The following is an 85,648-nucleotide window of genomic DNA, read 5'->3' as shown; positions in this document are numbered from 1 at the left end:
GCAGCACTGCTCGGCGCGTCGCCGGGCGCTTCGACCGCTGCGCCGATCATGCTGACGCTGTTGCAGAAGGTGTTCGCCGACAAGGTGGCGACGCCCGCATGGCAGGACAAGCTGCGCCAGATCGTGCCGAGCTATGGCACCGAACTGAACGGCGATCCGGAGCGCGTGCAGATGACCTGGGCATCCACCGCCGAACAGCTGCAGCTGCCGACGCCGCCGCAGATCGATGTGGCCGCGTTGTCGAAAGCCGCACGCGCCAGCGCCGCGTCCACCGCGCCCGAGGCCGAACCGCAGAAGCGCGTCCACGATCTCGCGCCATAGCGAGGTATCGTCATTCCGGGGCGCGATCTGACGCGCCCCGGAATGACATGTGCAGTTACTGCGCCGGCTTGATGTCGGCGTCGGTGATGACCTTCTTCCAGCGCGCGATTTCGCTTGTGACGAACGTCTTGAACTCCTCCGGCGTCGAGCCCTGTGGCACGATGCCCTGATCGTCGAGCTTCTTGCGCAACTCCGGATCCGCGAGCGCCTTCTTGGCCTCAGCAGCGACGCGATCGACGATCTCCTGCGGTGTGCCCGCGGGCGCGATGATGCCGGACCAGGTCCCGGAGACGAAATCCGGTACGCCGGCCTCCGCCATGGTCGGAGTATCGCCAGCTGCCGGCACGCGTTCCTTGGCGGCTACGGCCAGCGCCTTGGCATTGCCGGACTTCACCTGCGACATCAGCGGGCCGATCACGTCGAACATCACATTGATCTGGCCGCCGACCGTATCCTGCAATGCGCCGGCCGTGCCTTTATACGGAATGTGCTGCAGGTTCACGCCTTCGCGGCCCTTGAACATTTCCATGGTGAGATGCGCGGCCGAGCCGATGCCGCTGGACGCGAAATTCAGCTGACCGGGCTTCGATTTCGCCAGCGCGATGAATTCCTTCATGTCCTTGGCGGGCAGCGACGGCGTCGCGATCAGGATCAGCGGCGCCACCGAGGTCAGCGACACATAGGTCAGATCCTTCATCGTGTCATAGGGCAGTTTTGGATTGAGCGTCGGGTTCACCGAATGTGCCGCGATCACGGTGCCGAAAGTGTAGCCGTCAGGCGCTGCCTTGGCGACGGCGTCGGTGCCGATCACGGCATTGGCGCCCGGCTTGTTCTCGATCACGATGGTCTGGCCCAGCGCTGTCGCCATTTTCTCTGAGACCAGGCGCGCCATCAGGTCGGTATAGCCACCGGGCGTATAGGGCACGACCATGCGGATCGGCTTGTTCGGCCAGGCCTGCGCACGGGCGCTGCCGGCGCCGGCCAGCAGGATGGCGACTGCGCCGAGGGCGCGGGCGAAACCTCGTGTCATTGCATTTCCTCGATGTCCGGTGCGATCTCCGAGACGGCGGGGAGCGCCGCAGCGCCGGTCCCGAAATCGCAACGTGTTATATTCTTGTCGTTGTCGGCCCGTCCGGCGCGCGCGAGCGCATCGGATTCCCTGAGGGTAAGCTAATACATGTGTTGCCTTGCGGGAAACTAGACGAATGGCGGCTGCGGGATACGGCGCGACCGTCGCGTGGAATTTTGCACGTTTCCAAACTCACGCGCGCCTCCGCGCAACGTGATCACTTGCGAGCAGTGTTGTTCGCGGCTGCGAAACGTATTGCCACAGTCGCGCGTATCTTGAGGCAGGACGATCCGTCGATGCGCGCCGAACGGCTGCGCAGCCCTCGAGCCCGAATGAGCCTGTCATGGCGATGAAGTTTCGCAAACTATCCATCAAGTCGCGCAAGCGCACTTTGGGTCTGGCCGGTCTCGCATTGATGGTGGAGATGGTGGTCAGCCATCCCCGGTTCGACATGGCGGCGGGTGTGGCGCAGGTGGCGCGCGTGGCAGCGCCCGCGGTGATGGCGTCACTGGCCACATTGACCCGGACCGGCAATACGCCACGCGAGACTGTTCCGGACGCGCCGGCATTGGTGCCGGTGGTGGATCACACGGCCGAGTTGTGCGCAAGAATGCGGCGTGTCGAGAGCTGAGGGATGGGGCGGGGCGCGGCGAGGTGTCAGTGGCATTCGTGCAATGCAGCGGCTATGATTTGCGCATGTCACGCCTGATTTGCCTTTGCCTGATTGCCGCTATGTCGCTGTTTGCAGCCGATGCGATGGCGGCGGCACCCAAGAAAAAGCCCCAGAAATGGCAGGGCTACGGCTTCCTGCCGGGCTATCGTCAGCCCATCAACAACAGTGTGCCGCTTTTCATGCAGAAGCAGGCGGACCTGAAAATGGCCAAGCGCGATCGTCGCCACTGGTACATCGACAAGACACCGCAATATTACAATTGGTGGGAAGGCCAGTGGCGCTATCCCGGCCAGCCCGGTTTCTATCGCGGCCAGTTCAATGGCGGCAGCATGGGGCCTTGCTACACGCGGACTCCGATCGGGCCGATCTGGAACTGCGGCTAACCCAAATTGAACGCTGCGGCGCGGCGCATGATGGAGCACGACGGACCATGCAGATATTTTCCAGCACCGTGATTGTCGCGACTCTCGCGATGTCGGCAACCATGCCGGCCTTTGCGGATGCCGGTCATCACGGACATCACGGCGCCGCTGCCAAATTCGCTGCGGGCGAGCCCGGTGATCCCAAGCGCCCGGCGCGGATCGTCAATGTCGCGATGACCGAAAGCGATGGGAAGATGCTGTTCGTGCCGAGCAAGCTCGACATGCGCAAGGGCGAGCAGGTGAAATTCGTGCTGCGCAATTCCGGCGAACTCGAACATGAATTCGTGCTGGCGACCACGGACGAAAACCTCGCCCATGCCGAGGCCATGAAGGCCGGCGCCATGAAGCATGACGACCCGAATGCAAAACTGCTCGACCCGAAGAAGGCGAGCGACATCGTCTGGAAATTCACCAAGGCCGGTGAGTTCGAATATGCCTGCCTGATCCCCGGTCATCGCGAGGCGGGGATGACGGGCACGATCACCGTCAAGTAACGCTGGCTCAGCGCGACAGGTCGGCCAGCTCCACCCAGGCCGGCCGCGGCAGCGTCATGGCGATCTGTTTGGACATGACCACGACGGAGGCTTGCAGGCCTTCTGGCTTCGGTTGAACCGCCATAATGCCGATCCAGACCGTGGCGGCGGCGGCAAAAGCAACAAAGGCAATGGCGCTGGAACGGTCAGGCGAGGGCGCGGGGCGCTGCATCGGGGCCTCCTATGATGGCTCTCAATGGCGCTGGCGTCCGTTGGTTCCGATCGGCCAAAGAAAAAGTTAACGAGTGCCACCGGGCCGGCCATTATCCCGCTTTGGGAAAGTCGGGCCAGTAGTGGCCGTCGGGCGTCGGCCGCTTCCCGAAGATCGCCTGTCCGACGCGAACGACATCGGCGCCTTCCTCGATCGCGGCTTCGAAGTCGCCGGTCATGCCCATCGACAGCTCGACCAGCCCAGCATTGCGTTTGACCACCTGATCGCGAAGCCGTCGCAGCAATGCGAAGCAGGGACGCACGCGTGCCATGTCATCGCTGAACAATGCCAGCGTCATCAGTCCGCGCGGCCGCAGGCGCGGGAATTGATCGAGGCCATCGACGAAGGACGGCAGCGCGTCGGGATGCAGGCCGAATTTGCTCTCTTCGCCCGATGTGTTGACCTGAACATAGACGTCGAGAAAACGATCCTCCCGCTCCAGCCGGGTATTGAGCAGCTCGGCAAGCCGCATACTGTCGAGCGCTTGGAATTCGCGTGCAAAGCGCGTGAGATATTTCACCTTGTTGGTCTGCAGGTGGCCGACGATGCTCCATGCGATGGGAAGATCGATCAACACATCGCGCTTGCTGGTCGCCTCCTGAATCTTGTTCTCGCCGAAGTCGCGGATCCCCGCCTGGAACGCCAGCCGGAGCACATGGGCGGGGACGGTCTTCGTAATCGGCAGCAGCCGCACCGATTCCCGCTCGCGTCCTGCGCGGGCACAGGCGTCCGCGATGCGGGTTTCGACGGCCGCGAGATTGTTGCGGAAGACCGATTGCGGATCGGGGCCGAAGCGGGCGATGTCGTCCGGCGAAAGCGCCGTGCCGAAATCAAGGGTCGTGTCCATCATGTCACCTGTGGCGGTCAGAACGCGCGGTCGCTGGTCTTGCGGATGCGGTTTACAGACATCGCCGGACCATTGAAATATCCGGTTACACTCGATTTTGGCAGTCCAGTTTGATGGCGAGATCGCCAGGACTAATCTGCAGGCGCATCTTTGAATGGCAGCGATCGTGTCAGTTGCCACGGGCCGCCGAGATATTCAAACACCTGTAATCCGCACGCTGATCCCATCCGCATCTGGAAATCCTGCGTCAGCGCTGCGTGCAGCGTACGGGCCGCTTGCGCAGCGGCCTTGTTCTGAATGGTCACATGCGGCCGCCAGCGCTGCCCGTCCTGGCGCGACAGCCCGTCGCCGATGGCGGCTTTCACATCTGCGCGCAATTGTTCGAGCCTGGGTGACGTCGCGCAGATCGCGTTGCCGAAGCCGAGAAACATCACGCCGTCGAATTGCAGCGGGATCGGTTCGCTGGGCAGCGGCATCGCCTGCAGGCGTGCGACCTGCAATGGCGACAGTCGATGAAACATCGTCAGATGCGCCGACAGCACGTTCCGCTCCGGCGGAAAATGCGTTCGGCGCAGCGTGTCGAGCCATGCGAAGCTTTCAGCATCGAGCTGCGCGGTGAGAATGTAAACAGGCTCAGTCGAATCCGACAAAACGCGTCGCTTCCGCCACCGACTTGCGCTCGGACACCACGGCATTGGCCGGGAACGTGTCATCGGGCCAGCCGAGCGCGATGCTCTTCATGATGATCTGGTCGTCGGCAATCCCCGCATGTTCGCGCACCACCGGCGACTGCATGATGCCCTGGCTGTTGATGACGGCACCGAGCCCGCGCGACCAGGCGGCATTGACGAGGGCGGTGGCCACCGCGCCGCAATCGAACGGCGTGTCATCGCTGCCATCCAGCACGCGGTCATAGGTCACGATGATGCAGACCGGCGCGTCGAACTGGCGGAAGCCGCGCAGCACCCAGTCCTGCCGCATCTCCTTGTCGTCGCGCGCGATCCCCATCGCCGAGAACAGCTGCTTGGCGACGCCGACCTGGCGGTCGCGGTGATGGCCCGCAAAAGGCTGACCGGTGCGGAATTCGCGCGATTGCGGAACGCCAGCGACCATCCGCTCGGTATTGCCGGCGCGGATCCTGTTCAGCGGCTCGCCGGTGATGACGTAGAAATTCCACGGTTGGGTATTCATCGAGGATGGGGCGCGCATCGCCAGATTGATGATTTCCTCGATCAGCTTTTGCGGCACCGGATCAGGCTTGTAGCCGCGGATGCTGCGGCGGCCGAGAATGACGTCATCGAACTGCATAGGCGTGAAAGCTCCCTGAGGCGTTTTTGTCTTGCCGGGATAATCCAGCTTTCCGCTGCCAAGTGCAATCGCCTCATGCATGCGCGCGATCAGCGCCGGTTGTCGACCGCCGTCTGCGATGGAAACACAAAGCCGATCAGCGCGAACAGCGAGGCGACGCTGAAGGCGTGCATGCCGATGATCGATCGATATTCCGCGGCGCTATACACGGCGAGCGGGCGGCCGACCAAGGGATCGATCATTAGATAGGCAGCAAACGGACACACCACCACGACCGCCATCGCAAGCTTTTCGGTGGGACGAAACAGCAGCGTCGCAAGCAACACGCAGGGCAGCAGGAATAGCTCGACGGCCGTATCGACCCCGATCAGTTTGACCGCCAACACGCCATTGGCGACGCCCACCACCGGCAGCATCATCCGCCCGGCCAGCGGATGCCGCCGTGCCACCGCTGGCACCGCCGCGAATAGCGGCATCGTCAGCAGCGTCAGCCAGGCCGGCCATGCCGCGAAGCCGACGATCGCATGCAGATAGAGCGGATAGAACGGCTGGTTGCCGGCAATCACCAGCGCCACCGTATTGGAAAGCATCGCCAGCGGATCCGGATTGTCCTTGTAGGCGCTCAGGCCATCGCTGACCGAGCGGAGCACGTGTTGCAGGCGCGACAGCATCTGTCCTCATGGGTGATGGGGGGACCCGGAGCAAAGCGAGCCGATCAGCTCATGACGCGGACGTTACGCGGTTCGGCCTCCGCAGCCGTGCCCACAGCGGAGCTACGATGGCAGTCGCCACCGGAATCAGCGCCGCGCCAAGCAGCAGGCCGACAATGCCGGAGCCGATGGCGGTGACAATCCACGTCACCGCACCCGCGATCGCCGGCACCGCCTGCGCTGCCCATGTGGCGGCAGCGGCAATGGCGTGCTCGATGCCGGTCAGGCCATATTCGGCGAGGCCATGGACGACGATGCCGCCGCCGACCCAGATCATCGCGGCGGTGCCGACAACGCCGAGCACGCGCAGGAAATACGGCATGCCCTTGACCAATGCGCGACCCGTGCCGGCCTTGAACCGGCCCCACACCGAGCCCGGATCGCTCTTGGCCAGTGCCAGGCCGACATCGTCTGCCTTCACGATCAGTGCCACGCCACCATAGACCACGACGGTGATGCCGATCGCCACCACGGCCAGCACCATGGCGCGGGTCGCGAAGGGACCAGGCGGGATCGCCGCCAGCGTGATCGCCATGATCTCTGCCGACAGGATGAAATCGGTCTTGATCGCGCCGGCGACCTTGTCGTTTTCCAGCGTCTGCGGATCGACAGCCTGCGTCGTGATCGCAGCGGCCTCCGACGCGTGATGCGGCATGAGCGCCTCGACCACTTTCTCGGTGCCCTCGAAGCACAGATAGGCGCCGCCGATCATCAGCAATGGCGTGATCGCCCATGGCGCAAACAGACTGAGCAGAAGCGCCGCCGGCAACAGGATCAGCAGCTTGTTGCGCAGCGAGCCGATCGCAATCTTGCGGATGATCGGCAGTTCGCGCGCGGCGTCGAAGCCGACCACATAGCGCGGCGTCACCGCGGCATCGTCGATGACCACGCCTGCCGCCTTGGCGCCGGCCCGCGCTGCCTGTCCGGCAATGTCGTCGACCGAGGCGGCTGCCACCTTGGCGAGACCTGCGATATCGTCGAGCAGTGCGATCAGTCCAACGCTCATGGCGGCCTCTGGCTGGGATGTAGCCGCAGGGCGGCAGATGGCGGCAGGGATGCTTATCGTGCGACGCGCGCGTTGCCTATTGCGGCCGATGTCAATGATGTCGCAGCCATCGGGTTCCGCAGTGGCCGTGGCACTCGCTAGTCGCCGGCTTTGGCGAGCCGTGCAAATTGCTGCGCCATGGCGTTGACCTTGCCGAGATAGAGGGCAACCAGATGATCGCCGCAGCGCTCGCCCGGCAGCGGCCGGAAGCCGCGGCGCACGAATGCGCGGGCGGGCCGGGCGCCGCACAGATGGATCAGCGCGGCGAGATCCTGTCGCTGCTGCGGGCTCGCCGTGGTGCCCGGCGCGGTGGCCATCACCCCGGCGACCTGGCGATCGAGATAGATCGAAGCAAGCTCAATGGCGTGGCTCGGCAGCGTGCGAAAATACAGGCTGGTGAACCAGCAATCGGACACCACGCGATGGTCGCGGATACAGAAGCGCGAGGCCTCGGCAAAGGCCGGGTCGGTCATCTGCAACAGGCCGACGGCGCTGGACGCAGGCTTGTACCATGCCGCCGGATTCCAGCTCCACCGCCAGCGCCAATAGGTGCGCACGACGGGATTGCCGGTGCTCTCGGTCTGCGTCAGCGCCGCCAGCAATTCAGGGCTGATGCGGTCCGTGGAAAATTCGCGGAACGACGCACCGTAGTGCCGCCAGGTCTCGGCAGGTTGTTTGGCGAGCGTTCCGTCGGCAACAAACCACAGCTCGGTCGGCTTGCGGATGACCTGAACAACGAGATTGACGAGTGGCAGACTGATCAGGATCGCGGTGGCGATCACGAGGACCCGAACCCAGGTGGATGTCGTCGCCCATCGCCGTCGCAGCCACCGCGCGGCAAATCTGATCCGACTGGGTTTCTTGCGCGCTTTGCGGATGGGAGAACTGGCGCGCGACGAAGGCATCCGCGACGGTAGACCGTGTTGTTTGCGGCGGCAACCGACGACAGCGCAAGTGCCTCTCCGGATGCCGGGACGCGGCATCCGGGGGACATGTCTGGCGAGCGGTCCAGAGCGCCTTCATTTTGAAATGGCGGGCCTCTCCACGAACTCCTCCTCATCCTGAGGAGCCGCGCAGCGGCGTCTCGAAGGATGGCCGCAGACTCAGCCCCGCCATCTCATGGTTCGAGACGACGCTTCGCGCCTCCTCACCATGAGGCTGGTGGTCATCTCAATCTGAAAATGCTCCAGTTGCGCGGCCGCATCGCAATGCCCATCACGGCATCAGTTCGATGCCGGCGGACGACACGATCTTGCGGTGGATGTCGAGCTGGCGCTTGACCATGTCGCCGAGTTCTTCCGGCGTCGAGGGCGTCAGCGTGATGTCCTGTTCCAGCATGCGCTGTTTCACCGCCGGATCGTTCATGGCCTCGCGAAACGCCTTGTTGAGCGTTGCGATTACATCGGCGGGCATGTCGCGCGGGCCGAACACGGCGGCCCAGGCGGTTATCTTGAGGTCGGGGAAGCCGGCCTCCGCCATGGTCGGAATATCCGGGTAAGACGGGCTGCGCTGCTCGAGAATGGTCGCGAGCGCGCGCAGCTTGCCTTCCTTCACGTGGCCCATCCCGATCCCTGACGTGGCCAGCATGACCTGGATGCGGCCGGTAACGAGATCGGTGATCGCCGGCGGTTCGCCGCGATAGGGGACATGGGTCATGTCGAGTCCGTTCGCCATCGCGAGCGAAGCCACCGACAGGCGGCCGGTGGTGTTGCCGGCGCCATAAGCGAGCTTGCCGGGATTGGCTTTGGCATAGGTGATGAATTCGCTGAGCGTCTTGGCCGGGACATCGCTGTTCACATAGAGGAAGAAGTTGTAGCGGCCGATATTGACGATCGGGCTGAAGTCGGCCGTCACGTCATAGGGCGGGGCCTTGCGCAAGGCGGGCACGCCGGACATGGCGCTGTTGGACGCCAGCATGATCGTGTAGCCATCCGGCGCGCTGCGCTTGACCTCGGTGGCGGCGATGGCACCGTCGGCGCCGGTCTTGTTGTCGATGATGAACTGCTGGCCGAGTTTTGCCGAGACGCTGTCGGCGAAGACGCGCGCGATCGCATCGGTGGAGGAGCCGGCTGGCAGCGGCACGATGAGACGGATCGGGCGTGTGGGGTAGTCCGCAGCAAGTGCCGGTGTAATGCCCAGCAGCATGGAAGCTGCAATCAGAATATTCCGCAAGACGGTGTCCTCTCCCTGATGTTTTGCGCATAGGGCGGAGGACACCCTGCGGTGTCAAATAGTTTGTTGCGAAAGCTATCTGCGGTGGAATCCCGGAGGACGTCACGCGTCGTCCGGGATTTCGCAAATGCTTCAGCCGCGCGGGCGCGAGCGGATCATGTAGCTGTCAAACGTGTGCTCGGCGACCTGCCACCACAGATACTGGTCGTTGCGATAGGCCTGCATCGCCTCGATGGTCTTCTTGAAATCGGCATTCTTCGCCGAGATCTCGCTCCACAGCTCGTTGGTCGCCTTGAGACAGGCATCCATCATGTCGACGGGATAGGGCTTCAGCTGGGTGCCGCTGGCGATCAGCCGTTTCAGCGCCGCAGGGTTCAGCATGTCATAGCGCGCGCTCATCCACAGATTGGCATTGGCCGAGGCATTCGCGATCACCGTCTGATAATGCTTCGGCAGCTCGTTCCATTTGGCGAGATTGACCATGTTGTGCAGCATGGCGCTGCCCTCCCAGAAACCGGGATAGTAGTAGAACTTCGCGACCTTCTGCAGGCCGAGCTTCTCGTCGTCATACGGGCCGACCCATTCCGCCGCATCGATCGTGCCTTTCTCGATGGCCGGATAGACGTCGCCGCCGGCGAGCTGCTGCGGCACCACGCCGACCTTCTGCAACACCTGGCCGGCAATGCCGGCGATGCGCATCTTGAGTCCCTTGAGGTCGTCGACGGATTTGATCTCCTTGCGAAACCAGCCGCCCATCTGCGTGCCGGTATTGCCGGCGGGAATGCCGATCACGCCGTATTTGGCGAAGAACGCATTGCCGAGCGCATCGCCGCCGCCCTGATACCACCAGGAATTCTGCATCCGCGTGTTCAGCCCGAACGGCGCCGCCGTATAGATCGCGAAGGTCGGATCCTTGCCCACATAGTAGTAAGCGGAGGTGTGCGCCATCTCGACCGTGCCGTTCGACGCGGCATCCAGCGCCTGCAGGCCCGGCACGATTTCGCCGGCGGCAAAAGGCTGGATCTGGAATTTGTTGTCGGTCATCTCCGCGACCTGCTTCACGAACAGCTCGGCGCCGCCATAGAGCGTATCCAGCGATTTCGGAAAGCTGGACGTGAGCCGCCATTTCACTTCGGGCGAGGACTGCGCGATGGCGGGCGAGGCGACGGTACCTGCGGTGACCGCGCCGACAGCCGACATTTTCAGAAAGTCACGACGTTTCATGGATGTTTCCCCTGACCGGGCAGTTCGCCCGTTATTGTTGTTCGTGCGCCGATCTTCGGGGGTGTTTGGCGGGGTGTAAAGCTGCGCTGCGGGATGAAGAAATGGCCTCCGTGGTCATCCTGCCGGCGCGACTAAAGTCGGAGCAATGCTGCTTGTCATCATCCTATAGTTGCGCTTTGATGCTCGCATTACGGGGGATTTTTTCATGCGTTTGTTTTTTAGCGCGATGCTTTGCATCGCATTGGGCGGTTGCGCCTCGGTGACCAGAGGCACCACGGAGAGCATTTCGATTGCTTCAACGCCATCCGGTGCGGTGGCCGATGTTGCCGGCCTGGAAGTGCCGACAACCTGCGTCACGCCTTGCGTCGTCCAAGCGAAACGTAACGCCGATATCGTCGTGACGGTGAGCAAGGAGGGCTTCGAGCCGCAGGTCATTCCGTTGACCAAGGATATCTCGGGCAGCGGCGGCGCTGGCTTTGCCGGAAACCTTCTGTTGGGTGGCATCGTCGGCATGGGCGTAGACGCCGCTACGGGCGCAGCGATGGATCACAAGCCTAACCCGGTGATCGTGACGTTGCAGCCCATTCCAGTTGCGCCACCGCCTGTTCGTCGCGTGCCGCCGCGCCCGCGCCCAGTGCCGCCGCCGGTTGCGGCACCCCGCACGGGAACCTGATGCCCATGGCCGATGCCGGTTAACTCGCGCGATTTGATAAGGGAGTTGGAAGCCGATGGCTGGCGCTTCATCGGCGCGATCGGCAGCCACCACCACTTCAAGCATGCGATCAAATCGGGTAAAGTGACGGTGCCGCATCCGAAGCGCGACCTGCATCCGAAAACGGTTCGCTCTATCTACCGGCAGGCCGGTCTGAAGGAGCCACGCTGATGACCAAGGATAATATCAGGGGTTACATCGCACTCGTCCACAAGGACAAGGATACGAGTTATGGCGTCAGCTTCCCCGACGTGCCGGGCTGCATATCGGCCGGCGATACGTTCGAGGAGGCCATCGCCAATGCCGGCGAGGCGCTCGCTGGTCATCTTGCCATGATGCGCGCCGATGGCGACGCCATCCCGCAGCCGCAAACAATCGAAGCCTTGCGCGATAATGCTGATTTCGTTGTGGACGCGACTGACGCCGTGATCGCCTTTGTCACGCCGCGCAGCCATCAGGTCACGGCAGGGTAGCGCAGCTTGAAGTTCGGCACATCTCGGGCGTAAGTGCCCTGATGGCTCTTCTCCTCATTCCCGGTTTCATGCTCGACGAGGATCTCTGGCGCGATGTGGTGCCTGGGCTGCAGCCCTTTGCGCCGATTGTCCATGCAGATACCAGCCGCGACACGTCCATGGCCGAGATGGCGGCGCGGGCACTGGCCGCGATGCCCGGTCGTTTCGCGGTGATCGGCTTTTCCATGGGCGGCTATGTGGCGCGCGAGATTGTGCGCATGGCGCCCGAGCGCGTGTCCGCCTTGATCCTGATCGCCACCTCCGCGCGCGCCGATACCCATGCGCAGACGCGCCGCAAGGCCATGGCGGTGGCACAGATCGCCGACGCAGGTTTCCGCGGCCTTAGCCGGGCCGGGGTTACCCCGTCGCTGCATCCCGACCGCAGCGACGATGACGTCCTGATCGGCCGCATTCAGGCTATGAGCGCACGCCTCGGCGGCGATGTGTTTCGTCGGCAGTCTATGCTGGACCGGCAAAGCGAGGAACGGCTTGGCGAGATCGCCTGTCCGACGCTGATCATCGCTGCGCGCGCCGACCGCTTGCGCTCGGTCGCGGAGTCGGAAGAGTTGCATGCGGGCATCGCGGGATCGGAGATGGTGATTGTGCAGTGTGCCGGCCACATGATTCCGATGGAGACGCCGGACGAACTGCTGGCGATCATCGCGCCGTGGCTTGCGAGAGCGACGGCGCCGGGCAGGGACTGATCGATCCCTCACGGCGCGTGATGCGCGGATCGTAGCGCTATTCGGCGCCCTGCAGGTCCTGCAGCGGCGCGCGCATCTGACACTCCAGCCCGGTGGGCTTGTAGGCGAGGATGACATCGCCGAGGCCGGAAATGCCCGCATTGATGAGCCGCGAGCCGAAGCCGGTATCCGTGGGCGGTTCGACCTTCGGGCCCTTGGTCTCGGTCCACGTCACATACAGTGTTTCGGCATCGGCAGCGCCGTCGATCCGCCACGTCAGTGCGACGAGGCCGGCGCCCAGCGACAGCGATCCGTATTTCAGCGCGTTGGTCGCGAGTTCATGGATGAGCAGCGCGAGGCTGAGCGCCGCCTTGGAGCCCAGGGTCACATGCGGGCCGTCGATTTGCACGCGATCCTTGATGCCGGCATTGGCGACGGCGGCCAGGGCCACGTCTTTCAGTGGCGCCGGCTTCCAGCTCGATTGCAGCAGGATGTCATGCGCCGAGCTCAGCGCCGTCAGGCGATGCTGCAGGGTCTGCGCCCGGAAACGGTCGGTGGATCCGCGCAGCGTGTGGGTCGTGATCGCGCTGACCATGGCGAACAGGTTCTTGACGCGGTGGCCGAGTTCGCTGGTGAGCACTTCCTGCAATTGCTGGGTTTCGCGCAGCACCTCCACCGTCTTCTGAAGCTCCTGTTCGCGCTCGCGCAGAGCCTCTTCAGCGAGAGTGCGTTCGAGCAGGTCCGCCGCCTGCCGCGCCAGGATGTCGAGCAGGCGGAGATCGCGCTGCGACGGCTCGTGCGGGCTGCGCCAATGGGTCGAGATCATCCCGAGCAGGGTGCCGTCCCGGGACAGCAGCGGCGTCGTCTGCGCGGAGCGGATGCCGGCGCGGCGAAACGCGTCGAGATCCGCCGTGCCGGTAATCTCGTCCCAGGTCTCGTAATCGGCGATGATCGCCCGCCGCCCGGTGTGCAGCGCCTTGGTGCAGCTGCTATGGGCGGTGGGGCTGACCCACTGCCAGACCGCCCGGTCGTCATCCGTCAGGCCGCGCGAGACCAGCAGATGCAGGCCGGGCGCGCCGCCGTCGTCGGGCTGGCGCCGCAGCTGCATCGTGCCGAATTGCGATCCGGTGATCGCAATGGCCGCATCGACGATCTTGCCATACAGCGCCGTCGGGTCCTGCTCGCCGATCAGGTCCATGCTGATGGCATGGAGCAGATCGATATCCGACAGCGCGGCCTGCGCGTCCGCGGCGGCGGGGAGCGGATCAATCGTCGAGACGATGCGAAGCGTGCCCATGGGGCCTTCCTGTGGTTGGGATTCGCGCCATAACGCGCGGTGTTCGGCTTTGTTCCGGCCGGACGGCGCCTAGCCCTCCTTCACCTCGCGGATCCCGAGCTTGTTGACGCGCGTCCGCACGGCGAGGGGCGAGCGCTTCATGCGCAGCGCGACCTCGTTGATGCTGCGGCCATTGGCGAGCTGCAGCTTCAGCTCCTCGTCCTGCTGCGCGGTCCAGACATTGTCGGCGGGGTCATGGAGTTTCATGGGGCGCTTTCCGAATGGGGGCTCTCGCCATCTCCGGCGATCAGGCGTGCGGTGGAAATGTCGTCGTTCGACGCGTATGATCGTCGCACGATTTGCCCAGCATCCTAGTCACAAAGCAAAGGACCCACCATGGCTTCCGCCCCCGATCATGCCCTGAAAGACGCCGGCACCGACAGCAACGCTGGCGCGATCGTCGCCGGCGTGATTGCGCTGCTCTTCCTCGGCTTCGTCGTTCATGCCGCGACGCTTGCGCCGTCAGCCGACGCAGGGAAGGCGCCCGCCGCCAGCGCCGGTGCGCCGAAAGCGGCCCACTAGTCCGCGCATTGCGGGCTGCCTCGCGGCCGACACGAATTCGCCTCAGGTGCGGAACCAACTGGCCCCGTGGGCCATTCTCGTTGCGTTGGGACTGAGGAGGACTGCGATGAGAGGACCGGTACAGTGTCCGGACTGCGGCGAGGCGCGTGCATTTGCGGGGTATCTGACGGACGGGGGCAATCCGAGCGAGGAAGCGAGGCTCTTCATCTGCCGGGATTGCAATGTCACCGAGAAGGTGGCGGTCGATGAGTCCGGCTCGATCATTTTCGAACGACTGGACGCCATGATCCCGGCGATGAACACCCCATCTGGAGTAATTGCAGGGCCCGCCTAGTGCGGGCTTTTCTTTTGCGATAAGTCGACGGACTGAAGACTGCAGCCATCCTTCGAGACGCGGCCTAAGAAGGCCGCTCCTCAGGATGAGGGTAGAGTGCTTGGCACCATAAAAGACCCTCATGGTGACGAGCGACGCGGGCGTCTCGAACCATGCAGGCCGGGCACTATCCTCATTCATGGCCGATAGCTCTGGCATGCATCGGAAGCCGGGAACTGTTCGCCGCATCCGGCCTTTTCCTTCCGTGATTGAAGGAATTGAAACATGCGGACATTCATCATCGCGTCAGCGATCGTTCTCCTGAGCGCGGCGTCGGCCTCTGCGGCGCCAGACTATCCCTGGTGCCAGCGCACGCCGGTGACCGACGGCACGCCTGATTGCTCATTCACATCGCTCAACCAATGCCAGGCATCGGTCAGCGGCGTTGGCGGCGATTGCGTCCGCAATCCGTGGATGGCTTATGGCTCGTATCAGGACGAGCGCATTTCGAAGCCACGGCGGATTCGGTAACGATCTCGGCCGCTGATGTCGAATCGATTCACTTACCTTCGGTGGGATACAGAGTATCCATCGAGGCCCTTTATCGCATAATATGCTCTCGACCATCGAAGAACTTCATTACCTTAGCATGGTCCCCTTGTTCACCGTAGATTATTTCCGACAAAGGTCGCCGTGACGCTCCATTGACTGCCTTCATCATGGCTCTCATCAGTTCGGTGGCGGGCTGACTTATCTGAGCTGCCGGATTTCGCTTATCAAAAACGTCTACACCGGTTGGATCGATAATAAATATCTTCGTGCCTGCAATTGCTGCTCGTTGAATGACGTTGTTGATATGGTCGTCACCGAAGCTGTAGCCAATAATCATTAGGCGATTATTTGGACGGGAAATCGTGCAATCGAAAATTCGCTGGTACTCAGCAAGGACCGGCTGAGATTGGATTGTGGCGGTCTTGTTTCCACCCATCACCAATAAGCGTTGGCTTTCCGAGCTCGATTGCCAGTTGAACGATCCGTGTAGCTTGTAGATCGGTTGGAGATTCTCAAAGGAATCGGCTTGGGGATCAGGCGTCATGGGAGACCGGAGCATAAATGGATATCGCTGCTCGGATTCATCAACGAGCTTCATTTTTGGCAGGTACGAGCCCTGCCAGTGCTCCGACCATCGAACGTCTCCAGCATAGTGCGTTTCCAAAAACGTGTCTTGGTTGAGCGTGAAGATCGCGTCGAAGTACGAGAGAAACTTTTGCAGGCGGAGCGAGCCTCCCGTCAAATTTTGTGCAGAAAAAGTTGCCTGCATCTCAGTGAACATCGCGACAAGTGCATTGTTCATCGCATCCAGCCTTCGCAAATGCTCAAGCAGGCCTCCATTTGCATATGTCGCCTGAAGTACAGCCAGAGCAGCTTCAAATCCGCCGCCCTGCAGTTTGTTCTGCCAGAGAATGTTTCGGGTAAACTCGTCAAGCGTAGTTACGCCAAGGAGATATTCGAACGCCTCGTTGGCAAGCCACCCACCCCAATTCCGACTGAAGCCCGCACCTATTAATAGATAGTGGTTCATTTGCGGGCGCCCCAGCCAATTTTTTGCCAGTAGCTATGCTATCATGTGCATACTGCTTTCTGTCAAAATCGCTGCGTTAGAGGCCGCTATGTCGGATGAACTTGCTTACGTTGGTCGAAACCTGAATAGTAGAACGATTTCTGCAGTGCAGAAATTTCAGGTGGAGGTGTCTCGCGTGCAGCGCGAAGCTGCGGCTGCGGGTGCGCTCCATAGCTCTCGGACATTCATGAATTTCTGGGAGGCGGGTATTCGCCTATTAGACGAAGAGGTGAAGTCCGCCATGGAGTTTGCATTCAATGCTACAGGTCGGCACACCGGGGAGGTTTACGAGCAGGTCGCTTTCTGCGCCAACCAGATGGCGGTCCGTATGATCCAGGAAGTAAAAAATAGAGCTGCGACCAATGAGAGTACATTTGGTGGCGGCTATTCTGAGATTGTGGATCGTATGCAGGTTGCGATGCATGAAAAGAAGGATCAAGTGCTGGACGATTTCCAGCATGGAATGATGGGGAGTGAGCGCTTGAAGAGAGATCCATTGGTAAGCGTTGTGAATAACCAGACAAATAGTCCAGGCGCTGTGCAGCAGGTCGGTACGGGCAATTTCAATCAGACAGCATTCAACCAGAATCACCAATCGCTGGTCACAGAGATCGATAAAGCTCTCGCGTCGCCAGAGTTTAAGGATCTTGCCCAAGACCAGAAGGACGCATTCCGGGATGTTGCGGATGTCGTAAGAGTCGAGGCTGAAAAACCAGTGCCTGATGAAGGAAAGCTCAAGCGATGGGGGAAGCGCCTCGTCGATATATCCAGCGATATTGGATTAAAGGTAGTTTCAGGCGCTATCGCGGGAGTTCTGACTAAAATGTATATAGGGCCGTAATCGACGCCGTAGACGCGGTATAGGAAGTCCAAGCGCGATTCGGGTTCCTATTTTATTTCATTGTTCTGAGGCACTTAGTTACGGGCGGAGAGTTCTTTGCCTCAAAATGAAAAACCCGCCTCTCGGCGGGTTTTGCTTTTTCCGGTGTTGCATCCAGCGGATAGAAATATCAGGAACAGCCGGTGGTCGAGCCACATGTATCGCACTTCATACAAGTGCCATTCCGCACCAGCGTGAAGTTCGAGCACTCTCCGCACATGTCGCCTTCATAGCCCTTGGCCTTCGCTTCGGCGCGGCGCTCGGCCTTGCTTGGAGCTGCGGCTGCGGCCGTGCCGGCCTTGCTCCAGGCTTGCGCCTCGAGCTTTTCGGTCGGTGACAGGGCCACCGTCGGCTCTGCGGTCTTCAGCGCCACGGCGCCTTCCGCATGGCCGCCGGCGAAGGCGGTGACGCGGCTGCCGCCGGCAGGGGCGCTGTCATTGTTGGCCGAGACGGCGGTGGCGCCGCCGCGCATGACGACGAGATTGTCGGTGCGCGAGCGGGTCAGGCCGCGCGAGACATATTTGCTCGCTTCATCCGGCGCCTTGCCTTCGTCCTCGCCCTTGCCCAGCGCGTCGAAGCCGGTCTCGGACAGGTCCACATGGCCGAGATCGAAACGCGACATGTAGGAGACGGCGAGTTCGCGGAACACGTAGTCGAGGATCGAGGTCGCGAACTTGATGGAGTCGTTGCCCTGCACCGGGCCCGCGGGCTCGAAGCGGGTGAAGGTGAAGGCGTCGACATATTCTTCCAGCGGCACGCCATACTGGAGACCCAGCGAGACGGCGATGGCGAAGTTGTTGATGAAGGAGCGGAGCGCCGCGCCTTCCTTGTGCATGTCGATGAAGATCTCGCCGAGGCGGCCATCATCATATTCGCCGGTGCGCAGATAGACCTTGTGGCCACCGACCACGGCCTTCTGGGTGTAGCCCTTGCGGCGATCCGGCATCTTCTCACGCTCGCGCATGACGACGATGCGCTCGACGAGGCGTTCCACCACCTTCTCGGAGATCGCGGCGGTGCGGGCCGCCATCGGCTTCTCCATCAGGTTCTCCAGCGCATCCTCGTCCTCGTCCTCATCGCTGATGAGCTGCGAGTTGAGCGGCTGCGACAGCTTCGAGCCATCGCGATAAAGCGCATTGGCCTTCAGCGCGAGCTTCCACGACAAGAGGTATGCGGACTTGCAGTCCTCCACCGTGGCGTCGTTCGGCATGTTGATGGTTTTGGAGATCGCACCCGAGATGAAGGGCTGCGACGCCGCCATCATGCGGATGTGGCTTTCCACCGAGAGATAACGCTTGCCGATCTTGCCGCAGGGATTGGCGCAATCGAACACGCTGTAGTGCTCGGCCTTCAGATGCGGCGCGCCTTCCACGGTCATGGCACCGCAGATGTGCACGTTCGCGGCTTCGATCTCGCGCTTGGTGAAGCCGAGGGCGGCGAGCAGGTCGAAGCCGGGGGCTGCGATGGCTTCCGCCTCGATCTTCAGCGTGTCGCGGAGGAAGTCCTCGCCAAAAGTCCACTTGTTGAAGGCGAATTTGATGTCGAAGGCGGTCGGCAGTGCTGCCTCGACCTTCTTCAGCGCTTCGTCGGTAAAACCCTTGGCCTTCAGCGTCGAGCTGTTGATGCCGGGCGCATTGCTCAGCGAGCCATGGCCGACGGCATAGGCTTCGATCTCGGCAATGTTGGCTTCGCTATAGCCGAGCTTGCGCAGTGCCGCCGGCACGGCGCGGTTGATGATCTTCCAGTAGCCGCCACCGGCGAGCTTCTTGAATTTCACCAGCGCGAAGTCGGGCTCGATGCCGGTGGTGTCGCAATCCATGACGAGACCAATGGTGCCGGTCGGCGCCACGACGGTGGTCTGGGCATTGCGATAGCCATGGAGTTCGCCGAGTTCGAGGGCGTTGTCCCAGGCGAGCTTTGCGCGCTCGACGATATCCGCCTGCGGGCAGGAGGCGTGGTCGAGCGGCACCGGGCTGACGGCGAGCTTCTCATAGCCGTGGCTGTCGCCGTGCGCAGCGCGGCGATGGTTGCGGATGACGCGCAGCATATGGGCTGCGTTCTTCTTGTAGCCGGGGAACGGGCCGAGCTCCTTGGCCATCTCGGCCGAGGTCGCATAGCTGACGCCGGTCATGACAGCGGTGAGGGCGCCGCACAGCGCGCGGCCTTCCTTCGAGTCGTAGGACAGGCCCATGGTCATCAGCAGGCCGCCGATGTTGGCGTAGCCGAGGCCGAGGGTGCGGAATTCGTAAGAGAGTTCAGCGATCGGCTTCGACGGGAACTGGGCCATCATGACCGAGATTTCGAGCACCATGGTCCACAAGCGGCAGAGATGCTCATAGGCATGGATGTCGAAGGTCGAGGAGGCGGTGTCGTAGAAGGTCAGCAGGTTGGCCGAGGCGAGGTTGCACGCCGTATCGTCCAGGAACATGTATTCCGAGCACGGGTTGGACGCACGGATATCGCCGGATGACTTGCAGGTGTGCCAGTCATTCATGGTGGTGTTGAAGTGCAGGCCGGGATCGGCCGAGGCCCAGGCGGAGTAGCCGATCTTCTCCCACAGATCGCGGGCCTTGATCGTCTTCATCACCTTGCCGTCCTTGCGGGCGATCAGGTCCCAGTTGCCATCGGTCTCGACGGCGCGCAGGAAATCGTCCTTGAGCGAGACGGAGTTGTTGGAGTTCTGGCCGGCAACGGTGAGATAGGCCTCAGAATCCCAGTCGGTGTCGTAGATGTCGAAGGCGATATCCTTGTAGCCCTGCTTGGCGAACTGGATGACGCGCTTGATCATGTTGTCGGTGACCAGCGCGCGGCGCGCGAGCTTGATCTCGCGGCGCAGCGCCGGGTTTTTCTCGGGATCGAAGCAGTCGTCGCCCGAACCTTCGCAATTCACGCAGGCCTTCATGATGGCCTTGAGGTGCTTCTGGTTCATCTTCGAACCAGTGACGAGGGCCGCGACCTTCTGTTCTTCCTTCACCTTCCAGTCGATATAGGTCTCGATATCCGGATGGTCGGCATCGACCACGACCATCTTGGCCGCGCGGCGCGTGGTGCCGCCCGACTTGATGGCGCCGGCGGCGCGATCGCCGATCTTGAGGAACGACATCAGGCCCGACGAGCGACCGCCGCCCGACAGCTTCTCGCCTTCGCCGCGCAGCTTCGAGAAGTTGGAGCCGGTGCCCGAACCATATTTGAACAGGCGGGCTTCACGCACCCACAGGTCCATGATGCCACCTTCGTTGACCAGATCGTCCTCGACGCCCTGGATGAAGCAGGCATGCGGCTGCGGATGTTCGTAGGACGATTTCGACTTGGTGAGCTTGCCGGTCTTCCAGTCCACGTAATAGTGGCCCTGGCCGGGACCATCGACGCCGTAAGCCCAGTGCAGGCCGGTGTTGAACCACTGCGGCGAATTCGGCGCGACCATCTGCTTGGCGAGCATGTAGCGCAGCTCGTCATGGAATGCGTGGGCGTCGGCTTCCGACGTGAAGTAGCTGCCCTTCCAGCCCCAATAGGTCCAGCAGCCGGCGAGGCGGTCGAACACCTGCTTGGACGAGAGTTCGCTGACGAAGCGCTCTTTCTCGGGCAAAGCGGCCAGCGCCTCGGTGTCCGGCACCGAGCGCCACAGCCACGACGGAACGGTCTCTTCTTCAACCTTCTTCAGACGGGCGGCGACGCCGGCCTTGCGAAAGTACTTCTGGGCGAGAACGTCGGACGCAACCTGCGACCACGACTCGGGGACCTCGACGCCTTCAAGCTTGAACACGACCGAGCCATCCGGATTGCGGATCTCGGAGGTGGTGTGACGGAAGTCGATCCCGGCATAGGGCGACTGTCCTTCGGTGGTGTAGCGGCGTGTGATCTGCATCGTCGTCGTGCCCCGTCTCATGGCCGACACCACATCTGGTGGGTCGGTGATTTCAGTTAGCAGTCTCAAGTTTGCCGCGAGGCTGCCTCAAGATTGCCGCAGGATTTGCCGGTGAAACCGGTCCTTTTATCTCTGTTCTGGAGCATGGCGGGGCCATTTGCGGCCGCCCGGAACTGCCGGGGTCATGCATCCCAGGACCCGGCGTTTCCGCCTGATCCTAACGCCTCAACGCGTGGTTTGGGCCGGTTTGCCGGCCCACTTTTGCTGCTCCAAAGCTCTGGTGATCAGGGCGCAGATCCCCGATCCCCGTAACCTCCTTGGAGGGACGAAGTGACCGGTCAGGACCCGTTTTGGGAGCGCCCGGGGAGACGACTAACTGCTCGCACCGGACAGTCCGAAAATTAGGCCAAACCGATCTCTCACGTCAAGGATTAGTGACGGTTCCTGAATCAAATACTAAATATGGTGGAAAGGGTGGATAACCAGGGGGCTCGGCCACGCCCTGAACAAGGCCAACTATCGGTGAGTCCTCATGGAATCCCAAGCCGAAAATTTTTTGCAAAGTGTCTGCAAACCGCTCCATGCCCGTTGTTCACAGGCAGGCAGAGTGTTGCATTTTGGCATTGCATCCGGATGACTTTCAGGCGTGCGGCAGCGGGATGGTGGGTTCCCACGACTGGCGGTGGTCGGAAGGCGCGATTGCGCGCATGGTGACGCCGAATCGTCCGCCGGAATGCCCGTTTCATGACCAGTCCCACCTCTACAGATTCGCGTCCGCGAATCGCGTCGCTTGGCCTTTTGTTTCTCGTCGTCACCTCGATCGGCTGGGGTTTCAACTGGCCGATGACCAAACTCATGCTCACCGAATGGCCGCCGCTGACCGGACGCGGGGCCGCAGGCGTGATCGGCGGGCTGGTGCTGCTTGTCCTCGGGCTGCTCCGCGGCGAGAGCCTGCGCGTGCCAGCGGGGCAGTGGGGGCGTCTGGTCGGGCTCTCCATGCTCAACGTATTCGGCTGGATGGCGCTGATGAGCCTGGCGCTGCTGTGGCTGCCGGCCGGCGAGGCGGCTGTCATCGCCTATACGATGCCGATCTGGGCCGCTGTGCTCGCCTGGCAGATTCTTGGCGAGACCCTGTCACTCCGGCGCATCATCGCGATGCTGATGGCGTTTTCCGGCATTGCCGCGCTGATGCTCGGGGACGGCGTCGAGGTCAGCCAGCAGAAGTTGCTGGGCCTCGTGATGGCCGTGACCGGTGCATTCGGCTTCGCGGGCGGCACGGTGCTCGGCAAGAAGTATCCGCTGAAGATGCCGCTGCTGGCATCCGCTGGCTGGCAGATCGTGCTTGGCAGTTTCCCGGTGATGCTGATCGGCCTCGTCTGCGAGACTGCGCATCCAGCGGCCGTGACCTATGTCGGCTGGGGGACCTTCGCCTATGTCGGGCTGATCGGCTTTTGCGTTGCCTATGTGAGCTGGTTTGCGGCGCTGACCTTGCTGCCGGCTTCCGTTGCGGCGATCGGCACCATGGCGGTGCCGGTGATCGGGGTGGTGGGAGCGTCCGTCATGCTGCATGAGCCGCTCGGAATCGTGCAGATCGCGGCGTTGAGCTTCACGCTGGCTGGCGTGGCGCTGGCGACGAAAGGCTAGCTCTCCTTGCCCGGCCACATGCGCTGCAATTCCGGATGTCCATCCCACCACTGATGCTTGAGGGCAGCAGCGATGTGCAGGCCGACCAGCGCATAAAGCGCATAAGCCAGCCAGTGATGGATGCCGCCGAAGATCCCGTGAAGGCGTTCCTTAAAGGCAGGATCCGTATTCATGATCCAGCCGATGCGCGGCCATTCGAACAGGCCGAACAGATACATCTTGATCTCGCCAGCGGCCTTCCACGCGCTGTCATGCATCCAGCCCGACAGCGGCAGTCCGATCATCAGCACGTAAAGCGCGATATGGGCGGCATGGGCCGTGGCCTTCTCGGCGCGCGGATAGGTGTCGGGCAGATCCGGTGGCCGGTTGGCGGCACGCCATAACAGGCGCATCAGCACGAGGCCGAGCACGGTGATGCCGAACGATTTGTGGCTGTCGATGACCAGCCGGATTCGCTCTTCGGGGATGTAATCGACGCTCCAGATCAGCGCGACATTGATGATGATCAGCAAAGCGATCAGCCAATGAAGGAACATCGCAACGCGGGTGTAACGGCGGACCGGTAATTCTGTGGAGCTCATAGGAATAAGTCTAAACGCGATTTGTGGTGACGTGCATGACGTATTCGTGTTTTCGCCCAGCGATGATCACGCGCTATTTAGCCGCGGCGACGCAACCCGATCACAGTTCGCTCGTAGCTTCTAACGTAAAGCTTTATTCCGGCGGGCCCTTTGATCGACGGCATGACAAACGCGCTTCAACAGGCCTTTGCCGCGGCATCGCCTCGCATCACGCCGCGGCGGTTGCCGGTGATCAGCTTGCTGATTTATCTTGCCGTACTGGCTTTGTGGCTTGTGCTGTTCGGCAGATCGCTGTGGTTGAGCAGTATCTGGGCGTGGTCGGCGGGGATGGTCTACATCGCCTATGACACGCTGCTGATGCTCTATGTGGTCCGCCAGACCTTGCCACTGGCGTTTGCCGCGCGTGTTCCGCAACCCGTCGGCACGACACCAACCGGGGGACGCCCATCCCTTGGCATCCTGATCGCCGCGCATAATGAGGCGGCGTCGCTGCCGGCTGTGCTGGCAGCCATCGAAGGGCAGAGCGACGCGCCGGATCTCATCATGATCGCCGATGACGGCTCGCGTGATGACACCGCATCCGTCTTGCACGATCGCTACGGACTGGCGATTCCGGCCGTGGGCCATGACAGTATTGGAAAGCTCGGTGCGTCGCGGCTGCATTGGCTCCGCCTGCCGCATCAGGGCAAGGCCCGCGCGTTGAATGCGGCCATCGTGAAGGCTGACAGCGATCTGGTGGTCACGCTGGATGCGGACACGTTCATGGCAAGCGATGCCATCGCGGAAATGCGCAGCGCATTCGCGGCCGATGTGAAACTGGTCGCAGCCGGCGGGATTCTCGTGCCGGTCTGTCGCCCCGGCATCGGCGGCCGGTTGATGCAGTGGTTCCAGACCTACGAATATATCCGCAACGTCATCTCGCGTTTCGCCTGGATGCGCGGCAACAGCCTGTTGTTGATCTCCGGCGCCTTTGCTGGTTTTCGCAGGGATGCGCTGATCAAGGTCGGCGGTTTCGATGCCGAATGTCTGGTGGAGGATTATGAACTGACGCATCGCCTGCATCGCTATTCCACCGATCACGATCTTGGCTGGCAGCTGCGCATGATCGGCAGCTCACTGGCACGGACCGATGCGCCATCGACCGTGATGACATTCCTGCGCCAGCGCCGCCGCTGGTTTGCCGGCTTTCTGCAGACGCAATACTGGAATCGCGACATGACCGGCAATCGTCGCTATGGCCGGCTCGGCATGCGCATGCTGCCCATCAAGGCGCTGGACACGCTGCAGCCGATCTATGGCCTCACAGCCTTCGTGCTGCTCGTCGCATTTCTTGCCATCGGCAAGATCGAGATCGCGCTGCCGGTGTTCGGCTTGATCACCGCAAAAATCGTCGCGGATTTTTTCGTCTATCTCTGGACCGTGCATCTGTATCGCCGTCTGACGGGCGGCCGCACGCCGACAAGTTTTGCAGCCGCGACGCTCGCGGCGGTGATCGAGCCATTCACCTTCCAGCTGTTGCGTCACGCCGGGGCGACATGGGGATGGATCGCGTTTCTGCGCGGCAGCAACGAATGGGGATTTGCACCGGCGGCGACGCCACGGCGCGAATTGCCGAACGCCGGCGAGTGATCGTCAGGCCGGGACGGCGGCCAGCGGCACCTTCACCGTGAAATGCGAACCGCGGGTGAGGTCGGATTTCAAAGCGATCTCGTGGCCCAGTGCTTCCGCGGTCCGGCGCACGATGGATAGGCCGAGGCCGAGGCCTTCGCTGGCGGGATTGATCTGGTGAAACGCCTCGAAGATCGATGACAGCTGTTCGCTCGGAATGCCGGTTCCGGTATCGAGCACTTCGATGCTCACCGCGTTCTCGCGCTTGCGGCTGCCGACCAGCACGCGGCCGTGATCGGTGTATTTGATCGCGTTGCCGACGAGATTGCCGAGAATGGCGCGCAGCATGCCGGGATCGCTGACGATCTGCGCCTTGCTCGGCAACACGATAAGTTCGAGCCCTTTGGCTTCCGCATGCAGGCGCCAGTTGGCGAGGATCGAGTCGAACACATCCTGCAGCGGAAATGCGTGCAGGCTTGGTGCACCCAATCCGGCGCCGAGCACGGACGTTTCCGCCAGACGGTCGAGCTCCTCCGCCATGCGCATGCCCGCATCGATGGCGTAGCCGAGCCGCTCGCGATCCTTCTCGTCAGTGAGTTTGTTGCGGATGCGGTCGATGGCCATCACCATCACTTGCAGCGGCTGCTTGAGGTCGTGGCCTGCAACCGCCATCAGGCGGCTGATATTTCGCTGCAGCCGATCGGCGAGTACGAGGGCGCGACGGAATTCCATCTGCGCCATGACCTGGCGGGCAAGGGCGGCCAGTACTTCGCGCTGCTCAGACGAGAGCACGCGCGGTTTGTCGTCGAGGACGCAGACAGTGCCGAGCGGCAGGCCATCGGGGGTGCGCAGCAATGCGCCGGCATAGAACCGCAGATGCGGATCGCCGGTGACCAGCGGATTGCAAGCGAAACGGGCGTCCTTGGTGACGTCCTCGACCTCGAGAAAACTATGCTCGAGAATCGCATGGGCGCAGATCGACTGCTCCATCGGTGTCTCGCGCACACCCAGGCCGATTTCCGATTTGAACCATTGCCGGCCTTCATCGACCAGGCTGATGATCGACATCGGCGTCTGGCAGACATGACTGGCGATCTTGGTGATGTCGTCGAAGGAGGGCTCAATCGCGGTGTCGAGAATACCGTAGGACCGCAGCGCCTTCAGCCGTTCCGTCTCATTCGGGTGCAGTGCTGCGATCTTGGGCTTGTCTGACGCGTCCACTGAATTGCTCACACCACGGGCGCTGACAAGGATTCTGCCAGGCGAATTATGACGCACGAGTTCCCTGAAAGTTTCCGCGTGCTTCTGGCTTTCACTCTTAGATGCTGTGCCGATTGGCGCAACCGGAAACGACACGACAAAGGGCGGCGCCAAGCGCCGCCCTCGATCGGGATTGTATCAGGCGTTACGGGCAGGCGTGACGCTGGCCGTCATAACCGAGATAGGTGCCCGTCCGCACATTGTACGACTTGTAGGTGCGGATGCAGTAATCGACATCTCCGCCGCCGCTCTGCGGTGCGACCTCGACCACATCCGGTGCGTCGTCGTCATAGGCGTAGCTGCTGCCGTAATACGGGCCGCCGCCGTAATAGCCGGAGCCACCGTAGTATCCGGAACCATAGTAGCTATTGGCTGCGATGCCGCTGCCAATGATGGCGCCGGCCGCAAAGCCCGGACCGAAGCCACCGCCACGCCAGCCACCGCCGCCATAGCGCGGACCGCCGCCGTGCCAGCCGCCGCCGCCAAAGCGCGGGCCGCCACCGTGCCAGCCGCCACCACCGCCGCCGAAACCACGGCCACCGCCGCCAATGGCTACGCCGCCGCCACCGCCGGGGCTGCCGATGACCACGCGCTTCTCAATGGCGAAGCTTGGCGTTGCCATTGTCGGGATCGCCACTGCTGCGAGCGCCGCGACGCTCAAGACCTTCAAACCAGTCATCGTGTTCTCCTATCTGGATATGTTCCCAACAGTCTCGCGCGGACCATGTTCCGCAGCGTGACCGCATATCTCCAGGCAATTTCGCGCTTCGCCCGATGTATGCGACATGAACAAAACCAAGCGTTGCCTGCGACTTATCTGTGATTGTCGGCATGTGGCGGAAAGGGGCTGTCACGAACAGTTGCTGGCGACGTTCCGCCGCGCCGGCAACTGGACATTTGGCCGTCCGGATGGCATCAACGGGCGACGAAATCCCTGGAACGGCTCAAAAGATGAAACAGGTTTTGCTGAAAATCTTCACGTGGTGGAGCGGATCGACCTTCGGGACCGATCTGTGGACCTCACGATTCGGCGAACTCGTCGGCACCGACGAGCAGGGCAACCGTTATTACCGCACCAAGGGTGGTGCGATCGACCCGACCCTCGGCTTCCAGCGCCGCTGGGTGATCTATAACGGCTATGCCGAGGCAAGCCGCATTCCGACCGGCTGGCATGGCTGGATCCACCACACCACTGACGTGGCGCCGAGCGAGCAGGACTACACGCCCCGCGAATGGCAGAAGCCGCATCAGCCGAATCTCACCGGCACGCCGGCGGCCTATCGCCCGTCCGGCTCGACGCTGGCCTCCGGCCGTCGCCCGAAGGCGACCGGCGATTACCAGGCCTGGACGCCCGGCTCGTAATCGCGATTCTGGAATTCGAAAAAGCCGCGCATGGCGACATGCGCGGCTTTTTTGTTGGGTGGGGTGTAGGATGGGTTGAGCGCAGGCGCGTCGCGCCGGAGCGATAACCCATCACCGCGAGCGCTTGTGGTGATGGGTTTTCGCTCCGCTCAACCCATCCTACGCATTAGACCAGCCGCTCCGCCGCGCGTTTCGCCTTGGCCTCGCGTGTCTTCCACCCACCGGCGCGTTCCGTCAGCGCCGCCACCACATCCGCAGGCGCCGTCTCCGGCGAACCCGCGCTAAACGGCGGTGCCGGATTGTATTCGATGCCAAGCTGGATCATCTCGGCGGTCCGGCGATCGAACATGATCGAAACCAACGTCAGCGCAAAGTCGATGCCGGCCGTAACGCCGCCGCCGGTGACGCGGTTGCGATCGACGCAGACGCGCGACGTGTCCAACGTCGCGCCAAACTGCGACAGGAACGGCCGTGCCGACCAGTGCGTCGCTGCGCGATAGCCTTTGAGCAGGCCCGCCGCACCCAGCACCAGCGCGCCCGTACAGACCGATGTCACATAGCGCGAGCCGTCAGCCTGCTTCTGCAGAAAGGCAATCGTCGCCTCGTCGAGCATCGCATCGTCCGCACCGGCGCCGCCGGGCACGCAGATGACGTCGAGCTGCGGGCAATCGGCAAAGGTCGTGGTCGGCAGGAATGTCAGCACGGTGTCGCTGGTCAACGGCTCCATGCGTTTCCAGAGCAGATGCACCTTGGCGCCTGGCATCCGCGACAGCACCTGTAGCGGCCCGGTGAAATCGAGCTGGGTGACATTCGGGAAAAGGACGAAGCCGATGTTCAGAGGTGGGGTCATGAGCGTCTCCAATCGTCGCATATGCGATGGATCGTAAGATGGGTCGAGCGCAGCGAAACCCATCCTTTCGTTGGTGCGGCGAACTCCGCCGATGGGGTCGCGCCAGCGCTCACGCCTATGCTCTACCCATCCGAGAGGTCAAAGCGCTTTCAGCCATCCACCAATATCATGCAGCGCCTCATTCGCCTTGGGCAGGATTTTGCCCATGGTGATGAAGCCATGGAATTGGCCGGGATAGGTCTTATCCGTCACGGCCACGCCGGCATCCGCAAGCCGCTCGGCATATTCTGCGCCTTCGTCACGCAGCGGATCGGCGCCTGCGATCAGCACATAGGCCGGCGGCAGTCCCTTGAGATTCTCCGTACGTGCTGGTGACGCGCGCCAATTCTCGATGTCTGCGGGGCTGTTGAGATAGTGATCTGAGAACCAGTGCATCACCGTATGGGTGAGCAGGCAGCTTGTCTCCGGCTCGTGATGCGAGGGATGATCCATCCGGAAGTCGGTGGCGGGATAGATCAGCAACTGGCCCTTGAGCTTCGGTCCGCCATTGTCGCGCGCGTCGATGGCGGTGATGGCGGAGAGATTGCCGCCAGCGCTGTCGCCGCCGACGAGCAGGTGATCGACATTCACATTGAGCTGCACGGCATTGTCCGCAATCCAGCGCGTCGCCGCGATGGCATCGTCGATGGCGGCTGGAAACTTGTGCTCGGGCGCGAGGCGATAATCGACCGAGATCACCAGCATCTCGCCTTCATGCGCGAGGATGCGACAGACCACGTCATGGCTGTCGAGATCGCCGATTACCCATCCGCCACCATGGAAGAAGACGAGGCAGGGCGACAGGCCGTCCTGCTGGCGCAGCGTTTTTGGCGTGTAGAGCCGGGCAGGGATGGCACCGGCCGGCCCGGGAATGGTCATCGCCGTCACCGATGCGAGCGCCGGCGGCTCGGGATTGGCGACCTCGCGGGCCTTCAAATACCATTCGCGCGCTTCTGGTGGCGTCAGCGTTTCGTAAGGCGGGCGACCTGCCTCACGAAAGGCGGTGAGGACGGCATTGGCATCGGGATCGAGAGTGACAGGCATGATCTGCTCTTCTTTGTTTTGGGTCAGGCCGAGGTGCGGCCGCCATCGACGGTATAGGCGGAGCCGGTGACGTAGCTCGCATCATCCGAGGCGAGGAAGGCGACGATGGGCGCGACTTCCTTCGCAAGGCCGAGGCGGCGCTGCGGCACGCGATCCACCACCTTCTCCACCGGCGCTGGCGCGCCGCGTCCGACACGGGCATCGACGATCGCGGACAGCATGCGGCTATCGATCAGGCCGGGGCACACGGCGTTCACGCGCACATCGGTGCCGGTGCATTCCTGCGCCGCGCTCTTGGTCAAGCCGATGACCGCGTGTTTGCTGGCGCTGTAGACGGCGACTTCGGCGGAGCCGATCAGCCCGGCGATGGACGCCGTGTTGATGATCGAGCCGCGGTCCTGTTTCAGCATCACCGGCAGCACATGCTTCATGCCGAGAAAGACACCGACGACATTGACGTCGAGCACTTTGCGAAAATCGGCGAGCGAGGCATTTACGATCGGCGTGATCGTGCCCTCGATGCCGGCATTGTTGTAGAAGATATCGATGGTCCCAAAGCGCTTCACCGTGGCGGCGACATAGGAGATCACATCCTCCTCGCTGGTGACATCGGCGATGATCGCAAGCGCTTCTGCTGAAGCGGGGAGGTCAGCGATCGCGCGATCCAGAGCGGCGGCATCGCGGTCCACCGCGACGATTTTCGCGCCGCGGGCGGCGAGCAGTTTGATGGTTTCGGTGCCGATCACCCCGGCAGCGCCGGTGACGACGGCGATCCTGCCATCCAGACGAATTCCATCGGCCATAGGCGTTCTCCCCAAAACTCCGGTTGTCCCGGATTGTCGGCCGGTCGATCCGGCTCTGCGCCAACTATTTCACGCGTCGATGGGACTGACCAGACGGTGGTATGGGAAGCATGGCGCCCTTCCGTCGCCGCATTCCACGTGTTAACCGGAGGCGATTACGCGGCCATTCCCCTACAATGTCGCGAGCCTGATTCTCGTTTGAGCGCCGCTGCATGTTCCGAACGCCTTTTTCGGCCAGATTTGCCATTGCCGGATTTGCGGCCATTCTGGCTGCGACCTCGCTGTCCACCGTCCCGGTGCACGCGCAGTTCGGCACATTGTTTGGCGATCCGCCGCCGCGGCCGCCGGGCAGCGTGCCGCGTGGCCAGCAACAGCCACCCCCGCAGATGGAAGACGACGAGGACGTGCCCGAACTGCCGCAGGGCCGCCTGTTGCCGGCGCGTCCGGCTCCGGGCATGGGTGCACCGCCCCCCGGCGCCGTGCAGTCGCAGCCGCTGGCCCCGCCGCCGGGCAGCAATGTCACGACCATTCCGCAGAACAATCCACAGGCCGCGCGCCCTGATCAGCCGCCGCCGCTCGGGGTGACGCCGCCCGCACAGCAGCCTGGTGTCGCCAATGCGCCGCCCCCCGGCGCGCCCAATCCGAATGCCAAGCAGGCGCCGCGCAACGCACCGCCACCGGCCGCCACGCTGCAGCCCGGCGACGAGGTCGTTACCGAACCTCCGGCGCAGAAGATTCCCAACAAGAAGGCGGCGTTTTCCGGTCTCGACAAGATCACCGGCCGCATCATCAATTTCGATTCCGATATCGGCGAGACCGTGCAATTCGGCGCGCTGCGCGTGAAGACCGATGCCTGCTACACGCGTCCCGCGACCGAGGCGGCGAACACCGACGCCTTCGTCGAAGTGGACGAGATCACGCTGCAGGGCGAAGTGAAGCGCATCTTCTCCGGCTGGATGTTTGCCGCGAGCCCCGGACTGCACGGCGTCGAGCATCCGATCTATGACATCTGGCTGACCGACTGTAAGCAGCCCGAAGTGGTCGCAGCTCAGGAGACGCGTCCCGTTCCGGCCGCCGCGCAAAAACGCCAGCCGCCGCCGAAGCAGGCGCCGCGTCCACAGCCCCAGCAGCAACTGGCACCGCCGCCGGGCTTCCCGGCATTCAGGCAGTGAGGTCGTAGGATGGGTTGAGCGCAGGCGCGCAGCGCCGAAGCGATAACCCATCGGCGGAGCTTGCAACGCGCGACGGACAGCATGGGTTTCGCTGCGCTCAACCCATCCTACGATCCTGAGATCATCGCCAGCGCGTCCGCCCCCGACATTATCTCCGGCAACGCCTCGAAATCCGCGACGTCATCCAACGCTGCATCGAGCAAGATCCGATAGCGATCGCGCGGCACTTCAATCGCGCCAAAGCTGCGTAGATGGTCCGTCACATATTGCGTGTCGAGCAGGCCATAGCCGCCGGCAATCAGGCGTGCGACCAGATGCACCAGCGCAACCTTGGAGGCATCGCGGGCATGATGAAACATGCTTTCGCCGAAAAATGCGCGGCCGAGCGATACGCCATAGAGCCCGCCGACCAGATCGTCGTTCTCCCATACCTCGACGCTATGCGCGTGCCCCATCTCATGCAGCGCGCCATAGAGATCGCGGATGCGCTTGTTGATCCAGGTGTCTTCACGATCAGGTTTCGGCGCGGCGCATTCCGACATCACGCGCTTGAAGGCGCGATCGACGGTCACGGAGAACTGATCCGAACGCACGGTACGCGCGAGGCGTGAGCTGATACGAAAACCGTCCAACGGGATGACGCCCCGCATTTCTGGTTCGACCCAGAACAGGCCGGGATCATCCGCGCTTTCCGACATCGGAAAGATGCCGCAGGCATAAGCGCGCAGCAATAATTCGGGCGTGATGTCGGTCGATGCGGAGTCGCGTGCGCTCATATCGATAGGCTAACAGAATGAAGCGATAAGCGCGACGGGCTTGCGTGTCGCGGCATCCATCATAGCGTGGATGGGTTGAATGGAGACGAGACAATGACACCTGTTCCTGCTGCGGTTCATGCCGGAGATCATCGCATCGTCGTTGTCGGCGCCGGCTTTGGCGGCCTGGAAACCGTACATCGGCTGCACGGCGTCAAGGCGCATATCACGCTGATCGACCGTCGCAATCATCATCTGTTTCAACCTCTGCTCTATCAGGTCGCCACCGCCTCGCTGGCGACGTCCGAAATCGCCTGGCCGATCCGCTATCTGCTGCGTGGACGCAAGGATGTCACCACGCTGCTCGGCACCGTGATCGGCGTCGATCCCGTTGCGAAACATGTAAAGCTCGATGACGGGCAGGCGCTGCCTTACGACACGCTGGTGCTCGCCACCGGCGCCGGCCACGCCTATTTCGGCCATGACGAGTGGGAGCCGTTCGCACCAGGCCTGAAGACGCTCGAGGACGCCACCACCATTCGCCGCCGCATCCTCACGGCATTCGAGCGTGCCGAGAGCACGAGCGATCCCGAGGAGCGCGCAGCGCTGCTGAATTTCGTCGTCATCGGCGCCGGCCCGACCGGTGTCGAACTCGCCGGTACCATCGCCGAAATGGCGCGCACGACATTGCCGGGTGACTTCCGCAATATCGACACCCGCAAGGCACGTGTCGTGCTCGTCGAAGCCGGATCGCGCGTGCTTGCCAATTTTCCGGAGCAGCTATCTGCCTATGCGCAGCGCTCGCTGGAAAAGCTCGGCGTTGAGGTGGCACTCGGCCATGCCGTGTCGGACTGCAGCGCCGATGGCGTCGTCTATGGCGAGACGCGCTTGCCGGCGCGCACGATCATCTGGGCGGCAGGCGTGCGCGCATCGCCCGCAGCCGAATGGCTTGGCGCCCCGGCCGACCGCGCCGGCCGCTTGCAGACGAGCGCCGATCTCACCGTACCCGGTCATCCCGAGATTTTTGCGATCGGCGATACCGTGAGCATCGCAGCAACCGATGGCTCTCCGGTGCCCGGCATCGCGCCGGCAGCGAAGCAGGAAGGGCGCTATGTCGCCAATGCCATCAAGCAGCGCCTGCGCGGCGAGACACCGGCGCCGTTTCGCTATCGCCACGATGGCAGTCTCGCGCAGATCGGCAAGCATCTGGCCGTTATCGACTTCGGCCGCTTCAGGCTACGCGGTGCGATTGCGTGGTGGATCTGGGGCATCGCCCACATCTATTTCCTGATCGGGGTGCGCAATCGTCTCGCAGTCGCATTGAACTGGCTGTGGATCCATACGCTCGATCAGCGCGGCGCGCGGCTGATCACACAAGGCCGCGCCGTGCTCGGCGGTGCTGCAAAGCCGGAGCAGGACAGCGAGAGGCCGCGGGTCAAAGTGGTTCGGTGAGCGCCCAGGGCGGATCAGCAAAGGCTGCGATCAGGAAGTCCAGAAACACGCGGACTTTGGCCGGCGGATTGCGACCGGGTGGATAGACGCCATAGATGGCGCCGAGCGTCAGCGGCGGCTGATCCAGCGGCAGCGCCACCAGCTCGCCGCTGCGCAAGGAGTCGGCGACGATGAAGGTCGGTTGATAGATGATGCCTTGCCCGGCGATTGCGGCGCGGCGCAGCGCGTCGCCATTATTGGCGCGCAGATTGCCGGACACTTTGACATCCACATCGCCCTTGGTGCCGAACGACCAGCGCTCGATCCCCACCGGGCGCGACAGCGTGTAGCCGAGGCAATTATGCCCGGCGAGATCGGCGACGCTGCGCGGTGTGCCATGGGCGGCAAGATAAGCGGGCGCGGCGCAGACCACGGTGGCGCAGGGCGCAAGCCGGCGCGCGGTCAGCTGCGAGTCGGCGAGGCGGCCGATCCGCACGGCCAGGTCCCAGCCTTCCTCCACCAGATCGACGAGCCGGTCATTGAGCGCGAGATCGACGGTGACATGCGGATAGCGCGCCGCGAAAGCGGGGAGGATCGGCGCGAGATAATCGGTGCCGAAGGAGACCGGCGCATTGACGCGCAACAGGCCGACCGGATCCAGGCGATCGCTGGTGATCGCGGCATCCGCCGCCACCATCTCGGCCAGGATGCGCTCGCCGGCCTCCAGATAGCGCTTGCCGTCCTCGGTGAGGGCAATCTTGCGGGTGCTGCGGTGAACCAGGCGGGTGCCGAGCCGCGCCTCGAGGGCCGCGATATGCTTGGTCACCATGGTTTGCGACAGGCCCAGAGCGCGCCCGGCCGCCGAAAAACTGCCGGTGGCGGCAACGCGCGCAAATACTTCTATTCCGGTGAGCCGATCCAGCATGACGTCCTCATCTCACTCCATGAGTGTGAGCTGGTATCCGATATAGATCAATTATCATCATGTTGAAGGGGGATTATGTCCGGGTGATCGCCATTCAGGAGATCCACCGTGATCGATACCCGCACCGCGCCCTATGCCGCGCTCATCCTCCGCCTCAGCCTCGGCATCCTGTTCCTCGCCCATGCCGGGCTCAAATTCTTCGTCTTCACCCCGGCCGGCACCGCCAAATTCTTCGGCAGCCTCGGCCTGCCGCCGGAGCTGGCCTATCTCATCATCGCTGTCGAGACGGTCGGCGCCATCGCGCTGATCCTGGGCCTGTGGACGCGCATCTCTGCCGTGTTGCTGATCCCGGTGCTGCTCGGCGCCATCGTCACCGTGCATGGCCCGGCCGGCTTCTTCTTCACCAATCCGAAGGGGGGCTGGGAATTTCTCGCATTGTGGATCGTCGCACTTGCATCGCAGGCGCTGATCGGCGCGGGCGCCTATGCCATCGACAATCTGCGCAGCGCTCCGGCGCCTGTGGCAGTGCCGGCATCGGCCTGAACCCAACCGTCATTGCGCGCGTGAAAGGACGCATTCCATGGCTCTTCCCAGCATCTTTCTCTCGCATGGTTCGCCGATGCTGCCTTTCACCGATGCGCCCGCGCGCAGCTTTCTGACAGGACTCGGTGCGTCGCTGCCGAGGCCTGACGCGATCGTGGTGGCTTCGGCGCATTGGGAGACCTTTGCGCCGGAAGTCAGCGGCACCGCGCGCAACACCACCATCCACGATTTCCGTGGCTTTCCGCGCCAGCTCTATGAGCTGCATTACGACGCGCCGGGCGCGCCACAACTCGCCGCAGAGGTCGCGGGCCTGTTGCAGGATGCCGGATTATCCTGCGCCGTCGAGCCGCTGCGCGGCCTCGATCACGGCGCCTGGGTGCCGTTGCTGCTGATGTATCCGCAGGCGGACATCCCGGTGTTTCAGGTGTCGATCCAGACCCATCTCGGTCCCGCCCATCATGTCCGGCTCGGCCGCGCACTCGCCTCACTACGCGAACGCAACGTGCTGGTGATCGGCAGCGGCAGCTTCACCCACGATCTCTCGTCGTTTCGTGGCCAGGCCGTCGATGAGCCGGCGCCCGACTGGGTCAACGACTTCGCCGACTGGTTTGACGATGCGCTTCAGCGCAATGCGATGGATGATTTGCTGGCCTATCGCACGCACGCGCCGCATGCGGTGAAGAACCATCCCACCGATGAGCATCTGCTGCCGCTCTATGTCGCGCTGGGTGCGGGCGGCAAGGCGAGGCGGCTGCATGCGAGTGCCACGCACAGCATCTTGCGTATGGATGTGTATGCGTTCGATGACGCGTAAGCGAACTACTTCGCTGCCGCCGCCTGAAACTTCACCGCGGGCTTCGTCACCGCGCTGAAGCGCAGGATCACCCGCGTGCCGGTATGGTTGGGATCGCGCTCGACCGTTGCATCCAGCTTGTTGGCCATGGCGCTGACGATGCGCTGGCCCATGCCGGTGGAGCGTGGGTCGGCCTTTACATTAAGGCCAACGCCATCATCGGTGATCGACAATTCGAGATCGTCGCCCTGGCCTGACAGCACCACATGGATCGGGCCGGCGCCGTCGGGATAGGCGTATTTGACGGCATTCATCACCAGCTCGTTGACGATGATGCCGATGGCGACTGCGCGGTCCGGATCGATCTCAATGGCTTGCGCCTTCAGCGTCAGCCGTGACATGCGGTTGCCTTCGGCGGAGCGGCGCAGGTCTTCGAGCAGCGCTTCGAGATATTGATTGAGCAGCACGCTGTTGAGATCGTGCGACGTATACAGGCGGCGATGCACCTGCGCGACGGCAGCAACGCGGCCCATCGCATTGGTGAGTGCGACCTTCACATCGTCTTCACGCGCCGAGCTTGCCTGCAGGTGCAAAAGCGAAGCAATGATCTGCAGCGAATTGCCAACGCGGTGATTGACCTCACGCAGCAGCACTTCGCGCTCGGCGGCCAATGCAGCGTAGCGGTCGCGCGAGGCATGTACTTCCGCTTCGGCGTCGTCGCGCGCCTTCATGATCGCAGCCTGCCGGATCGCCGTATCGCAGGCCACGGTGAGCAGCGGGATGAAGTCGCCGGTGGCGTCCTTGACGAGATAGTCGGCGGCGCCGGCCTTGAGCGCGGTGACTGCGATCTTGCTGTCCTGCGAGGCCGTGACGAACACGACCGGCGGCGGCGACGGCAGTTTCTGGATCAGGTCCAGCACTTCGAGGCCGTCCATGCCAGGCATGTATTGATCGAGCGCGATGACATCGACACCGCCCGCTTTGATGCGTTCGATGCCGGCCTCGCCATTCTCGCAGTGTTCGACAAGATAACCCTGCCGCTTCAGCCCACGCTCCACCAGCCGCGCGAGACCCGCGTCGTCATCGATGTAGAGTAGCGTGGGCGTGGCAGTCGTGGTCATGGATTGGCTTGCGGAACCTGAATCACGGAGAAGAACAGACCGAGTTGACGGATCGCGTTGGCGAAATTCTCGTAGTTCACGGGCTTGGTGATGTAGACGTTACAGCCGAGCTCGTAGCAGCGCTTGATCTCTTGCGCGTCGTCGGTGGTGGTCAAAACCACGACCGGCGCAAATTTGAGATATTCGTTCTCTTTGACCCGGCGCAGGATATCGATGCCGGTCATGTCGGGCAGATTGAGATCGAGCAGGATCAGCAGGGCGTCGCCGCGATGTGCCGAGCCGGTGCCATCCTGGCCGAACAGATAGGCGAGGGCGTCTGTACCGTTTGTGAACGGCTTGATCTCATTGTTGACACCGGAGCGCCGGATATTGCGCTCAATCAGACGGGCGTGACCCTCGTCATCCTCGATCATAATAATCGTGACGGGACTGCTCATGATTCTTCGTTCCTGCTCTTGCCCGTCCAACGGGCGGGCAAAGTGACGGTGAAAGTGCTGCCATTGCCGAGTTCGGACGACACCGACATGGTGCCGCCCAGCCGGCGCACAAGGGCACGCACATGCGCCAGCCCAATACCTTGGCCGGGCCTGTCCTGTGTACCCGCCCGGCGGAAAAGATCAAATATCCGCTGGTGATCCTTGGGATCGATGCCGCGGCCATTGTCGATGACCTCGAAGATGGCAAAGCCCATCTTGGTGCGGCCTTTAATGCGGATATCGCCGGGAACGCCGGTTTTCAGATATTTCAGCGCGTTGTCGATCAGATTGCCGAAAATCTGCTCCAGCGACAGACGGTCGCTGACGATTTCCGGCAATGGCTCGACATGGATCTGGGTTTCGGTTTCCGACGCCTGATGCGCGACGGTAGAGGCAATGCCTTCGATCAACTCGCGGGTGTCGATCTTCACCGGCCGGAACTCGCGGCGGCCCTCGCGGGTGAGATTGAGGATCGCGCTGATCAGCCGGTCCATCTTGCCGATCGAGGACTTGATAAAGCCAAGGGCTTCGCTGAAGTCCGATGACAGCTGCTTGTCTTCGGCGGGAAGCGCCGGCTCCGGCAGGTTGCCGTCGGTGTCGGGAACCACCGGCTCTTCATTGGCCAGCGTGGCGATGCGGCGAAAGATGTCGCCGCGCAGCTCTTCCAGCTCGCTGGTGAAGCCCATGATATTGACCAGCGGCGAGCGCAAATCGTGGCTCACGATATAGGCGAAGCGCTGGATTTCCTCATTGGCCTCGCGCAGGTCCGCGGTGCGCTCCTGCACGGTGGTTTCGAGGTTGAGATTGTTGTCGCGCAGCTTGGCTTCGGCTTCGTCGCGGGCATTCGACGATTGACGGACGAGGAAGACGGAAACCGCCGCGAACAGGACGACAAGCGCCGAGCCCGCAATCGTAATGAAGGACGCCCATTGCTGGCTTTCATCCGCAGTGCGCGTGCGCTCGACAAACAGGCGGCCTTCCTCGGCGCGCATGGCACGGGTGATGTCGGCGATGGCTTGCACCGCTTCATTGGCACCGCCACGGCGCAGGATCTCGATGCTGGTCTGGACTTCGTTATTCTTGATGCGATCGATGCCGCGGCCGAATTCGGCGAGACGCTGCTCCACCGCGGCGCGCAGTTTGGCCGAATTGGTGACCTGCGCCGGATTGTCATTGGCCAGCTTCGTGAGCTTATCGACGGCAGGAAGGATCGCCGACGACGAGGTCTCGTATTCGGTGAGGAATTGCGGGCCCGACGACAGCAAGTAAGCGCGGGTGGCACTCTCGGCCCGGCGGATTTCCAGCAGCAGGTTGGAGATCTGGTTCTGGACCTCGACCGTGTGGGTGACCCAGCGCTGGTCGTCTCTGGCGCGGTTGACAAAAATCACCGACGCCGCGCTGATGGCGATCAACACCAGCAACCCCGCCGTGAGCAGGACAATTTGCCAGAATGCACGCTTACGGGCTGCGTCAGCGGTCATGACGAGCCTGGACCAGTTTCAGCAGCAATTTCGACATAGCCCCCGGGAACCGGGAGTTCCCGGCACCCGACAAACGCCGATCTCGCTGTTTGGTTCCATCGGCGCCGCAACTTTCTCAACCGCGTGCTAACCGCCTGATTTTCCGGCCAGATACTGCTCCAGCCAGTGAATGTGGTAGTCGCCCTCGATCATATCCTGCTCGCGGGCGAGCTTGCGGAACAGCGGCAGCGTGGTCTCGACGCCGTCCACCACGATCTCGTCCAGCGCGCGGCGCAGCCGCATCAGGCATTCCGGCCGGTTCTTGCCGTGCACGATCAGCTTGCCGACCAGCGAGTCGTAATAGGGCGGGATCTTGTAGCCCTGATAGACAGCGCTATCGATGCGGACGCCGAGGCCGCCCGGCGGGTGATATTGCGTGATGGTGCCGGGCGAGGGCCGGAAGGTTTCCGGGTTTTCCGCATTGATGCGGCACTCGATGGCGTGGCCGATGATGTTGACCTCGTCCTGGGTGCAGGGCAGGTCGCCGCCGGCGGCGATGCGGATCTGCTCCAGCACGAGATCGATATCGGTGATCATCTCGGTGACGGGATGCTCGACCTGGATACGCGTGTTCATTTCGATGAAATAGAACTCGCCGTCCTCATAGAGGAATTCGATGGTGCCGACGCCGAGATACTTCATGTCCTGCATCGCCTTGGCGCAGATGCCGCCGATCTTGGCGCGCGCTTCCGGTGACAGGATCGGCGACGGACCTTCCTCCCAGACCTTCTGGTGACGACGCTGCAGCGAGCAGTCGCGCTCGCCGAGATGCAGCGCACCGCCGCGGCCATCGCCCAGCACCTGGATCTCGATGTGGCGCGGCTTGGTCAGGTATTTCTCGAGATAGACCGAGGCATCGCCGAATGCGGCCTTGGCCTCGTTGGAGGCGGTGGAGAGCGCCATCAACAGATCGTCTTCGGTCTGCGCCACCTTCATGCCGCGGCCGCCGCCGCCGGCTGCGGCCTTCACCAGCACCGGGAAGCCGATCTCGCGCGCGATCGCCATCGCATCGTCTTCGGGACCGACGCCACCATCGGAGCCCGGCACCACGGGAATGCCGAGACGCTTGGCGGTCTTCTTGGCTTCAATCTTGTCGCCCATGGTGCGGATATGCTCCGCCTTGGGGCCGATGAATGCGAGATTGTGGTCGGCGAGAATCTCGGCGAAGCGCGCATTCTCCGACAGGAAGCCATAGCCCGGATGCACCGCATCGGCGCCGGTGATTTCACAGGCCGCCAGCAGCGACGGGATATGGAGATAGCTGTCCTTGGACGCCGGCGGACCGATGCACACGCTCTCGTCGGCGAGGCGCACATGCATGGCGTCGGCGTCGGCGGTGGAATGCACGGCCACGGTCGCGATGCCGAGCTCCTTGCAGGCGCGCAAGATGCGAAGTGCGATCTCGCCGCGATTGGCGATCAGGATTTTCTCGAACATTCTATTTGCCTTGCTCTGTCGTCATCCTGAGGTGCGCGCTTGCGCGCCTCGAAGGATGGCCACGGGCTCCGAGCTCTCATCCTTCGAGGCTTGCCCTGCGGGCAAGCACCTCAGGATGACGGAGAGTCTTGTTACTCAATAATAACCAGCGGTTCGCCGTATTCGACGGGCGCGCCGTCTTCGACCAGGATCTGGGTCACGGTGCCGGCACGCGGCGCCGGGATCTGGTTCATGGTCTTCATCGCTTCGATGATGATCAGGGTCTGGCCAGCGGTGACCTTGGTGCCGACGCTGATGAAAGGCGGCTTGCCGGGTTCTGGCGCCATATAGGCGGTGCCGACCATCGGCGAGGGCACGACGCCCGGATGCTTGCTGTAGTCCGGTCCCGACGGTGCGGCCGGAGCAGCAGCGATGGCCGAGACAGCAACCGGCGCAGGCGCGGCAGCGACAGGCGCCGGTGCATAGACCGGAGCAGCGGCGGTGGTCACATGAATTTCGCGGGCGACGCGGACATGCAGGCCCGAACGCTCGACTTCGATCTCGGTGAGATTGGTCTCGTTCAGCAGCTGCGCGAGTTCGCGAATGAAGGCGCTGTCGGCGGAGGCAGCTTGCGGCACCGCGACCTTGGGGGCGGCGGCTTTCGGGGCGGCTTTGGCAGGAGGCTTACGGGCCATGGGCAATCCGATATCTGAAGGAGTGGGTTTGAATCAGGTGAGCGGGGTCTTGCCGAGCTTGGCGGCGAGACCGGAGATCGCGAGGCGATAGCCCTCGATGCCGAAGCCGCACAGGCTGGCAAAGGCGGCACGGGCCGTGAAGGAGTGATGGCGGAAGTCTTCGCGGGTGTAGACGTTGCTGATATGCACTTCGACGGTTGGCACTTTCACACCGACCAGCGCGTCATGGATCGCGATCGAGGTGTGCGAATAGGCACCGGCATTGATGACGATGCCGACAGCCTTGGTCCGCGCCTCGTGGATGTAATTGACCAGCTCGCCCTCGATATTCGACTGCCGGCAATCGACCGTCAGGCCAAAACTCGCAGCGGCCTTTGCACACAGCGCCTCGACATCGGCGAGGGTGGCGTGCCCATAGGTCTCCGGCTCCCGGATCCCCAACAGATTGAGGTTGGGGCCGTTGAGAACGAAGACGGTGTTGGCGGCTGAATTGGCCATCGAGGGTCCCGGACAGGCGACAGGGCGCAAAGGCGCGGTTCTGCCGGGACTTATAGGTAACCTCGGCGGTGAGGGGAAGCCTTACCGGGCCGGGTTCCCCCAGCCAAATACCTTGTCTGGTTGATAAAATGCCCAACGGAACCAGTGGATTGGCTCGTTACCTGGCAAGAGCCGCAATGCGGAATAAAACACAGCTCCCATCGGCAAGGCGGCAGCGTCGCTCGCGCAACGGAAAAGGGCGGGTTCCGAAGAACTCGCCCTTTGCTTGAGCCCGGTGATTGGCGCTTACGCGTCGATCACAGCCACGATGTCATAAGTCGCGGGATCGATAATCACGATCTGGCTGCCCACCATGATCAGGTTGAAGCCGCGCCAGGCCGGGTAGATCGTCACGATCTCGGCCGGGACCGGATGGAAGTGAACGTCGCGTGGCACCCGCGTGCCCACCGAGACTGAGAAGTTCACATTGGTCACCGGAGCGATATTCTGCTGCTTCACCACGGTGGTGACCTTGGTGCGCTGCTCGGTGGTAAGCTTGGCGCCGGCCGCAGCCTGGCCGGTGGTCGTGGTGGACTTCTCGGTCGTCGTCGACTTGCTGTCGGCGGTGGAATTCGAATTGGCGGCCGGATTGTTCTTGTCCTCGGCCTTCATGTCTTTCGCGTTCTTGCCGTTGTCACGGGTCTGATCGCTCGCACGCTGATTGCCGTTATCGCGCTGCATCTTGTCGTCCGATTGCGTCTGCTTGGTCGCAGGCTGCTTCTGCTCGGACTTGTTGGTCGTGTCCGTCGCCTCATCGCGCTTGGTCGGTGCGCTGTTGGCCGCCGGTGCCGCACGATCTTCCGCGCCGCCGCGCATGGATGCGCCGCCGCCGGCCGCGCCGCCCGCTGCACCGCCGCCTGCCGGCGCTTCACGGCTCATGGTCGCGCCGCCACTCGCGCCGCTTGCTCCACCCGGGCTCCCGCCGCCGGCACCGCCGGGGCTCTGTGCACTGACAAAACTCGTACCCGCAATCAAAGCGGCAGCAGCGACAGTCGCAAATAGACGCTTGTTCATTTCGGTTCTCCTCGCAGTGGTAAGTTTGCATTGCCCGCCCGACAACGGAGCCCGCATACGGATGTTCCGGAGAAAGTGTAGTTTCTTTGCCGATGTTATGAGCAGTGCCGATTGCGTCAGGCGTGCTGACGCTTGCCATTCATGCTGCATTCACACGACGGCCACGCTCATATTGCGGAACTGCTATCTGTGTCGTCGATCGGCGTCTTGCAGACTTCCTCGCCATTGTCATCGAGCACGATGACCTTGCGGTCGTGGTCGTCACGTCGAATATCCTCCGCGATCTGGCGCGCGATCCGTTCTGCAACAGTTTTGGCTTGCGCGTCGCTATGACAGTCCTGGCCGATCGGGTCTTCCAATCGAAATCCATCGACAATCTCGAAATGATACTTTGGCATCTACAGCCTCCATCCTCTGCAGAACCAAGCCGGCGTGGTCGATCCTGTTCCGCGATTCGGCCATGACGGGCAGGGACTTATGTCGGCGGCGCATGGCAGGAACTAAAGCTGGCGGTTGTGCATTGGCCTGGTTGAAATGAGGATCAGGGCATGACGGCATTTATCGAACGCATGGTGCAGAAGATCGCCGAGGCCGCGCCGATCGAGACGGCGATGTCGGGTCTTGTTGCGGGTGTTCTCGAAAACACCACGAGCAAATTGGAGCGACTACGCCCGGAACTGGCCTTGCTGGACAAGGACGACATCCATGCGGATGGCGAAGCCGCCTGAGTTGCGTTGATCAGCAATTTAAGCCGAACCGTTTTGCGCCGCCCGGTACCCACCACTCAAGTTGGCGGCGCCTTCTTCACTCAAGTTGGCGGCGCCTGCTTCCCGCAGCCGAGTGGATCGCGCCGGCAATATGCCGGCCGTCAGTTCATCGTGACCGACCGACACGCTCGTGGGTCACGGAGGCAGATACCAGAATTGACGCGCGTCAAAGCGCTGCAATAGACAAATGTCGCAACTCACATAACCTGCGCTCCGCGGCCATGGCTGGCGCCGCGGAGCGGATTGTCGATGCGGGTGTGGATTGCCGGGATTGCTGCGCTTGCCGCGCTTTGCGCGGTGCCCGCGCTGGCATGGGAGCATTGGGGCGGCGATGCCGGCGGTACGCGGTTCTCACCATTGTCACAGATCACGCCGGACAATACCGGACGCCTGATCGAGGCATGGACGTTTCATACCGGCGATCTCATCGCCCGTCCGCCGGCGCAGATGCGACGCTCCAAATTCGAGGCGACGCCGCTGCTGGTGGATGACAGCCTGATCTTCTGCACGCCGTTCAATGAAGTGGTGGCGCTCGATCCTTCCACGGGCCGTGCGCGCTGGCGCTACGATCCCGGCATTCCCACCGATTTGAGGCCCGGCAATCGCTGGGTCTGTCGTGGCGTGACGCATTGGCGTGATGACCGCGCAGCGGCGGGCGCCGCCTGCGCTAGCCGCATCTTCATGGGCACCAATGATGCCCGCGTGATCGCGCTCGACGCGAAGACGGGACAGGCTTGCGCCGATTTCGGCAAGGCAGGCGAGGTCAAGCTCGATCCCGGCGCCCCCTTGGAATATGCGGGCGAGTTCCAGATCACGTCGCCGCCGGTGGTCGCGCGCGATGTCGTCGTGGTGGGCTCCGCCTTCGCCGACAATCGGCGCGTGGAGGCGCCGCCCGGCATCGTCCGCGCTTTCGACGCGCGGACCGGCGCGCCGCGCTGGAGCTGGGATCCGCTCATCCGCGATGGCATCGCGGCCGGCCATGCCAATGTCTGGGCGCCGATGACAGTCGATGACGCGCGCGGCCTCGTCTTCCTGCCCACCTCATCGCCAAGCCCCGATTTCTTCGGTGGCAAGCGACCCGGCGACAACAAACACGCCAATTCCGTCGTCGCGCTGAAGATCGAGACCGGCGAACTCGCCTGGGCATTCCAGACCGTGCATCACGATGTCTGGGATTACGACGTTCCCGCGCAGCCGACGCTGGCGCGCATCGATATCGGCAATGGTCCGCGCGATGTGGTGATCCAGGCCACCAAGATGGGCTTTGTCTTCGTGCTCGACCGCGACAGCGGACAGCCGCTCTGGCCGGTGGAGGAGAGGGCGGTGCCGCAAGGCGGCGCGCCCGGCGAGCTGTTGTCGCCGACGCAGCCTTATCCCACGCATGTGCCGCCATTGCTGCCGCAGCGGCTCGACCTCGACAAGCCATTCGGCGTCACCTTCTGGGATCGCAAGGCTTGCGGCGAGCAGTTGACGTCCGGCCGTTATGACGGCCTGTTCACGCCGCCATCGACGGACGGCGCGCTCCTGTTCCCCATGACCGGCGGCGGCGTGAACTGGGGTGGTGTTGCTTATGATCCCGTGCGCCAGATCATGATCGCCAATACCAGCCGCGCCGTACATCGCATCACGCTGATCCCGCGCGCGCAGGCGCAGAACTACAAGCCGCCAGCAGGTACCGATTTCGGCCCGCAGCGCGGCGCGCCCCTTGCGATGACGCGGGCGCTGGTGGCATCACCCCTCGGCATGCCCTGCAATCCGCCGCCCTGGGGCGCCATGGTCGCGGTCGATCTGAAGGCCGGCAAGGTGCTGTGGGAGAGCAAGGTCGGCACCACCGAAGACATCGCGCCGCTTGGCATCGCGCTGAACACCGGAACGCCGCTGGTCAGCGGTGTGCTGGCGACCGCCGGCGGCGTCATCTTCACCGGCGCGATGGATTCCTATCTACGCGCTTTCGATGCCAGCAACGGCAGGGAGCTTTGGCAAGGCCGCTTGCCCGTTCCGGGCGTCGCCAATCCCATGACTTACGCGATCAATGGCGAGCAATATGTGGTCATCGGCGCCGGCGGCCATTCGGAATCCGGCACGTCCATCGGCGACAGCGTCGTGGCGTTTCGGTTGCCGCGTGACGGAGAAGCGCCGTCGCTATGGTCGCTGTATATAGATCGTCCCGGCGGGCGATTGCGGGCAGGAGCGATCATCGGCGGTATGGCGCTCGTGATGTTGATGCTCGCCGCCATCCAAATTCTCCGCCGCCGTAGGATGGGTCGAGCGGAGACGCGTTAGCGGCGGAGCGAAACCCATCACCGCACGCCCGGCGCCCGTTGTGATGGGTTTCGCTTCGCTCTACCCATCCTACGAATTCGCATCAAAAAAGCCGGCTGTTTCCAGCCGGCTTTCGCAACACGATGATCACAATCGCTCTTACGAGCACGCCGCCTTGCCGCAGCGCGCGACATTGATCTTTTCCTTCAGGGCCTCGGCGCCGACGGCGCCGATCACCACCTGGTTGCCGATCACATAGCTCGGCGTGCCGTTCATGCCCATGCTCTCGGCGAGCTTGAAGTTTTCCTCGATGGTGGCGCGCACTTCCGGGCTCGTCATGTCCTTTTCCAGCCTGGCGACGTCGAGGCCGGCGTCCTTGGCGGCTGCCAGCGAGCGGGCCTTGTCGGCCTGGCCGCGGCCGCTCAGCAGCTTCTGGTGGAAGTCGAGATACTTCTTGCCGGTCGGGTCCTGCATGCGCACGGCAACGGCCACTTGCGCGGCTTCCACCGAGCCGGGTCCGAGCACCGGGAATTCCTTCAGCACGACCTTCAGCTTCGGATCGGCCTTCATGAGCGTCACCATGTCTTCCATGGCGCGTTTGCAGTAGCCGCAATTGTAGTCGAAGAACTCGACGAAAGTGACGTCGCCGTCCTTGTTGCCGACGATGACGCCGCGCGGCGAATCGAAGATCAGCTTGGCATTGGCCGTCACGGCCGCCTTGTGCTTCTCGGCCTCGGCCACAGCCTGGCGCTTCTGCAATTCGGCCGAGACCTCTTCAAGGATTTCCGGATTCTGCAGCAGGTAGTCCTTGATGATGGTCCGGATCTCGCCACGCTGCGCGTCATTGAAGCTCTGAGACGCGCTCTGGGCCGAGGCCGGCGCTGCGAACAGCGCGAATGCCATTGCGGCGGAGGCGAGGAGGCGGAACGTGCGCATAGGTAAAATATCCTTTTGGACGAGCGATCGCGTCAGGATCATGTCAGGTGGAATGCTGAATAGCATCTTGTGATCGAAATACGCGGAATTTGTGAATGAAATCACGCGCAATTCATGGCCGCCGGCCGGACGCATCGCGGCGCTCCATGGGAGCCACAAATGCGGTGCCGGTCTGCGACAAAGCGTCTAGGTTGGACCGCGTGTGTTGCGCGGCGAGGGGGCCGGATGAACGCCAGGCTTGAACGGAAGTTGCGGGTTCTGATCTCGATCATGATCGCCGGCTGCGTTGCTGGCGCAGCGTTCAGCATCGCGCACGACCTGCCGGCGCTGCCGGGCATCGTCACCGGGCTCCTGATCAGCGCATGTGTCGGCGGTTTCGAAGTCCTTGTCGGCGACGGCCCCGTCCGCGCCTGGCTCAGTTCACTGCCGTTCACGACCAATCTGCTGATCAAAAGCGCGTTCTACGCAGTCGTCATTCTCGCCATCCAGTGGTTTCCCGTGGTCGATCTCTTGATCGGACGGCGGGCCGAACTGATCGACAATACGTTCTGGTCGAGTCTCGTCTATTCCGTCGTCGTCTCCATCCTGGTCAATCTCGTGCTGGCCATCACCAATCTCGTCGGCGGGCGTGCGCTGGCAAACTTTTTCACCGGCCGTTATCACGCGCCCGTCGAGGAAGAGCGCTTCGTGCTGTTCGTCGATATCGCGGGCTCGACCACACTGGCCGAGCAGTTCGGCGGTCTTGGCATCCATCGCTTTCTTGATCGCACCTTTCGCCTGCTGTCGCTGCCCGTCGTCGATTATCGCGGCGAGGTGCTGGCCTATGTCGGCGATGAAATGATCGTCACCTGGACCAGACGGGAAGGTGCGCAGGACAGCCGGCCACTGCGCTGCTTCATGGCCATGCGCGATGAACTCGCGCGCAAGGCTGCGTCGTTCGAACGCGAATTCGGCGCCGCGCCGCGCATTCGCGGCAGCCTGCATTTCGGCCCGGTCATCATCGGCGAAATCGGCGATGTCAAACGCGCCATCGTTTTCAATGGTGATGTCATGAACACGACCTCACGCCTGGAAGCGCTGAGCCGCGACATTCCTGGCGGCTTCGTCGCTTCGCGCGCGGCGGTCGAGCAATTCAACTCCCGTCTACCCATCACCATGTGCGATCTCGGCCGCCTGCCGATCCGTGGCCGCGTCGATGGCATCGATGCGATGGGGCTGGATGCGGCGCCGCAGGACGGCGCGCCGCATCCAGCGGGCAAAAAATCCATAGCGGCGTTGCCAGCGCGATGAATTCGAGATCGCTCCGCAGCGGCGTACCCGCCCCATCATGGCCCTAGGGCAGCGGTTCGACCTCGCGGATCGGCGCTCGAGAGGTGCAATGAGAGTTGCGCGCGCCGACCAGCCGGCAGCGTGTGCCCGTTAGCGGGAGACCGCCTTCACCTCGATCAGGCCTGCCTTGCCGAGCGCGTCGGTGAGGCGCCGGCTCTCGAAATCCAGCATGTTGCGATGCGCTTCAGGGCTGCGCTGATCGGCAGCGAATTCGACGCGGCCGGCATCCTCGAAACGCTTGCGCGCGAGCGGGCTGGCGAGCGCGGTCTGCAGTGCGCCGTTGAGCTTCTGGATCACGGCGGGCGACGTGGCCGGCGGCGCATAGAGGCCGTGCCAGACCGTGAATTCGAACTTGGCGAGGCCGGCCTCCGACAAGGTCGGCAGGTTCGGAAAGACCGGCAGCCGCGTCGGCGACGTCACGCCATAGGCGGTGACCTTCTGCCCCTCGATCTGCGGGATGGCGGTGGTGGACTGTTCGCACATCACGTCGAGCTGTCCCGACAGCATGTCGTTCATCGCCGGGCCAGCGCCGCGATACGGAATCTCGGTCAGCTTGACGCCGAGCGTCTGCTGGATGAACAGGCCGCACATCTGCGAATTCGAGCCCACGCCGGAATGGCCGAGGGTCAGCTTGCTCGCATCCTTCTTCATCAGCTTGAACAGGTCGGCGGCGTCCGTTGCCAGACCGGGCTTCGAGATCAGGATCATCGGCCCGGCATTGACCACGCCGATCGGCGCAAAATCCTTGCCGATATCGTATTTCACATTGGGATTGAGGATGGGGCCTGCCGGGAGCGCCAGATCCGTCAGCAGGATCGTGTATCCATCGGCATCAGCGCGGGTCAGCCGATTGGCGCCCAGCGATCCGCCGGCGCCCGGCACGTTCTCCACCACGACGGTTTGACGCAGCGGTTCGGACATGGCTTGCGCGAGCACGCGGGCCAGCGAATCCGTGGGGCCGCCTGCCGCGAATGGCACGATCATCGTGATCGCGCGGGACGGATAATCGTCGGCATGGCCGGGGGAAACGAAAGCGGCAAGCGATAGCAAAGCGGCAAGCGCATATTTCATGATCGTGCTCCTGATCCTGTTCCGGACGTCGCGTGGCAGCAGGACGTGACGGTCCCGTGCGATCCCGGCTATGCAGAAAGCGGACCAGAAGTTTACTGATGGAAAACAGGGCGGAATGCTGATCGTGGTGCGCAGTCTGCCGATATGCGCAGCAAATCCGGTCATAAACGCCGGCGCGGGCCGACAGGTTTACTGTGGGGCAGATGATCGGGGCGGCAGGCCGCCTCTTTCAATAGCAGGGCCGTTGTAGGATGGGTTGAGCGAAGCGAAAACCCATCATTCTGGCGTTCAAGCAAAGTGATGGGTTTTCGCAAGTGCTCAACCCATCCTACGCTTTGGCGCTTGTCGTTGCTGCGATCGTACGCAACTATACAAAACCTATTATCAGCGCGTTCGGTGCTTCAATGGCCGATTATCGTCGCAATTTCGTGTCCGGAGGATGCTACTTCTTCACCGTCAATCTGGCTGATCGTCGGCAGCATCTTCTAAGCGACCATATCAATGACCTGCGTGCAGCATGTCGCGAAGTTCGCAGTATTCGTCCATTCACAATCGATGCGATGGTGGTGTTGCCTGACCATCTTCATGCGATTTGGACGCTGCCGGATGGCGACGCAAATTTCGCCACACGCTGGCGTCGGATCAAATCGATCGTTTCCCTGGCCGTTGTGTCAGGTGAGCCAATTTCGCCGAGCAGGGCGGCCAGGGGAGAGCGCGGCATCTGGCAACGTCGCTTCTGGGAGCACACAATCCGCGATGAGCGCGATTATGAGCGGCATGTCGAATACATTCATTACAACCCGGTGAAGCATGGCTACGTTACGCGGGTGAGGGATTGGCCGTATTCGTCATTCCATCGCTTCGTGAAGCAGGGAATATATCCGGACGATTGGGGTGGCGATCACGCCGATGCCGCTGGCGACTTCGGAGAACGCTCTGAATCGTAGGATGGGTTGAGCGCAGGCGCGACGCGCCGGAGCGATACCCATCATCACAAGCGCCGGTGTTTGTTGTGATGGGTATCGCTGCGCTCAACCCATCCTACGGCCGCGGCGCGCTAATTCTTCCCGGCCACCTTCGCCGCAACAATATCATCCGCCTTCACCCAGCCCGGCGTGCCCACCGCAAACCTGGCCTTCGCACGTGACGCGAGATCCCGTGCGGTCTTGTTATCACCACGCAAAAACGCCGCTTGCGCCGAAGCCAGGTCAGCCTCCGCGAGTTCACCCTTGCGGCCATAGGCCATTGCGAGCTGCTGATAGCCGGCGGGTGCTTCGCCTTCTCGTGCAATCGCGCCCTTGAGGATGCGGATGGCTTCGTCCGTATAGGCATTGTTGCCGGATGCGATCAGCGCCTGGCCGAGCATCATCTCGATCAGCGGAGCGTTGCTCGCAAGCTGCACCGCGCGGCGCAGCGGCGCGATGGCCTCATTCGGCTTGCCGCCTTCGAGCAGCGCCTGGCCGCGCAGTTCGTAGAAATACGGATTGGTCGGCTGCGCCTTGATCAACTGATCAATCTGCGCGATGGCAACGCTGAGATCGCCGTGGCGATAGGTGGCGATGGCGCGGGCATATTGCGCGGGCAGGCTGGTGTCGGTCGGTGGATAGCGGCGGAGCACCGTGTCGCGCTGCTCCATGAAGCCCGCGGTCTTGGCGCGCATCAGCTCATGGCGCAGCACCAAAGCCGGATCGTCCTTCTTGTCCCAATAGGGGCTCGATTTGGCGAGGCCTTCCAATGCGGCCACGCGTTCGCGCGGCATCGGATGCGACATCATATAGGGATCGCTGCCACGCGCCGCGAACAGGCTGTCGGACGAGAAACGCTGGAACGTCTCATACATGCCCTTCGCGGATTGTCCGGTCTTGTTGAGGAAGCCGACGCCGGCGCGATCGGCATTTTCCTCGTGCTGGCGCTGATAGGCCAGCATCGTGTTCATCAGCATCGCCTGTGGTGCGGCCACGGCGGCGGCGCCGATATTCCCCATGCTGTTATTGGTGCTGCCGCCGCGCGCGCCGGCCGCCATGGCGCCGACGCCGAGCAGCATGGCGACGATCATCGAGGTCTGCGCTTCGGCCAGCCGCTGGCGCAGCTTTGACAGATGGCCGCCGGCGAGATGGCCGGTCTCATGGGCGAGCACGCCGATCAGCTGGTTCGGCGTCTGCGATTGCATCAGCGCGCCGTGATTGACGAAGATGCGACGGCCGTCGGCGACGAAGGCGTTGAAGCTTGCATTGTTGATGATGACGATCTGGATGTTCTGCTTTTCCATCCCGGCCGCACGCAGGATCGGGCGCGTATAGTCGCGCAGCAGCTGTTCGATCTCCGCGTCGCGGAGCAGGCGGATGTCGCCTTGCTGGGCACGGGCCGCCATCGGTGTCAGCGTGATCGCGGCCGCCGTGAGCAGGGCCGTTAGCCTGGAGAACATCCGGATGGCAGCTTTTTTGGGCTGCGCGTGCTGGTCTTTCATCATTGGCCGACGGTTGGATTCGCGATAAGCCGGTACAGTTCAATATTGCGGCGGGAGCGCGGCGCGCCCGCACGCAGAAACATCGGGGTCGCCGCGCAGATAGCAGATTTTGATGCCCGATACGATCCTCCGTGCCAGCGCCCATCACCTGCTTGCGGCGTCCGGCCGCAGCGATGTTCCCTCCTTCATGGTGATGGACGTGATGGCCGCCGCCGCCCGCATCGAAGCGGCGGGTGGTCACGTCATCCATATGGAAGTCGGCCAGCCCGCAGCGCCCGCCCCGCAGACGGCGATCAAGGCCGCACAGGAGGCGCTGGCGCGCGGGCAGGTGGAGTATACCGCAGCCCTCGGCACGCCTTCACTGCGCGCCCGCATCGCGCGGCATTATCGCGACGCGTACAAATGCGATGTCGATCCCGAACAGATCGTGGTGACGACGGGATCGTCGGGCGCGTTCATTCTCGCGTTTCTCGCATTGTTCGAGCCCGGCGATCGCGTGGCCATCGCAGCGCCCGGTTATCCGCCATATCGGCATATCCTCACGGCACTGGGCTGCGAGCCGGTGCTGATCGAGACGCACGCCGAGACCCGGCATGCGCTAACGGGCGAAGCTTTGTTGAAAGCGCATCGGGAAAAGCCTTTGAAGGGAGTTTTGGTCGCAAGCCCTGCGAATCCCACCGGCACCATGATGTCGCGCGAGGCGCTCACCGAGTTGATTGCCGCCGCGGAAAGCGAAGGCATCCGTTTCATCTCCGACGAGATCTATCACGGCCTCGATTACGCATTTCCGGCGGTGACCGCGGCCGAACTGTCGCCGAATGCGCTGATCATCAACTCGTTCTCGAAATACTTCTGCATGACCGGCTGGCGGGTCGGCTGGATGGTGGTGCCGCCGCCGCTTGTTCGCGCCATGGAACGTTTGCAGCAGAATCTGTCCATCTCGGTTCCGACCTTGTCGCAGATCGCCGCCGAGGCGGCGTTCGACGGGGCGGCGGAGATGGAGGAGATCAAGCACGGCTACCAGGAGAACCGCCGCATTTTGACCGCTGGTTTGCCGCAAGCCGGCCTCACGGAATTCCTTCCGGCAGACGGTGCGTTCTATCTTTACGCGGATGTTTCGAAATTCACGAATGACAGTTTTGACTTTGCGAAAAAGATGCTCGACCAGGCCCATGTAGCCGCGACGCCGGGCGCCGATTTCGATCCGTTTCACGGTAAGTCCTTCATCCGCTTCTCTTATGCGCGCTCCAGCGCCGAGATGCAGGATGCCGTGACGCGCATCTGCAAGTGGCTGGCCTGATCATGAGCGCACAATCCCCAATCGCCGGCGTCTTGTGGCCCTCCAGCGGCAACACAGCGGCAGTCTTGCGACGGGCAGCCATTCTGGCCGTTGCCGGTGTCGCGTTGCTGACCGTTTCGGCCAAAGTGAATCTGCAATTGCCCTTCGTGCCGATGACCTTGCAGACACTCGTGGTGCTGATGATCGGCGCCGCCTATGGCTGGCGGCTGGGAACGGCGACGCTCGTTCTCTATCTCCTTGTCGGTGCTGGTGGATTGCCGGTATTTGCCGGCCCCACAGGCGGCCTGAAGCCGCTCTTCGGCGCAACCGCGGGCTTCCTGTTCGGTTTTGTGGTCGCGGCCTTTACCACCGGCTGGCTCGCCGAGCGCGGCTGGGATCGCTCGGTCGGCTGGCTGTTCGTAGCCATGGGCATCGGCCATTTCATCATTCTTTCAATGGGATGGGCCTGGCTGGCCTTCGGCGTCGGGCTCGGCGTCGGCAAGGCGCTGATCGTTGGCGTGACGCCGTTCCTGGCTGGTGCGCTGCTGAAGAATGCCATCGGCGCACTTCTCATCCCGCTCGCATATGGTGCGGCGGCCCGTCGCAGCAATTAGACGCGTATGCGACCAATTACTCGCTTAATCGTATAACTAATTCCGCCCCGCGGGTTGCGGCTGCGACATTATTGCGTGTAAGGACCCCCAGTTTTGCGACAAACTGGGAGAAAATGTTCAATGTCGGTGACTGCAACGGCAGCAAAAAGTTCTGGTGCCCCTGAGGCGGCCAAGCCCTGGTACAAGGTCCTCTATATTCAGGTGCTGATCGCCATTGTCATCGGCGTGCTGGTCGGTTGGCTGGAGCCGAAATTTGCTACCAATGACTGGATCAAGGCGCTTGGTGACGGCTTCATCAAGCTGATCAAGATGGTGATCGCGCCGATCATTTTCTGCACCGTGGTGTCGGGCATCGCCCATATCCAGGACGCCAAAAAGGTCGGTCGCGTTGGTATCAAGGCGCTGATCTATTTCGAGATTGTCTCCACCTTCGCGCTGGTGCTCGGCCTCATCATGGGCAACCTGTTCCAGGTCGGTCATGGCCTGACGGCAAAGGTCGATCCGACCAACGCCGCCGTCGCCGGTTACGTGAAGCAGGCGGAAGCACAGAAGTCGGTGGACTTCGTGCTCAACATCATTCCGGACAGCGTGGTCGGCGCCTTCGCAAAGGGCGACATCCTGCAGGTGTTGCTATTTGCGATCCTGTTCGGTTTCGCGCTGATGGCGCTCGGTGAACGCGGCCATAAGCTACGGGATTTGATCGACGAGACGTCGCACGCCGTCTTCGGCGTCATCGCCATCGTCATGAAGGCGGCACCGATCGGCGCATTCGGTGCCATGGCCTATACGATCGGCAAGTTCGGCCCGGCCGCGCTCACCAATCTGTTCAGCCTGATCCTGCTGTTCTACGGGACCGCCTTGCTGTTCGTTGTCGTCGTGCTCGGCATCATTGCCCGCATCGTTGGTTTCAACATCTTCAAGTTCATCCGCTACATCAAGGATGAGCTCCTGATCGTGCTCGGCACCTCGTCGTCGGAAAGCGCGCTGCCGCAGCTGATGGAGAAGCTGCAGCGGCTCGGCTGTTCGAAGTCGGTGGTCGGCCTCGTGGTCCCGACCGGCTATTCGTTCAATCTCGACGGCACCAATATCTACATGACGCTGGCGACGTTATTCATTGCGCAGGCGCTCGGTGTCGAGCTGTCCTTCGGCCAGCAGATCACGATCCTGATTGTGGCGATGTTGACGTCCAAGGGCGCCTCGGGCGTCACCGGTGCCGGCTTCATCACGCTGGCGGCGACGCTGGCCGTGGTCGATCCGCGTCTGGTGCCGGGCATGGCGATCGTGTTCTCGATCGACAAGTTCATGAGCGAAGTCCGCGCGCTCACCAATATCACCGGCAACGGCATCGCCGCGGTGTTCGTGTCGTGGTGGGAAGGCGAGCTCGACAAGGACGTGATGCACGCCAATCTGAACAGGGATGTGGATCCGTCGGATGTCGAGACGGCGATCACGACAGGCTAAGGCGCAAGCGTAACGGCGCAGGATGGGTTGAGCGCCAGCGATACCCATCTATGAAACGAAAAAAAGCCGCCTGGTTTTGCCAGGCGGCTTTTTTGTTTGTGTGTAGCCTGGGTGGAGCGAAGCGCAATCCAGGGCCGGCGTTTCAGCTAACTCGATATCCCCGGATGTCGCTGCGCTCCATCCGGGCTACGATCTCAGCTCTCGCCACCACCAAAGGCGCGGGACCACCAGCCGGCCTTGCGCGGGGCGGCAGGCGCATCCGGTGTCGGAGCAGGTGAGGTCACCGGCGCAGCGACTGGAGCGGGCGCTTCAGCGGCAACGACGGGAGCTACTGCTTCCGGCTCGACCGCAGGAGTCGCGCTCGCGAAGCTTACCTTCTCGCGCACCGTCGAGCGGCGGCGGGCGGGCTTGTCGTCGTCCTGGGCGGGCACTGGCTCAGGCGCTGCAGCGACCGGAGCTGGTGCGGCGGGCGCGGGCTCTGCTGGTGCGAACATCGGCACCGAGTCGTGGTCGCGCTTCGGGGCTTCCACCGGCTGCGCTTCGACGCTTGGCTGATCGCCGTGACCGTTATTGGCGCCCTCGAGATCGGCGACGGCAATGCTGGCTTCGGACTCCGAGGGACCGGCGAGTTCGTCGGCGATCGAGCCGGCGAGGCCTTCCTCATTGCCTTCACCACGCTCACCGCCACGACGGCGGCGGCCACCGCGACGGCCGCGGCGGCGCGGACGACGCTCGCCATCAGCGCCATCTTCGCCACGGACTTCGCGCGGCTGATCATCGGCCTCGTCATCGTCGCCTTCAGCGTCATCGCCGGCGGGCTCGCCAACGGTTTCGATCGCGCCGTCTGTCATGACTTGAGTGTCGCTGACCTGCGCATCGCTGGTCTCACCGCCTTCGCGGCCTTCACCCGTACGACCACCGCGACGGCGACGACGGCGGCGGCGCTTGCGATCGCCACCTTCGCCGTCGGCGGAGGCTTCGGTGCCTTCCTCATCGCCGAGACCTTCAGTCTCTTCGGTCTCGACTTCGGCTTCCGTCTCGAACAGCTCTTCGTCGTCGTAGGGCTCTTCTTCGGGCGGCGGCGGCAGATTGGCGAGCTGCGATGCGAGCAGGGCCTTGGCGGCCTCAAGCGTGTGGATCTGTTCGCCGCGGTCGATCACATAGGACTGCTGACCCGTCACATGCGGATCGGCAAGCACGGCGATCGTGACCTGGAAGCTCTCTTCGAGGTCGCGCAGATGGCCGCGCTTGTGGTTCAGCACATAGAGCGCAACGTCGCTGCGGGTGCGGACGACGAGATTATGCGTCGCGCCCTTCATCAGCACTTCTTCAACGCCGCGCAAAAGCTGCAGCGCGACCGAGGAGACCGAGCGGACGTGACCGGTGCCGCCGCAATGCGCGCAGACCTCGGTGGAGCTTTCCAGCACGCTGGCGCGGATGCGCTGGCGTGACATTTCGAGCAGGCCGAAATGCGAGATGCGGCCGACCTGGATGCGCGCGCGATCCTGGCGCAGGCAGTCGCTCATCTTGCGTTCGACGGCGCGGTTGTTGCGCTTCTCGTCCATGTCGATGAAGTCGATCACGATCAGGCCGGCAAGGTCGCGCAGCCGGAGCTGACGCGCGACTTCCTCGGCCGCTTCGAGATTGGTCTTCAGCGCGGTGTCCTCGATGTGATGCTCGCGGGTCGAACGACCCGAGTTCACGTCGATGGAGACGAGGGCTTCGGTCTGGTTGATGACGATGTAGCCGCCCGAGCGCAGTTGCACGGTGGGCGTGAACATGGCGTCGAGCTGGCTCTCCACGCCCATGCGCGAGAACAGCGGCTGGCCGTCGCGATACATCTTCACGGCGCGCGTGTTGCTCGGCATCAGCATATGCATGAAGTCGCGCGCTTCATGGTAGCCGGCTTCACCGGCGACCTGAATTTCATCGATCTCCTTGTTGTAGAGATCGCGCAGCGAGCGCTTTATCAGCGAGCCTTCCTCGTAGACGAGGGTGGGGGCCTGCGACTTCAGCGTCATGTCGCGGACGGTTTCCCACATCCGGATCAGATACTCGAAGTCGCGCTTGATTTCCGGCTTGGTGCGGGAGGCGCCTGCGGTGCGCAGGATGATGCCCATGCCTTCCGGCACGTCCAGATCCGACACCACTTCCTTGAGGCGCGAACGATCCTGCGCCGACGTGATTTTTCGCGAAATGCCGCCACCGCGCGCGGTGTTCGGCATCAGCACGGCGTAGCGGCCGGCGAGGGAGAGATAGGTCGTGAGAGCGGCGCCCTTGTTGCCGCGCTCTTCCTTGACCACCTGCACCAGCATCACCTGGCGGCGCTTGATGACTTCCTGGATCTTGTACTGGCGGCGCGGACGGAACGAACGCTCCGGCACTTCTTCCAGCACGTCGTCGCCGCCGACGGATTCGACCTGATCCTCTTCGGATTCTTCCTCGTCGTCCTCGTCTTCGTCCTCATTGTCCTCGGCATCGTCGCCTTCGGCCGCATGGTCGGCATCGGTGGGCGCGCCCTGCGGAGCGGCTTCGTCGGCCTGGGTAGCAACCGGCTGTTCGTCGCTCGCGGCAACTGCGGTTGGCTCGACCGTTTCGCTCTGCGCGGCGACAGGCTCGCTGGTCTCCGCGACCACCGGCTCGGCGGCAATGACGGGCTGCTCGGTCTGCGTCCCAGCGGCGACGGCCGGTTCGGAGGTTACGGTTTCGGGCGTGGCAGCGTGGGCGGGCGCGTCAAAGCTCGCCGGCACCCAGCCTTCGAATTCCGCATGCGGCTGTTCGGCCTGCGACGGATCGACGGCAGCGCCCTCGATCACATCGCTGCGCACGCGTTCGCCGCGGTCGCGGCGGCGCGAATTGCGATGACGCGAGCGGCGGCGGTTGGTGCGCTTCTCGCTTTCTTCCTCGGCTTCGCGATGTGCGGCCTCATCGGCCTCGATCAGGGCCAGGCGGTCAGCCGTCGGGATCTGGTAGTAATCCGGATGGATTTCGCTGAAGGCGAGAAAGCCATGGCGGTTGCCGCCATATTCGATGAAGGCCGCCTGCAGCGACGGCTCTACGCGCGTGACCTTGGCGAGGTAGATGTTGCCGCGGAGCTGCTTGCGCTGCGCGGTTTCGAAATCAAATTCCTCGACGCGGTTGCCGCGGACCACGACGACCCGGGTCTCCTCGGGATGCGTCGCATCGATCAACATTTTGTTTGGCATGGAATGGCTCATGGCGGCGGAGTGCACGCGTGGCGGCAAGCGCATTCAGCGCGGCCGGGTGACGCGAGGGTCCACCTGATTCTGGGGTGAGGGGAAGGTCGAAACGCTCACCGTCGCGCGTTGACAACTGGAAGGTCGCCGAAGGTGAGAGCCACAAAGGCAACCGCACGAAGCTGAAGCTTCGCATCGGTGTCCCCGAATGGGTCTCGGTCGGCATCACAGTCTGGCGCATCAAGCGTCGGCCCGTCTAAACTTTTGGGCGGCAAAGGCACCGCCTGCGCTGACGTCCGGCGCCACGCGAATGCGTGCGCCGGTTGTCGCTAACTCGGCCGGTAAGGGCCGGAGTTTTCGGTCATGTCGTGTCTGAAACCGCCCCGTAAGCGAGAAAGAACCAGGGACCGGACACCGCTCGGGCCAGGACCACCTCTTCAAAAACCGCGCCCGGCGCTGGTCTTGGAGGGATGATCAAAAACGCTCAGGTCTCCGATAGGTTATCGGCGAGATGAACGCTGCACCGGGAGGTTGAACGCGACACAACCGGGAGTTAATCCGTCAGCTCTTCGTACATACGTGGAATGAGGGGCGCTGGCAAGGGAAGCGTCACAGGCTTGCAACAGTCCGGGGAATTCGTCGTCGCGTCATTAAACGCAAGTTAACCCTGTGATTCTAATGGGCTAGGGATGGGCTGCTCCGGAGGCACTGGATTCGCTTGACGCGCCGCGCAAACCACACCGTTTTGCTGGGAATGGCGCTTGCGAGCGCCACGCTGGCGTTTGTCTGGTGTTCGGATACCTGGGCCGCGTCGGAAGTTTCCGCAGAAAAACCGGCTGAGGCGTCGCTCCCTGTCGCCTCCGATATCCGCATCGCCGGCGACGAAAAACAGACCCGATTCATCCTCGATCTCGACCGCAAGGTGTCGGTGCGCGCTTTCACGCTGGCGGACCCCTATCGCGTGGTCATCGACATGCCGCAGGTCGCCTTCCACCTCGATCCCGGCGCAGGGACGGTGGCGCGCGGTCTGATCAAGTCTTTCCGCTACGGCATGGTGATGCCCGGTGGCTCGCGCATGGTGCTTGACCTCGCCAAGCCCGTGAAAATCAAGAGCGCCACGGCGCTGGATCCGGCCAATGGCCAGCCGGCGCGAATGGTGATCGAGCTGGAAGCCGTCGATCGCACGACCTTCGTGCAGGGGCTGGCGGTGGAGAACCGGCCAGAGTTGCGGCCTGGCATTACCGGCAGCGTGACGCCACCGCCGGTATCGACGGCCGTAGTGGCGAGCGCCGGACCTGCGACGACGACGGATACCCGCCCGGTGGTGGTGATCGATCCCGGCCATGGCGGCGTTGATAACGGCACCCAGGCGGGCGGCGAGAGCGAAAAGGGCATCGTGCTCGGCTTCGGCCTCGCGCTGCGCGACCGGCTGGAGAAGCTCGGCAAGTACCGCATCGTGATGACCCGCGCGGACGATACGTTCGTCGCGCTGGATGATCGCGTGAAACTGGCGCGGAGCGCGGGGGCGGCATTGTTCGTCTCGATCCATGCCGACGCGCTGCCCAAGGGCGAGGGCGATGCGCAAGGGGCGACGGTTTATACGCTGTCGGATAAGGCGTCGGACGCCGAGGCGCAGCGACTCGCCGACCTCGAAAACAAGGCCGATGCCATCGGTGGCGTAAATCTCACCGAAGAGCCGACCGAAGTCGCCGATATTCTCATCGATCTCGCGCAACGCGAGACCAAGACATTTTCCGGTCGCTTCGCCCGCATGGTTGTGGGCGAGATGAAAGTGACGACCCGGATGCACAAGCATCCGTTGAAATCCGCTGGTTTTCGGGTCTTGAAGGCACCGGATGTACCGTCGGTGCTGATCGAGCTTGGCTATGTCTCCAACAAGGACGATCTGCAGTCGCTGATGTCGGAGAACTGGCGCTCCAAGACGGTGGGGGCGGTGGCCAAGTCCATCGACGGCTATTTCGCCAAGCACATGGTCTCGGCGGGCGCGAATTAATGAGGCCGTAGGATGGGTTGAGCGAAGGCGCGGTAGCGCCGAAGCGATAACCCATCGGCGGAGCCTGCCTGAATCGACAGAATGATGGGTTTTCGCTGCGCTCAACCCATCCTACGAGCGCAAAGCCCTAGTTTGGCCACAGCGCACACTCTATAAAATCCGTACCGCGGCCGGAGAATCGGCCACCGCTTCAGGTGGCTGTGGGCGTCTCTAGTCGTTTGATTTTAGCTGACTTTCGCCCCCGGCGGCTGCCATTTGTGCTATATGGCCGCACAACGACTGAAACGGATCGTCTCAACATGCGTCTGCTCGTGCGGTTTATGGGGTTCTTGTTCGCCGCGGGAACCGTCGTGTTCCTTGTGGGCGTCGCGGCCGCTGCCGGCATGATCTGGCATTTCTCCAAGGACCTGCCGGATTACTCGCAGCTGCAGGACTACGAGCCGCCGGTGATGACCCGCGTGCATGCGACCGACGGTCAGTTGCTCGGCGAATATGCCAAGGAGCGTCGGCTCTATCTGCCGATTCAGGCGATTCCGAAACTGGTCGTGAACGCGTTCCTCGCAGCCGAAGACAAGAATTTCTACGAGCATGGCGGTCTCGACTACACCGGTATGGCGCGCGCCGGTCTGCTGTATCTGCAGAACATCGGTTCGAACCGTCGCCCGCAGGGTGCATCGACGATCACCCAGCAGGTCGCCAAGAACTTCCTGCTCACCAACGAAGTCTCCTTCGATCGCAAGATCAAGGAAGCGCTGCTGGCGATGCGTATCGAGCGGACCTATTCGAAGGACAAGATCCTCGAACTCTATCTGAACGAAATCTATCTCGGCCTCGGCGCCTATGGCATCGCCGCCGCGTCGCTGGTCTATTTCGACAAGTCGGTGAATGAGCTGACCGTGTCGGAAGCGGCCTATCTCGCAGCGCTGCCGAAGGCGCCATCGACGCTGCATCCGGTGAAGAACCGTGACCGTGCTGTCGAGCGCCGCAACTATGTCATCGATCGTCTGGTCGAGAACGGCTGGATCAAGTCGGCCGATGCGGAGAAGGCGCGCAAGGAAACGCTGACCGTCACCGGCCGCGGCAGCCATGCCCACATTTTCGCCGGCGAGTATTTTGCCGAGGAAGTGCGCCGCGACATCCTCGAGCGCTACGGCGAAAAGAAGCTGTATGAAGGCGGCCTGTCGGTCCGCACCACGCTCGATCCCAAGATGCAGGTCATGGCGCGCAAGTCCATGGTCAATGGTCTCGTCAATTACGACGAGGCACGCGGCTGGCGCGGCGCGACCAACAAGATCGACATTTCCGGCGACTGGGGCGTGAAGCTTGCTGAAGTCAAATCGCTCTCCGACATTTCGCCGTGGAAGATGGCCGTCGTGCTCGACGTCTCCGACCAGTCGGCGCGGATCGGCTTCCAGCCCGGTCGTGAGCTCGGCGGGGCGGTCTCTAAGGATCGCCAGACCGGTCTGATCTCGCTCGAGGGCGTGCGCTGGGCCAAGCCTGCAGCCGGTGCGACCCGCGGCAAGACGCCGACGGCAGTGTCGCAGGTGCTGGGCGCCGGCGATGTCATCTATGTCGATCCGCTGACCCAGAAGGACGGTTCGGTGATCGAAGGCCAGTTCCGGCTACGCCAGTATCCGGAAGTGTCCGGTGCCATGGTGGCCATGGATCCAAACACGGGCCGCGTACTCGCGATGGTCGGTGGCTTCTCCTTCGACCAGAGCCAGTTCAACCGCGCCACGCAGGCCTATCGCCAGCCAGGCTCGTCCTTCAAGCCGCTGGTCTATTCGGCGGCGATGGACAATGGCTACACGCCCTCGACGGTGGTGATCGACGCGCCGATCGAAATCGATCAGGGCTCGGGCAACGGTGTCTGGCGTCCGGAGAACTACTCGACCGGCAAATATTACGGCCCGACCACCATGCGCAACGCGCTGACGCGCTCGCTCAACACCGTGACGGTGCGTCTGGCGCAGGATGTCGGCATGCCGCTGATCGGCGAATATGCCAAGCGCTTTGGCGTTTACGACGAACTGCCGAATTATCTGTCCTACGCACTCGGCGCCGGTGAAACCACCGTCATGCGCATGGTTACGGCTTACTCGATGTTCGCCAATGGTGGACGCCGCGTGAAGTCGACGCTGATCGATCGTATCCAGGATCGCTATGGCCACACCATCTTCAAGCACGACCAGCGCGAATGCCGTGGCTGCGAGGCGCCGGAAGGCTGGAAGAACCAGCCCGAACCGCAGCTCGTCGATCGTCGCGAGCAGGTGATGGACCCGATGACGGCCTATCAGATCACGTCGATGATGGAGAGCGTGGTGCAGAGCGGCACCGCGACCGTCATGCGCGAGGTCGGCAAGCCGATCGCGGGCAAGACCGGCACCACCAATGACGAGAAGGATGCCTGGTTCGTCGGCTTCTCGCCGGATGTGGTGGTCGGCATCTATGTCGGCTACGACAAGCCACGTAATCTCGGCCGCGGTGGCACCGGTGGTGTGCTGTCGGCGCCAATTGCCAAGGACTTCATGAAGCTGGCGCTGGCTGACAAGCCTGCGGTGCCGTTCAAGGTACCGGCCGGCATCAAGCTGATCCGTGTCGATGCCAAGACCGGCATGCGCGCCGGTCCGGGCGATACGGGCCGCACCATCCTCGAAGCCTTCAAGCCGGGCACGGCGCCGCCGGACAATTATTCGGTGATCGGCGTCGCCGATGGTGGCGGTGCGCAGCAGATTTCGCCGGATACGGATCGCACCTTCATGCGTCCGGGAACCGGTGGGCTGTATTGATCGGTAAACACAGTCCCTCATCCTGAGGAGCGGCCACTTGGCCGCGTCTCGAAGGATGGCCGCAAGCTCAGAGCCAAGCGATCTCATGGTTCGAGACGGCGCTTTGCGCCTCCTCACCATGAGGGACGGAGTAGAGACGGGTTGAATAAGGCGGGCGCGGCGGTTACACACGCGCCCAACCAAACGGAAATTCCATGCGCGCTGAAATCGAACGCCTCGTAGAAGAGATCAAGCAGTCAGTCGGGCTGCTGAGGAGGCATCTTTGACGTCGATGCATCCACGGCACGACTCGCAGAGCTGAACGCTCTCGCCGAAGACCCCAATCTCTGGAACGATCCCCAGAAGGCTCAAAGACTGATGCAGGAGCGAACCTCGCTTGAGGATTCGCTGCAGGGCATCGGCAAGGTCACGCGTGAACTCGACGACAATGTCGAGATGATCGAACTCGGCGAGGCCGAGGGCGACGCAAGCATCGTGACCGAAGCCGAAAACGCGCTGAAGGCCTTGAAGAAGGAAGTGGCGCGCCGCGAGCTGGAAGCGCTGCTGTCCGGCGAAGCCGATCGTTTCGACACCTATCTCGAAGTCCATGCCGGCGCCGGCGGCACCGAGAGCCAGGACTGGGCCTCGATGCTGTTGCGCATGTATACGCGCTGGGCTGAAAAGCACGGCTTCAAGGTCGAATATCTCGAAGAAACCCAGGGTGAAGAAGCCGGCATCAAGTCGGCGACCATCCAGATTTCCGGGCACAATGCCTATGGCTGGCTGAAGACCGAGGGCGGCGTGCATCGTCTGGTGCGCATCTCGCCCTACGACTCCAATGCCCGTCGGCACACCTCGTTCTCGAGTGTCGCGATCTTCCCGGTTGTCGATGACAGCATCAAGATCGACATCGCCGAATCCGATGTCCGCGTCGATACGATGCGGTCGGGCGGCGCTGGCGGTCAGCACGTCAACAAAACCGAGTCCGCCGTGCGTCTGACGCATATTCCGACCGGCGTTGCCGTGGTCTGTCAGGCCGGCCGCTCGCAGCACAAGAACCGCGCCCAGGCATGGGACATGCTGCGTGCGCGTCTCTATGAGATCGAATTGAAGCGCCGCGAAGAGAAGGCCGCCGCCGATCAGGCTGCCAAGACCGATATCGGCTGGGGTCACCAGATCCGCTCTTACGTGCTGCAGCCGTATCAGATGGTGAAGGACCTTCGCACGGGCGTGCAGACCTCGGACACGTCCGGCGTGCTCGACGGCGATCTCGACGAGTTCATGGCCGCGACCCTGGCCCAGCGCGCCTTCGGCACGACGCCCGGCGCCATCGACGACGTGGACTAAACTCCGGCGACTGCGGCGTCTTGAAACAGAGACGTCGCAGTTCGTTCGCTTTCCTTCCGTATCTCCCTCGATATCATCCCCGTGCCGGAACATGACCGATGCCGCTGGATTGTCCCGGCGCGATCGCTCGTGGTGGCGTCAAATCAAGGGGTATGGGCATGATAAAAATCTTTCCAGTTCTCGCGATCGGCGTGGCCTTGATGGTCAGCGGCTGCGGCCGTGATCCCGGACCGAAGGGTGATCCGGGCGCGCAGGGTCCAGCAGGCCCACAGGGCGCGCAAGGCGTCCAGGGTGTGCCGGGCGCACAAGGGCAGGTCGGCGCGCAGGGGCCGCAAGGTCCGCAGGGCGCGCCGGGCGCCAAAGGCGAGAAGGGCGACAAGGGTGATAAAGGCGAGGCGGCTCCGGCCTTCCGCGCCGTGCAGGCCGATGGCGCGGTCACATGCGATGCGAGCGAGACGCTCGTCTCGGTACTGTGCCCGAGCGGCGGTGCACCGGACGGCGTGAAATGCGCGACGACGCCGACCGTGGGACTTTGTTTGAAGAAGTAAATTTGAGGTCGTAGGGCGGATGAGCCGAAGGCGTCATCCGCCGGCCGACTTCATGGTTCAAACTCCGCGGCGGATGACGCTTCGCTCATCCGCCCTACGTTCAACCCTTGCCGTCGCGTCGCCCGAATGATGGTGGTGCCGAGATCACCAGATAATACTCGCAGGCGCGCGTGGTGCGGTTCTCGAACCAGTGTTCGACATCCACCTCGAAATAAAGCGAGTCGCCTTCGTCGAGCACCGTCTCCGTGTCCTTGGTCTTGACGGTGACCTTTCCACGTGTGGCCAGAACATGTTTCGATGTGCCAGCGGGGTAGGCGGGCAACTCGCCTGTCGAGGTTTTCGGCGGCAGGTGATGCAGCGCGACTTCGACGGACATTCCCGCCATCACCGGAGACAACAGGAAGCGTTCGAAGCCGGTTTCTGCGTCACGGAACACCGGCCGCTGGTCCTTGCGTACGATCGCAAAGGCGCGTCGCGGCCCATCATCGTCTCCCATGAGAGACGAAAACGAGGTGTTGAGGGCCAGCGCAATGCGGCGCGCCACGCCGATGGTCGGGCTCTTCTCGCCGCGCTCGACCTTGGACAGCATCGCCCGACTGACACCGGACTGTTTGGAGAGCTGCTCCAGCGTGAGTTCGGCTTCTTCACGCAATGTGCGGACCCGATCGCCGAATGCGCGGCTGACGGGGTCTTCACGTACGACCGTCCGTACCGCTGCCTTCGCCATATCGCGTGTCGCTCCATCCATAATAAAATCGATTCTACTTTAGGCTCGGTTTTGCGCGATGTCACATCCTGCGGGCCGAAATCAGTGGCGTCGGCTGCATGATCTTCAGGACGCGACGGCGTTAAGAGACGATTAGTCGCGTCTTCTAAAGAGGAAAAATGCGGAACCGGCCGCTTGCGTAAATCTCCCATCGAAGATAATCGTACCCATAGGAGACGCGGCGCGCCAGCCGCCCCAAAAGCGAATATCAGGAGGAAACCATGCACCTTGTCACATTCAGGCACGAAGGCCGGCTGACCGTCGGTATTGCGGACCAGGCGCTTTCCAAGGTCCAGCCGCTGCCGGCCACCGTCGCGCCGGACATGCTCACCCTGATCGCAAACTACGATAGTCTGAAGGACAGCATTGCTGGTGCTGCCGGCGCAGCGCTGCCGATCGCCGGCCTTGAGCTGTTGGCTCCGATCCCGCGCCCGGCGCGTAACGTCTTCTGCGTCGGCAAGAACTATTTCGAGCACGCCAAGGAATTCGCAGGCAGCGGCTATGACTCCTCGGCCAAGGAAGTCGTGCCGGAATATCCTGTCATCTTCACCAAGCCGTCGAGCACGGTGATCGGGCAGGGCGCCGCGATCCCGCAATATCTCGATACGACCGACAGCACGGACTATGAGGGCGAACTCACGGTGATCATCGGCCGCGGTGGTCGTGGCATCAAGAAGGCCGACGCGCTCAAGCATGTGTTCGGCTACACGATCATCAATGACGTGACCGCACGCACGCTGCAGCACCAGCATCGCCAATGGTTCATCGGCAAGGGCATCGACGGCTTCTGCCCGATGGGCCCGGCGATCATCACCGCAGACGCGATGCCGGATCCGACCAAGATGCATCTGAAGACATTCGTGAATGGCGAGCTCCGCCAGAACGCATCGGTCGCCGATCTCGTGTTCGACATCCCGACCCTGATCGAGACGCTCTCCGCCGGCATCACGCTGGAGCCCGGTGACGTCATCGCAACGGGCACGCCTGCCGGCGTCGGGCTCGGTTTCACCCCGCCGCGCTTCCTGAAGAAGGGCGATGTTGTGGCGGTCGAAGTCAGCGGCATCGGACGTCTGGAAAATCCGGTCGGCTGATCGCCTGACGACCGCAATCAGGACGCATGGGGCGATCTCCGCCCCGTGCGCAAAAACCCGCAAGCTTCGAGAATTCCACTCCCTATAGGAGTGGCACGTCCATCGACACACGCATCAGATGTGTTGCCGAATACAATAAACGGGAGATAACCATGAAGCGCCGTGATTTCCTTGCAGGCCTTGGCGGCCTGTCGACCCTTGCCTTGACCGGCCAGACTGCGCATGCGCAGGAAGCCTGGCCCAGCAAGAATATCAGCATGGTCGTGCCGTTCCCCGCAGGCGGGCAGGCCGACATCGCTGCGCGCCCGATCGCGAACTACATGCAGAAAGTGCTCGGCAAGGCCGTGATCATCGACAACCGCAGCGGTGCCGGCGGATCGCTCGGCAATGCGACTGTCGCACGCGCAGCGCCTGATGGGCATACGCTGCTGATGACGCTGTCGTCGCTCGCGGTGCTGCCGGAGTCGGATCGCATCTATGGCCGCCCGGTCGCTTACGAAGTCGATCAACTGCAGCCGGTGGCGCGCGTGCTCGCGGATCCCACGCTGTTCGCCGTGCCGGCCAGCGCACCGTGGAAGACGATCCAGGAATTCGTCGCCGATGCCAAGGCGCGTCCTGGTGCGATCTCCTATGGCTCGTCAGGCCCATTCGGTACGCTTCATGTCTCGATGGAGATGTTTGCGCTCGCAGCCGGCATCAAGATGCTCCACGTGCCGTATCGCGGTGCAGCACCTGCTGTCAGCGATCTTATCGGTGGTACGATTCAGGCGCTGGCCTCGGCCCCGGGCACGCTCAAGCAGCATGTCGATGCCGGCACGCTGCGCGTCCTCGCCAATTTCGGCGGCGAGCGTCTTGCGGCCTTCCCGGACCTGCCGACCTTCAAGGAGATCGGCTATCCCGATGTGGAGTTCTACATCTGGGCCGGCCTGTTCGCGCCGAAGGGCATGCCCGCGCCGGTCTTGACGAAGCTGCGCGACACCATGCGGGACGCGATGAAGGATCCGGAAGTGACCAAGGTCTTTGAGGCAGCCGGCAACATGCCCGCTTATCAGGACTCGGAAGCCTTTGCGGCCTTCGTGGCAAAGGACAGCGAACGCCTCGTTGCTACAGCCAAGAAGATCGGCAAGGTTTAACGAGACATGATCATAGGGCGGATGAGCGAAGCGTCATCCGCCGGCCGATTTGACGGTGGAAACTCCGCGGCGGACTACGGCTTCGCCTCATCCGCCCCACGGCTTTTCCATCGCTCGTATCCCGTCGTAAACCGGCCGCTGTCCCGCTCACCGCCGTGCCAAGCGGCGGTGACGGTGCCATCGCCGGCCACCATGAATACCACGTCGAGCCCCGCCGAGCGGCGCAAAGTCTCGACGGCCTGTTGCGGCGTCTGCGCGATCGGGCCGGCGACATTGAACGACGTGTTGACCGACAGCTCGACGCCGAGATGGCGTCCGAGCGCTTTCAGATACGCGTGCGTGAGTGGATCGTCCTCGGCACGGACGATCTGGATGCGGCCGGTGCCATCAGCATGAATCACCGCCAGGATTTTTTCACGCGCATGCGGCTTCGATTGCGCGGTCAGCACCATGTAATTGTAGGCGTTGTAGTCAGCGTCTGACGCGCCATCCAGCAGATCGAAATATTCCAGCGCCGCTTCGCGGGTCGCCATCGGTGCCAGCGGGCGAATGGCTTCGCGATATTTGACGCGTTCGTTGAGACGTTCGCGCGTGGCTGCGTCGCAGGGATTGGCGAGGATCGAGCGATGACCAAGCGCGCGGGGGCCTGTTTCGGCCGCGCCCTGGTAAAGCGCGATAATGCTGTTTTGTGCGACGAGATAGCCCATCAGATCGGCGACGGCGTCGAGGCCGTCTGACGTCGAGATCTCGCCGATGATCCTTGAGTTGATGTCATCACCCCTGAGAACGGCTGCAATATCTTGCGCCGCCGGTGCATCGCCACAATAGAACGCATGCGTCATCGGTGCGCCCCGCGGCGCGCCGATGAGGTGCGCAAAGATCCAGGCCGCGCCGATGGAGACGCCGGGGTCGCCGGGCGTCGGCGGCATCCATAGATGCAGGCGCGCCTTGCGGCCTTGCTCGCGGGTGAACCACGCCTCGTCGAAATGTTCGAGCAATCGCATGTTGCCGAGTGCATTGAGTGCGACACCGCCGGTCAGCACGACGCGATGTGCGCCCGTCTTGCGCAAGAGACCGGCGACGACATGGATCATCGCATCCTCGAACACGAGCTGCGTTCCTGCGGCCTTGTCGAGGCGATCCTGGGTATCGGGCCGGTGCTGGATGTCCTCGACGCGCAGCACCGCATCGGGATTCCACAATTGATCAGGCTTCAGCGGCGGGCCGAGAATGTCGATCAGCGGCTGCTTGTAGGGATTGTCGAACGGGTCGCAATACCAGTTGCCCATGGCGCGATTGAGCTTGAGCTCGCCGTCAGGGCCGAAGTCCAGCACCTCGCGCAGGCGCGCATAATAGGGGTTGCTGGCGCGATCCATATCCCCCCAGGCGGCAGCGCCCATATAGCGGCCCTCGCTGGAGAGCCATGTCCAGCCGCCTTGGGTGGAGGAAATCACGCTGTAGAAAGCGCCGAGGGAGTCGAAGACACTGTCGTTGCAATACAGTTTTGTGATCGTGCCGCCCTGCGCCACATAGGTCGAGACCGAGCCAAGATCGCCGGTGCCGTCGAGCACGGCGATTGCCACGGGCTCGTCATCAGGGAAAGGCGAGGCGGCAAACGAGAACCATGCATGATTGTCGTGATGCGGCATCATCAAGAGCGGGACGCGCGCGGACAGGCCGAATTGCTTGCGCAGCAGCTTTGGCGTCCGCGTCATCTGTTCGAGACGCTTGGCATCGAAGCTGACGGAATTTTTCGTGCGTAGCAGTTTCAAACCGTCGGGAAACTCCTCCACGATGCTGCGCACCAGCGTGCCGACGAGATCAGGATAATCCCAGCTTGTCAGCCACGCATCGATATCAGTGACGTCTTTGCCCATCGCGTGGAGCGTGCCGCGCATCGCATCCAGCGCCGCGCGTGGATATTGCGTGGTATGCTTGTCGCCGGAGAAGCGTTCTTCTTCATTGTTGACGATCAGGCGCGGGCCGTGAGCCTGCGTGACCTCGACCAGCGCAACACCGGAATTGTGCGTGCCGGGCAATCCCAGGCCGGCGAGATAGACGGTTTCGCCGCGCGCCAGTTTGGCACGCAGTTCATCAATGCGACGAACCGCGAAGTGGCTGTCATTGGCGTGAAAGCCTGCCAGCGACATCACCCATGTCGTCAGCCGTCGCGTGGCGCGGAAGCAGAACCGGCCGAGGCGGGGATAGCGGGGACCAATGCGTCGGGGGGATGTCACGCGGGCGACCTCGATGGGTTTCGATGTCGCTTCAATCACATCGCGGGCAGGCCAACAATGCCCGTCAGTGTCTCAGCTGGCGCTGAGACGAACGCCTGCGCGCAAGAACTTCTGCGGATCGACGGCCTCGCCATCGATGCGGGTTTCATAATGCAGATGCGGACCGGTGGAGCGGCCGGTGGAGCCGACCTGGCCGATCACCTGGCCGATCTTAATGCTGTCGCCGACCTTCACCTGGATCACCGACATATGGCCGTAGCGGGTCGAAAGGCCGTTGCCGTGGTCGATCTCGACCATCTTGCCATAACCGCCCGCATAGGCTGCGGCGACGACGCGGCCATTGGCGGTGGCGCGGATCGGATCGCCGGTGGAGCCGCGGAAATCGAGGCCGGCATGCATGGCCGGGCGGCCGAGGAACGGATCGCTGCGCACACCGAAACCGGATGAGAATTCGACGGTGCCGACAACGGGCTTGCGATAGGGCACCTGTGCCATGGTGCGATTCAGCTTGTCCATCTGCGACCGGGTGAGTTGCAGGCGATAGAGCTGGCGCTCGAACGGGTCCGCATTGGCTGAGAGTTTGACCGGAATATACGGCCCGCCCATCCCGCCACGCGGTGCGGCGGCCTCCAGCTTGGCCATGTTGAGGCCAAGATCCGCGATCGCGCCGCGCATGCGGCGGACCTTGGAGTCGATGGCTTCTTCCGTCGAGCTCAAAGCCGCAAGCTGCTTGCTTTCGACGCGATCGAGCGAGGCCTGCAGGCGGTCGATCACATTGTCGGCGCCACCAAGCTTGGCGACCTGGGTCTGCGGCGGTGCTGCGAGAACGGGCGCGCGTGACTCCAGCCGCGCTTCGCGGTCCGGCGGTGCAACGAATGTGACGGTGTCACTGATCGGCGAGGGCCTGGGCATCGAATTCGTGTCGAGCGATGCGCCGCGACCGGGAGCTTTCGTCGGCGGGATCGAACCGGTGACCGACAGGTCGGGCACACTGCCAAGCGCGCTGGCGCGGGATTCCAGCTGGTTCTGGCGACGCAGCACCTGCTCGAGCTTCTTGTCGAACTGCTCCTGATCCAGCATCTGGCGGCTGGTGGTGCGGTCGATCTTGGCGCGCAGCTCGGCGATACGGTCCTCATACGCGTATTGCATATCGGCCTGACGGGCGATCAGCTTGGTCAGCACGTCGTCGCGAAATGCGAAATAAGTGGCAGTGGCGGCCGACCAGGCGCCAAGCACGGTCACCGTGCCGACGACAATCCAGAACACCACCGGCCCGATACGAACCTGCTTGCCGCGATGCGCGATCGTGTAGTCGCTCTGCCGTGTGGCCATGGAGGCTGGCGGCTTGGCGGGGGCGACGCGGCGCGGTTGAGGCCGTCCGTGGTCGTGAGCGTGGTGCTGAGGGTACTCGGCATATTGGACAGGACGGTTCGACATCAGCACTCCCGCGCCCGCCGGGAGACTCGTCGGCGGGCTCAACTACGGGAGGGATTTGAGCCGGGCATGGTTAATTCCAGCTAAATGACATCCATCAATTTGGAAATGGGTTAATGCCGCAATGTTTCGGCCAGCACCGCATCGGCGTGCCCGTCCACCTTCACATTGCGCCATGCCTTGATGACCTTGCCGTCGCGGCCGATCAGCACCGTGCTGCGAAGAACGCCTTCGAACGCCTTGCCGTACAACTTCTTTTCGCCCCATGCGCCATAGGCCATCAGCATCGTCTGCTTGTCGTCCGAGAGCAGCGGCATACCGAGTTCGTATTTGTCGCGAAACTTCTCCTGGGCCTTCAGCGGGTCGGCGGAGACACCGAGCACGGCGGTGTCGGCAGTCTCGAAGTCGGCGGCAAGGCGGGTGAAGTCGATCGCTTCCTTGGTGCAGCCGGGCGTGCTGGCGCGTGGATAAAAGAAAATCACCAGCTTGCGACCTGCGAAGTCCGACAGGGCGACGGTCGCGCCGCCATCGCGCGGCAGCTTGAAGGCGGGCGCCGTCTTGCCCTCCATCGGGTCAGTCGTCGCCGTTTTCGCTGCTTTGGCCATTGAGCCGTCCCTTCGTCATCCGCGTTTCGTATGGCCGTCTTATCTGAGGCTGACGAACGGCTCCATGGTCGAAATCCGGCGTCGGTGTTGCGACGAGGCGGATGGCCGCAGCGGGGGGCATTCGGGCCATCGATCCGGGTGCGCGGCAGGTCATCCGACTGTCCGGCTTTCGAGGGATTCTCGCGCAATTTCTTGCACATACGCCTTCCTTTCGTCGCTTTCGGACGGTCACTGTGGTTGAATTGCAGGCGTGCTTCGCGGAGCCTCCGGGGTGACGTTGCGGTGCAAAAGCACTGGTCGCGCTGTATGCTGACCAAAGGATTCGAAACGATACACGTTGCCCGCGCCCATAGGTTTTCCACAGTGGGCTGCAACGACCACGACGAGCTAGTATTCACATTCGGGATTGGCAGTCCTGCCGGCAGTTGGGCGTTCGTCACAGATCGATGCAAACTGTCGGTAGCGATCGATCTCGCAATCAGCGCCACCCCTGAGAGGCCCGGCACCTAGAGGACATGGCAAAGAGCAAGCCACCCGCAGCGCCTCGTCCGCGCGCCGATGACCGGTCCACGCAGTGGGACGATTCCGAATGGGATCGCCGGCACTATGCGGCTGGCCATGATCGTGCGCGGAAATTGCTGTCGCCGAAATCCTCGATCTGGCACCGCCTGGGTGATCGCTTTCGGTCGCGCGGCGGACATCGGCCCCGCGGTCGTTGGGGTAAGCGCATCGTCACGGTCTTTGGTGGTCTGTTTATCGTCTCTGCCGTCTGCTTCGCGGTGTTGTGGTGGCGGCTCGGCGCCGGCCCGATCAATTTCGACATGGCCACGCCATGGCTGGCAGATGCGATCCAGGACAACATCGGCGAAGGGAATACCGTCGAGATCGGTGGAACCCAGATCGAACGCGCTGGCCGTGTCCGCATGGCCGTGCGCATTCGCGACATCGTCGTGCGTGATCGGGACCGCGCGGTCATCGCCAGTGCGCCGAAAGCCGAAGTGAAAATCTCCTTCGCGTCTGTTCTGATGGGACGCATGCGGGCCGAGAGCCTCAATCTGGTCGATGTCGCGCTCGCCGTGCGCATCACGCCGGACGGGCAGGTGACCGTCTCGACCGGCAATAATGAGAGGCCGATCGCCACCGGCATGGCATCGCCACGCGTGCCTGGTGCCTGGCTCGGTCCGGCCAAGCAACCGGAACTCACTTTCCCGCGCCAGCCGCAGCCGCCAGTCGTGCAGGTTCAGCCGGCACCGGGCGCGACGCCTGCGCCGCGCGAGGCACCCTCGGGCATTCTCGCCGGTCTCGACTGGCTGGATACGCTGACGCTGTCGGGGCTTGATGGCCAGAACCTCAACGAGGTCGGTCTCAAGAATGGCCGGCTCGTCGTTGATGACCAGCAGCGTGGCAACAAATGGGAGTTCAACAACATCTCGCTGAGCCTGCGGCGGCCGAGCGGCGGCGGCGTCGCGCTCACGGTCGGCGAGGGCGGCAAGGCGCCGTGGTCGCTTGGCGTCAATATCGGCGCCCCCAGCAACGGCGTGCGCTCGGTTGATTTGAAGGCGGACAAGGTCTCGACCAAGAACATCCTGCTGGCGCTGCGGATGAAGGATCTCACTTACAGCGCCGATATCCCGCTGACGGGCGAACTCAAGGGCGAGATCGGCCGCGATGGCGTGCCGACCTATTTGCGTGGCAAGCTGACGGCCGGTGCGGGCGATATCATCGACAATGACACGCCCGATTATCCGATGCCGATCGACAGCGCCGAGATAAGCTTCGAATGGGACGCCGGTCGCCGCGTTTTGCTGGCGCCGTTCAAGGTCATTTCAGGTGCAAACCGCGTGACGCTGCTGGCCCATGTGGAGCCGCCGAACGGTACGTCGAATGCGTGGCAGGCAGGTTTGAGTGGCGGCACCATCGTGCTTGGTGGCCGCACGCCCAGTGAAGCACCACTGATCTTCAATAACATCTCCATTCGCGCCAAATTCGATCCCGACAATCGGCTGGTGTCGCTGACACAGGCCAATATCAGCAATGGTGAACTCGGTGTCGCCGGCACCGGCAGCGTCGATTACGCAAGCGAGCCGCGGATGAAGCTCGGCTTTGCCGGCACGCCGATGAACGCCTCGGCGCTCAAGCGCATGTGGCCGATCCTGATTGTGCCCGAGGTGCGCGAATGGGTGATCGAGCGTATCGAGGCGGGCAATCTGCAGCGCATCGAGATCGGCGTGAATTCGCCGACCAAGAATCTCACACGCCGCGGTCCGCCGATTCCGGATGACGGTCTGAATGTGTCCATCATCGCCAATGATGTCTCGCTGCGACCGGTGGACGGTTTGCCTGCGGTGCATGACGGTGATCTGCGCGCACGGATTACCGGCCGCACCGCAACGGTGACGATCAGCCAGGCCAATGTGGATACGCCCGGCGGCCGCAAGCTCAACCTGAGCGACGTCGTATTCGAAGTGCCTGACATGGCGCCAAAGCCGTCGCCGTCGCGTATCCGTTTCAAGCTCGACGGACCCGCGCCCGGCGTCGTCGAGGTGCTGAATTCCGATCGCTTGAGCGAAGCCTCCGGCAACATGCTCGATCCCAATGCCATCAAGGGCAATGTGACGGCGCAGGTGGCGATGGGTATGCCGATCCAGCACGAACTCACCAAGGCTGACACGACCTATAACGTCACCGCCGATCTCAAGGATTTCTCCGCCGACAAGCTGGTGATGAACCAGAAGGTCGAAGCCAATACGCTGAAGATCGCCGCCAACAATCAAGGCTATCAGGTCCGCGGCGACATCAAGATCAACGGCCAGTCGGGACAACTCGATTATCGCAAGCCGACCGAGGGCGATGCGGATGTGCGTCTCAGCGCGACATTGGACGATGCCAGCCGTGCACGCATGGGCGTCGATCTCGGTACTGCCGTCGTTGGCGCGCTGCCGCTGAAGTTGAACGGCAAGATCGGCAGCGGCGACCGTGACAGCAAGTTCAATATCGAAGCCGACCTGACGCCCCTGAAGCTCGACAATCTGTTGCCGGGCTGGGCCAAGGTCGCCGGCAAATCGGCGAAGGCTGCGTTCAATGTGGTGAAGAAGGGCGACTCGACGCGTCTCGAAGACATCACGGTCGATGGCGCCGGTGCCACGATCAAGGGATCGGTCGAACTCGATCAGAATGGCGATCTTGTCAACGTCAACTTCCCGACCTATTCGCCGTCTGAAGGCGACAAGACCTCGATCAGGGCCGAGCGCGGCAATGACGGTGTGCTCAAGGTGACTATGCGCGGCGACGTGTTCGATGGTCGCGGCTTCCTGAAGGGCGCGATGTCGGGCGGCAAGGAGCCGGACACCAAGAGCAAGGCCAAGACGGTCGATTTCGATATCGACGTGAAGCTCGGCGCTGTCGCTGGCTTCTACGGCGAGGCTGTGCGCAGTGTCGATGCGAAGGTTTCGCGTCGTAACGGCACGATCTCGAAATTCGCGCTGACCGGCAAGCTTGGCCGTGACACACCGCTCACGGGCGACATGCGCGGCAAGTCGCAAGGCGCCGGGCGCGATGTCATCTTCATCGAAACCAACGATGCTGGCGCGTTCCTGCGCGTGACCGACACCTATTCGAAAATGTTCGGCGGCCAGCTCGCGCTGGCAATGGACACGCCTTCCACGGACACCCGTCCGAAGGAAGGCCTGATCAATGTGCGCAACTTTACGGTCAAGGGTGAAGCGTCGCTCGAGCGCGTTGCTGCGTCCGGTGGTCCGCCCGGCGCGCAGAACAGCGGCATCGCGTTCACGCGCTTACGCGCGGAATTTGTCCGGCAGAACGGCCTCATGACCGTGCGTGAAGGCCTTGTGCAGGGGCCATCGGTCGGCGCGACCATCGAGGGCAATATCGACTACAACGCCAATCAGGTGCGCATGAGCGGCACCTTCGTGCCGATGTATGGGCTGAACAATATGTTCGGCCAGATCCCGGTGGTCGGCCTGTTTCTAGGTGGCGGCAGCAATGAAGGCCTGTTCGGCGTGACCTACGAAGTCGTCGGTACGCCCGGGGCGCCGGTACTGCGCGTCAATCCGCTGTCGGCCATCGCACCGGGAATTACGCGAAAGATTTTCGACTTCAGTACAGGCAAGCAGAACAACTCTGTCGAGTTTCCGAACCAGAACAATAATAGCAATTGATCGCGCAGCGTCGGCAGGCGCGCGAAGTCAGTTAGCTATTTGAAGTCTCAGTCTTGAAGCGCTCGATGCATGCCAGAATTGTCGCTGCGGTTTCGGGCCGCCGGTTCAGGCATCGCGATGTTGGGCCTGCAACGACGAGCGACAGCCGTCGGTGATTGACCGGCAGGGGCACTGCGACGCCTGCGAGATCTGCAATATATTCTGCCGAACTCTGATGGTAGCCGCGCGTCGCCGCTTCGTTGAGCGATGTTTCGATTGCCTCAACTGAGCAAGGTGTCGTGTCCGAAAACGGCTCGAACCTGATCTTCCGATAGATGGCGCGCCGTTCTTCAGGCGTTTGCTGCGCGAGAATCGCGCGGCCGACGGAGCTCGCATAAACGGGGACCCGATCGCCGATTTGCGCGAAATAGCGCACCGAATGTGAGCATTCGACCACATCGAGGAAGATCGCGTTGGTGCCCGCGAGTGCGGCAATGGCGGTCGTCTCGCCGGTCTTGTCGGCGATCTCCAGCACCAGCGCATGCACGGCGTCGGGCAGCGGCTCGGCTTCGGCGACGGTGCGGGCGAGGGTGAGCCAGCGGGGGCTGGGATAATAGCCGTTGCGCGCGCGGGGCTCGTACAGCCAGCCTTTGTCGGCAATCGTGCCGACGAGATTGAAGGTGCTGGAGCGCGGCCAGCCGAGGTCGTCGGAGATCTCCGCCAGCGTCGCCGGCCGTTTGCGACGCGCGAAATACTCCATCAATTCCAGAACATTGGCTGCCTGCCTGACCAGCATCGACTTGGTTCTTCCCTGAGGGCAACCCGGCTTCTGGGCGCCTGCATCACTGCACGTTCTGGTTGGCTCGTTACGCCAAATGGCCTTTGGAAGCCATCTGGACAGGTTCGGAGCGTCTTGACATCTAATTCATGTATAGGTCTTATGAATTCATAAACAAGAATTTTCGAGCGACGACGGGTTAGCCGCTGCGTCGCCGATTTCGGTCAGGGGAGGAATAATGACCATTCGCAGTACACTTGCCGTATCCGTGCTGGCGCTGTCGCTCGGCGCTCTGTCGGCGCCTTTGGCGTCGGCTCAGACGCCCGTGAAGCTCGGCGTGCTTGCCGACATGTCCGGCATTTTCTCGGATATCGGTGGCATGGGCTCGTTCGAGGCCACGAAGATGGCCGTCGAGGATTTCAACAAGCTGCCCGGCGCCGACAAGTTCAAGGTCGAGGTCGTCCAGGGCGATCCGCAGAACAAGCCCGACATCGCGCGTAACATTGCGCGCAAGTGGTACGAGACCGAAGGCGTCGATGTGCTCGTCGATATTCCGACCAGCGCCACCTCGCTCGCCGTTGCGCCCCTGACCGCGGAGCTCAACAAAGTCGCGCTGTTCACCGCATCGGGCACATCGGACCTTACCGGCAAGGCCTGCACGCCGAACTCGGTACACTGGACCTACGACACCTGGGCACTGGCGCACGGTACGGCCGATGCCATGACCAAGGCCGGCGGTAAGGACTGGTTCTTCCTCACGGTCGATTTTGCGCTGGGTGCTTCTCTTGAACGCGATGCCACCGCGGTCATCAATGCCAATGGCGGCAAGGTGCTCGGCAGCATCAAGCATCCGACGGATTCCAACGATTTTGCGTCCTATCTCCTGCAGGCACAGGCATCGAAGGCCAATGTCATCGCGCTCGCCAATGCCGGCGGCGACACCATCAAGGCGATCAAGCAGGCATCGGAATTCGGCATCGTTCAGGCCGGTCAGAAGCTCGCAGCGATGCTGATGTTCATCTCCGACGTGCACTCGCTCGGCCTCAGCACCGCGCAGGGCCTGCAGCTCACCGAAGGCTTCTATTGGGATCTCAACGACAAGACCCGCGAATTCGGCGAGCGTTTTGCGAAGCGCAATAACGGCCGCTATCCCAGCATGAACCAGGCCGGCGCCTATTCAGCCGCGCTGACTTACCTCAAGGCCGTTGCCAAGGTCGGCTCGCCGAAGGACGGCGTCGCCGTCGTCAAGGCGATCCGCGAGATGGGCACGTTCGACGATCCGCTCTTCGGCAAGACCACGCTGCGTGAGGACGGCCGCGTGCTGCACGACATGTATCTGCTGCAGGTCAAGAAGCCGGCTGAGTCGAAGAAGCCCTATGACTACTACAACGTCGTGGCCACGATCCCGGCCGAGACCGCCTTCCGTCCGCTCAAGGACGGTGGCTGCCCGCTGATCAAGTAACGTCTCTTACTCCCGAGACTGAGGACTCCCAAGACTTGGACGCGCAGGTGCCGGTAATCCCGCGCTGCGCGTTCTTTTTTATCTTCGTAACCACCACAAGAAGGACAAAACCATGCGTCTCGCCAATAAACTCGCCGTCATCACCGCTGCCGCGTCCGGCATGGGCCGCGCCGGTGTCGAGCTGTTCCTCAAGGAGGGCGCGAAGGTCGCAGCGGTGGACGTCAATGCCGAGGCGCTGACGCAGCTCAAGGCCGACATGAAGTCCAAGGGTTTTGACCTCATCACCATCCAGGCGGATCTGTCGAAAACCGATGAGATGAAAAGCTCGATCGATGACGCAGCGACGGCGCTTGGCGGTGTCGATATCCTGTGGGCGCATGCCGGTACACCCGGTCCGGCCGGTGTCGAAAATCTCGACCTCAAGGCCTATGAATTCGCCATGGCGCTCAACGTCACGTCGGCCACAATCGGCGCGGGTGAGGTGGTCAAGCATATGCGCAAGCGCGGCGGCGGTTCGGTGATCTTCACGTCGTCGGTGTCGGGCATGGTCGGCTCGATGATGAGTCCGATCTATTCGGCTGCGAAGTTTGCCGTGGTCGGCCTCACCAAGTCGCTCTGCCAGACATTTGCGCCCGACCAGGTTCGCGTCAATGTAATCTGCCCCGGCCTCGCCGATACGCCGATGAAGCTCGGCTTCACCGGCCGCTCCGGCGTCGCGGCGGAAGCGGCTGCCAATGAGACCAAGCTGCTCACCGCCGTCCCGATGGGTCGTCTGTGCAAGGCCGAGGACGTGGCGAATGCCGCGCTGTGGCTGGCGTCGGATGAGTCGACCTTCGTCACCGGCGTGGCACTGCCGGTGGATGGCGGCTTCACCGCGCGCTGATCTCCACGACCTCACCAAACAAAAAGGGCGCGGTCAGCGATGACCGCGCCCTTTGCTTTGCGAGAGTTGGATCAGGCAGCGCGAACGCCGGCCAGGAACGTGTTCACTTCGCCGGTGAGCTGCTCGGCCTGCTTCGACAGACCCGAAGCGGCGCTCAGCACCATGGTCGCGGCATTGCCGGTCTCATGCGCCGCATTGGTGACGCCGCCGATATTCGTTGTGACGTCCTGGGTTGCCTGCGCAGTCTGGGTGACGTTGCGGGCGATCTCGGCAGTCGCTGCACCTTGTTCCTCGATGGCCGAGCCGATCGTGGTGGCGATGGCGCTGACTTCCTCGATGGTCGTGGTGATGCCCTGGATCGCCTCGACGGCTTCCTTGGTTGCGCCCTGGATCTGCGCGATGCGGGTGCTGATTTCCTTGGTGGCGCTGGCGGTCTGGCCGGCGAGGCTCTTCACCTCGGTGGCGACCACCGCGAAACCTTTACCGGCATCGCCGGCGCGGGCGGCTTCGATGGTGGCGTTAAGCGCCAGCAGGTTGGTCTGGGCGGCAATGGTCGAGATCAGTTCGACCACGTCCTCGATCTGCTGCGCGCCTTCGGCCAGCGCACGGACGATGCTGTCGGTGCGGCGCGCGCTCTCCACCGCATGGGTGGTGATCTTGGCCGATTGGGCCATCTGGCGCGCGATCTCCGAGATCGATGATGACAGTTCTTCGGCTGCAGCAGCGACGGTCTGAACGCGCGTGCTGGCCTGCGTGGCGGCGGTGGAGACCACACCGGCCTGATCATTGGTGCGGGCCGCGGTGCCGGACATCGACTGCGCGGTGGCTTCCAGTTCGGTCGAGCCCGAAGCCATCAGGCCGACGAGCTGGCCGACCGAGGCATCAAACCTGTCGGCAAGCGCAATCAGCGCATCGCGCTTCTCGGCTTCGCTGCGCTGTTCAAGCGCAGCCTGCTCGGCCTGCAGCGTGCGGGCGGTCAGCGAGGTCTGGCGCAGCATTTCCAGCGTCTCGGCCATGCGGCCGATTTCATCGCCGCGATCGGTTTCGGCCACGTTCTGGTCGAGGGCGCCATTGGCGATCTCGTGCATGCGGGCCTGCAGGCGGCGCAGTGCGCCGAGGATGTCGCTGGCGATCAGCCAGGACAGCAAGGCCATCACGCCGAGCACGGCGGCGCCCAGCGAGCCGAGACGGATGAGCAGGGCGCGGAAGTCGGAGTCGAGGTCGTCGATATAGAGGCCCGTCGAGAATGTGATGTCCCAGGGCGCGTAGTGCCGGGCAAAGACCATCTTTGCCGTCGGCTCGGTCTGGCCGGGGCGCGGATAGAGATAATAGGTCGTGCCGCCATTCACGCTCTGCTTGCCGGCGTCGATGATCGCTTTCGAGATCAGCACGCCGTTGGAATCCTTGGCGCCGGTGAACTTGTCTTCGAGCTTGGTATTGCCGGCATTCACCAGCAACACGCCGTCAGGCTTGTAGGCGACGAGATAGCCCTGCTTGTTGCCGAAGAACATGTTCTTGGCGAGCTGGCGATATTGCATCTGAGCGTCGGCCAGCGTCAGCTTTCCAGCGGTGATCTGCTCCTGCATGCTCTCCGCCATACCGACCATGAGATCGACGCCGGTGTGGAGCTGCTCCATGCGGTCTTCCTGCATGCGCTTCTGACTGAGCGATGCAGCGACTGCGATGACGGCGCAGATCGACGCGGCGGAGACCAGCACCATGCTGGTGAGCTTGGTGCGGATCGTAAAACGGCTGAGCAAACTCATGGCGACCTCAAGGAAGGGCAGAACTGGCATTCTTGTACCAGCGAGTCGCTTATCAATCGTGAATCGTGAGGTACTCAACTTGTTCGCGCGGCGAACGCGGCCAATGTCAGTTGCGCAGCGCCGGCACAACGAGAAATGGGATCATGCCGAGCACGACGCTGATGAGCGCAAAGGCGAGCAGTGAGTTGTAGCTCTGCGTCCAGTCATGCAGAAGACCTCCGCTCCACGAGCCCAACGCGCCGCCAAGGCCGCTGCCGAAGGTAATGGCGCCATAAATCGTCCCAACGCGCTTGCCGCGAAAGATCTTCATCGCTGTTGCGGAGAGGAGGGGGCCGCGCGAGCCGATCATGCTGCCGAAGCAGATCACGAAGCCTGTAAGCAGGATGTAATTTGGATACCATTGCAGCAGCCACAGCATGGCGATGCCGAGCAGGGAGCAAGAATAGCTGAACAGGATCGACGGTCGCCGCCCGATCACGCCGTCTAGCCAGCTGATGCCGATCATGCCGCACAGAAGCGCGATGCCGCTGAAGCCCCATGCGGTCGCCGCCTGCAGTGGTGGAAAGCCTGCATCGACCAGATAGGCCACGACCTGTGGCGTGATGGCGTACATGCCGATGGCAGTGAAGAAGAACGTGCCGAATAGAGCCCAGAAGGCGTGATGGCGCATCGCCGACAGCAGCGTCCAGCCTTCGTCGATCAGATCGTCGCCGCCCTTTTGCTTCTCAAGATGCGGCGAGCCAGCACTGAACTTGCGCCAGGGGAAGAACAGCAAGGGCACCATCAGCGCAAGCGCCGCAAAGCCGAATACACGATAGGTGCCGCGCCAATCCAAATGATCGATCAGCAACTGGGCGAGCGGGAGCATGATGAGGACGCCGGCGCCGGTGGCCGAATAAACGACCGACATCGCCGTCGGCAAACGTTTGCCGAACCAGCGCCCCAGCATCAGTGCATTCGGCACATTGCCGATGCAGGCCACGGCGAAGCCGAAGCACAGCCCCATCGTGAGCTGAAATTGCCAGAGTTGTTGTGAATATGCGGCGGCGAGCAGGGAGCAGCCGAGTACGGCGAGGCCCGTCAGGAAAACCGTTCGGGGGCCCGACCGATCGAACAATCGCCCGACTAACGGGGACGACAGTCCGACACAGAGCGCCGTGAGCGAATAGATCGACACGACGTCGCCGCGATCCCAGCCGAAGGACTGCGACACCGGCAGCAGGAAAACCGTAAAACTCTCCTGCAGCCCGCGGCCAAATAGCGAGAGTGTAAAACAGAGACCGAGGACGGTCAGTCCCGTCCGTTGGGACGACTTCAAATCCATCGGGCGCTCTTCTTCCACGGCGATTGCGATGGCGTCATGGGACGCGCTTCGCTCGCCATGGACAAGTGCGCTGGATGAATGCGGCTATGCAGAAGGCCGTAGGATGGGTTGAGCGCAGGCGCGTAAACGCCGGAGTGATAACCCATCGGCGGAGCCTGCCGCAGCGAAAGGCAGCATGGGTTTTCGCTTCGCTCAACCCATCCTACGGCAGCGTCTTATTCCGGCTTCAGCAAAATATGCCGCTTCTTGCCGAGCGAGAGCTTGATGACGCCCTCCGGCGTCAGCTGATCCGGGGTCAGCAACATCTTCTCATCATTGACGGCAACGTCATTGACCCGCAATCCGCCGCCTTTGATCTGGCGGCGCGCTTCACCGTTCGAGGCGACGAAACCGGCATTCACGAAGGCTGCGAGAACGCCGATTCCGGCATCCAGCTCGGCACGCGGAATATTGACGGTCGGCAGACTCTCGGCCAGCGCGCCTTCTTCAAAGGTTTTCCGCGCGGTCTCGGCGGCAGCGTTTGCTGCATCGCGGCCGTGCACGACAGCGGTGGCTTCCGTCGCGAGGATCTTCTTAGCCTCGTTGATCTCCGAACCGCCGAGTGCTGCAAGCTTCGCGATCTCGTCGAGCGGCAGCCGCGTGAATACCTTCAGGAAGCGGCCGACATCGGCGTCTTCGGTGTTGCGGAAATACTGCCAGAAATCATATGGGCTGAAGAGGTCGCCATTGAGCCAGACGGCGCCGGAGGCCGACTTGCCCATCTTCTCGCCGGATGACTTGGTCAGCAGCGGCGTGGTCAAGGCATAGAGCTGCGGGCCGCCCATACGGTGGCTGAGATCGACGCCGTTGATGATATTGCCCCACTGGTCGGAGCCGCCCATCTGCAGGATCGTGCCATAGCGGCGGTTGAGCTCCGTAAAATCGTAGCCCTGCATGATCATGTAGTTGAATTCGAGGAAGGACAGCGACTGGTCACGGTCGAGGCGCAGCTTCACGCTGTCGAAGGACAGCATGCGGTTGACCGAGAAATGGCGGCCGACATCGCGCAGGAATTCGACATAGTTCAGCTTCAGCAGCCAGTCGGCATTGTTGACCATCAGCGCATCTGTCGGGCCGTCGCCATAGGTCAGCATCTTGCCGAAGATTTTCTTGATGCCCTCGATGTTCTCCGCGATCTTTTCGACCGTCAGCAGGCTGCGCTGGTCGTCGCGGAACGAGGGGTCGCCGACCATCGAAGTGCCGCCGCCCATCAGCGTGATCGGGCGATGTCCGGTCTGCTGAAACCAGTACAGCATGGTCACCGAGATCAGGTTGCCGATGTGCAGGCTGGTCGCCGTGGCGTCATAGCCTACATAAGCCGTGACCGGTCCCTTGCAGCAGGCGGCATCCAGTGCAGCGGCGTCGGAGACCTGATGGATCAGGCCGCGCTCGTGCAGCACACGAAGGAAATCGGACTTGTAGGTGGTCATCGGTTCGGGACTCGGGTCTGAAGGTTTTACGCCGCCTCAATCTATCGGCGACATGCTGGCGGCGGTTAGGCCGTGCCAGAGTGCCGTTAGGTATAAGATTGGGCGGTTCGGCACAAGTTTGGACCGGAATTCAGGGGATTTTGCGTGACCAAGGCGCTGTGGGCGATCGGGCTGATGAGCGGAACCTCGATGGACGGGGTGGACGTCGCCATGATCGAGACCGATGGCGAGCGGGTCCTGGCTTTCGGCCCATCCGGTTATCGGCCCTATAGCGAGGCCGAGCGGGCGCTGTTGCGGCAGTCACTGAGGGATGCGGTTGGCTTGACCGATCGTAATGCGCGGCCGGGCGTGCTGACCGAAGCCGAGCGGGTGGTGACGGCCGCCCATGCCGAAGCGGTCGAGGCCTTCCTGTCCGCTCATGACATTGCGCGCGAAACTGTCGATCTCGTCGGCTTCCATGGCCAGACCGTTTTGCACCGGCCCGCCGATCGCCTGACCGTGCAGATCGGCGATGGCGAGGGACTGGCGGCACGTCTGGGTCTGCCCGTGGTCTACGACATGCGTGCGGCCGATGTTGCCGCGGGCGGGCAGGGGGCGCCGCTGGTCCCGGTCTATCACCGTGCGCTGGCGCGGGGGCAGGGTCGCAGTGGACCGTTGATCGTGGTCAATATCGGCGGTGTCTCCAACATCACCTATATCGATGGCGATGAGGTGCTGATTGCTTGCGACACTGGCCCCGGCAATGCGCTGCTCGATGATTTCGTGTTTCAAAACACAGGGCGACCGTTCGATGCTGCTGGTGCGCTCGCAGCGCAAGGGCAGGTGGACGAGGCGTGGGTCGTTCAGGCGCTGCAGAATCCGTTCTTCAGCGTGTCGCCTCCGAAGTCGCTCGATCGCAACCACTTTGCAGCTCTGAGTGTCACGGGCAAATCGTCGAGCGATGGCGCCGCTACGCTCACAGCTTTCACCGCCGCAAGCATCGCAGCGATTGCTCCGCTGCTGCCGAAGCCGCCGCATGCATTTATCGTGGCCGGGGGCGGGGCTCGCAATCCGACATTGCTATCGATGCTCGGCGACCGCATCGCGCCAGCGTTGGTCGAGAGTGCCGATGCGCTGGGCTGGTCAGCCGATGCGATGGAAGCGCAGGCTTTCGCGTTTCTGGCCGTGCGCAGCCTCAATCGGATGCCGCTCACATTTCCGGGCACGACCGGCGTCGCGGCTGCGCTGACAGGCGGCGTGCTTGCGGGACCTCCAGGTTAGCAAGGTGATTCGTAGGACCCTCGCGATCTGCCCATCGCGATGTTGGGACACGCTTGCTAGCAAACACTGATCCGTGATCGCCCCATTAATTCTCGTGATCAGATCGGTAATTTACTGCCTTGGAGACAGGCTGTTTGTTGCTCAAAACACACAGAGCGCAAATGATGCTGCGTCAACCGACCGCGGCCATTGTGTCGCAGGATTGCTGCCAACAGATTGACGTCGAGCGGCCGCGAGTGCGGCCCAAAAAAGACGCGATGCCGGATCGCAGAACGCATGGTCGTTCGCTCTCGGCCTCGCCTTTGAGGCTTCATGACGACGATCAAACAGGTAATTCTCGGTTCGGCGGCAGCACTGATGGCCATCGGCAGCGCGCAGGCAGCGGATCTTCCGGTCAAGGCGAAGGCCGTTGAATATGTGAAGGTCTGCTCGCTTTACGGCGCGGGCTTCTACTACATTCCGGGCACCGACACCTGCATCAAGATCGGCGGCGCGATCCGCATCGATACGACGTTCAATGGCGGCCCCTATGACGCGCCTTTCTGGCAGGGTGGTGCCGGCGGCAACAATCTCTGGACCAAGAACTACTACCTCACCCGCGAGCGCGTGAATTTGACCACGGATACGCGCACCACCACGGAGTACGGCACGGTCC

At 62.7% G+C, this 85,648-nt stretch carries 77 protein-coding genes and 1 pseudogene; 36 read left to right on the top strand and 42 right to left on the bottom strand.

All coding sequences use genetic code 11. The features are described 5' to 3' along the window. Positions 1–321 (top strand): malate:quinone oxidoreductase (locus ACIQ2A_RS05665; RefSeq protein ID WP_398476680.1); only part of this gene is annotated, 321 nt, incomplete at its 5' end. 55 nt (positions 322–376) lie between these two features. Here the strand turns inward: ACIQ2A_RS05665 and ACIQ2A_RS05660 are convergent. Further along, positions 377–1,351 carry a Bug family tripartite tricarboxylate transporter substrate binding protein gene (locus ACIQ2A_RS05660; protein WP_398476678.1) on the bottom strand — a complete coding sequence of 325 codons (975 nt, stop codon included), beginning with the start codon at positions 1,349–1,351 and terminating at the stop codon, positions 377–379. A gap of 382 nt (positions 1,352–1,733) precedes the next feature. Here ACIQ2A_RS05660 and ACIQ2A_RS05655 point away from each other — a divergent pair, with 382 nt between their 5' ends. The 3 genes from ACIQ2A_RS05655 (at position 1,734) to ACIQ2A_RS05645 (ending at position 2,979) form a co-directional block, all read left to right on the top strand. Then, positions 1,734–2,021, top strand: a complete 288-nt coding sequence (locus ACIQ2A_RS05655) for a hypothetical protein (RefSeq protein ID WP_398476676.1) — start codon at positions 1,734–1,736, stop codon at positions 2,019–2,021. A gap of 65 nt (positions 2,022–2,086) precedes the next feature. Further along, positions 2,087–2,446: a hypothetical protein gene (locus ACIQ2A_RS05650; RefSeq protein WP_398476674.1), complete on the top strand. Its 360-nt coding sequence runs from the start codon at positions 2,087–2,089 to the stop codon at positions 2,444–2,446. Positions 2,447–2,493: 47 nt separating this feature from the next. Continuing rightward, entirely contained in the window at positions 2,494–2,979 is a 486-nt protein-coding gene (locus tag ACIQ2A_RS05645; RefSeq protein WP_398476672.1) for a plastocyanin/azurin family copper-binding protein, read from the top strand. A 7-nt stretch (positions 2,980–2,986) separates the two neighbouring features. Here the strand turns inward: ACIQ2A_RS05645 and ACIQ2A_RS05640 are convergent, their stop codons facing one another. The 9 genes from ACIQ2A_RS05640 to ACIQ2A_RS05600 form a co-directional block, all read right to left on the bottom strand. Next, complete coding sequence (locus ACIQ2A_RS05640) at positions 2,987–3,190, bottom strand: hypothetical protein (protein ID WP_398476670.1); 204 nt, start codon at positions 3,188–3,190, stop codon at positions 2,987–2,989. A gap of 91 nt (positions 3,191–3,281) precedes the next feature. After that, positions 3,282–4,076 (bottom strand): YggS family pyridoxal phosphate-dependent enzyme, encoded by a 795-nt coding sequence (locus tag ACIQ2A_RS05635; RefSeq protein WP_398476668.1) that lies wholly within the window; start codon positions 4,074–4,076, stop codon positions 3,282–3,284. A gap of 131 nt (positions 4,077–4,207) precedes the next feature. Then, a complete protein-coding gene (locus ACIQ2A_RS05630) occupies positions 4,208–4,726 on the bottom strand; it encodes a 2'-5' RNA ligase family protein (protein WP_398476666.1) in 519 nt (172 codons plus the stop codon). Continuing rightward, complete coding sequence (locus tag ACIQ2A_RS05625) at positions 4,710–5,384, bottom strand: nitroreductase (RefSeq protein ID WP_398476664.1); 675 nt, start codon at positions 5,382–5,384, stop codon at positions 4,710–4,712. The genes ACIQ2A_RS05630 and ACIQ2A_RS05625 overlap by 17 nt, the downstream gene beginning before the upstream one ends. A gap of 89 nt (positions 5,385–5,473) precedes the next feature. Beyond that, a complete protein-coding gene (locus ACIQ2A_RS05620; RefSeq protein ID WP_398476662.1) occupies positions 5,474–6,055 on the bottom strand; it encodes a hypothetical protein in 582 nt (193 codons plus the stop codon). 49 nt (positions 6,056–6,104) lie between these two features. Next, positions 6,105–7,100 carry a DUF808 domain-containing protein gene (locus ACIQ2A_RS05615; RefSeq protein WP_398476660.1) on the bottom strand — a complete coding sequence of 332 codons (996 nt, stop codon included), beginning with the start codon at positions 7,098–7,100 and terminating at the stop codon, positions 6,105–6,107. 137 nt (positions 7,101–7,237) lie between these two features. Further along, on the bottom strand, positions 7,238–7,921 hold the full coding sequence (locus tag ACIQ2A_RS05610; RefSeq protein ID WP_398476658.1) for a lytic transglycosylase domain-containing protein: 684 nt from the start codon (positions 7,919–7,921) through the stop codon (positions 7,238–7,240). Between the two features lie 433 nt (positions 7,922–8,354). Next, positions 8,355–9,311, bottom strand: coding sequence for a Bug family tripartite tricarboxylate transporter substrate binding protein (locus tag ACIQ2A_RS05605; protein ID WP_398476656.1), 957 nt, complete (start codon positions 9,309–9,311; stop codon positions 8,355–8,357). 132 nt (positions 9,312–9,443) lie between these two features. Then, complete coding sequence (locus tag ACIQ2A_RS05600; protein WP_398476654.1) at positions 9,444–10,535, bottom strand: TRAP transporter substrate-binding protein; 1,092 nt, start codon at positions 10,533–10,535, stop codon at positions 9,444–9,446. Between the two features lie 205 nt (positions 10,536–10,740). Between ACIQ2A_RS05600 and ACIQ2A_RS05595 the strand changes: the two genes are divergently transcribed. From ACIQ2A_RS05595 to ACIQ2A_RS05580, 4 genes are read left to right on the top strand one after another with little or no spacing between them, the layout of a single operon-like run. After that, positions 10,741–11,208, top strand: coding sequence for a translation initiation factor 2 (locus ACIQ2A_RS05595; protein WP_398476689.1), 468 nt, complete (start codon positions 10,741–10,743; stop codon positions 11,206–11,208). 12 nt (positions 11,209–11,220) lie between these two features. Further along, positions 11,221–11,418: a type II toxin-antitoxin system HicA family toxin gene (locus tag ACIQ2A_RS05590; protein WP_398476652.1), complete on the top strand. Its 198-nt coding sequence runs from the start codon at positions 11,221–11,223 to the stop codon at positions 11,416–11,418. After that, on the top strand, positions 11,418–11,720 hold the full coding sequence (locus ACIQ2A_RS05585) for a type II toxin-antitoxin system HicB family antitoxin (RefSeq protein ID WP_398476650.1): 303 nt from the start codon (positions 11,418–11,420) through the stop codon (positions 11,718–11,720). Before ACIQ2A_RS05590 ends, ACIQ2A_RS05585 begins: the two co-directional genes overlap by 1 nt. A 41-nt stretch (positions 11,721–11,761) precedes the next feature. Continuing rightward, positions 11,762–12,463 carry an alpha/beta fold hydrolase gene (locus tag ACIQ2A_RS05580; RefSeq protein WP_398476648.1) on the top strand — a complete coding sequence of 234 codons (702 nt, stop codon included), beginning with the start codon at positions 11,762–11,764 and terminating at the stop codon, positions 12,461–12,463. Between the two features lie 37 nt (positions 12,464–12,500). On the opposite strand, the gene ACIQ2A_RS05575 is transcribed toward ACIQ2A_RS05580, so the two are convergent. Together ACIQ2A_RS05575 and ACIQ2A_RS05570 are read right to left on the bottom strand one after the other, a co-directional pair. After that, on the bottom strand, positions 12,501–13,739 hold the full coding sequence (locus tag ACIQ2A_RS05575; RefSeq protein WP_398476646.1) for an HWE histidine kinase domain-containing protein: 1,239 nt from the start codon (positions 13,737–13,739) through the stop codon (positions 12,501–12,503). A gap of 69 nt (positions 13,740–13,808) precedes the next feature. Further along, on the bottom strand, positions 13,809–13,985 hold the full coding sequence (locus ACIQ2A_RS05570) for a hypothetical protein (protein WP_398476644.1): 177 nt from the start codon (positions 13,983–13,985) through the stop codon (positions 13,809–13,811). A 129-nt stretch (positions 13,986–14,114) separates the two neighbouring features. Here ACIQ2A_RS05570 and ACIQ2A_RS05565 point away from each other — a divergent pair, with 129 nt between their 5' ends. Then, positions 14,115–14,300: a hypothetical protein gene (locus tag ACIQ2A_RS05565; protein ID WP_398476642.1), complete on the top strand. Its 186-nt coding sequence runs from the start codon at positions 14,115–14,117 to the stop codon at positions 14,298–14,300. 598 nt (positions 14,301–14,898) lie between these two features. Further along, positions 14,899–15,144 (top strand): DUF3551 domain-containing protein, encoded by a 246-nt coding sequence (locus ACIQ2A_RS05560; protein WP_398476640.1) that lies wholly within the window; start codon positions 14,899–14,901, stop codon positions 15,142–15,144. Positions 15,145–15,214: 70 nt separating this feature from the next. Here the strand turns inward: ACIQ2A_RS05560 and ACIQ2A_RS05555 are convergent, their stop codons facing one another. Further along, on the bottom strand, positions 15,215–16,195 hold the full coding sequence (locus tag ACIQ2A_RS05555; protein WP_398476638.1) for an SIR2 family protein: 981 nt from the start codon (positions 16,193–16,195) through the stop codon (positions 15,215–15,217). An 88-nt stretch (positions 16,196–16,283) separates the two neighbouring features. On the opposite strand from ACIQ2A_RS05555, the gene ACIQ2A_RS05550 reads away from it, so the two are divergent. Then, positions 16,284–17,075: a hypothetical protein gene (locus tag ACIQ2A_RS05550; RefSeq protein ID WP_398476636.1), complete on the top strand. Its 792-nt coding sequence runs from the start codon at positions 16,284–16,286 to the stop codon at positions 17,073–17,075. A gap of 169 nt (positions 17,076–17,244) precedes the next feature. Here ACIQ2A_RS05550 and ACIQ2A_RS05545 read toward each other — a convergent pair whose 3' ends face one another. After that, positions 17,245–20,979, bottom strand: coding sequence for a vitamin B12-dependent ribonucleotide reductase (locus ACIQ2A_RS05545; protein ID WP_398476686.1), 3,735 nt, complete (start codon positions 20,977–20,979; stop codon positions 17,245–17,247). Between the two features lie 744 nt (positions 20,980–21,723). On the opposite strand from ACIQ2A_RS05545, the gene ACIQ2A_RS05540 reads away from it, so the two are divergent. Then, complete coding sequence (locus ACIQ2A_RS05540; RefSeq protein WP_398476634.1) at positions 21,724–22,623, top strand: DMT family transporter; 900 nt, start codon at positions 21,724–21,726, stop codon at positions 22,621–22,623. Here ACIQ2A_RS05540 and ACIQ2A_RS05535 read toward each other — a convergent pair. Further along, the gene (locus tag ACIQ2A_RS05535; RefSeq protein ID WP_398476632.1) at positions 22,620–23,204 is read right to left on the bottom strand and encodes a cytochrome b; all 585 of its coding nucleotides are present in this window, start codon (positions 23,202–23,204) and stop codon (positions 22,620–22,622) included. The two genes, ACIQ2A_RS05540 and ACIQ2A_RS05535, sit on opposite strands and share 4 nt — an antisense overlap. 162 nt (positions 23,205–23,366) lie before the next feature. On the opposite strand from ACIQ2A_RS05535, the gene ACIQ2A_RS05530 reads away from it, so the two are divergent. Continuing rightward, positions 23,367–24,833, top strand: coding sequence for a glycosyltransferase family 2 protein (locus tag ACIQ2A_RS05530; protein WP_398476630.1), 1,467 nt, complete (start codon positions 23,367–23,369; stop codon positions 24,831–24,833). A gap of 3 nt (positions 24,834–24,836) precedes the next feature. Here ACIQ2A_RS05530 and ACIQ2A_RS05525 read toward each other — a convergent pair whose 3' ends face one another. Next, positions 24,837–26,033, bottom strand: coding sequence for a sensor histidine kinase (locus ACIQ2A_RS05525; RefSeq protein ID WP_398476628.1), 1,197 nt, complete (start codon positions 26,031–26,033; stop codon positions 24,837–24,839). Between the two features lie 184 nt (positions 26,034–26,217). Further along, positions 26,218–26,751, bottom strand: coding sequence for a BA14K family protein (locus ACIQ2A_RS05520; protein ID WP_398476626.1), 534 nt, complete (start codon positions 26,749–26,751; stop codon positions 26,218–26,220). A 272-nt stretch (positions 26,752–27,023) separates the two neighbouring features. Between ACIQ2A_RS05520 and ACIQ2A_RS05515 the strand changes: the two genes are divergently transcribed. Beyond that, complete coding sequence (locus ACIQ2A_RS05515) at positions 27,024–27,434, top strand: NADH:ubiquinone oxidoreductase subunit NDUFA12 (protein ID WP_398476624.1); 411 nt, start codon at positions 27,024–27,026, stop codon at positions 27,432–27,434. Between the two features lie 166 nt (positions 27,435–27,600). Here ACIQ2A_RS05515 and ACIQ2A_RS05510 read toward each other — a convergent pair whose 3' ends face one another. The 3 genes from ACIQ2A_RS05510 to ACIQ2A_RS05500 all read right to left on the bottom strand — a co-directional run bounded on the left by ACIQ2A_RS05510 (position 27,601) and on the right by ACIQ2A_RS05500 (position 30,170). Continuing rightward, complete coding sequence (locus ACIQ2A_RS05510; protein ID WP_398476622.1) at positions 27,601–28,284, bottom strand: DJ-1/PfpI family protein; 684 nt, start codon at positions 28,282–28,284, stop codon at positions 27,601–27,603. Positions 28,285–28,422: 138 nt separating this feature from the next. Continuing rightward, positions 28,423–29,367, bottom strand: a complete 945-nt coding sequence (locus tag ACIQ2A_RS05505; protein ID WP_398476620.1) for an alpha/beta hydrolase — start codon at positions 29,365–29,367, stop codon at positions 28,423–28,425. A 23-nt stretch (positions 29,368–29,390) separates the two neighbouring features. After that, positions 29,391–30,170: an SDR family NAD(P)-dependent oxidoreductase gene (locus ACIQ2A_RS05500; RefSeq protein WP_398476618.1), complete on the bottom strand. Its 780-nt coding sequence runs from the start codon at positions 30,168–30,170 to the stop codon at positions 29,391–29,393. 212 nt (positions 30,171–30,382) lie between these two features. On the opposite strand from ACIQ2A_RS05500, the gene ACIQ2A_RS05495 reads away from it, so the two are divergent. Then, positions 30,383–31,342, top strand: a complete 960-nt coding sequence (locus ACIQ2A_RS05495) for a DUF2155 domain-containing protein (protein ID WP_398476616.1) — start codon at positions 30,383–30,385, stop codon at positions 31,340–31,342. Positions 31,343–31,449: 107 nt separating this feature from the next. Here the strand turns inward: ACIQ2A_RS05495 and aat are convergent, their stop codons facing one another. Next, complete coding sequence (aat, locus tag ACIQ2A_RS05490; protein ID WP_398476614.1) at positions 31,450–32,118, bottom strand: leucyl/phenylalanyl-tRNA--protein transferase; 669 nt, start codon at positions 32,116–32,118, stop codon at positions 31,450–31,452. Between the two features lie 93 nt (positions 32,119–32,211). Here aat and ACIQ2A_RS05485 point away from each other — a divergent pair, with 93 nt between their 5' ends. Beyond that, on the top strand, positions 32,212–33,549 hold the full coding sequence (locus ACIQ2A_RS05485; protein ID WP_398476612.1) for an NAD(P)/FAD-dependent oxidoreductase: 1,338 nt from the start codon (positions 32,212–32,214) through the stop codon (positions 33,547–33,549). Here ACIQ2A_RS05485 and ACIQ2A_RS05480 read toward each other — a convergent pair. Beyond that, on the bottom strand, positions 33,533–34,453 hold the full coding sequence (locus ACIQ2A_RS05480) for a LysR substrate-binding domain-containing protein (RefSeq protein ID WP_398476610.1): 921 nt from the start codon (positions 34,451–34,453) through the stop codon (positions 33,533–33,535). The genes ACIQ2A_RS05485 and ACIQ2A_RS05480 overlap by 17 nt on opposite strands. A gap of 108 nt (positions 34,454–34,561) precedes the next feature. Between ACIQ2A_RS05480 and ACIQ2A_RS05475 the strand changes: the two genes are divergently transcribed. Both ACIQ2A_RS05475 and ACIQ2A_RS05470 read left to right on the top strand, forming a co-directional pair. After that, positions 34,562–34,996 carry a DoxX family protein gene (locus tag ACIQ2A_RS05475; RefSeq protein WP_398476608.1) on the top strand — a complete coding sequence of 145 codons (435 nt, stop codon included), beginning with the start codon at positions 34,562–34,564 and terminating at the stop codon, positions 34,994–34,996. Positions 34,997–35,033: 37 nt separating this feature from the next. Then, on the top strand, positions 35,034–35,810 hold the full coding sequence (locus ACIQ2A_RS05470) for a DODA-type extradiol aromatic ring-opening family dioxygenase (protein ID WP_398476606.1): 777 nt from the start codon (positions 35,034–35,036) through the stop codon (positions 35,808–35,810). Positions 35,811–35,815: 5 nt separating this feature from the next. Here ACIQ2A_RS05470 and ACIQ2A_RS05465 read toward each other — a convergent pair whose 3' ends face one another. The 8 genes from ACIQ2A_RS05465 to ACIQ2A_RS05430 form a co-directional block, all read right to left on the bottom strand. Further along, on the bottom strand, positions 35,816–36,910 hold the full coding sequence (locus ACIQ2A_RS05465; protein ID WP_398476604.1) for a sensor histidine kinase: 1,095 nt from the start codon (positions 36,908–36,910) through the stop codon (positions 35,816–35,818). After that, positions 36,907–37,347 (bottom strand): response regulator, encoded by a 441-nt coding sequence (locus tag ACIQ2A_RS05460; RefSeq protein ID WP_398476602.1) that lies wholly within the window; start codon positions 37,345–37,347, stop codon positions 36,907–36,909. Before ACIQ2A_RS05460 ends, ACIQ2A_RS05465 begins: the two co-directional genes overlap by 4 nt. Then, positions 37,344–38,867 carry a CHASE3 domain-containing protein gene (locus ACIQ2A_RS05455; RefSeq protein ID WP_398476600.1) on the bottom strand — a complete coding sequence of 508 codons (1,524 nt, stop codon included), beginning with the start codon at positions 38,865–38,867 and terminating at the stop codon, positions 37,344–37,346. Before ACIQ2A_RS05455 ends, ACIQ2A_RS05460 begins: the two co-directional genes overlap by 4 nt. A gap of 126 nt (positions 38,868–38,993) precedes the next feature. Next, on the bottom strand, positions 38,994–40,343 hold the full coding sequence (gene accC, locus ACIQ2A_RS05450; protein ID WP_398476598.1) for an acetyl-CoA carboxylase biotin carboxylase subunit: 1,350 nt from the start codon (positions 40,341–40,343) through the stop codon (positions 38,994–38,996). Between the two features lie 131 nt (positions 40,344–40,474). Continuing rightward, entirely contained in the window at positions 40,475–41,017 is a 543-nt protein-coding gene (accB, locus tag ACIQ2A_RS05445; protein ID WP_398476596.1) for an acetyl-CoA carboxylase biotin carboxyl carrier protein, read from the bottom strand. A 33-nt stretch (positions 41,018–41,050) separates the two neighbouring features. After that, the gene (gene aroQ, locus ACIQ2A_RS05440) at positions 41,051–41,515 is read right to left on the bottom strand and encodes a type II 3-dehydroquinate dehydratase (RefSeq protein ID WP_398476594.1); all 465 of its coding nucleotides are present in this window, start codon (positions 41,513–41,515) and stop codon (positions 41,051–41,053) included. A 285-nt stretch (positions 41,516–41,800) separates the two neighbouring features. Further along, positions 41,801–42,568, bottom strand: coding sequence for a DUF1236 domain-containing protein (locus ACIQ2A_RS05435; protein ID WP_398476592.1), 768 nt, complete (start codon positions 42,566–42,568; stop codon positions 41,801–41,803). Between the two features lie 167 nt (positions 42,569–42,735). After that, on the bottom strand, positions 42,736–42,966 hold the full coding sequence (locus tag ACIQ2A_RS05430) for a DUF6894 family protein (RefSeq protein WP_398476590.1): 231 nt from the start codon (positions 42,964–42,966) through the stop codon (positions 42,736–42,738). Positions 42,967–43,116: 150 nt separating this feature from the next. Here ACIQ2A_RS05430 and ACIQ2A_RS05425 point away from each other — a divergent pair, with 150 nt between their 5' ends. Both ACIQ2A_RS05425 and ACIQ2A_RS05420 read left to right on the top strand, forming a co-directional pair. Further along, positions 43,117–43,296 carry a hypothetical protein gene (locus ACIQ2A_RS05425; RefSeq protein ID WP_398476588.1) on the top strand — a complete coding sequence of 60 codons (180 nt, stop codon included), beginning with the start codon at positions 43,117–43,119 and terminating at the stop codon, positions 43,294–43,296. 288 nt (positions 43,297–43,584) lie between these two features. Further along, on the top strand, positions 43,585–45,618 hold the full coding sequence (locus ACIQ2A_RS05420) for a pyrroloquinoline quinone-dependent dehydrogenase (RefSeq protein ID WP_398476586.1): 2,034 nt from the start codon (positions 43,585–43,587) through the stop codon (positions 45,616–45,618). 138 nt (positions 45,619–45,756) lie between these two features. Here ACIQ2A_RS05420 and ACIQ2A_RS05415 read toward each other — a convergent pair whose 3' ends face one another. Continuing rightward, a complete protein-coding gene (locus ACIQ2A_RS05415; RefSeq protein ID WP_398476584.1) occupies positions 45,757–46,533 on the bottom strand; it encodes a DsbA family protein in 777 nt (258 codons plus the stop codon). 225 nt (positions 46,534–46,758) lie between these two features. On the opposite strand from ACIQ2A_RS05415, the gene ACIQ2A_RS05410 reads away from it, so the two are divergent. After that, a complete protein-coding gene (locus tag ACIQ2A_RS05410; protein ID WP_398476582.1) occupies positions 46,759–47,823 on the top strand; it encodes an adenylate/guanylate cyclase domain-containing protein in 1,065 nt (354 codons plus the stop codon). Between the two features lie 129 nt (positions 47,824–47,952). Here ACIQ2A_RS05410 and ACIQ2A_RS05405 read toward each other — a convergent pair whose 3' ends face one another. Then, complete coding sequence (locus tag ACIQ2A_RS05405) at positions 47,953–48,933, bottom strand: tripartite tricarboxylate transporter substrate-binding protein (RefSeq protein WP_398476580.1); 981 nt, start codon at positions 48,931–48,933, stop codon at positions 47,953–47,955. Between the two features lie 404 nt (positions 48,934–49,337). Between ACIQ2A_RS05405 and ACIQ2A_RS05400 the strand changes: the two genes are divergently transcribed. Continuing rightward, a complete protein-coding gene (locus tag ACIQ2A_RS05400; RefSeq protein ID WP_398476684.1) occupies positions 49,338–49,880 on the top strand; it encodes an REP-associated tyrosine transposase in 543 nt (180 codons plus the stop codon). A 110-nt stretch (positions 49,881–49,990) separates the two neighbouring features. Here ACIQ2A_RS05400 and ACIQ2A_RS05395 read toward each other — a convergent pair whose 3' ends face one another. Further along, a complete protein-coding gene (locus tag ACIQ2A_RS05395; protein ID WP_398476682.1) occupies positions 49,991–51,400 on the bottom strand; it encodes a M48 family metalloprotease in 1,410 nt (469 codons plus the stop codon). 112 nt (positions 51,401–51,512) lie between these two features. On the opposite strand from ACIQ2A_RS05395, the gene ACIQ2A_RS05390 reads away from it, so the two are divergent. The 3 genes from ACIQ2A_RS05390 to ACIQ2A_RS05380 all read left to right on the top strand — a co-directional run bounded on the left by ACIQ2A_RS05390 (position 51,513) and on the right by ACIQ2A_RS05380 (position 54,754). Continuing rightward, complete coding sequence (locus tag ACIQ2A_RS05390) at positions 51,513–52,700, top strand: pyridoxal phosphate-dependent aminotransferase (RefSeq protein ID WP_398476578.1); 1,188 nt, start codon at positions 51,513–51,515, stop codon at positions 52,698–52,700. A gap of 2 nt (positions 52,701–52,702) precedes the next feature. Beyond that, positions 52,703–53,293 (top strand): biotin transporter BioY, encoded by a 591-nt coding sequence (locus tag ACIQ2A_RS05385; protein WP_398476575.1) that lies wholly within the window; start codon positions 52,703–52,705, stop codon positions 53,291–53,293. A 120-nt stretch (positions 53,294–53,413) separates the two neighbouring features. Further along, positions 53,414–54,754: a dicarboxylate/amino acid:cation symporter gene (locus tag ACIQ2A_RS05380; RefSeq protein WP_398476573.1), complete on the top strand. Its 1,341-nt coding sequence runs from the start codon at positions 53,414–53,416 to the stop codon at positions 54,752–54,754. 194 nt (positions 54,755–54,948) lie between these two features. Here the strand turns inward: ACIQ2A_RS05380 and ACIQ2A_RS05375 are convergent, their stop codons facing one another. Then, a complete protein-coding gene (locus tag ACIQ2A_RS05375; protein WP_398476571.1) occupies positions 54,949–57,960 on the bottom strand; it encodes an Rne/Rng family ribonuclease in 3,012 nt (1,003 codons plus the stop codon). A 709-nt stretch (positions 57,961–58,669) separates the two neighbouring features. Here ACIQ2A_RS05375 and ACIQ2A_RS05370 point away from each other — a divergent pair. The 4 genes from ACIQ2A_RS05370 (at position 58,670) to ACIQ2A_RS05355 (ending at position 64,628) form a co-directional block, all read left to right on the top strand. Beyond that, entirely contained in the window at positions 58,670–59,965 is a 1,296-nt protein-coding gene (locus ACIQ2A_RS05370; protein ID WP_398476569.1) for an N-acetylmuramoyl-L-alanine amidase, read from the top strand. 299 nt (positions 59,966–60,264) lie between these two features. After that, positions 60,265–62,754 carry a penicillin-binding protein 1A gene (locus ACIQ2A_RS05365; RefSeq protein ID WP_398476567.1) on the top strand — a complete coding sequence of 830 codons (2,490 nt, stop codon included), beginning with the start codon at positions 60,265–60,267 and terminating at the stop codon, positions 62,752–62,754. 194 nt (positions 62,755–62,948) lie between these two features. Further along, positions 62,949–64,080 (top strand): peptide chain release factor 2 gene (gene prfB, locus ACIQ2A_RS05360; protein WP_398476565.1). Its coding sequence is split into 2 segments (ribosomal slippage): positions 62,949–63,017 and positions 63,019–64,080, totalling 1,131 coding nucleotides; the frame shifts between segments, so codons are not numbered across the junction. Positions 64,081–64,238: 158 nt separating this feature from the next. Then, positions 64,239–64,628, top strand: a complete 390-nt coding sequence (locus tag ACIQ2A_RS05355) for a hypothetical protein (protein WP_398476563.1) — start codon at positions 64,239–64,241, stop codon at positions 64,626–64,628. A gap of 100 nt (positions 64,629–64,728) precedes the next feature. Here the strand turns inward: ACIQ2A_RS05355 and ACIQ2A_RS05350 are convergent, their stop codons facing one another. After that, complete coding sequence (locus tag ACIQ2A_RS05350; protein WP_398476561.1) at positions 64,729–65,355, bottom strand: helix-turn-helix domain-containing protein; 627 nt, start codon at positions 65,353–65,355, stop codon at positions 64,729–64,731. A gap of 260 nt (positions 65,356–65,615) precedes the next feature. On the opposite strand from ACIQ2A_RS05350, the gene ACIQ2A_RS05345 reads away from it, so the two are divergent. Further along, the gene (locus tag ACIQ2A_RS05345) at positions 65,616–66,485 is read left to right on the top strand and encodes a fumarylacetoacetate hydrolase family protein (RefSeq protein ID WP_398476559.1); all 870 of its coding nucleotides are present in this window, start codon (positions 65,616–65,618) and stop codon (positions 66,483–66,485) included. Positions 66,486–66,637: 152 nt separating this feature from the next. Next, entirely contained in the window at positions 66,638–67,618 is a 981-nt protein-coding gene (locus ACIQ2A_RS05340; protein ID WP_398476557.1) for a Bug family tripartite tricarboxylate transporter substrate binding protein, read from the top strand. 74 nt (positions 67,619–67,692) lie between these two features. On the opposite strand, the gene ACIQ2A_RS05335 is transcribed toward ACIQ2A_RS05340, so the two are convergent. The 3 genes and pseudogenes from ACIQ2A_RS05335 to ACIQ2A_RS05325 form a co-directional block, all read right to left on the bottom strand. After that, positions 67,693–69,855, bottom strand: coding sequence for a carbamoyltransferase C-terminal domain-containing protein (locus tag ACIQ2A_RS05335; RefSeq protein ID WP_398476555.1), 2,163 nt, complete (start codon positions 69,853–69,855; stop codon positions 67,693–67,695). 72 nt (positions 69,856–69,927) lie between these two features. After that, complete coding sequence (locus ACIQ2A_RS05330) at positions 69,928–71,292, bottom strand: M23 family metallopeptidase (RefSeq protein WP_398476553.1); 1,365 nt, start codon at positions 71,290–71,292, stop codon at positions 69,928–69,930. Between the two features lie 110 nt (positions 71,293–71,402). After that, positions 71,403–71,885: pseudogene (locus tag ACIQ2A_RS05325) on the bottom strand (peroxiredoxin); the annotation flags it as partial. A 524-nt stretch (positions 71,886–72,409) separates the two neighbouring features. Between ACIQ2A_RS05325 and ACIQ2A_RS05320 the strand changes: the two are divergent. Further along, positions 72,410–76,072, top strand: coding sequence for a DUF3971 domain-containing protein (locus ACIQ2A_RS05320; RefSeq protein ID WP_398476551.1), 3,663 nt, complete (start codon positions 72,410–72,412; stop codon positions 76,070–76,072). 31 nt (positions 76,073–76,103) lie between these two features. Here the strand turns inward: ACIQ2A_RS05320 and ACIQ2A_RS05315 are convergent, their stop codons facing one another. After that, positions 76,104–76,847, bottom strand: coding sequence for an IclR family transcriptional regulator (locus ACIQ2A_RS05315; RefSeq protein WP_398476548.1), 744 nt, complete (start codon positions 76,845–76,847; stop codon positions 76,104–76,106). A 220-nt stretch (positions 76,848–77,067) separates the two neighbouring features. Between ACIQ2A_RS05315 and ACIQ2A_RS05310 the strand changes: the two genes are divergently transcribed. Beyond that, positions 77,068–78,291 carry an ABC transporter substrate-binding protein gene (locus tag ACIQ2A_RS05310; RefSeq protein WP_398476546.1) on the top strand — a complete coding sequence of 408 codons (1,224 nt, stop codon included), beginning with the start codon at positions 77,068–77,070 and terminating at the stop codon, positions 78,289–78,291. Positions 78,292–78,403: 112 nt separating this feature from the next. Then, complete coding sequence (locus tag ACIQ2A_RS05305; RefSeq protein WP_398476544.1) at positions 78,404–79,174, top strand: SDR family NAD(P)-dependent oxidoreductase; 771 nt, start codon at positions 78,404–78,406, stop codon at positions 79,172–79,174. Positions 79,175–79,245: 71 nt separating this feature from the next. On the opposite strand, the gene ACIQ2A_RS05300 is transcribed toward ACIQ2A_RS05305, so the two are convergent. From ACIQ2A_RS05300 to tyrS, 3 genes are all read right to left on the bottom strand, one after another. Further along, positions 79,246–80,940: a methyl-accepting chemotaxis protein gene (locus ACIQ2A_RS05300; RefSeq protein WP_398476541.1), complete on the bottom strand. Its 1,695-nt coding sequence runs from the start codon at positions 80,938–80,940 to the stop codon at positions 79,246–79,248. Between the two features lie 106 nt (positions 80,941–81,046). Beyond that, positions 81,047–82,264 (bottom strand): MFS transporter, encoded by a 1,218-nt coding sequence (locus tag ACIQ2A_RS05295; RefSeq protein ID WP_398476539.1) that lies wholly within the window; start codon positions 82,262–82,264, stop codon positions 81,047–81,049. A gap of 215 nt (positions 82,265–82,479) precedes the next feature. Beyond that, entirely contained in the window at positions 82,480–83,733 is a 1,254-nt protein-coding gene (gene tyrS / locus ACIQ2A_RS05290) for a tyrosine--tRNA ligase (RefSeq protein ID WP_398476537.1), read from the bottom strand. Between the two features lie 144 nt (positions 83,734–83,877). Between tyrS and ACIQ2A_RS05285 the strand changes: the two genes are divergently transcribed. Both ACIQ2A_RS05285 and ACIQ2A_RS05280 read left to right on the top strand, forming a co-directional pair. After that, entirely contained in the window at positions 83,878–84,993 is a 1,116-nt protein-coding gene (locus ACIQ2A_RS05285; RefSeq protein ID WP_398476535.1) for an anhydro-N-acetylmuramic acid kinase, read from the top strand. 312 nt (positions 84,994–85,305) lie between these two features. After that, positions 85,306–85,648: porin (locus ACIQ2A_RS05280; RefSeq protein ID WP_398476533.1), on the top strand; the 343-nt coding region annotated here is incomplete at its 3' end.

This window comes from Tardiphaga sp. (assembly GCF_044336785.1).
In the GTDB taxonomy this organism is placed as follows: domain Bacteria; phylum Pseudomonadota; class Alphaproteobacteria; order Rhizobiales; family Xanthobacteraceae; genus Tardiphaga.
The sequence above is the reverse complement of the archived record's forward strand: the minus strand, read 5'-3'. Positions and strand labels throughout refer to the sequence as shown.

Bases quoted from the DNA above. Each gene is read 5' to 3' on its own strand.
- ACIQ2A_RS05320 (WP_398476551.1), top strand. From the start codon at position 72,410: ATGGCAAAGAGCAAGCCACCCGCAGCGCCTCGTCCGCGCGCCGATGAC.
- tyrS (WP_398476537.1), bottom strand. From the start codon at position 83,733: ATGACCACCTACAAGTCCGATTTCCTTCGTGTGCTGCACGAGCGCGGC.
- ACIQ2A_RS05470 (WP_398476606.1), top strand. From the start codon at position 35,034: ATGGCTCTTCCCAGCATCTTTCTCTCGCATGGTTCGCCGATGCTGCCT.
- ACIQ2A_RS05345 (WP_398476559.1), top strand. From the start codon at position 65,616: ATGCACCTTGTCACATTCAGGCACGAAGGCCGGCTGACCGTCGGTATT.
- ACIQ2A_RS05620 (WP_398476662.1), bottom strand. From the start codon at position 6,055: ATGCTGTCGCGCCTGCAACACGTGCTCCGCTCGGTCAGCGATGGCCTG.
- ACIQ2A_RS05550 (WP_398476636.1), top strand. From the start codon at position 16,284: ATGTCGGATGAACTTGCTTACGTTGGTCGAAACCTGAATAGTAGAACG.
- ACIQ2A_RS05495 (WP_398476616.1), top strand. From the start codon at position 30,383: ATGTTCCGAACGCCTTTTTCGGCCAGATTTGCCATTGCCGGATTTGCG.
- ACIQ2A_RS05300 (WP_398476541.1), bottom strand. From the start codon at position 80,940: ATGAGTTTGCTCAGCCGTTTTACGATCCGCACCAAGCTCACCAGCATG.
- aroQ (WP_398476594.1), bottom strand. From the start codon at position 41,515: ATGGCCAATTCAGCCGCCAACACCGTCTTCGTTCTCAACGGCCCCAAC.
- ACIQ2A_RS05570 (WP_398476644.1), bottom strand. From the start codon at position 13,985: ATGAAACTCCATGACCCCGCCGACAATGTCTGGACCGCGCAGCAGGAC.
- ACIQ2A_RS05415 (WP_398476584.1), bottom strand. From the start codon at position 46,533: ATGCGCACGTTCCGCCTCCTCGCCTCCGCCGCAATGGCATTCGCGCTG.
- ACIQ2A_RS05660 (WP_398476678.1), bottom strand. From the start codon at position 1,351: ATGACACGAGGTTTCGCCCGCGCCCTCGGCGCAGTCGCCATCCTGCTG.
- ACIQ2A_RS05645 (WP_398476672.1), top strand. From the start codon at position 2,494: ATGCAGATATTTTCCAGCACCGTGATTGTCGCGACTCTCGCGATGTCG.
- ACIQ2A_RS05625 (WP_398476664.1), bottom strand. From the start codon at position 5,384: ATGCAGTTCGATGACGTCATTCTCGGCCGCCGCAGCATCCGCGGCTAC.
- ACIQ2A_RS05485 (WP_398476612.1), top strand. From the start codon at position 32,212: ATGACACCTGTTCCTGCTGCGGTTCATGCCGGAGATCATCGCATCGTC.
- ACIQ2A_RS05505 (WP_398476620.1), bottom strand. From the start codon at position 29,367: ATGCCTGTCACTCTCGATCCCGATGCCAATGCCGTCCTCACCGCCTTT.
- ACIQ2A_RS05295 (WP_398476539.1), bottom strand. From the start codon at position 82,264: ATGGATTTGAAGTCGTCCCAACGGACGGGACTGACCGTCCTCGGTCTC.
- ACIQ2A_RS05520 (WP_398476626.1), bottom strand. From the start codon at position 26,751: ATGACTGGTTTGAAGGTCTTGAGCGTCGCGGCGCTCGCAGCAGTGGCG.
- ACIQ2A_RS05420 (WP_398476586.1), top strand. From the start codon at position 43,585: ATGCGGGTGTGGATTGCCGGGATTGCTGCGCTTGCCGCGCTTTGCGCG.
- ACIQ2A_RS05640 (WP_398476670.1), bottom strand. From the start codon at position 3,190: ATGCAGCGCCCCGCGCCCTCGCCTGACCGTTCCAGCGCCATTGCCTTT.
- ACIQ2A_RS05400 (WP_398476684.1), top strand. From the start codon at position 49,338: ATGGCCGATTATCGTCGCAATTTCGTGTCCGGAGGATGCTACTTCTTC.
- ACIQ2A_RS05425 (WP_398476588.1), top strand. From the start codon at position 43,117: ATGACGGCATTTATCGAACGCATGGTGCAGAAGATCGCCGAGGCCGCG.
- ACIQ2A_RS05435 (WP_398476592.1), bottom strand. From the start codon at position 42,568: ATGAACAAGCGTCTATTTGCGACTGTCGCTGCTGCCGCTTTGATTGCG.
- ACIQ2A_RS05455 (WP_398476600.1), bottom strand. From the start codon at position 38,867: ATGACCGCTGACGCAGCCCGTAAGCGTGCATTCTGGCAAATTGTCCTG.
- ACIQ2A_RS05310 (WP_398476546.1), top strand. From the start codon at position 77,068: ATGACCATTCGCAGTACACTTGCCGTATCCGTGCTGGCGCTGTCGCTC.
- ACIQ2A_RS05380 (WP_398476573.1), top strand. From the start codon at position 53,414: ATGTCGGTGACTGCAACGGCAGCAAAAAGTTCTGGTGCCCCTGAGGCG.
- ACIQ2A_RS05430 (WP_398476590.1), bottom strand. From the start codon at position 42,966: ATGCCAAAGTATCATTTCGAGATTGTCGATGGATTTCGATTGGAAGAC.
- ACIQ2A_RS05395 (WP_398476682.1), bottom strand. From the start codon at position 51,400: ATGAAAGACCAGCACGCGCAGCCCAAAAAAGCTGCCATCCGGATGTTC.
- ACIQ2A_RS05340 (WP_398476557.1), top strand. From the start codon at position 66,638: ATGAAGCGCCGTGATTTCCTTGCAGGCCTTGGCGGCCTGTCGACCCTT.
- ACIQ2A_RS05480 (WP_398476610.1), bottom strand. From the start codon at position 34,453: ATGCTGGATCGGCTCACCGGAATAGAAGTATTTGCGCGCGTTGCCGCC.
- ACIQ2A_RS05580 (WP_398476648.1), top strand. From the start codon at position 11,762: ATGGCTCTTCTCCTCATTCCCGGTTTCATGCTCGACGAGGATCTCTGG.
- ACIQ2A_RS05390 (WP_398476578.1), top strand. From the start codon at position 51,513: ATGCCCGATACGATCCTCCGTGCCAGCGCCCATCACCTGCTTGCGGCG.
- ACIQ2A_RS05590 (WP_398476652.1), top strand. From the start codon at position 11,221: ATGCCGGTTAACTCGCGCGATTTGATAAGGGAGTTGGAAGCCGATGGC.
- ACIQ2A_RS05530 (WP_398476630.1), top strand. From the start codon at position 23,367: ATGACAAACGCGCTTCAACAGGCCTTTGCCGCGGCATCGCCTCGCATC.
- ACIQ2A_RS05650 (WP_398476674.1), top strand. From the start codon at position 2,087: ATGTCACGCCTGATTTGCCTTTGCCTGATTGCCGCTATGTCGCTGTTT.
- ACIQ2A_RS05330 (WP_398476553.1), bottom strand. From the start codon at position 71,292: ATGTCGAACCGTCCTGTCCAATATGCCGAGTACCCTCAGCACCACGCT.
- ACIQ2A_RS05555 (WP_398476638.1), bottom strand. From the start codon at position 16,195: ATGAACCACTATCTATTAATAGGTGCGGGCTTCAGTCGGAATTGGGGT.
- ACIQ2A_RS05615 (WP_398476660.1), bottom strand. From the start codon at position 7,100: ATGAGCGTTGGACTGATCGCACTGCTCGACGATATCGCAGGTCTCGCC.
- aat (WP_398476614.1), bottom strand. From the start codon at position 32,118: ATGAGCGCACGCGACTCCGCATCGACCGACATCACGCCCGAATTATTG.
- ACIQ2A_RS05635 (WP_398476668.1), bottom strand. From the start codon at position 4,076: ATGGACACGACCCTTGATTTCGGCACGGCGCTTTCGCCGGACGACATC.
- ACIQ2A_RS05465 (WP_398476604.1), bottom strand. From the start codon at position 36,910: ATGACCACGACTGCCACGCCCACGCTACTCTACATCGATGACGACGCG.
- ACIQ2A_RS05535 (WP_398476632.1), bottom strand. From the start codon at position 23,204: ATGAGCTCCACAGAATTACCGGTCCGCCGTTACACCCGCGTTGCGATG.
- ACIQ2A_RS05500 (WP_398476618.1), bottom strand. From the start codon at position 30,170: ATGGCCGATGGAATTCGTCTGGATGGCAGGATCGCCGTCGTCACCGGC.
- ACIQ2A_RS05315 (WP_398476548.1), bottom strand. From the start codon at position 76,847: ATGCTGGTCAGGCAGGCAGCCAATGTTCTGGAATTGATGGAGTATTTC.
- ACIQ2A_RS05350 (WP_398476561.1), bottom strand. From the start codon at position 65,355: ATGGCGAAGGCAGCGGTACGGACGGTCGTACGTGAAGACCCCGTCAGC.
- ACIQ2A_RS05405 (WP_398476580.1), bottom strand. From the start codon at position 48,933: ATGAAATATGCGCTTGCCGCTTTGCTATCGCTTGCCGCTTTCGTTTCC.
- ACIQ2A_RS05385 (WP_398476575.1), top strand. From the start codon at position 52,703: ATGAGCGCACAATCCCCAATCGCCGGCGTCTTGTGGCCCTCCAGCGGC.
- ACIQ2A_RS05515 (WP_398476624.1), top strand. From the start codon at position 27,024: ATGAAACAGGTTTTGCTGAAAATCTTCACGTGGTGGAGCGGATCGACC.
- ACIQ2A_RS05545 (WP_398476686.1), bottom strand. From the start codon at position 20,979: ATGCAGATCACACGCCGCTACACCACCGAAGGACAGTCGCCCTATGCC.
- ACIQ2A_RS05600 (WP_398476654.1), bottom strand. From the start codon at position 10,535: ATGAAACGTCGTGACTTTCTGAAAATGTCGGCTGTCGGCGCGGTCACC.
- ACIQ2A_RS05595 (WP_398476689.1), top strand. From the start codon at position 10,741: ATGCGTTTGTTTTTTAGCGCGATGCTTTGCATCGCATTGGGCGGTTGC.
- ACIQ2A_RS05305 (WP_398476544.1), top strand. From the start codon at position 78,404: ATGCGTCTCGCCAATAAACTCGCCGTCATCACCGCTGCCGCGTCCGGC.
- accC (WP_398476598.1), bottom strand. From the start codon at position 40,343: ATGTTCGAGAAAATCCTGATCGCCAATCGCGGCGAGATCGCACTTCGC.
- ACIQ2A_RS05410 (WP_398476582.1), top strand. From the start codon at position 46,759: ATGAACGCCAGGCTTGAACGGAAGTTGCGGGTTCTGATCTCGATCATG.
- ACIQ2A_RS05575 (WP_398476646.1), bottom strand. From the start codon at position 13,739: ATGGGCACGCTTCGCATCGTCTCGACGATTGATCCGCTCCCCGCCGCC.
- ACIQ2A_RS05560 (WP_398476640.1), top strand. From the start codon at position 14,899: ATGCGGACATTCATCATCGCGTCAGCGATCGTTCTCCTGAGCGCGGCG.
- accB (WP_398476596.1), bottom strand. From the start codon at position 41,017: ATGGCCCGTAAGCCTCCTGCCAAAGCCGCCCCGAAAGCCGCCGCCCCC.
- ACIQ2A_RS05365 (WP_398476567.1), top strand. From the start codon at position 60,265: ATGCGTCTGCTCGTGCGGTTTATGGGGTTCTTGTTCGCCGCGGGAACC.
- ACIQ2A_RS05565 (WP_398476642.1), top strand. From the start codon at position 14,115: ATGGCTTCCGCCCCCGATCATGCCCTGAAAGACGCCGGCACCGACAGC.
- ACIQ2A_RS05355 (WP_398476563.1), top strand. From the start codon at position 64,239: ATGATAAAAATCTTTCCAGTTCTCGCGATCGGCGTGGCCTTGATGGTC.
- ACIQ2A_RS05585 (WP_398476650.1), top strand. From the start codon at position 11,418: ATGACCAAGGATAATATCAGGGGTTACATCGCACTCGTCCACAAGGAC.
- ACIQ2A_RS05510 (WP_398476622.1), bottom strand. From the start codon at position 28,284: ATGACCCCACCTCTGAACATCGGCTTCGTCCTTTTCCCGAATGTCACC.
- ACIQ2A_RS05460 (WP_398476602.1), bottom strand. From the start codon at position 37,347: ATGAGCAGTCCCGTCACGATTATTATGATCGAGGATGACGAGGGTCAC.
- ACIQ2A_RS05540 (WP_398476634.1), top strand. From the start codon at position 21,724: ATGACCAGTCCCACCTCTACAGATTCGCGTCCGCGAATCGCGTCGCTT.
- ACIQ2A_RS05375 (WP_398476571.1), bottom strand. From the start codon at position 57,960: ATGCCAAACAAAATGTTGATCGATGCGACGCATCCCGAGGAGACCCGG.
- ACIQ2A_RS05655 (WP_398476676.1), top strand. From the start codon at position 1,734: ATGGCGATGAAGTTTCGCAAACTATCCATCAAGTCGCGCAAGCGCACT.